Annotated in this window: 119 protein-coding genes and 1 pseudogene; 88 read left to right on the forward strand and 32 right to left on the reverse strand. The window is 66.3% G+C overall.

Annotation, left to right across the window (positions count from 1 at the left end; genetic code table 11):
• The 29 genes from C936_RS0106130 to rplQ all read left to right on the forward strand — a co-directional run.
• Positions 1-419, forward strand: a 419-nt coding sequence (locus tag C936_RS0106130) for an EF-Tu/IF-2/RF-3 family GTPase (RefSeq protein ID WP_018862878.1), incomplete at its 5' end; no start/stop codon positions are given.
• A 5-nt stretch (positions 420-424) separates the two neighbouring features.
• Positions 425-736, forward strand: coding sequence for a 30S ribosomal protein S10 (gene rpsJ, locus C936_RS0106135; RefSeq protein WP_012983533.1), 312 nt, complete (start codon positions 425-427; stop codon positions 734-736).
• 111 nt (positions 737-847) lie between these two features.
• Positions 848-1,492: a 50S ribosomal protein L3 gene (rplC, locus tag C936_RS0106140; protein WP_012983532.1), complete on the forward strand. Its 645-nt coding sequence runs from the start codon at positions 848-850 to the stop codon at positions 1,490-1,492.
• 5 nt (positions 1,493-1,497) lie between these two features.
• Positions 1,498-2,103: a 50S ribosomal protein L4 gene (rplD, locus tag C936_RS0106145; RefSeq protein WP_018862952.1), complete on the forward strand. Its 606-nt coding sequence runs from the start codon at positions 1,498-1,500 to the stop codon at positions 2,101-2,103.
• Positions 2,100-2,396, forward strand: coding sequence for a 50S ribosomal protein L23 (gene rplW / locus C936_RS0106150; RefSeq protein WP_012983530.1), 297 nt, complete (start codon positions 2,100-2,102; stop codon positions 2,394-2,396). The genes rplD and rplW overlap by 4 nt, the downstream gene beginning before the upstream one ends.
• A gap of 2 nt (positions 2,397-2,398) precedes the next feature.
• Positions 2,399-3,220 carry a 50S ribosomal protein L2 gene (gene rplB / locus C936_RS0106155; protein ID WP_018138202.1) on the forward strand — a complete coding sequence of 274 codons (822 nt, stop codon included), beginning with the start codon at positions 2,399-2,401 and terminating at the stop codon, positions 3,218-3,220.
• Positions 3,221-3,232: 12 nt separating this feature from the next.
• Positions 3,233-3,505 carry a 30S ribosomal protein S19 gene (gene rpsS, locus C936_RS0106160; protein WP_012983528.1) on the forward strand — a complete coding sequence of 91 codons (273 nt, stop codon included), beginning with the start codon at positions 3,233-3,235 and terminating at the stop codon, positions 3,503-3,505.
• Positions 3,506-3,514: 9 nt separating this feature from the next.
• Positions 3,515-3,853: a 50S ribosomal protein L22 gene (gene rplV, locus C936_RS0106165; protein WP_012983527.1), complete on the forward strand. Its 339-nt coding sequence runs from the start codon at positions 3,515-3,517 to the stop codon at positions 3,851-3,853.
• Positions 3,854-3,855: 2 nt separating this feature from the next.
• Complete coding sequence (gene rpsC / locus C936_RS0106170) at positions 3,856-4,536, forward strand: 30S ribosomal protein S3 (RefSeq protein ID WP_012983526.1); 681 nt, start codon at positions 3,856-3,858, stop codon at positions 4,534-4,536.
• 12 nt (positions 4,537-4,548) lie between these two features.
• On the forward strand, positions 4,549-4,962 hold the full coding sequence (rplP, locus tag C936_RS0106175) for a 50S ribosomal protein L16 (RefSeq protein WP_012983525.1): 414 nt from the start codon (positions 4,549-4,551) through the stop codon (positions 4,960-4,962).
• Complete coding sequence (gene rpmC / locus C936_RS0106180) at positions 4,962-5,153, forward strand: 50S ribosomal protein L29 (RefSeq protein ID WP_018138201.1); 192 nt, start codon at positions 4,962-4,964, stop codon at positions 5,151-5,153. The genes rplP and rpmC overlap by 1 nt, the downstream gene beginning before the upstream one ends.
• 4 nt (positions 5,154-5,157) lie before the next feature.
• Entirely contained in the window at positions 5,158-5,424 is a 267-nt protein-coding gene (gene rpsQ / locus C936_RS0106185; RefSeq protein ID WP_018138200.1) for a 30S ribosomal protein S17, read from the forward strand.
• A 21-nt stretch (positions 5,425-5,445) separates the two neighbouring features.
• Positions 5,446-5,814, forward strand: a complete 369-nt coding sequence (gene rplN / locus C936_RS0106190; RefSeq protein WP_012983522.1) for a 50S ribosomal protein L14 — start codon at positions 5,446-5,448, stop codon at positions 5,812-5,814.
• Between the two features lie 7 nt (positions 5,815-5,821).
• Positions 5,822-6,136 (forward strand): 50S ribosomal protein L24, encoded by a 315-nt coding sequence (gene rplX, locus C936_RS0106195; RefSeq protein WP_018174528.1) that lies wholly within the window; start codon positions 5,822-5,824, stop codon positions 6,134-6,136.
• Positions 6,137-6,152: 16 nt separating this feature from the next.
• Positions 6,153-6,692: a 50S ribosomal protein L5 gene (rplE, locus tag C936_RS0106200; RefSeq protein ID WP_018138198.1), complete on the forward strand. Its 540-nt coding sequence runs from the start codon at positions 6,153-6,155 to the stop codon at positions 6,690-6,692.
• Between the two features lie 13 nt (positions 6,693-6,705).
• Entirely contained in the window at positions 6,706-7,011 is a 306-nt protein-coding gene (gene rpsN, locus C936_RS0106205; protein ID WP_018138197.1) for a 30S ribosomal protein S14, read from the forward strand.
• Positions 7,012-7,024: 13 nt separating this feature from the next.
• Complete coding sequence (gene rpsH, locus C936_RS0106210) at positions 7,025-7,417, forward strand: 30S ribosomal protein S8 (protein WP_018138196.1); 393 nt, start codon at positions 7,025-7,027, stop codon at positions 7,415-7,417.
• A gap of 10 nt (positions 7,418-7,427) precedes the next feature.
• Positions 7,428-7,958 carry a 50S ribosomal protein L6 gene (gene rplF, locus C936_RS0106215; protein WP_018174529.1) on the forward strand — a complete coding sequence of 177 codons (531 nt, stop codon included), beginning with the start codon at positions 7,428-7,430 and terminating at the stop codon, positions 7,956-7,958.
• A gap of 10 nt (positions 7,959-7,968) precedes the next feature.
• On the forward strand, positions 7,969-8,319 hold the full coding sequence (gene rplR / locus C936_RS0106220) for a 50S ribosomal protein L18 (RefSeq protein WP_018138195.1): 351 nt from the start codon (positions 7,969-7,971) through the stop codon (positions 8,317-8,319).
• Between the two features lie 27 nt (positions 8,320-8,346).
• Positions 8,347-8,853 carry a 30S ribosomal protein S5 gene (gene rpsE, locus C936_RS0106225; protein WP_018138194.1) on the forward strand — a complete coding sequence of 169 codons (507 nt, stop codon included), beginning with the start codon at positions 8,347-8,349 and terminating at the stop codon, positions 8,851-8,853.
• 2 nt (positions 8,854-8,855) lie between these two features.
• Entirely contained in the window at positions 8,856-9,035 is a 180-nt protein-coding gene (gene rpmD, locus C936_RS0106230) for a 50S ribosomal protein L30 (protein WP_018138193.1), read from the forward strand.
• Between the two features lie 3 nt (positions 9,036-9,038).
• Positions 9,039-9,473 carry a 50S ribosomal protein L15 gene (gene rplO / locus C936_RS0106235; protein WP_018138192.1) on the forward strand — a complete coding sequence of 145 codons (435 nt, stop codon included), beginning with the start codon at positions 9,039-9,041 and terminating at the stop codon, positions 9,471-9,473.
• A complete protein-coding gene (secY, locus tag C936_RS0106240; protein ID WP_012983512.1) occupies positions 9,473-10,819 on the forward strand; it encodes a preprotein translocase subunit SecY in 1,347 nt (448 codons plus the stop codon). Before rplO ends, secY begins: the two co-directional genes overlap by 1 nt.
• 36 nt (positions 10,820-10,855) lie before the next feature.
• Complete coding sequence (gene rpmJ / locus C936_RS0106245; RefSeq protein WP_012983511.1) at positions 10,856-10,969, forward strand: 50S ribosomal protein L36; 114 nt, start codon at positions 10,856-10,858, stop codon at positions 10,967-10,969.
• A 66-nt stretch (positions 10,970-11,035) separates the two neighbouring features.
• Positions 11,036-11,392, forward strand: a complete 357-nt coding sequence (gene rpsM, locus C936_RS0106250) for a 30S ribosomal protein S13 (protein ID WP_012983510.1) — start codon at positions 11,036-11,038, stop codon at positions 11,390-11,392.
• 21 nt (positions 11,393-11,413) lie between these two features.
• Positions 11,414-11,803 carry a 30S ribosomal protein S11 gene (gene rpsK, locus C936_RS0106255; protein WP_012983509.1) on the forward strand — a complete coding sequence of 130 codons (390 nt, stop codon included), beginning with the start codon at positions 11,414-11,416 and terminating at the stop codon, positions 11,801-11,803.
• Between the two features lie 15 nt (positions 11,804-11,818).
• Entirely contained in the window at positions 11,819-12,439 is a 621-nt protein-coding gene (gene rpsD / locus C936_RS0106260) for a 30S ribosomal protein S4 (protein WP_012983508.1), read from the forward strand.
• A 30-nt stretch (positions 12,440-12,469) separates the two neighbouring features.
• Entirely contained in the window at positions 12,470-13,456 is a 987-nt protein-coding gene (gene rpoA / locus C936_RS0106265) for a DNA-directed RNA polymerase subunit alpha (RefSeq protein ID WP_012983507.1), read from the forward strand.
• A 42-nt stretch (positions 13,457-13,498) separates the two neighbouring features.
• A complete protein-coding gene (rplQ, locus tag C936_RS0106270; protein WP_018138191.1) occupies positions 13,499-13,894 on the forward strand; it encodes a 50S ribosomal protein L17 in 396 nt (131 codons plus the stop codon).
• Between the two features lie 85 nt (positions 13,895-13,979).
• On the opposite strand, the gene uvrA is transcribed toward rplQ, so the two are convergent.
• Complete coding sequence (gene uvrA / locus C936_RS0106275; protein ID WP_018174531.1) at positions 13,980-16,829, reverse strand: excinuclease ABC subunit UvrA; 2,850 nt, start codon at positions 16,827-16,829, stop codon at positions 13,980-13,982.
• Positions 16,830-16,998: 169 nt separating this feature from the next.
• On the opposite strand from uvrA, the gene C936_RS0106280 reads away from it, so the two are divergent.
• From C936_RS0106280 to lnt, 7 genes are all read left to right on the forward strand, one after another.
• Positions 16,999-18,387, forward strand: a complete 1,389-nt coding sequence (locus C936_RS0106280) for an MFS transporter (RefSeq protein WP_018174532.1) — start codon at positions 16,999-17,001, stop codon at positions 18,385-18,387.
• Positions 18,388-18,794: 407 nt separating this feature from the next.
• Positions 18,795-19,274, forward strand: a complete 480-nt coding sequence (gene ssb, locus C936_RS0106285; RefSeq protein WP_018138188.1) for a single-stranded DNA-binding protein — start codon at positions 18,795-18,797, stop codon at positions 19,272-19,274.
• A 39-nt stretch (positions 19,275-19,313) separates the two neighbouring features.
• Positions 19,314-20,666 carry a tRNA (N6-isopentenyl adenosine(37)-C2)-methylthiotransferase MiaB gene (miaB, locus tag C936_RS0106290; RefSeq protein ID WP_018174533.1) on the forward strand — a complete coding sequence of 451 codons (1,353 nt, stop codon included), beginning with the start codon at positions 19,314-19,316 and terminating at the stop codon, positions 20,664-20,666.
• 3 nt (positions 20,667-20,669) lie between these two features.
• A complete protein-coding gene (locus C936_RS0106295) occupies positions 20,670-21,665 on the forward strand; it encodes a PhoH family protein (RefSeq protein ID WP_018138186.1) in 996 nt (331 codons plus the stop codon).
• Entirely contained in the window at positions 21,652-22,167 is a 516-nt protein-coding gene (gene ybeY, locus C936_RS0106300; RefSeq protein ID WP_018138185.1) for an rRNA maturation RNase YbeY, read from the forward strand. The genes C936_RS0106295 and ybeY overlap by 14 nt, the downstream gene beginning before the upstream one ends.
• Entirely contained in the window at positions 22,160-23,092 is a 933-nt protein-coding gene (locus C936_RS0106305; RefSeq protein ID WP_018138184.1) for an HlyC/CorC family transporter, read from the forward strand. The genes ybeY and C936_RS0106305 overlap by 8 nt, the downstream gene beginning before the upstream one ends.
• The gene (gene lnt, locus C936_RS0106310; protein WP_018138183.1) at positions 23,092-24,591 is read left to right on the forward strand and encodes an apolipoprotein N-acyltransferase; all 1,500 of its coding nucleotides are present in this window, start codon (positions 23,092-23,094) and stop codon (positions 24,589-24,591) included. The genes C936_RS0106305 and lnt overlap by 1 nt, the downstream gene beginning before the upstream one ends.
• Positions 24,592-24,638: 47 nt before the next feature.
• On the opposite strand, the gene C936_RS0106315 is transcribed toward lnt, so the two are convergent.
• Positions 24,639-25,184 carry a zinc ribbon-containing protein gene (locus tag C936_RS0106315; protein ID WP_018138182.1) on the reverse strand — a complete coding sequence of 182 codons (546 nt, stop codon included), beginning with the start codon at positions 25,182-25,184 and terminating at the stop codon, positions 24,639-24,641.
• Between the two features lie 61 nt (positions 25,185-25,245).
• Positions 25,246-26,100, reverse strand: a complete 855-nt coding sequence (locus C936_RS0106320; RefSeq protein ID WP_018174535.1) for a DUF2189 domain-containing protein — start codon at positions 26,098-26,100, stop codon at positions 25,246-25,248.
• A gap of 206 nt (positions 26,101-26,306) precedes the next feature.
• Between C936_RS0106320 and leuS the strand changes: the two genes are divergently transcribed.
• The 8 genes from leuS (at position 26,307) to C936_RS0106360 (ending at position 34,006) form a co-directional block, all read left to right on the forward strand.
• Positions 26,307-28,898, forward strand: coding sequence for a leucine--tRNA ligase (gene leuS / locus C936_RS0106325; protein WP_018649092.1), 2,592 nt, complete (start codon positions 26,307-26,309; stop codon positions 28,896-28,898).
• Entirely contained in the window at positions 28,895-29,461 is a 567-nt protein-coding gene (gene lptE, locus C936_RS0106330; protein ID WP_018138179.1) for an LPS assembly lipoprotein LptE, read from the forward strand. The genes leuS and lptE overlap by 4 nt, the downstream gene beginning before the upstream one ends.
• Positions 29,461-30,498 (forward strand): DNA polymerase III subunit delta, encoded by a 1,038-nt coding sequence (gene holA / locus C936_RS0106335; protein ID WP_018138178.1) that lies wholly within the window; start codon positions 29,461-29,463, stop codon positions 30,496-30,498. Before lptE ends, holA begins: the two co-directional genes overlap by 1 nt.
• A 4-nt stretch (positions 30,499-30,502) precedes the next feature.
• On the forward strand, positions 30,503-31,807 hold the full coding sequence (locus C936_RS0106340) for a glutamate-5-semialdehyde dehydrogenase (RefSeq protein ID WP_018174537.1): 1,305 nt from the start codon (positions 30,503-30,505) through the stop codon (positions 31,805-31,807).
• 69 nt (positions 31,808-31,876) lie between these two features.
• The gene (nadD, locus tag C936_RS0106345; RefSeq protein ID WP_018174538.1) at positions 31,877-32,527 is read left to right on the forward strand and encodes a nicotinate-nucleotide adenylyltransferase; all 651 of its coding nucleotides are present in this window, start codon (positions 31,877-31,879) and stop codon (positions 32,525-32,527) included.
• Between the two features lie 7 nt (positions 32,528-32,534).
• Positions 32,535-32,927 (forward strand): ribosome silencing factor, encoded by a 393-nt coding sequence (gene rsfS, locus C936_RS0106350; protein ID WP_018138175.1) that lies wholly within the window; start codon positions 32,535-32,537, stop codon positions 32,925-32,927.
• Between the two features lie 15 nt (positions 32,928-32,942).
• Positions 32,943-33,413, forward strand: coding sequence for a 23S rRNA (pseudouridine(1915)-N(3))-methyltransferase RlmH (gene rlmH / locus C936_RS0106355; RefSeq protein ID WP_018174539.1), 471 nt, complete (start codon positions 32,943-32,945; stop codon positions 33,411-33,413).
• A complete protein-coding gene (locus C936_RS0106360; RefSeq protein WP_018174540.1) occupies positions 33,413-34,006 on the forward strand; it encodes a nucleoside triphosphate pyrophosphatase in 594 nt (197 codons plus the stop codon). Before rlmH ends, C936_RS0106360 begins: the two co-directional genes overlap by 1 nt.
• 10 nt (positions 34,007-34,016) lie before the next feature.
• On the opposite strand, the gene C936_RS0106365 is transcribed toward C936_RS0106360, so the two are convergent.
• The 5 genes from C936_RS0106365 to glgA form a co-directional block, all read right to left on the reverse strand.
• Positions 34,017-35,441 (reverse strand): sigma-54 dependent transcriptional regulator, encoded by a 1,425-nt coding sequence (locus C936_RS0106365; RefSeq protein WP_018174541.1) that lies wholly within the window; start codon positions 35,439-35,441, stop codon positions 34,017-34,019.
• Positions 35,438-37,087, reverse strand: coding sequence for a PAS domain-containing sensor histidine kinase (locus tag C936_RS0106370; RefSeq protein WP_018174542.1), 1,650 nt, complete (start codon positions 37,085-37,087; stop codon positions 35,438-35,440). Before C936_RS0106370 ends, C936_RS0106365 begins: the two co-directional genes overlap by 4 nt.
• Before the next feature lie 21 nt (positions 37,088-37,108).
• Positions 37,109-37,390, reverse strand: coding sequence for a PP0621 family protein (locus C936_RS0106375; protein WP_018138170.1), 282 nt, complete (start codon positions 37,388-37,390; stop codon positions 37,109-37,111).
• Between the two features lie 66 nt (positions 37,391-37,456).
• A complete protein-coding gene (gene ppc / locus C936_RS0106380; RefSeq protein WP_018174543.1) occupies positions 37,457-40,297 on the reverse strand; it encodes a phosphoenolpyruvate carboxylase in 2,841 nt (946 codons plus the stop codon).
• 87 nt (positions 40,298-40,384) lie between these two features.
• Complete coding sequence (glgA, locus tag C936_RS0106385) at positions 40,385-41,860, reverse strand: glycogen synthase GlgA (RefSeq protein ID WP_018174544.1); 1,476 nt, start codon at positions 41,858-41,860, stop codon at positions 40,385-40,387.
• A 153-nt stretch (positions 41,861-42,013) separates the two neighbouring features.
• Here glgA and pgi point away from each other — a divergent pair, with 153 nt between their 5' ends.
• Positions 42,014-43,690 (forward strand): glucose-6-phosphate isomerase, encoded by a 1,677-nt coding sequence (gene pgi, locus C936_RS0106390; protein ID WP_018174545.1) that lies wholly within the window; start codon positions 42,014-42,016, stop codon positions 43,688-43,690.
• 18 nt (positions 43,691-43,708) lie between these two features.
• On the opposite strand, the gene C936_RS0106395 is transcribed toward pgi, so the two are convergent.
• Positions 43,709-44,575, reverse strand: coding sequence for a bifunctional nuclease domain-containing protein (locus C936_RS0106395; protein WP_018174546.1), 867 nt, complete (start codon positions 44,573-44,575; stop codon positions 43,709-43,711).
• A gap of 90 nt (positions 44,576-44,665) precedes the next feature.
• On the opposite strand from C936_RS0106395, the gene C936_RS0106400 reads away from it, so the two are divergent.
• Positions 44,666-45,265 carry a DUF938 domain-containing protein gene (locus C936_RS0106400; protein ID WP_018649091.1) on the forward strand — a complete coding sequence of 200 codons (600 nt, stop codon included), beginning with the start codon at positions 44,666-44,668 and terminating at the stop codon, positions 45,263-45,265.
• A gap of 30 nt (positions 45,266-45,295) precedes the next feature.
• Here C936_RS0106400 and C936_RS0106405 read toward each other — a convergent pair whose 3' ends face one another.
• Together C936_RS0106405 and C936_RS0106410 are read right to left on the reverse strand one after the other, a co-directional pair.
• Positions 45,296-45,715 carry a DNA polymerase III subunit chi gene (locus tag C936_RS0106405; protein ID WP_018174548.1) on the reverse strand — a complete coding sequence of 140 codons (420 nt, stop codon included), beginning with the start codon at positions 45,713-45,715 and terminating at the stop codon, positions 45,296-45,298.
• Positions 45,716-45,731: 16 nt separating this feature from the next.
• Complete coding sequence (locus C936_RS0106410) at positions 45,732-47,225, reverse strand: leucyl aminopeptidase (RefSeq protein ID WP_018174549.1); 1,494 nt, start codon at positions 47,223-47,225, stop codon at positions 45,732-45,734.
• 89 nt (positions 47,226-47,314) lie between these two features.
• On the opposite strand from C936_RS0106410, the gene lptF reads away from it, so the two are divergent.
• The 3 genes from lptF to C936_RS0106425 are packed head-to-tail and all read left to right on the forward strand — an operon-like array spanning position 47,315 to position 50,153.
• Positions 47,315-48,430 (forward strand): LPS export ABC transporter permease LptF, encoded by a 1,116-nt coding sequence (lptF, locus tag C936_RS0106415; protein WP_018174550.1) that lies wholly within the window; start codon positions 47,315-47,317, stop codon positions 48,428-48,430.
• The gene (lptG, locus tag C936_RS0106420; protein WP_018138161.1) at positions 48,427-49,500 is read left to right on the forward strand and encodes an LPS export ABC transporter permease LptG; all 1,074 of its coding nucleotides are present in this window, start codon (positions 48,427-48,429) and stop codon (positions 49,498-49,500) included. Before lptF ends, lptG begins: the two co-directional genes overlap by 4 nt.
• Entirely contained in the window at positions 49,497-50,153 is a 657-nt protein-coding gene (locus C936_RS0106425; protein ID WP_018649090.1) for a GDSL-type esterase/lipase family protein, read from the forward strand. The genes lptG and C936_RS0106425 overlap by 4 nt, the downstream gene beginning before the upstream one ends.
• A gap of 43 nt (positions 50,154-50,196) precedes the next feature.
• Here C936_RS0106425 and C936_RS0106430 read toward each other — a convergent pair whose 3' ends face one another.
• Positions 50,197-50,733 (reverse strand): RDD family protein, encoded by a 537-nt coding sequence (locus C936_RS0106430; RefSeq protein WP_018138159.1) that lies wholly within the window; start codon positions 50,731-50,733, stop codon positions 50,197-50,199.
• A 62-nt stretch (positions 50,734-50,795) separates the two neighbouring features.
• On the opposite strand from C936_RS0106430, the gene C936_RS0106435 reads away from it, so the two are divergent.
• The gene (locus C936_RS0106435; protein ID WP_018174552.1) at positions 50,796-51,161 is read left to right on the forward strand and encodes a PilZ domain-containing protein; all 366 of its coding nucleotides are present in this window, start codon (positions 50,796-50,798) and stop codon (positions 51,159-51,161) included.
• 51 nt (positions 51,162-51,212) lie between these two features.
• Here the strand turns inward: C936_RS0106435 and glp are convergent, their stop codons facing one another.
• The 3 genes from glp to mobA all read right to left on the reverse strand — a co-directional run bounded on the left by glp (position 51,213) and on the right by mobA (position 53,652).
• Complete coding sequence (glp, locus tag C936_RS0106440) at positions 51,213-52,457, reverse strand: gephyrin-like molybdotransferase Glp (RefSeq protein WP_018174553.1); 1,245 nt, start codon at positions 52,455-52,457, stop codon at positions 51,213-51,215.
• Positions 52,458-52,484: 27 nt separating this feature from the next.
• Entirely contained in the window at positions 52,485-53,021 is a 537-nt protein-coding gene (gene mobB, locus C936_RS0106445) for a molybdopterin-guanine dinucleotide biosynthesis protein B (protein WP_018174554.1), read from the reverse strand.
• A gap of 64 nt (positions 53,022-53,085) precedes the next feature.
• Entirely contained in the window at positions 53,086-53,652 is a 567-nt protein-coding gene (gene mobA, locus C936_RS0106450) for a molybdenum cofactor guanylyltransferase MobA (RefSeq protein WP_018174555.1), read from the reverse strand.
• A 137-nt stretch (positions 53,653-53,789) separates the two neighbouring features.
• Between mobA and C936_RS0106455 the strand changes: the two genes are divergently transcribed.
• The 5 genes from C936_RS0106455 (at position 53,790) to C936_RS0106475 (ending at position 58,651) form a co-directional block, all read left to right on the forward strand.
• Positions 53,790-55,295, forward strand: coding sequence for a nodulation protein NfeD (locus C936_RS0106455; RefSeq protein ID WP_018649089.1), 1,506 nt, complete (start codon positions 53,790-53,792; stop codon positions 55,293-55,295).
• A gap of 319 nt (positions 55,296-55,614) precedes the next feature.
• Positions 55,615-56,460 (forward strand): slipin family protein, encoded by an 846-nt coding sequence (locus C936_RS0106460; RefSeq protein ID WP_018138022.1) that lies wholly within the window; start codon positions 55,615-55,617, stop codon positions 56,458-56,460.
• Positions 56,461-56,474: 14 nt separating this feature from the next.
• Complete coding sequence (gene xerD, locus C936_RS0106465; RefSeq protein WP_018138023.1) at positions 56,475-57,380, forward strand: site-specific tyrosine recombinase XerD; 906 nt, start codon at positions 56,475-56,477, stop codon at positions 57,378-57,380.
• A 94-nt stretch (positions 57,381-57,474) separates the two neighbouring features.
• Positions 57,475-58,188: a DsbC family protein gene (locus C936_RS0106470; RefSeq protein WP_018138024.1), complete on the forward strand. Its 714-nt coding sequence runs from the start codon at positions 57,475-57,477 to the stop codon at positions 58,186-58,188.
• Positions 58,189-58,249: 61 nt separating this feature from the next.
• Complete coding sequence (locus C936_RS0106475) at positions 58,250-58,651, forward strand: OsmC family protein (protein WP_018174557.1); 402 nt, start codon at positions 58,250-58,252, stop codon at positions 58,649-58,651.
• A 277-nt stretch (positions 58,652-58,928) separates the two neighbouring features.
• Here the strand turns inward: C936_RS0106475 and trxA are convergent, their stop codons facing one another.
• On the reverse strand, positions 58,929-59,804 hold the full coding sequence (trxA, locus tag C936_RS0106480; protein ID WP_018138026.1) for a thioredoxin: 876 nt from the start codon (positions 59,802-59,804) through the stop codon (positions 58,929-58,931).
• Between the two features lie 318 nt (positions 59,805-60,122).
• Between trxA and parE the strand changes: the two genes are divergently transcribed.
• Both parE and C936_RS0106490 read left to right on the forward strand, forming a co-directional pair.
• Entirely contained in the window at positions 60,123-62,009 is a 1,887-nt protein-coding gene (gene parE / locus C936_RS0106485) for a DNA topoisomerase IV subunit B (RefSeq protein WP_018174558.1), read from the forward strand.
• 125 nt (positions 62,010-62,134) lie between these two features.
• Positions 62,135-62,707, forward strand: a complete 573-nt coding sequence (locus C936_RS0106490) for a Spy/CpxP family protein refolding chaperone (protein WP_018174559.1) — start codon at positions 62,135-62,137, stop codon at positions 62,705-62,707.
• A 44-nt stretch (positions 62,708-62,751) separates the two neighbouring features.
• Here C936_RS0106490 and C936_RS0106495 read toward each other — a convergent pair whose 3' ends face one another.
• From C936_RS0106495 to C936_RS0106510, 4 genes are all read right to left on the reverse strand, one after another.
• On the reverse strand, positions 62,752-63,078 hold the full coding sequence (locus tag C936_RS0106495; RefSeq protein ID WP_018138029.1) for a DUF3634 family protein: 327 nt from the start codon (positions 63,076-63,078) through the stop codon (positions 62,752-62,754).
• Between the two features lie 12 nt (positions 63,079-63,090).
• Entirely contained in the window at positions 63,091-63,933 is an 843-nt protein-coding gene (locus tag C936_RS0106500; RefSeq protein ID WP_038038649.1) for a M48 family metallopeptidase, read from the reverse strand.
• 99 nt (positions 63,934-64,032) lie between these two features.
• Positions 64,033-64,980 (reverse strand): nitroreductase family protein, encoded by a 948-nt coding sequence (locus C936_RS0106505; protein ID WP_018174561.1) that lies wholly within the window; start codon positions 64,978-64,980, stop codon positions 64,033-64,035.
• Positions 64,981-65,031: 51 nt separating this feature from the next.
• On the reverse strand, positions 65,032-66,135 hold the full coding sequence (locus C936_RS0106510; RefSeq protein WP_038038672.1) for an alkene reductase: 1,104 nt from the start codon (positions 66,133-66,135) through the stop codon (positions 65,032-65,034).
• 160 nt (positions 66,136-66,295) lie between these two features.
• Here C936_RS0106510 and C936_RS0106515 point away from each other — a divergent pair, with 160 nt between their 5' ends.
• The 3 genes from C936_RS0106515 (at position 66,296) to C936_RS0106525 (ending at position 68,495) form a co-directional block, all read left to right on the forward strand.
• Complete coding sequence (locus C936_RS0106515; RefSeq protein ID WP_018138033.1) at positions 66,296-66,844, forward strand: glutathione peroxidase; 549 nt, start codon at positions 66,296-66,298, stop codon at positions 66,842-66,844.
• 380 nt (positions 66,845-67,224) lie between these two features.
• Entirely contained in the window at positions 67,225-67,587 is a 363-nt protein-coding gene (locus C936_RS0106520) for a nucleotide pyrophosphohydrolase (protein WP_018138034.1), read from the forward strand.
• Positions 67,588-67,730: 143 nt separating this feature from the next.
• The gene (locus tag C936_RS0106525) at positions 67,731-68,495 is read left to right on the forward strand and encodes an SDR family NAD(P)-dependent oxidoreductase (RefSeq protein WP_018174563.1); all 765 of its coding nucleotides are present in this window, start codon (positions 67,731-67,733) and stop codon (positions 68,493-68,495) included.
• A 133-nt stretch (positions 68,496-68,628) separates the two neighbouring features.
• On the opposite strand, the gene C936_RS0106530 is transcribed toward C936_RS0106525, so the two are convergent.
• Both C936_RS0106530 and C936_RS0106535 read right to left on the reverse strand, forming a co-directional pair.
• Positions 68,629-69,294, reverse strand: a complete 666-nt coding sequence (locus tag C936_RS0106530; RefSeq protein ID WP_018138036.1) for a DUF3012 domain-containing protein — start codon at positions 69,292-69,294, stop codon at positions 68,629-68,631.
• A gap of 144 nt (positions 69,295-69,438) precedes the next feature.
• Positions 69,439-70,068 (reverse strand): MarC family protein, encoded by a 630-nt coding sequence (locus C936_RS0106535; RefSeq protein WP_018138037.1) that lies wholly within the window; start codon positions 70,066-70,068, stop codon positions 69,439-69,441.
• Positions 70,069-70,323: 255 nt separating this feature from the next.
• On the opposite strand from C936_RS0106535, the gene C936_RS0106540 reads away from it, so the two are divergent.
• The 3 genes from C936_RS0106540 to C936_RS0106550 all read left to right on the forward strand — a co-directional run bounded on the left by C936_RS0106540 (position 70,324) and on the right by C936_RS0106550 (position 73,912).
• Positions 70,324-71,073 carry a ParA family protein gene (locus tag C936_RS0106540; RefSeq protein ID WP_018649086.1) on the forward strand — a complete coding sequence of 250 codons (750 nt, stop codon included), beginning with the start codon at positions 70,324-70,326 and terminating at the stop codon, positions 71,071-71,073.
• 22 nt (positions 71,074-71,095) lie between these two features.
• On the forward strand, positions 71,096-71,986 hold the full coding sequence (locus C936_RS0106545; protein ID WP_018174565.1) for a CHAD domain-containing protein: 891 nt from the start codon (positions 71,096-71,098) through the stop codon (positions 71,984-71,986).
• Between the two features lie 174 nt (positions 71,987-72,160).
• Positions 72,161-73,912, forward strand: a complete 1,752-nt coding sequence (locus C936_RS0106550; RefSeq protein WP_018174566.1) for a bifunctional diguanylate cyclase/phosphodiesterase — start codon at positions 72,161-72,163, stop codon at positions 73,910-73,912.
• 36 nt (positions 73,913-73,948) lie between these two features.
• Here C936_RS0106550 and C936_RS0106555 read toward each other — a convergent pair whose 3' ends face one another.
• Positions 73,949-74,278, reverse strand: coding sequence for a DUF3634 family protein (locus C936_RS0106555; protein WP_018174567.1), 330 nt, complete (start codon positions 74,276-74,278; stop codon positions 73,949-73,951).
• 225 nt (positions 74,279-74,503) lie between these two features.
• Between C936_RS0106555 and C936_RS14235 the strand changes: the two genes are divergently transcribed.
• A complete protein-coding gene (locus C936_RS14235) occupies positions 74,504-74,860 on the forward strand; it encodes a PilZ domain-containing protein (protein WP_038038644.1) in 357 nt (118 codons plus the stop codon).
• A 522-nt stretch (positions 74,861-75,382) separates the two neighbouring features.
• Here the strand turns inward: C936_RS14235 and C936_RS14920 are convergent.
• Positions 75,383-76,030: a hypothetical protein gene (locus C936_RS14920; protein WP_155988204.1), complete on the reverse strand. Its 648-nt coding sequence runs from the start codon at positions 76,028-76,030 to the stop codon at positions 75,383-75,385.
• A 954-nt stretch (positions 76,031-76,984) separates the two neighbouring features.
• Between C936_RS14920 and katG the strand changes: the two genes are divergently transcribed.
• Positions 76,985-79,177 (forward strand): catalase/peroxidase HPI, encoded by a 2,193-nt coding sequence (katG, locus tag C936_RS0106565; RefSeq protein WP_018174569.1) that lies wholly within the window; start codon positions 76,985-76,987, stop codon positions 79,175-79,177.
• Positions 79,178-79,394: 217 nt separating this feature from the next.
• Here the strand turns inward: katG and C936_RS15100 are convergent, their stop codons facing one another.
• The gene (locus C936_RS15100; protein WP_018138045.1) at positions 79,395-79,520 is read right to left on the reverse strand and encodes a hypothetical protein; all 126 of its coding nucleotides are present in this window, start codon (positions 79,518-79,520) and stop codon (positions 79,395-79,397) included.
• A 396-nt stretch (positions 79,521-79,916) separates the two neighbouring features.
• Here C936_RS15100 and C936_RS0106575 point away from each other — a divergent pair, with 396 nt between their 5' ends.
• Positions 79,917-80,291 (forward strand): PilZ domain-containing protein, encoded by a 375-nt coding sequence (locus C936_RS0106575; protein WP_018138046.1) that lies wholly within the window; start codon positions 79,917-79,919, stop codon positions 80,289-80,291.
• Between the two features lie 233 nt (positions 80,292-80,524).
• On the opposite strand, the gene corA is transcribed toward C936_RS0106575, so the two are convergent.
• Positions 80,525-81,598 (reverse strand): magnesium/cobalt transporter CorA, encoded by a 1,074-nt coding sequence (corA, locus tag C936_RS0106580; RefSeq protein ID WP_018174570.1) that lies wholly within the window; start codon positions 81,596-81,598, stop codon positions 80,525-80,527.
• A 138-nt stretch (positions 81,599-81,736) separates the two neighbouring features.
• Here corA and C936_RS0106585 point away from each other — a divergent pair, with 138 nt between their 5' ends.
• Both C936_RS0106585 and C936_RS0106590 read left to right on the forward strand, forming a co-directional pair.
• Positions 81,737-82,222, forward strand: coding sequence for a universal stress protein (locus tag C936_RS0106585; RefSeq protein ID WP_018138048.1), 486 nt, complete (start codon positions 81,737-81,739; stop codon positions 82,220-82,222).
• A 16-nt stretch (positions 82,223-82,238) separates the two neighbouring features.
• Positions 82,239-82,493 carry a Smr/MutS family protein gene (locus C936_RS0106590; RefSeq protein WP_018138049.1) on the forward strand — a complete coding sequence of 85 codons (255 nt, stop codon included), beginning with the start codon at positions 82,239-82,241 and terminating at the stop codon, positions 82,491-82,493.
• A gap of 98 nt (positions 82,494-82,591) precedes the next feature.
• On the opposite strand, the gene C936_RS0106595 is transcribed toward C936_RS0106590, so the two are convergent.
• Complete coding sequence (locus C936_RS0106595) at positions 82,592-83,554, reverse strand: patatin-like phospholipase family protein (protein ID WP_018174571.1); 963 nt, start codon at positions 83,552-83,554, stop codon at positions 82,592-82,594.
• A 10-nt stretch (positions 83,555-83,564) separates the two neighbouring features.
• Complete coding sequence (locus C936_RS0106600; protein WP_018862951.1) at positions 83,565-83,996, reverse strand: hypothetical protein; 432 nt, start codon at positions 83,994-83,996, stop codon at positions 83,565-83,567.
• Between the two features lie 100 nt (positions 83,997-84,096).
• Here C936_RS0106600 and C936_RS0106605 point away from each other — a divergent pair, with 100 nt between their 5' ends.
• Positions 84,097-84,573, forward strand: coding sequence for a YbhB/YbcL family Raf kinase inhibitor-like protein (locus C936_RS0106605; protein ID WP_018174572.1), 477 nt, complete (start codon positions 84,097-84,099; stop codon positions 84,571-84,573).
• Positions 84,574-84,781: 208 nt separating this feature from the next.
• Here the strand turns inward: C936_RS0106605 and C936_RS0106610 are convergent, their stop codons facing one another.
• Positions 84,782-85,714, reverse strand: coding sequence for a carbohydrate kinase family protein (locus tag C936_RS0106610; protein WP_018174573.1), 933 nt, complete (start codon positions 85,712-85,714; stop codon positions 84,782-84,784).
• Between the two features lie 659 nt (positions 85,715-86,373).
• On the opposite strand from C936_RS0106610, the gene C936_RS15015 reads away from it, so the two are divergent.
• From C936_RS15015 to C936_RS0106625, 3 genes are read left to right on the forward strand one after another with little or no spacing between them, the layout of a single operon-like run.
• Entirely contained in the window at positions 86,374-86,532 is a 159-nt protein-coding gene (locus tag C936_RS15015) for a hypothetical protein (protein ID WP_018138054.1), read from the forward strand.
• Positions 86,529-87,263: an ABC transporter ATP-binding protein gene (locus tag C936_RS0106620; protein ID WP_018993140.1), complete on the forward strand. Its 735-nt coding sequence runs from the start codon at positions 86,529-86,531 to the stop codon at positions 87,261-87,263. The genes C936_RS15015 and C936_RS0106620 overlap by 4 nt, the downstream gene beginning before the upstream one ends.
• Positions 87,264-87,278: 15 nt before the next feature.
• Positions 87,279-89,639: an ABC transporter permease gene (locus tag C936_RS0106625; protein ID WP_018174575.1), complete on the forward strand. Its 2,361-nt coding sequence runs from the start codon at positions 87,279-87,281 to the stop codon at positions 89,637-89,639.
• 109 nt (positions 89,640-89,748) lie between these two features.
• Here C936_RS0106625 and radA read toward each other — a convergent pair whose 3' ends face one another.
• The 3 genes from radA to C936_RS0106640 all read right to left on the reverse strand — a co-directional run bounded on the left by radA (position 89,749) and on the right by C936_RS0106640 (position 93,287).
• Positions 89,749-91,095 carry a DNA repair protein RadA gene (gene radA, locus C936_RS0106630; protein ID WP_018137647.1) on the reverse strand — a complete coding sequence of 449 codons (1,347 nt, stop codon included), beginning with the start codon at positions 91,093-91,095 and terminating at the stop codon, positions 89,749-89,751.
• Positions 91,095-92,381 (reverse strand): HlyC/CorC family transporter, encoded by a 1,287-nt coding sequence (locus C936_RS0106635; protein ID WP_018174576.1) that lies wholly within the window; start codon positions 92,379-92,381, stop codon positions 91,095-91,097. The genes radA and C936_RS0106635 overlap by 1 nt, the downstream gene beginning before the upstream one ends.
• Positions 92,382-92,486: 105 nt before the next feature.
• Entirely contained in the window at positions 92,487-93,287 is an 801-nt protein-coding gene (locus tag C936_RS0106640; RefSeq protein ID WP_018137645.1) for an inner membrane protein YpjD, read from the reverse strand.
• Between the two features lie 156 nt (positions 93,288-93,443).
• Here C936_RS0106640 and ffh point away from each other — a divergent pair, with 156 nt between their 5' ends.
• The 16 genes and pseudogenes from ffh to C936_RS15105 all read left to right on the forward strand — a co-directional run.
• Positions 93,444-94,832, forward strand: a complete 1,389-nt coding sequence (gene ffh / locus C936_RS0106645; RefSeq protein ID WP_018137644.1) for a signal recognition particle protein — start codon at positions 93,444-93,446, stop codon at positions 94,830-94,832.
• A gap of 103 nt (positions 94,833-94,935) precedes the next feature.
• On the forward strand, positions 94,936-95,193 hold the full coding sequence (gene rpsP, locus C936_RS0106650; protein ID WP_012981840.1) for a 30S ribosomal protein S16: 258 nt from the start codon (positions 94,936-94,938) through the stop codon (positions 95,191-95,193).
• Between the two features lie 44 nt (positions 95,194-95,237).
• Positions 95,238-95,750 carry a ribosome maturation factor RimM gene (rimM, locus tag C936_RS0106655; RefSeq protein ID WP_018137643.1) on the forward strand — a complete coding sequence of 171 codons (513 nt, stop codon included), beginning with the start codon at positions 95,238-95,240 and terminating at the stop codon, positions 95,748-95,750.
• A gap of 8 nt (positions 95,751-95,758) precedes the next feature.
• On the forward strand, positions 95,759-96,526 hold the full coding sequence (gene trmD / locus C936_RS0106660; RefSeq protein WP_018137642.1) for a tRNA (guanosine(37)-N1)-methyltransferase TrmD: 768 nt from the start codon (positions 95,759-95,761) through the stop codon (positions 96,524-96,526).
• A gap of 9 nt (positions 96,527-96,535) precedes the next feature.
• A complete protein-coding gene (rplS, locus tag C936_RS0106665) occupies positions 96,536-96,901 on the forward strand; it encodes a 50S ribosomal protein L19 (protein ID WP_018137641.1) in 366 nt (121 codons plus the stop codon).
• Positions 96,901-97,476, forward strand: coding sequence for a methylated-DNA--[protein]-cysteine S-methyltransferase (locus C936_RS0106670; protein WP_018174577.1), 576 nt, complete (start codon positions 96,901-96,903; stop codon positions 97,474-97,476). The genes rplS and C936_RS0106670 overlap by 1 nt, the downstream gene beginning before the upstream one ends.
• Positions 97,477-97,844: 368 nt before the next feature.
• A complete protein-coding gene (gene soxA, locus C936_RS0106675) occupies positions 97,845-98,660 on the forward strand; it encodes a sulfur oxidation c-type cytochrome SoxA (RefSeq protein WP_018137639.1) in 816 nt (271 codons plus the stop codon).
• Between the two features lie 27 nt (positions 98,661-98,687).
• Positions 98,688-99,377 carry a sulfur oxidation c-type cytochrome SoxX gene (soxX, locus tag C936_RS0106680; protein WP_018137638.1) on the forward strand — a complete coding sequence of 230 codons (690 nt, stop codon included), beginning with the start codon at positions 98,688-98,690 and terminating at the stop codon, positions 99,375-99,377.
• A 255-nt stretch (positions 99,378-99,632) separates the two neighbouring features.
• Positions 99,633-100,316, forward strand: coding sequence for a sulfur oxidation c-type cytochrome SoxX (gene soxX / locus C936_RS0106685; RefSeq protein WP_018174578.1), 684 nt, complete (start codon positions 99,633-99,635; stop codon positions 100,314-100,316).
• Positions 100,317-100,526: 210 nt separating this feature from the next.
• Positions 100,527-102,449: a molecular chaperone HtpG gene (gene htpG, locus C936_RS0106690; protein WP_018174579.1), complete on the forward strand. Its 1,923-nt coding sequence runs from the start codon at positions 100,527-100,529 to the stop codon at positions 102,447-102,449.
• Between the two features lie 118 nt (positions 102,450-102,567).
• Positions 102,568-103,050: a peptidylprolyl isomerase gene (locus C936_RS0106695; protein WP_018137635.1), complete on the forward strand. Its 483-nt coding sequence runs from the start codon at positions 102,568-102,570 to the stop codon at positions 103,048-103,050.
• Between the two features lie 224 nt (positions 103,051-103,274).
• A complete protein-coding gene (locus C936_RS0106700) occupies positions 103,275-103,529 on the forward strand; it encodes a bacterioferritin-associated ferredoxin (RefSeq protein ID WP_018137634.1) in 255 nt (84 codons plus the stop codon).
• A 162-nt stretch (positions 103,530-103,691) separates the two neighbouring features.
• Positions 103,692-104,441: a MotA/TolQ/ExbB proton channel family protein gene (locus tag C936_RS0106705; protein WP_012981851.1), complete on the forward strand. Its 750-nt coding sequence runs from the start codon at positions 103,692-103,694 to the stop codon at positions 104,439-104,441.
• Positions 104,428-104,826: a biopolymer transporter ExbD gene (locus C936_RS0106710; RefSeq protein WP_012981852.1), complete on the forward strand. Its 399-nt coding sequence runs from the start codon at positions 104,428-104,430 to the stop codon at positions 104,824-104,826. Before C936_RS0106705 ends, C936_RS0106710 begins: the two co-directional genes overlap by 14 nt.
• Positions 104,823-105,245 carry a biopolymer transporter ExbD gene (locus C936_RS0106715; protein ID WP_012981853.1) on the forward strand — a complete coding sequence of 141 codons (423 nt, stop codon included), beginning with the start codon at positions 104,823-104,825 and terminating at the stop codon, positions 105,243-105,245. Before C936_RS0106710 ends, C936_RS0106715 begins: the two co-directional genes overlap by 4 nt.
• Positions 105,245-105,711, forward strand: a pseudogene (locus C936_RS15105) (energy transducer TonB); the annotation flags it as partial. The gene C936_RS0106715 and the pseudogene C936_RS15105, both read left to right, overlap by 1 nt.

Genomic DNA, 105,711 nt, shown 5'->3' on the forward strand with positions numbered 1-105,711 from the left:
TCACCGGTGTCGAGATGTTCCGCAAGCTGCTGGACCAGGGCGAAGCGGGCGACAACGTGGGCATTCTGCTGCGTGGTACCAAGCGCGACGAAGTGCAGCGTGGTCAGGTGCTGTGCAAGCCGGGTTCGATCAACCCGCACACGCATTTCGAGGCCGAGGTGTACATCCTGGGCAAGGACGAGGGCGGTCGTCACACCCCGTTCTTCAATGGTTATCGCCCGCAGTTCTACTTCCGCACGACCGACGTGACGGGTTCGGTGGAGCTGCCGGAAGGCACCGAGATGGTGATGCCGGGTGACAACGTGAAGATGACCGTGTCGCTGATCAGCCCGATCGCGATGGAAGATGGTCTGCGCTTTGCGATTCGCGAAGGCGGCCGCACCGTCGGCGCCGGCGTCGTATCCAAGATTATTGAGTGAGTGAGATGGCAAACCAGCGTATCCGAATTCGCCTGAAGGCCTTTGACCATCGACTGATCGACCGCTCGGCGGCCGAGATCGTCGAAACCGCGAAGCGCACGGGCGCCCGCGTGAAGGGGCCCATCCCGCTCCCGACCAAGCGTGAGTCGTACACGGTCCTGATCTCGCCGCACGTCAACAAGGACGCGCGAGACCAGTACGAGCTGCGTACGCACAAGCGTTTGATGGACATCCTCGATCCGACCGACAAGACCGTGGATGCCCTGATGAAGCTGGACCTCGCCGCGGGCGTGAATGTTCAGATTCGACTTAACTAACTCGTAACTTTCTGCCATACTATTGGGCTTTCCGTGGCCCGGCGGGATTGTTCGCCGGGCCACGGCTTTAGGGCGCTTGCCAGCGCCGTTCGATACGGAAGGGGTTTTGCAATGGCCATTGGACTCATCGGTCGCAAACTAGGCATGAGCCGCGTCTTCACTGACGACGGCGTCTCCGTGCCGGTGACTGTGCTGCAGGTGGACAACAATCGCGTGGTCCAGATCAAGCGCAGTGAAGGCGACGGCTACAACGCGGTCCAGGTGACGGCCGGCGCACGCAAGGCGTCCCGGGTCAGCAAGCCCGAAGCGGGGCACTATGCTGCGGCCTCGGTCGAGCCTGGGCGCGGTCTCTGGGAATTCCGTGTTGAGGCGGATGAGCTCGAGGGCCTGGCCCCGGGTGACGCCATCACGGTTGATCGCTTCGAGGAAGGTCAGGTCGTTGACGTGACCTCTCAGAGCAAGGGCAAGGGTTTCCAGGGTGCGGTCAAGCGTCATAACTTCCGCACGCAAGACGCGACCCACGGTAACTCGCTGGCGCACCGCGCCCCGGGTTCGATCGGGCAGAACCAGAGCCCGGGTCGTGTGTTCAAGGGCAAGAAGATGGCGGGCCATATGGGCGCCGAGCGCAAGACGATCCAGAACCTGAAGGTTGTTCGGGTGGATGCGGATCGCAGCCTCGTGCTGATCCAGGGCGCGGTGCCGGGTGCGCCCAGCACTGACGTGATGATTCGTCCGGCCGTCAAGGCGAAGGGTTGAAGACAATGCAAGTAACGACAGCCGATACCGGTGCCAGCGTAGAGTTGTCGCCCGTGTGCTTCGAGCGCGACTTTAACGAGTCGCTGGTGCACCAGAGCGTGGTCGCGTTCCTCGCGGGGCAGCGCCAGGGCACCCGTGCGCAGAAGACGCGCTCCGACGTGAGCGGCGGTGGTGCGAAGCCGTTTCGCCAGAAAGGCACGGGCCGCGCCCGTGCCGGTACGATCCGCAGCCCGCTGTGGACCGGTGGTGGCAAAGTCTTTGCGGCGCGCACCCGGGACTTCTCGCAGAAGCTGAACAAGAAGATGTATCGCGCCGCGATGGCGTCGATCCTCTCCGAGCTGGTCCGTCAAGAACGGCTGAAGGTGGTGGCCGACTTCGCCGTGGCATCGGGCAAGACCCGCGACGGCGTTGCGAAGCTCAAGGAGCTGGGTCTCGCGAAGGGGCTGGTCGTGCTGGCCGAGGCGGATGACATGACCGCTCGTGCGCTGGGTAACGTGCCGCATATCGACATCGTCGACGTTGCCGGCATCAATCCGGCCAATCTGGTCGGCGCGGAGACGGTCGTGATGACCGAAGCGGCGATCCGCAAGGTTGAGGAGTGGCTGGCATGAATGCGCGTCTGATGCAGGTAATTCAGGGCCCGGTGGTTTCCGAGAAATCCACCATGGCCGGCGAGGTCGGTCAGTACGTGTTCCGCGTGCTGCCCGACGCGAGCAAAGAAGAAATCAAGGCGGCGGTCGAGCATCTGTTCCAGGTGCGGGTCGAGAATGTCCGCACCCTGAACCAGCAGGGCAAGAAGAAGCGCTTTGGGCGCCTTTTTGGGCGCCGCAATCACTGGAAGAAGGCTTATGTCGCGCTGGCCGAAGGCGAGAGCATCGACATGGGTGAAGGAGACCAGGTCTAGTCATGGCGATTATCAAGACGAATCCGACTTCGGCCGGTCGTCGTCACGCGGTGCAGATCCGTGGCGACAACCTGTACAAGGGTGCGCCGCATGCCGCGCTGGTCGAGAAGAAGACCCGTAGCGGCGGTCGCAACAACACGGGCCGTATTACTACGCGGCACGTGGGTGGCGGTCACAAGCAGCGCTACCGTGTGGTCGACTTCAAGCGCAACAAGGACAACGTGCCGGCGCGGGTCGAGCGGCTGGAGTATGATCCGAACCGCAGCGCCCACCTGGCCCTGCTGCTGTACGCCGACGGCGAGCGTCGCTACATCATCGCGCCGAAGGGTCTGAACCAGGGTGATCAGGTCGCGAGTGGTAACCAGGCCCCGATTCGTCCGGGCAACGCCATGCCGCTACGCTCGATCCCGGTCGGTACCACCGTGCATTGTGTCGAGCTCAAGCCTGGCAAGGGTGCCCAGATGGTTCGCTCCGCCGGTACGTCCGCGCAGGTCGTGGCCCGCGAAGGACAGCACGCCACCCTGCGTCTAGGTTCGGGCGAGATGCGCCGCGTCCTGTCCGAGTGCCGCGCCGTGGTGGGCGAAGTTGGCCACTCCGAGCACAGCCTGAAGAAATACGGCAAGGCCGGCGCCAAGCGCTGGAAGGGTGTCCGCCCGACCGTGCGTGGTACCGCCATGAACCCGGTCGATCACCCGCATGGTGGTGGCGAAGGCCGCAACTTTGGCCGTCATCCGGTGACCCCGTGGGGTCGTCCGACCAAGGGTTACAAGACCCGCAATAACAAGCGTACCGACGGCATGATTGTTCGTCGGCGTAAGAAGTAACGGAGTCCCAGCATGCCGCGTTCACTGAAGAAAGGCCCGTTCGTCGACCACCACCTGCGCAAGAAGGTGGAAGATGCGGTCGAGAAGAACGATCGTCGACCGATCAAGACCTGGTCCCGGCGTTCGATGATCATCCCGCAGATGGTCGGGTTGACCATCGCCGTCCACAACGGCCGGCAGCACGTGCCTGTCCTCGTCAACGAGAACATGGTGGGCCACAAGCTGGGCGAATTTGCCTTGACGCGGACCTTCAAGGGTCATATCGCGAACAAGAAGTCGCGCTGAGGACGAACGATGGAAACGATTGCAAAACTGCGTTTCGCGCGGATCTCCCCGCAAAAGGCTCGCCTGGTCGCCGACCAGGTGCGTGGCCTGCGGGTGGAAGAGGCGCTCAACGAACTCACGTTCAGCGCGAAGAAGCCGGCCGCCATTGTGAAAAAGGTGCTGGAGTCCGCCATCGCGAACGCGGAGAACAACGACGGTGCCGACATCGACGAGCTGCGCATCTCGCGCATCCAGGTCGACGAAGGGCCGGTGCTCAAGCGGATGCACGCGCGTGCCAAAGGCCGCGGTAACCGCATCCTGAAGCGCACCAGCCATATCGTCATCGGCGTTAGCGAGAAGGGAGCCTAAGCATGGGTCAGAAAGTACATCCGACCGGCATCCGCCTGGGCATCTCTCGCCCGTGGTCGGCCACTTGGTACGCCGACGGCCGCGAGTTTGGCGAGACGCTGAACAACGACATCAAGTTGCGCGAGTTTCTGCAGAAGAAACTGGCCCACGCGTCGGTGAGCCGCATCAGCATCTCCCGCCCGGCGAAGGCCGCGCATATCACGATCCAGACCGCGCGTCCGGGCATCGTGATCGGCAAGAAGGGCGAAGACATCGAGAAGCTGCGCCAGGACGTGGCCCGCGAGACGGGTCTCGAGAAAGGCACGGTCAAGATCAATATTGAAGAGGTGCGCAAGCCCGAGATCGAGGCCCAGCTGGTGGCCGAAGGGATCGCGCAGCAGCTGGAGCGCCGCATCATGTTCCGCCGCGCGATGAAGCGCGCCGTCGGCAACGCGATGCGCCTCGGCGCCCAGGGCATCAAGGTGCACGTGTCCGGTCGCCTGAACGGCGCCGAGATCGCGCGCTCCGAGTGGTACCGCGAAGGCCGCGTGCCGCTGCATACCCTGCGTGCTGATATTGACTACGGGTTTGCCGAAGCGCGGACCACCTACGGGATCATTGGCGTGAAGGTGTGGATCTTCAAGGGCGAGGTCTTTGGCCTGGAGCCGACCGAAGGGACCCGTGCCGCCGCCAACGCGAGCTAGGACTGAAAGATCATGCTGCAGCCAAAAAGAACCAAGTTCCGCAAGCAGTTCAAGGGCCGTAACCGGGGCATGGCCTCGACCGGCGCCAAGGTCAGCTTCGGCGAGTACGGCCTGCAGGCCGTCGAGCGGGGCCGGATTACGGCTCGCCAGATCGAGGCCGCGCGTCGCGCGATGGTCCGCCACATCAAGCGTGGCGGGAAGATCTGGATTCGGGTGTTCCCGGATGTGCCGGTGACCAAGAAGCCGCTTGAAGTCCGTATGGGTAAGGGTAAGGGCGGCGTCGAGTACTGGGTTTGCAAGGTGCAGCCTGGTCGCATGCTCTACGAAATGGAAGGTGTGCACGAGGACGTCGCGCGTGAGGCGATGCGTCTGGCGGCAGCCAAATTGCCGGTGAAGACGGTGTTTACCCGTCGGCAGGTGATGTGATGAAAGCGAGCGAACTGAGAAAGAAATCCGACGACGAGCTCAGCACTGAGCTCGAGGCGCTCTACAAGGAGCAATTCGGGCTGCGTATGCAGAAGGCCGTCGGCCAGCTGGCGCGCCCCGACCGGGTGGGCAAGGTCCGGCGCGAGATCGCGCAGATCAAGACGCTGATGAACGAACGAAAGGCAGGCTAAGAAGATGACCGAGCAAGTCTCCAAAACCCAGCGATCCGTCGTTGGGCGCGTGATCAGCGACAAGATGGACAAGACCCGCACCGTCCTGGTCGAGCGCCGCGTGCGTCATCCGCTGTATGGCAAGTTCATTCGGCGCAGCACCAAGCTGCACGTCCATGACGAAGACAATGTCTCGCGCATGGGTGACCGTGTGCGTATCCGTGAGTGCCGGCCGATGTCCAAGCAGAAGCGCTTTGCCCTGATCGAAGTGGTCGGGCAAGACGCGCTTTAATCGGCCGCTGGGAGAGAAGTCATGATTCAAATGCAGACCGTTCTCGAGGCCGCCGATAACAGCGGCGCCCGTCGCATCCAGTGCATCAAGGTGCTGGGCGGCTCGCACCGTCGCTATGCGCGCGTGGGCGATGTGATCAAGGTGAGCGTCAAGGACGCCATCCCGCGCGGCAAGGTCAAAAAAGGCGACGTCTATAATGCGGTCGTCGTGCGCACCGCCGCGGGTGTTCGGCGCCCCGACGGTTCGATCATTCGTTTCGACCGCAATGCGGCGGTGCTGCTGAACAATCAGCATCAGCCGATCGGCACTCGTATCTTCGGGCCGGTGACGCGTGAACTGCGAGGGGAGAAGTACATGAAGATCATCTCCCTCGCCCCGGAAGTGCTGTGAGGTCGTCATGAATAAGATTCGCAAAGGCGACGACGTCGTCGTGATCGCAGGAAAGGACAAGGGCCGTCGAGGCACCATCATCAAGGTGCTGGATAGCAAGGTCCTGGTCCAGAACATCAACATGGTGAAGAAGCATCAGAAGCCCAATCCCCAGCGTGGGATCGGGGGCGGGATCATCGAGAAGGAAATGCCGATCGATGTCTCCAATGTGATGCTCTTTAACCCGGCAACCGACAAGGGTGATCGCGTGTCGTTCAAGACCCTGGAAGATGGCCGCAAGGTCCGTGTCTTCCGATCGAACGGCGAGGTCGTGGACGCATAACGCGGACGGACGGTTTATGGAACGCTTGAGAGAAGAATACGAATCCAACGTGAAGCAGGCGCTGCAGAAGCAGTTCAGCTATGCCAACGTGATGGAGATCCCGCGTGTTACCAAGGTAACCCTGAACATGGGTCTGGGTGATGCAGTTGCGGACAAGAAGATCATTGAACATGCGGTCAGCGACATGACGGCCATCGCCGGGCAGAAGCCCGTGGTGACGAAGGCCCGCAAGTCGATCGCCGGGTTCAAGATCCGTGACGACTATCCGATCGGTTGCAAGGTGACCCTTCGTAGTCGGCAGATGTACGAGTTTCTGGATCGTCTGATCAACGTGGCGTTGCCGCGTGTGCGGGATTTCCGTGGCTTCAGCGCAAAGGCGTTTGATGGCCGTGGGAACTACTCCATGGGCATCAAGGAACAGATCATCTTTCCCGAGATTGATTATGACCGTGTCGACAAGATTCGCGGCATGGACATCACGATCACAACCAGCGCGAAGACGGACGAGGAAGCCAAGGCCCTGCTAGAAGCCTTCCGTTTCCCGTTCCGGAACTAAGAGGTAGGCGCACATGGCGAAGACATCGATGATCGAGCGCGAGAAGAAGCGCGCCCATCTGGTCCAGAAATATGCCGCAAAGCGTGCGGAACTGAAGGCCATCCTGGTGGACGAAACCAAGTCCTCCGAGGAACGCCTGGCCGCGATGCATGCATTGCAGAAGCTGCCGCGTGATTCCGCGGCGGTGCGACAGACAAACCGCTGTGGCGTCACCGGTCGCCCGAAAGGTTATTACCGTCGGTTCGGCCTTGGGCGGAACAAGCTGCGGGAGCACGCCATGAAGGGTGAAATCCCGGGCCTGCGCAAGTCGAGCTGGTAAGGAGACAGAAGCAATGATGACCGATCCGATTTCCGACATGCTCACCCGCGTGCGCAATGCGCAGCGCGCGAACAAGGAGCAGGTCGCGATCCCGTTCAGCAAAGCCAAGGAGCGAATCCTCAAGGTGTTTGCCGACGAGGGCTATGTGGGCGACGTCCAAGTCGAGGGCGAGGTCGCGCAGAAGAAGCTGGTGGTGAAGCTGAAATATTTCGAGGGGCGTCCGGTCATCGAAAGCGTTGAACGGATCTCCCGCCCGGGCTTGCGGATCTACCGCGGCAAGGACGAGCTCCCGCGTATTAACCAGGGGCTCGGTGTCGCGGTGATTTCCACGCCGCAGGGTGTCATGAGTGATCGCGCAGCCCGGGCCGCCGGCCAGGGCGGCGAGGTCCTCTGCAAGATTTACTGAGGAATCAGCCATGTCGCGCATTGCAAACCTGCCGATCAAGCTGCCCAACGGCGTGGCCGTGGAGCAGGTGGACGGCGAGATCAAGGTCAAGGGCCCGAAGGGCGAGTTGCAGCTGAGCTGCCCCGAAGCCGTCACGGTCACCGTCGAAGATGGTGTCGTTCAGGTGAAGCCGAACGAACACGCCAAGAACAGCGCTCTTGCGGGTACCATCCGTGCCATCCTGGGCAACCATGTGCACGGCGTGAGCGAGGGTTTCGAGCGCAAACTCGAGCTGGTGGGCGTCGGTTACCGCGCGCAGATGCAAGGTGCCAAGCTGAATTTGACGCTAGGCTACTCGCACCCGATCGAGTTTGAAGTGCCCGAAGGGGTCACGATCGAGACGCCCAGCGCGACCGAGGTCGTAGTGAAGGGGATGGATCGCCAGAAGGTGGGCCAGGTGGCCGCGAACATTCGCGCCTTCCGCCCGCCGGAGCCCTACAAGGGCAAGGGCGTGAAGTACAAAGACGAGCGCATTGTGCGTAAAGAAGCCAAGAAGAAGTAGGTAGGCACCAGTGGACAAGAAAGAGGCCAGACTTAAGAGAGCGCGTCGCGCGCGGTTCAAGATCCGCGAGCTGGGGGTGCATCGTCTCTGTATTCACCGGACGCCGCGCCACATGTATGCCCAGATCATTGCGCCTTCGGGCGACGCGGTGGTGGCTGCTGCCTCTACCGTCGAGAAGGATCTGAAAAGCGCCGGCAACACCGGGAACGCCGACGCGGCGGCCCGTGTGGGGCAGGCGATTGCCGAGCGCGCAAAGAAAGCCGGAATCGAACAGGTCGCGTTCGACCGTGCGGGCTTTCGTTATCACGGACGGGTGAAGGCCCTGGCCGACGCCGCCCGTGAAAACGGCCTGCAGTTCTAGTCCAACGCGACCCACCGGAGAAGATAAATGGCACGTAATGATGTAAGCGAAGCCACCGACGGCCTGCAAGAAAAGCTGATCGGCGTGAACCGCGTGGCCAAAGTGGTCAAGGGCGGTCGTCAGTTCCGCTTTGCCGCGCTGACCGTGGTTGGCGATGGCGAAGGCCGCGTTGGCTTTGGCTACGGCAAAGCCCGTGAGGTCCCGCAGGCGATCCAGAAGGCGATGCAGCAGGCGCGTCAGGAGATGCGCGATGTCTCACTGAAGGACGGCACGCTGCACTATGCGGTCAACGGCCGTCATGGCGCCGCGAAGGTCTACATGCAGCCGGCCTCCGAGGGTACGGGTGTCATCGCCGGTGGTGCGATGCGCGCGGTGCTCGAAGTGGCGGGTGTGCACAACGTGCTGGCCAAGTGTGTTGGTTCGCGCAATCCCATCAACGTCGTGCAGGCGACCATCGACGGGCTCACCAAGGTGAACTCGCCCGAACGTGTCGCTGCCAAGCGCGGCAAGACTGTCGACGAAGTGACGAGCTAGTCATGAGCAAGCTGAAACTGACCCTGGTGCGCAGCACCGCCGGACGGCTGAAGAATCACAAGGCCTGTGTTCGCGGCCTCGGCCTGCGCAAGACCCACAGCACCTCTGTGATCGAGGCCACCCCCGAGAATCTCGGTATGGTCCACAAGGTGTCGTACCTGCTGAAGGTAGAGGAAGTCTGACCTATGCGACTCAACGACATTTCGAGCCCCGCCGGTGCCCGCAAGCCGGGCAAGCGCGTGGGGCGTGGCATCGGCTCCGGCCTGGGCAAGACCGGCGGTCGTGGCCACAAGGGCCAGAAGTCGCGCTCCGGCGGCTTCACCAAGACCGGCTTCGAAGGCGGTCAGATGCCGTTGCAGCGCCGTTTGCCCAAGGTGGGCTTTCGGTCGCGCAAGCAGCGCTATTCCGCCGAGGTTCGCCTGAGCGAGCTGGCCAAGGTTGACGGTGAGGTCACGCTGGAGAGCCTGAAGAAGGCTGGCGTTATTCCCGAGATTACCCAGACCGCGAAGATCTTCGCGTCCGGTGAAGTCACCCAGGCCTGCGTCGTCAAGGGCGTGGGCGTGACCAAGGGGGCCAAGGCAGCCATTGAGGCGGCCGGCGGGAGCGTCGAGGCCGAATAATGGCGCGTGGAGCGACAGCACGATCCGGTGGCGGGCTCACCGGCTTTACCGAGTTGCGTCAACGCCTGCTGTTCGTGCTGGGCGCTCTGGTCGTCTACCGCATCGGGACGTTTATCCCGGTGCCGGGGATTAACCCAGTCGCCGTATCGCAGTTCTTCGAACAGCAAAGCGGCACGATCCTGGACATGTTCAACATGTTTTCCGGGGGTGCGCTTGAGCGGCTGTCGATCTTCGCCCTCGGGGTGATGCCGTATATTTCGGCGGCGATCATCATGCAGCTGCTGGCCGCGACCGTGCCGGCGCTGCAGCAGCTGAAGAAGGAAGGTGAGCAGGGCCGCCGCAAGATTACGCAGTACACGCGCTACGGGACTGTGGCGCTGGCGCTGTTTCAGAGTATCGGCATCGGGATCGCGCTCAACGGGCAGACCATTCAGGGCATGCCGATGGCGTTGAACCCGGGACCCATCTTCATCTTTACGGTGGTCGTCTCGCTGGTGACGGGTACCCTGTTCCTGATGTGGCTGGGTGAGCAGATCACCGAGCGCGGGATTGGTAACGGTATCTCGATCATCATCTTCGCCGGGATCGTGGCGGGTCTGCCGGGTGCGATTGGCGGCACCCTGGAGCTTGCGCGTACCGGTGAGCTGGCGGCCGCGTTTGTGGTGATCCTGATCGTGCTGGCGCTCGCGGTGACGGCCTTCGTGGTGTTCGTCGAACGCGGACAGAGGCGCGTCACGATCAACTACGCGAAACGCCAGGTCGGGAGAAAGGTTGTCGGTGGACAGTCCTCCCACCTGCCGCTGAAGTTGAATATGGCGGGCGTGATCCCGCCGATCTTCGCGTCGAGTATCATCCTGTTCCCTTCGACCCTGGGGCAATGGTTTGGACAGGCCGAAGGCATGGACTGGCTGCGCGAGCTGTCGACGACGCTTGCGCCCGGTCAGCCGCTGTACGTGGGCTTTTACGCGGCGGCGATTATTTTCTTCTGTTTCTTCTATACCGCGCTGGTGTTCAACTCGCGCGATACGGCGGAAAACCTGAAGAAGCAGGGCGCCTTTATTCCGGGGATCCGGCCGGGCGTCCAGACGGAACGGTTTATCGACGGGGTCATGACCCGGTTGACCGCGGTTGGTGCGGTGTACATTACCGCCGTGTGTCTGCTGCCGGAGTTCCTGATCCTGTACTGGAACGTGCCCTTCTACTTTGGTGGGACCTCGCTGCTGATCATCGTGATCGTAGTGATGGACTTCATGGCCCAGTTGCAATCGCACCTGGTGTCGCACCAGTACGAAGGACTGATGAAAAAGGCGAATCTGAAGGGATTCGGCGGGACCGGGATCCGCTAGACCATCCCGTTGGGAATCCGTTGAAGGAGAAAGACCATGAAGGTACGGGCATCCGTAAAGCCGATCTGCCGCAACTGCAAGGTGATCCGGCGTAATGGCGTGGTCCGCGTGATCTGCTCGGACAAGCGCCACAAACAACGTCAGGGCTAAGGCTTGGCGTCACTGGTATTCATTGCTACTATAGCCGGCTTTGCCGGTTTCTGATGGAGATGTTGGATGGCTCGCGTCGCTGGAATCAATATTCCTGACCAGAAGCACACCGTGGTTGCGCTGACCGCGATCTATGGCATTGGCCCGACTCGGGCCCGCCAGATCTGCGAGGCCGCCGGTGTGCGTCCGGAAATCAAGGTGCGGGATCTGACCGATGCCGAAGTCGACGCTCTGCGTGCGCAGATCGATCGCATTCCGGTGGAAGGGGATCTGCGCCGCGAGATCAGCATGAACATCAAGCGGTTGATGGATCTGGGCTGCTATCGCGGGGTGCGTCATCGTCGCGGCCTGCCGCTGCGCGGCCAGCAGACGCAGACGAACGCCCGGACCCGCAAGGGCCCGCGTCGCCCGATTCGTAAGTAATCAGACTGGGATCACAGGTACATGGCACAAGCGCAGACCCGGACCAAGAAAAAGGTCCGCAAAAATATCGCCGAGGGCGTGGCACACGTGTACGCCACGTTCAACAACACGATCATCACCATCACCGATCGTCAGGGCAACACGATCAGCTGGGCCACCTCGGGTGGGTCAGGCTTCCGTGGCTCGCGCAAGTCGACTCCGTTCGCAGCCCAGGTGGCCGCGGAACGTGCCGGTTCGGCCGCAGCCGAGCACGGCGTGAAGAACCTCGACGTGATGGTGCGCGGTCCGGGCCCGGGTCGCGAGTCGGCGGTACGTGCGCTGAACAATGCGGGGTTCAAGATCACGAACATCAGTGATGTCACCCCGATCCCTCACAACGGCTGCCGGCCGCCCAAGAAACGCCGCGTTTAAGGCTGGAGTTCAAGAATGGCTCGTTACATTGGACCGAAATGCAAGTTGAGTCGCCGCGAAGGCGTGGACCTGGGGCTGAAGAGCCGGGCGCGTGCGCTGGAGACCAAGTGCAAGCTGGACAAAGCCCCGGGGCAGCACGGCGAACGCCGTACCCGCCTGTCCGATTACGCCGTGCAGCTGCGTGAAAAGCAGAAGCTGCGCCGTATCTACGGGGTGCTGGAAAAGCAGTTCCGCAACTATTACAAGAAGGCCGCTCAGCGCAAGGGCTCCACGGGTGAAAACCTGCTGAAGCTGCTGGAAGGCCGTCTGGACAACGTCGTTTATCGCATGGGCTTCGGCAGCACCCGGTCCGAGGCGCGTCAGCTGGTCTCGCACCGCGCGGTGCTGGTCAATGGTCAGGTGGTGAATATCGCCGCCTACCAGGTGCAGCCGTCCGACGTCGTCAGCATTCGGGAGAAGGCACGCAAGCAGGTGCGTATCCAGGATTCCATGACCCTGGCCGAGCAGAGCGGTTTTCCGTCCTGGGTGGAAGTGGACACGAGCAAGTTCGAGGGCACCTTCAAGGCGATCCCGGACCGCTCCGACCTGCCCGCCGACATCAACGAGTCGCTCGTCGTCGAGCTGTACTCGAAGTAACCGTATAGCGGCCTTCCGCCAGGAGACACCATGCAGTCCAACGAACTGGTCAAGAAACAACAGATCGAGGTCGAGGCCGAGAATCGGAACCAGGCCAAGGTCGCGCTGGAGCCGCTCGAGCGGGGCTTCGGTCATACGCTGGGCAACGCCCTGCGCCGCGTGCTGCTGTCGTCGATCCCGGGTGCCGCGATCGTCGAGGCCCGTATCGAGGGCGTGCTGCACGAGTACACCGCGATCGAAGGTGTGCAGGAAGACGTGGTCGACATCCTGCTGAACCTGAAGGGTGTGGCGCTGCGCATGCACAGCCGCGAAGAGTCGACGCTGAGCCTGAAGAAAAAGGGCCCGTGCGTGGTGACCGCCGGTGACATCACCGTGGATCACGATGTCGAAGTCGTGAACCCGGAACATGTGATCGCGACGATCACCAAGAATGTCGAAATCGACATGACCCTGACCGCCCGTGCCGGGCGCGGCTACGAGCCGGTGAGTACTCGACGTCAGGCCGAAGGTGACGAGACCGGCATCGGCCGGCTGCTGCTGGATGCCAGCTTTAGCCCGATCCGCCGTGTCGCCTACCGTGTCGAGAGCGCCCGTCTGGCGCAGCGCACCGACATGGATCGCCTGGTGCTGGAGCTGGAAACGAATGGTGCGATCGCACCGGATGACGCGGTGCGTCAGGCGGCGACGATCCTGCAGGGTCAGCTGGCCCCGTTCGTCGATCTCCAGGAAGAGACGGGCGAGGTGCCGGGCACGACCGCTGGCGCGATCGATCCGATCCTGCTGCGTCCGGTGGACGAGCTGGAACTGACCGTGCGTTCGGCGAACTGCCTGAAGGCGGAGAACCTGTACTACATTGGTGATCTGGTCCAGCGTACCGAGGTTGAGCTGCTGCGTGCTCCCAACCTGGGCAAGAAGTCGCTGACCGAGATCAAGGACACGCTGGCCACTCACGGTCTGTCGCTCGGGATGCGTCTCGAGAACTGGCCGCCGCCGGGTCTGCGCGACGACAACGAGTAATCACGGCGCTTCGCGCCAACCGTATTTCAGAGGAAATCTCTCATGCGTCATCGTCATTCCGGCCGTCAGCTGGGCCGTAACAGCTCGCACCGCAAGGCCACTTTTCAGGCCCTGTCCGTGGCCCTGTTCCGGCACGAACTGATCAAGACCACGCTGCCGAAGGCCAAAGAGCTTCGCCGTGTGGCCGAGCCGCTGATCACCCTCGCGAAGGAAGACAGCGTGCACGGTCGTCGTACGGCGTTCGCCCGCCTTCGTGACAAGGAGATCGTGGGCAAGCTGTTCACCGAGCTGGGTCCGCGCTACGAGGGTCGGCCGGGTGGCTACCTGCGCATCCTGAAGTGCGGGAACCGCGCAGGCGACAACGCGCCGATGGCGTATGTCGAGCTGGTCGATCGGCCGGAGCCGAGTGCAGATCAGGAGAACGGCGAAGCCGCCTGATAGGCGACTGCTCGCGCAGTAAAAAGCCGGCCTCTTGGGCCGGCTTTTTTGCGTCTGGGGGAAGGCAAACTCCCCCGGCGAAGTATCAGGCGGATGCGACTCGATTCTGGCGTGTATCGAGCAAGGGCGCCAGAAAGCGGCCTGTGTGGCTGCGCGGGGTGCTGGCGACCGCCTCGGGGGTGCCGGCCACCAACAGCTCGCCACCGCCGCTACCGCCCTCTGGTCCGATGTCGATCAGCCAGTCGGCAGTCTTGATCACATCGAGGTTGTGCTCGATCACGACGATCGTATTGCCGTGGTCGCGCAGGCGGTGGAGTACTCGCAGGAGCTGGGCGATGTCCTCGAAATGCAGGCCGGTGGTGGGCTCGTCGAGGATGTACAGGGTGCGGCCGGTATCGCGTTTGGACAGCTCGCGCGCCAGCTTGATGCGCTGTGCCTCGCCACCGGACAGGGTGGTGGCGTTCTGGCCGAGCTGGATGTAGGACAGTCCGACCTCCATCAGCATCTCGAGCTTGCGATGGATCACCGGGACGGGCTGGAAGAACTCCAGGGCCTCCTCGACCGTCATCTCCAGTACCTCGTGGATGCTCTTGCCCTTGTAGCGGACCTCCAGGGTCTCGCGGTTGTAGCGCTTGCCCTTGCAGACGTCGCAGGGAACGAAGACATCCGGCAGGAAGTGCATCTCCACCTTGATCACGCCGTCGCCCTGGCAAGCCTCGCAGCGGCCGCCGCGCACGTTGAACGAGAAGCGACCGGGCTTGTAGCCGCGCGAGCGGGCCTCGGCGGTGGCGGCAAACAGCTCGCGGATCGGCGTGAACAGGCCGGTGTAGGTCGCGGGGTTCGAGCGCGGGGTGCGGCCGATCGGGCTCTGGTCGATGTCGACGACCTTGTCGATTAGCTCGAGGCCGTCGATGCGCTCGTGCGGCGCGATCGTGTGGCGCCCGCCATGCAGGGCCACGGCGACGGCCGGGTAGAGCGTATTGTTGACCAGCGTCGACTTGCCGGAGCCGGAGACCCCGGTGACGCAGGTCAGCAGGCCCGTGGGAAACGCGAAATCGCCGCCCTTCAGGTTGTTTCCGCGCGCGCCGATCACGCGGATCTCGCGCTCGGGGTCCGGTTCGGTGCGCTCCTCCGGGACGGCGATCGCGCGTGTCCCGGTGAGATAGGCCCCAGTCAGTGAATCCGGTGTGCGGGCCACCTCGTCGGGGGTGCCGGCGGCGACGATTTTTCCACCATGACGGCCCGCACCGGGGCCGATATCGACCACATGATCGGCGGCACGGATCGCATCCTCGTCGTGCTCGACGACCACCACCGTGTTGCCGAGATCCCGCAGGTGACAAAGCGTCTTCAGCAGGCGCTCGTTGTCGCGCTGGTGCAGGCCGATCGACGGCTCGTCGAGGATGTACATTACCCCCACCAGGGCCGACCCGATCTGTGACGCCAGCCGGATACGCTGGGCCTCGCCGCCCGACAGCGTGTCGGCGGAGCGATCCAGGGTCAGATAGTCGAGCCCGACATCGTTCAGGAATCCCAGGCGCGCGCCGATCTCGCGCACGATCTTCTCTGCGATCTGGGCGAAGCGTCCCGGCAGGCGCAGCTCGCCGAAGAAGGCCCGGGCATCGGCCACGCTCATGTGCGTGACCTCGGGCAGCGTGAGGTCGCTGACGAACACGTGGCGCGCCGCGGAGTTCAGGCGCGTGCCGTGGCACTCGGGGCAGGCCTGTTCGGCCAGATAGCGCCCCAGCTCCTCGCGTACGGCTGCGGAGTCGGTCTCGCGGTAGCGCCGTTCCAGGTTCGGGATCACCCCTTCGAACACGCGCTCGTCCGTGCGCAGGCGGCCATTCGCGGCCGGGGTCGACAGCTTGACCTTCTCCTTGCCGGAGCCGTGCAGCACCACGGCGCGGACCTCGGCCGGCAGTTCCTGCCAGGGGCTCTCGACGTCAAAGCCGTAATGCCGGGCCAGGCTGTTCAGCAGACTGAAGTACCAGGCATTGCGCCGGTCCCAGCCACGCACCGCCCCGCCAGCCAGACTCAGTTCGGGTTGCGAGACCACCCGCTCCGGGTCGAAGTACTGGCGCACGCCGAGGCCATCACAGGTGGGGCAGGCGCCGGCCGGGTTGTTGAACGAGAACAGCCGGGGCTCCAGCTCGCGCAGCGCATAGCCGCAGACGGGGCAGGCATAGCGCGCGGAAAAAATCATGGGCTCGCGTTCGGGCTCGTCCATCCAGGCGATCAGCGCCAGCCCGTCGGCCAGCTCGGTCGCCGTCTCGAAGGACTCGGCCAGGCGCTGGCGCAGGTCCTCGCGGACCTTGAAACGGTCGATCACGATCTCGATGTTGTGCTTGCGCTTGGCGTCCAGCGCGGGCAGGGCATCGAGGTCGTGGATCTCGCCATTGATGCGGGCGCGCAGGTAGCCCTGGGCGCGCATGGACTCCAGCAGCTTGTGGTGCTCGCCCTTGCGTCCGCGCACGATCGGGGCCAGCAGCATCACCTTCTCGCCCTCGGGCAGATCCAGCACCTGATCCACCATCTGCGAGATGGTCTGGGCGGCCAGGGTCTCGCCGTGTTCCGGGCAGCGCGGCTCGCCGGCGCGCGCGAACAGGAGGCGCAGGTAGTCGTAGATCTCGGTGATGGTGCCGACCGTGGAGCGCGGGTTGTGCGAGGTGCTCTTCTGTTCGATGGAGATCGCCGGCGACAGGCCCTCGATCTGGTCCACGTCCGGCTTTTCCATCATCGACAGGAACTGGCGGGCGTAGGTGGACAGGCTCTCTACGTAGCGGCGTTGCCCCTCGGCAAACAGGGTGTCGAAGGCCAGCGACGACTTGCCGGAGCCGGACACGCCCGTGATCACGATCAGCCGGTCGCGCGGCAGGTCGAGATCGATGTTCTTCAGGTTGTGGGTGCGGGCCCCGCGGATGCTGATGCTGTCCATGGATCGGTATCGACTCCACCTGGTTGTGCAAGATGCGCCCGGCAGACTGCCCTGAGGCGCAAACCGCTCATGGTAACACTGCGGCGATCGCCGCCATGGTTTCCGTGGCGTTGTTGCCGGTAAACTCGGCACGCATGACAGCCCGTCCTTCCCTGCGGATTCCACCGGCATGACGCCCCGCGAGCTGCGCGCGACCTCCGGGCTCGCGGCCATCTATGGCGTGCGCATGGCCGGCCTGTTCATGGTGCTGCCGGTGTTCATGCTGCACCTGGACGCGCTCGCGGGTGCGACCCCGCTCCTGATGGGGCTGGCGCTGGGGATCTACGGCCTGACCCAGGCCCTGCTGCAGATCCCGTTTGGTCTGTTGTCCGACCGGCTGGGCCGCAAGCCACTGATCCTCGGCGGGCTCGTGCTCTTCGTGCTCGGGAGTCTGGTCGCGGCCCTGGCGGAGACCGTGCACGGGGTGATCCTGGGGCGGGCGCTGCAGGGCGCCGGGGCGGTGGCCGCGGTGATCCTCGCGCTGACCGCCGATCTGGTGGGCGAGGAGCGACGTATGCGCGCACTCGCGGTGATCGGACTGACCATCGGGCTGACCTTTACCGCCTCGATGGCGCTGGGGCCGGTCGTCGATCGCGCGGCCGGGTTGAGCGGGGTCTTCGGCCTGTCCGCATTGCTCGGGGTGCTGGCGATCGTGATCCTGCTGTTCTGGGTGCCCAACCCGGAGCGCTCGCGGCAGCACCCGGACATGGTCCCCATGTGGTCCGCGCTGCCGCAGGTGCTGCGCGAACCGGAGCTGCTGCGCCTGAATCTCGGCATCTTCGTGCTGCACCTGGTGCTGGCGGCCAATTTCCTCGTGATCCCGCTGCTGCTGGTCGAGTACCTGGGGCTGGCCGGCGCCGAGCACTGGCGCTTTTATGTCCCGGTGCTGCTGGCGGGCTTTGCCCTGATGCTGCCGGGGATCATCCTGGGCGAGCGCCGCCGACGGGTGCATACGGTGATGCGCGGTGCGATTGCCCTGCTCGTGCTGGTCCAGCTCCTGCTGGCGCTGGTCCTCTTCAATGGCATGGGTATGTGGCTTTTTGTGGGTCTGATGGTGGCGTTTTTCGCCGCCTTCAATCTGCTGGAGGCCGGGCTGCCGTCCCTGGTCGCGCGGGAGGCGCCGGTCGCGCACAAGGGGACGGCCATGGGCGGCTTTGCCACGGCGCAGTTCCTGGGAATCTTCGCCGGGGGGCTGGTCGGGGGTGGCGTGCTGACCCTTACGGGGCCCGCCGGCGTCTTTCTTGCCTCCGTCCCCCTGCTGTTGATCTGGTTTGTGGTCGCCTGGCGCATGCAGCCACGCTATCGATCCAACCGTGTACTGGGGATTCCCGCCCACTGGGCGGGGCGCGAGGCCGAGCTGCGCTTCGCGCTGGCGGGCTGGCCCGGCATCGTGGAGGTGGCGCTGTCGCCCGATGCGCGGTCGCTGTACCTCAAGGTCGATCCCGGCGGGCCGGATACGGAGGCCCTGGTGGCCTGGCTGGCGCAGCCCCCCGATGGGGTGGCCGCGCGCGGCGGGTGAGCGGTGCCATCGGCGTTTGAGGCAATACCGCAAACGGGCGCTGCCGGCTCGCGGGCGCCCTGCTACAATTAAGGAAACACTGACCAATGTACGCGCTCGCGCTCGAGTCGCTTTTGCGTGCGAACAAGGCGCAGCGACTGCCGTGCAGTCATTCTGCACAAGGGAGCCGCAACGCCGTGCGCATGCCAGTTTTTGATTACAACGGGCGGCCGAGCCCCTTCGGGGTTGGCACCCCAGGTTCCCCGATCCTGCGTTGCGCCGCTTGCGGGTAGAACCACTACCCGCTGCACGACGCGCCTTGTCTCGGAAAACCTGGGGTACCAACGCGAGCGTGTACATTGATCAGTGTTTCCTTAACGGTTCGTTTCCCGCGCCCTGCACAAGGCGTCAGACACTAAGGAGTTCCCATGGCCCGCGGCGTCAACAAAGTCATCCTGCTCGGTAATCTCGGAGCCGATCCGGAAAAGCGCGAGACCCCCAATGGGGTTACGGTTACCAATCTGCGGCTGGCGACCTCGGAGCAGTGGACCGACAAGAACTCCGGCGAGAAGCGCGAGAACACCGAATGGCACCGGGTGGTGATGTTCGGGCGTCTGGCCGACATCGCCGCGCAGTACCTGTCCAAGGGCTCGCAGGTCTATATCGAGGGCAAGATCCAGACCCGCAAGTGGCAGGACCAGTCCGGCAATGACCGCTACAGCACCGAGGTGGTCGCCAACGACATGCAGTTGATCGGCGGTCGTGGTGGTGGCGGTGGCGGCGGGTTCGACCAGGACCCGGGCTATGGCGGCGGCAATGCCTATGGCGGTGGCGGCCAGCAGGGCGGCAACCGCAGCAGCGCCCCGGTCTCCGGTGGCGCCTTCGATGACGACGACGTCCCGTTCTAAAGGGATGTCCCCGACGTCCACCAACACAAGTACGCACGCATGATCCGCAAGGTCTACATCCAGACGCACGGGTGTCAGATGAACGAGTACGACTCCGACCGCATGCTCGACGCGCTGCGCGAGCTGCACGGGGCGGAGCGTACCGATGACCCCGAGCAGGCCGATCTCCTGCTGATGAACACCTGCTCCATCCGCGAGAAGGCACAGGAGAAGGTGTTCTCGCTGCTGGGGCGCTGGCGCCAGATCAAGGAGCGCCGACCGGAGGTGATCATCGGGGTTGGCGGCTGTGTCGCCAGCCAGGAGGGCGACGCCCTGCGCGCGCGCGCGCCCTACGTGGATCTGGTGTTCGGGCCGCAGACCCTGCACCGCCTGCCGGCGATGATCCAGTCGGTGCGCCGCGAGCGGGCGCCGGTGGTGGACATCTCCTTCCCCGAGATCGAAAAGTTCGACCGCCTGCCCGAGCCGAAGGCCGATGGCCCGACCGCGTTCGTCTCGGTGATGGAGGGCTGTTCCAAGTACTGCAGCTTCTGCGTGGTGCCCTATACCCGCGGTGACGAGATCAGCCGGCCGTTCGACGACGTGATCGCCGAGGTCGTGGCGCTGGCCGGGCAGGGGGTCAAGGAGATCAACCTGCTGGGGCAGAATGTGAATGCCTACCGCGGGCCGATGGAGGACGGTGACACGGCCGACCTCGCGCTGCTGATCCACTACGTCGCCGCGGTGGACGGGATCGAGCGCATCCGCTTTACCACCTCGCACCCGGTGGAATTCTCCGATTCGCTGATCCAGGCCTATGCCGACGAGCCGAAGCTGGTCAGCCACCTGCACCTGCCGGTACAGAGCGGCTCCGACCGCATCCTGGCGCAGATGAAGCGCGGCCACACGATCCTGGAATACAAGTCCAAGATCCGCCGCCTGCGCGAGGCGCGCCCGGACCTGGACCTGTCCTCCGACTTCATCGTCGGCTTCCCCGGCGAGACGGACGCCGACCACGCGGCGACCATGAAGCTGATCGAGGAGCTGCACTTCGATTTCTCCTTCAGCTTCATCTACAGCGCCCGCCCGGGCACGCCGGCGGCCTCGCTGCCGGACGACGTGCCGCTGGCTACCAAGAAGGCCCGCCTGGCCGAGCTGCAGGCCCTGATCGAACAGCACGGGCGCGAACGCAACCAGGCCATGGTCGGCAACATCGAGTCGGTCCTGGTCGAGGGCCCGGCCAAGCGCAATCCGGGCGAACTGGCCGGGCGCACGGCAAACAACCGCATCGTGAACTTCGCGGGCGACCCCAGCCTGATCGGACAGATGATCCCGGTCGAGATCACCGAGGCCCTGGCGCATTCCCTGCGCGGCCGTGCGGTCGAGCGGGCGATGCCCGCCGCCGTCGGCGCCTGATTGATGAGTAACCGTCTGGATTTCACCCTGGAGCCGGGGGACCAGGAGACGCTGGCGCGTCTGTCCGGTCCGCTGGATGCCCATCTGCGCCTGATCGAGTCGCGCCTGGGCGTAGCCGTGCACAATCGCGGGCCGCGCTTCAACCTGACCGGGCCGAAGGCCGCGGTACAGGCCGCCGGCGCGCTGATTCACGACCTCCACCGCATGGCGCAGGAGGAACCGGTCAGCCTGGAGCAGGTGCATACGGCACTGCAGACCGCGCACATGGAAGGGTTGGCGGAGGCCGAGCCGGCCGCCGCCGATCCCGCCTTGCGTCTGAAGCGCGCGGTGATCCGGGGCCGTGGTCCGCGCCAGAGCCGCTACCTGGCCTCGATCCAGCAGCATGACCTGAGCTTCGGGATTGGGCCCGCCGGGACCGGCAAGACCTTTCTCGCGGTGGCCGCCGCTGTCGCGGCGCTGGAGCAGGACCGCGTGCAGCGCCTGGTGCTAGTGCGTCCGGCGGTGGAGGCGGGCGAGCGCCTGGGTTTCCTGCCTGGCGATCTCGCGCAGAAGATCGACCCCTACCTGCGCCCGATGTACGACGCCCTGTATGAACTGATGGGCTTCGACCAGACCGCGCGTCTGATGGAGCGCCAGGTGATCGAGGTGGCCCCGCTGGCCTACATGCGCGGGCGCACGCTGAACGAGGCCTTCATCATCCTCGACGAGGCACAGAACACCACCGTCGAGCAGATGAAGATGTTCCTCACCCGGATCGGCTTTGGTTCCACGGCGGTCGTCAATGGCGATATCACCCAGGTGGATCTGCCGCGCGGCCAGCGTTCGGGCCTGAAGCACGCGATGCAGATTCTGCAGGGCGTGGAGGGTGTGAGCATTACGCGGTTCCAGGCGGGCGATGTGGTGCGCCACCCGCTGGTGCAGCGCATCGTCGAGGCCTACGACGCACACGAGGATGACGCGGCACAGGAGGGCGGACCCCGAGGCGATGGCGACGCTTGAGGTCGTGGTCCAGTATGCCCTGCCGCGTCGGGGGATCCCGTCCGCCGTTACCCTGCACCGGGCCGCGCGCGCCGCATGGCGCGGGGCCGGCCGGGCCCGCGTAACCCTGCGCGTGGTGGATGCCGACGAAGGCCTGGAACTGAACCGGGGCTTTCGCGGGCGTGCCTACGCCACCAACGTATTGTCCTTCCCCGCCCCCGATCTGCCCGCGATGGCGGCGGGCGAGCCGCACTATCTCGGCGATATCGTGCTCTGTGCGCCGGTGCTGGCGCGCGAGGCGGCCGAGCAGGGCAAGTCCCTGCGGGCCCATTACAATCACATGGTGGTGCATGGCCTGCTGCATCTGCAGGGCATGGATCACCAGGAACCCGGCGAGGCCGAGGCGATGGAGGCCGTTGAGCGCTCGATCCTGGCCGGGTTAGGCTATCCCGACCCCTATCAGACCGGCTCTCCGGCCCGTGACCCAAGCGCGCCCGCCACCGGAACCGTCCCCAATGCCTGAACCCGTACCCGACGAGCAACCTACCTGGCGGCGCTGGCTGGAGCGCGCGAAGACGCGCCTGTGGCCGCGCCGCGATCCTGCCACCCGCCCCGAATTGATCGAGACGCTGCGCGATGCGCACGGTCGCGAGCTGGTCGACCCCGAGGCCCTGACCATGCTCGAGGGCGTGCTCAACGTGGCCGACATGCAGGTGCGCGACATCATGATCCCGCGTGCGCAGATGGAGGTCGTCCGCCGCGACGCGCGCCTGTCCGAGTTCCTGCCGGACGTGGTCGCCTCCGCGCACTCGCGCCTGCCGGTGGTCGGGGACCACCGCGACGAGGTCGTCGGTGTCCTGCTGGCCAAGGACCTGCTGCGCTTTTTCGGCGAGCCCGACGATGCCGCCTTCGACATGCAGGAGATCCTGCGCCCGGCGGTGTTTGTGCCGGAGAGCAAGCGCCTGAACGTGCTGCTGAAGGAGTTCCGCCTGAGCCGCAACCACATGGCGATCGTGGTGGACGAGTACGGTGGCGTGGCCGGGCTGGTGACCATCGAGGACGTGCTGGAGCAGATCGTCGGCGAGATCGAGGACGAGCACGATGTCGAGGACTACCTGACCCAGATCATGCAGCACCCCGGCGGGCGCTACACCATCAAGGCGCTGACGCCGATGGAGGAGTTCAACGCCTACTTCCAGACCGCCTACAGCGAGGACGACTTCGACACCATCGGCGGACTGGTGCTGTCGCACTTCGGCCATGTGCCGCGACGTGGTGAGCAGATTGTGATCGACGGGATGCGCTTTCGTGTGCTGCGCGCGGACAACCGCCGCCTGCATCTGCTGGAGATGCGCCTGCCGGAGCCCGACGTGATCCCGGTCTCGGATGACTCTGGCCAGACCTTCGAGGGCCAGCCGACCGACAGCGGCGAGCACAAGGGGGCCTGATGCAGCCACTGGCCGAGCGTCTGCCTGCCTGGGCCATCACAGTGCTGGCCCTGGTCTCAGGGGCGGGGGCGACCCTCGCCTTTGCCCCGGTCGGCTGGTTCCTGGCCGCGCCCCTGGGGCTGGCCGTCTGGTTTGGCCTGCTGATCGACGCACCGCCGCGGCAGGCCGCCTGGACCGGCTATGCCTTCGGGCTCGGGTTCTTCGGGGCCGGCGTGACCTGGATCTTCAACAGCCTGCTGGTATTCGGGCAGGCCCCCCTGGTGGTGGCCTCGTTCATCACCGTGCTCTTCGTACTGATGATGGCCCTTTATCCGGCCCTGCTCGCGGGGCTGGCCGCCCGTTTTCTGCCGCTGACGCGACCAGCCGGGCTGCTGGCCCTGGCCGGGGGTGTGGTGCTGATGGAACTGGCCCGGTCCTGGCTGTTCTCGGGCTTCCCCTGGCTGCTGTTCGGGCACACGGTGCTGGACACCCCACTGCAGGGCTGGCTGCCCCTGGCCGGGGAGCTGGGCGCCGGGCTGATGGTCGCGTTGCTCGCGGTGGCCGTGGTCAGTGTATTTCTGCCGGGGAAGCGCTGGCTGGGAGCAGGGCTGGCCGTCACGGTGGTGATCGCATCGCTGGCACTGGGGCTCGTGCGCTGGGTGGAGCCCACCGGCGAGGAGATCCCGGTCGCGATGGTGCAGGGCAACATCGACCAGGCCCGCAAATGGGCCCCGGACGGGATCGAGTATTCGCTGGATATCTATCAGGAGTTGACCCGCGAGGCCGTCGGGGATGCGTTGATCGTCTGGCCGGAGACCGCGATACCGGCGTTCTATACCGAGGTTCACCGTCCTCTGGAAGGCATTGCGAGCGAGCTCGCCGAGGCCGGTGGCGAGCTGGTGGTCGGTATCTTCGATTACGAGGCCGAGGGGCGGGATGTCTTCAACTCGGTGGTGCATGTCGGCAGTGGCGTGGGCTACAACAAGCGCCAGCTGGTGCCCTTTGGCGAGTACATCCCGCTGCGCGATCGCCTGGCCTGGCTGGACCGGCTGCTGCAGATCCCGATGTCGGACCTCTCCCCGGGCAGGGGCGATGGCCGCATGGAGATGGCCGGGACGACCGCCGGGGTCAGTATTTGCTACGAGTCCGCCTATTCCCGTCACATTCGCGCGGCACTGCCGGAGGCCGGATTCCTGGTCAACGTCTCCAACGACGCCTGGTTCGGCGACAGCCTGGCCCCGGCCCAGCACCTGCAGATTGCCCGGGTGCGCGCGGTGGAGACCGGGCGCCCGATGGTGCGTTCGACCAACACGGGCATCTCGGCGCTGATCGATGCCGATGGCCGTATCCTGGAACGCTCGGGTCTGTTTACCCGCGAGGTGGTCCGTGGGACGCTGGAGCCGCGCACCGGGCTGACCCCCGCCGCCGCGCTGGGCGAGGGCCCGGCGGTGCTGGCTGCGCTGGTACTGGTGGTGCTGGGTGCGGCGGTGGGTCGCCGCACCCGGTCACAGTCGGTCTGACGTTTCCGCTGGACTATGAGCCTGTCGGACCTGGGACTGATCGGCTCCTAGGCCTCTGCGGTCTCGCTGGCGCCCGGGCCACGGCGGAAGGTCGTGTTATGGCAGTTGGAGCAGGGCGGAATGCGCGCGACCTTGGTCATGTGCAGTGCATGGCCGCATTTCTTGCACAACAGCTCGCCGGGGCCAGTGATCTCGCCGGTGTGCCATTCGCCCATCACCTGGGCGCGGGCGGTCAGCTCGGTGATCTCGATGCGAGTCCTGTCGGCGATGCGCTCCAGCGCATTGAGAACACTGGCCTCGATCAGCCCGAGGTCGATCCGCAGCCAGCCGCGCCAGTCCTCGCTGCGGCTGTCCAGGTAAGCCCCCAGGTCCTGCAGGTCGCGGCGCAGATAGTCCATGACCTCGTGGGCCTCCTCGCGCGTGAGGTCGCTGGCCTTCTGTACGCGGTCGCGGGCGTTTTCCAGTGTCTCGGTGATCGCCTTGCTGGTCTTGTCCTCCAGTTTTTCGAGATCTTCGGTGACCTCGTGCAGCATCCGGTGGTAGGCGCTGCTCAGTCGGTTCTCGCGTTCCTCGTCCCTGCGTTCTTCGCTCATCGATTCCTCCGTCGATTGTTGGGGAGGGGCGGTTGCCCCCCTCCCCAGGATTAGAGCCTTTTTACGCAGTTTCGACCAGATCCCGGTAGCCGTGCCACATCGCAAAGCCGAGCCACGGGAAGATCACGATCAGTGCCAGCAAGGCCGTGGCCACCGAGATCATGAACAGGGTGGTAATGATCAGCCCCCACAGGATCAGCGTGCCCCGGTTGTGGTTGAAGGCCTTCAGGCTCATCCCGATCGCGTCGACCAGCGTGGTCTGCGGGGCCTCCTCGCGGGCGCGGTGATCGATCATGGCGGGCAAGGTGACGAGGCTCAGTACGAAGACTATGAGCCCGAACACCACGGCGGCCACGACTACCCCGATCAGGGAGATGATCCCGGAGCCGGTGGTCAGCATGGTGCCCACCAGGTGATGCAACTGCCCGGTCACACCCAGTTCGCCGATATTCAGCACGGCGACCCACATCCAGACGAAGCTCGCCCAGATAACGAAGATCAGGGCCAGCAGCAGGGCGAATACCCAGACCGATCCCCCCAGGTGGGTAAGCCAGCCGAGGCCTGCGCCAGTGGAATGGCCCTGTTCGCGTTCCATCGCCAGGTAGTTCACGCCGACGGCGAGCACCGGCCCCAGGAACAGGAAGCCGGCCAGGAAGGAAAAGGCCATCCAGGGCTGGTTCCATGACATTCCCAGCAGCACCAGGCCGACGATGGCGATGACCAGGCCGTGTATCAGGGCCACGGGTGTTTTCCAGAGGTCTCGCCAGCCCTTGCCCAGCCAGGTCCCGAGATGGTCGGGCTCCACTGTGCGGATTGCGGGACTTTCGGTCTCGGGTGTGTGTTCTCTTTCGACCTCGCCCAGGTCTTCGGGATAGGCGCGCTTCACAACGGGGATTTCGTCCTTTTCCTCACTCATGTCCTCAACTCCTTGGGACTTTTTCGTGGGCTCACTGATTCCGTCTGTCGTGATGCGCAGTGGTTCCGGTCATTTTTTGAAGCCCGTCTCGAAAACCGGCGGGTTGCCCGGGTGCCCCGGTCAGCGTCGTTTGCTTGGAGGGGGTACGGGCGGCTGGTATTCTGCGCAGTTCTTTGTTTCCCGCGATAAAGGCACAGGTGAGGCGCATGCAGGAGCAGTATTCCCCGGAGGTGATCGAGGCGCAGGTACAGCGCCAGTGGGAGGAGGCCGACTGCTTCCGCGCGCGCGAGGACGCCCCCGGCGAGCCGTTCTACTGCCTGTCCATGTTCCCCTACCCGTCGGGCAAGCTGCACATGGGGCATGTGCGCAACTACACCATCGGGGACGTGATCGCGCGCTTCCAGCGCATGCAGGGCAGGAGCGTGCTGCAGCCGATGGGCTGGGATGCCTTCGGCCTGCCGGCAGAGAACGCGGCGATGCAGAACCACGTCCCGCCGGCCGCCTGGACCCGCCAGAACATCGAGCAGATGCGCACCCAGCTCAAGCGCCTGGGCTTCGCCTATGACTGGTCGCGCGAGTTCGCGACCTGCGATGCCGACTACTACCGCTGGGAACAGTGGCTGTTTGTGCGCCTGCTGAAGAAGGGCCTGGTCTACCGCAAGAAGGCGACCGTGAACTGGGACCCGGTGGACCAGACCGTGCTCGCCAACGAGCAGGTGATCGAGGGCCGCGGCTGGCGCTCCGGCGCGCTGGTCGAGCGCCGCGAGATGCCGCAGTGGTTCCTGCGCATCACCGACTACGCCGACGAGCTGCTGGAGGCCCTGGACGGGCTGGACGGCTGGCCGGACCAGGTGCGCACCATGCAGCGCAACTGGATCGGGCGTTCCGAGGGCGTGGAGCTGGAATTCGCGGTGGACGGCGGCGAGCCGCTGACCGTCTACACCACGCGCCCGGACACCCTGTTCGGCGTCTCCTACATGGCGCTGGCCCCGGAGCACCCGCGGGTGCAGGCGCTGGCGGAACATGACGCCGAACTGGCCGCGTTCGTCGCCGGCTGCGCGCAGGGCGGGGTGGCCGAGGCCGATCTGGCGACCATGGAGAAGAAGGGCCGGTCGCTGGGCTTTACCGCCCGCCACCCGCTGACCGGAGCGGAGGTCCCGGTCTGGGTCGCCAACTTCGTGCTGATGGAATACGGCACCGGCGCAGTGATGGCGGTGCCGGCACACGACGAACGCGACCACGAGTTCGCCACGCAGTACGGGCTGCCGATCCGGCAGGTGATCGCCCCGGCCGGCGGCGCCGAGTGCGACGTACAAGCCGCGGCCTTCACCGATCCCGGCGTGCTGGTGAACTCCGGCGACTTCGACGGGCAGGCCTCCGAGGCGGCCAAGGCCGCGATCGCCGAACACCTGGAACAGGCCGGGCTGGGCCGGCGCCGGCGCAACTACCGCCTGCGCGACTGGGGCATCTCGCGCCAGCGCTACTGGGGCTGCCCGATCCCGGTGATCCACTGCGAGGCCTGCGGGGCGGTCCCGGTGCCGGAGGCCGACCTGCCGGTGCGTTTGCCAGAGGACGTGATCCCGGACGGCGCCGGCTCGCCCCTGGCGCGCATGCCAGAGTTCTTCGAGACGGCCTGCCCGGAATGCGGCAAGCCGGCGCGGCGCGAGACCGATACCTTCGACACCTTCTTCGAGTCGAGCTGGTACTTCGCGCGTTACGCCTGTGCCGACAACGACACCGCGATGCTGGATGCGCGAGCCGACCACTGGCTGCCGGTGGATCAGTACGTCGGCGGCATCGAGCATGCCGTGCTGCATCTGCTGTATGCGCGCTTCTTCCACAAGCTGCTGCGCGACGAGGGCCTGCTGGCCTCCGACGAGCCGTTCACCCGGCTGCTGACCCAGGGGATGGTGATCGCGCCGACCTTCTACCGCGAACGCGGGGATGGCGGGAAGGATTGGATCAACCCGGCCGATGTCGAGCTGGAACGCGCGGAGGACGGCGCCGTGAAGGCCGCGCGCCACCGCGAGGACGGCCAGCCGGTGGTCGTGGGCGGCATGGAGAAGATGTCCAAGTCGAAGAACAACGGCGTGGACCCGCAGGCGCTGATCGAGCGCTTCGGTGCCGACACCGCGCGGCTGTTCACCATGTTCGCCGCGCCGCCGGACCTGTCGCTGGAGTGGTCCGACTCCGGCGTCGAGGGCGCGCAGCGCTTCATCAAGCGCCTGTGGCGGGCGGTGCACGAGCACGTGAACGGCGATGCGCCGGGTGCGCTGGATGTGGACGCGCTGGACGACGCCGGGCGCGAGCTGCGGCGCAAGCTGCACGACACCATCGCCAAGGTGACTGACGACATCGGGCGGCGCCAGACCTTCAACACGGCGGTGGCCGCGAACATGGAGCTGCTGAACGATCTCGGAAAATTCCCGAAGGATGCGGCTCGGGCCGCGGCCGTGCGCCAGGAGGCCCTGGAGGGCATCGTGCGCATGCTGGCGCCGATCATCCCGCATGTGACCGAGATGCTGTGGCGCGCGCTGGGCCATGACGAGCTGGTCGCGACCACCGCCTGGCCGACGGTCGACGAGGCCGCGCGCCAGGCCGCGCAGGAGACCCTGGCGGTGCAGGTGAACGGCAAGCGCCGCGCCGAGATCGCGGTCCCCGCCGGTGCCGACCGCGATGCGATCGAGGCCGCCGCGCGCGGCGACGAGAACGTGCAGCGGCACATTGAGGGACACAACGTGGTGAAGGTGATCGTGGTGCCCGGTCGCCTGGTGAACTTCGTGGTGAAGCCGCAATGACCGCGGTGCTGCGCGCAGTGCTGGTCGTATGGCTGGCGGTTGCTGTGGCCGCCTGCGGCTTCCAGCTGCGCGGCAGCATGGACTGGCCGGAGGCCCTGGCCCCGGTGCAGATCACCGGCGTGAATCCGCGGGACTCCCTGTACCGCGAGCTGGCGGTGGCCTTCGGCTCGGCCGGGGTCGAGGTGGTCGATCAGCGCCCCGAGGGGCAGGGCGCCACCCTGGATGTGCGCTCCGTGCGCGACCGTCGGCGCACGCTGTCGGTGACCGACGCGGCACGGGTCGCGGAGTACGAACTGATCCGGTCGGTGGAGGTGCGCCTGCGCCCGGTGGACGGCGAGGCTGTGGATCTGGGCACGTTGCACGCAAGCCGGATCTATCTGTTCGACGGCTCGGCGGTGCTCAGCCGTTCCGAGCGCGAGGAGACCCTGCGCGAGGCAATGAACCGGGATATCGTCAGCCAGCTGCAGCGTCGTATTCAGGCGGTGATCGGAGCCGACGGGCAGTTGCGCACGGATGTCGAGTTCGAGGATGACCAGCCGATGACTGGAGAACCTACCGACTGATGGCCCAGGATCTCGCCCGCCTGGAACAGGATCTGGCGCGCGGCGTGGCGCCGATCTACCTGCTGCTGGCCGAGGAGCCATTGCAGGCGATCGAGGCGGCCGATGCGATCCGTGCGGCGGCCCGCGACCAGGGCTATCTGGAACGGACCGTGCTGGACATGACCGCGCAGTCCGACTGGGCGCCGTTCGAGTCCGCGATCCGCGACCGGTCCCTGTTCGCCGAGCGCAGCGTGCTGGACCTGCGCCTGGCCACTGGCAAGCCGGGCAAGGTAGGTGGCGATCACCTGAAGGCCTATGCGGCCGATCCCCAGGACGATCTCGTGCTGCTGTTGCAGCTCCCGCGGCCGGATCGGGACATGCGCCGGGCAGCCTGGTTCAAGGCGCTGGAGAACCGTGCGGTGGTGCTGCACGCGCGTCCGATCCCGCCATCCCAGCTGGGTCCGTGGGTTCGCGCCCGCCTGCAGCGCCATGGCCTGACGATCACGGATCCGGCGCTGGCGCTGCTGGTCTCGCGCATCGAGGGCAATCTGCTGGCCGCGCGCCAGGAGATCGAGAAGCTGGCGCTGGCGGGCGTGACCGACATCGACGAGGCCGTGCTGGCCGAAGCCACCACCGACGCCGCGCGCTTCGAGCTGTTTGCCCTGGCCCCGACCGCACTGCGCGGCGATGCCCGACATGCCCTGCGCATGCTGGAGGGGCTGCTGGACGAGGGACAGCCGGAGCCCCTGATCCTCTGGGCGCTGGCGCGCGAATGCCGGCTGCTGGTGCAGGCGATGGAGCGCAAGGCGGCCGGGGCGCCGGATCGCGAGGCCTTTCAGGGCAGCTTCGGAGACGGCCAGAAGGCCCTGCGCCAGGCGATGTCGCGGCTGAGCCTGCCGGCGGCGCGCGGGCTGCTGGGCGAGGCCGCGCGCGTGGATCGGGTCATCAAGGGTCAGGAAAACGGCAACGCCCGGCAGGGGTTGCTAGACTTGGTGGCCCGTATGGCGGGACGCCGGTTGTCCCGGCCATTGCCCGCACTGAACACCGAACGAGTCTGATTGCATGAACGCTGCCGTACACCCGACCGAACCCGCTGCCGCCGACGTGATCGCCCAGGTCGAAGCCCTGGGGCGTGCTGCCCGCGTGGCCTCGCGGCGCATGGCCGAGGCCGAGCCGGGTGCGAAGAACGCGGCACTGCACGCGATCGCCGAGGGCATCGCCGCGCGTCGCGCGGAGCTGGTGGAGGCCAATAGCCGCGACCTGGAGGCCGGGCGCGAGCGCGGCCTGGACGCCGCGATGTTGGACCGCCTGGCGCTGACGGATGCACGCATCGACACCATGATCGAGGGCTGCCGCCAGGTGGCGGGGCTGCCCGATCCGGTGGGCACCATCACGGACATGGCCTATCAGCCGAGCGGCATCCAGGTGGGCCAGATGCGCGTGCCACTGGGCGTGATCGGCATCATCTACGAATCGCGCCCGAACGTGACCATCGACGCCGCAGCCCTGTGCCTGAAGTCCGGCAATGCCGCGATCCTGCGCGGCGGCTCCGAGGCCCTGCACTCCAACCAGGCGCTGGCTGCGATCATTCAGGCCGGGCTGGAGCAGGCCGGGCTGCCGCGCGAAGCGGTGCAGGTGGTGCCGACCACCGACCGCGCGGCGGTGGGCGCGCTGCTGCGCATGCCGCAGTACGTGGACGTAATCGTCCCGCGCGGCGGCAAGGGCCTGATCGAACGCGTCAGCAACGAGTCGCAGATCCCGGTGATCAAGCACCTGGATGGTGTCTGCCATGTCTATGTGGATGGCAGTGCCGATCTCGACAAGGCACTGGCCGTGGCGGTGAACGCCAAGACCCAGCGCTACGGCACCTGCAACACCATGGAGACGCTGCTGGTGCACGCTGACCAGGCCGAGGCTTTCCTGCCGCGCCTGGCCACAGCGCTGGGCGAGCGCCAGGTGAGCCTGCGTGGCTGTGCGCGCACCCGCGCCATCCTCGCTGACAGCGGGGCGGATATCGCCGAGGCCACCGAGGACGACTGGGTGGCCGAATACCTGGGGCCGATCCTCGCGATCCGTGTGGTCGACGACCTGGACGCAGCGATCGACCACATCAATACGTACGGTTCGCACCACACCGACAGCATCGTGACCGAGGACTACACCCGGGCCCGGCGTTTCCTGCGCGCGGTGGACTCCAGCTCGGTGATGGTGAACGCCTCCACCCGCTTCGCCGATGGCTTCGAGTACGGCCTGGGTGCGGAGATCGGTATCTCCACCGACAAGCTGCACGCGCGCGGTCCGGTGGGCCTGCACGGCCTGACTACCCTCAAGTACGTGGTATTCGGCGACGGTCATGTGCGTAGCTAGGAGCCTGCCGGATTTGGGGCTGATCTGCTGCGCGCGATTGAACCAGCGTCTCCCTGGGGCGATTCCCGCGTGATCGGGGTTCTCGGCGGCACCTTCGACCCGATCCATTTCGGCCACCTGCGCCCGGCCCTGGAGATTCAGCAGCACCTGGGGCTGGAACGGGTGCATTTCATCCCCTGTCACGTGCCGCCGCATCGTACGAGTCCGGGTACCGGCAGCGATGACCGCCTGGCAATGGTGGAGCGGGCGATCCGTGATGTGCCGGGCTTCGTGGCCGACCGCCGCGAACTGGACCGCGAAGGGCCCTCCTACACGGTCGATACCCTGCTCAGCTTCCGCGAGGAGCTGGGGCCGGATGCCCCGCTGGTGCTGATCATGGGCATGGACGCCTTCGCCGGCCTGCCGTCGTGGAACCGCTGGGAACAGCTGTTCGAGCTGGCCCATATCGTGGTTTCGCACCGCCCGGGCAGTCCCGCCTCGCAGGAGCTGGGCGGGTGGCTGGGCAACGCGGCCACCCATGATCCGGCCGCTTTGCGCTCCAGCCCGGCGGGCCGGGTGTACTTCCAGCCGGTGACCCAGCTCGATATCTCCGCCACGGCCATCCGCGACGAACTGCTTGCCGGGCGCAGCCCGCGCTTTCTGCTCCCCGGGGCCGTCAACCGCTACATTCAGGACCACGGCCTGTACCGGGCCGGGGCCCAACGACATCACGGAACCTGATCGACAAATGAACAGCGAACAACTGCTTGAACTCGTGACTACCGCGCTGGAAGACATCAAGGCGCAGAACATCCGCACCATCGATGTGCGCGGCAAGACCACACTGGCCGACTTCATGGTGATCGCCTCCGGGACCTCCGGGCGGCATGTGCAGTCGGCCGCCGAATCGGTCGCGCTCGAGGCGAAGAAGGCCGGTATCCAGCCGCTGGGGGTCGAGGGCCAGGAGAGCCAGGAGTGGGTGCTGGTGGACCTGAACGACGTGATCGTCCACGTGATGCTCCCGGAGACCCGCGACTTCTACAATCTGGAAAAGCTCTGGCTGGCCGAGGAGGCCGCGGATACCGAAAAGGCCGCCCCGGAAGACCCCAGCCTGGAGCGCGTCCGCCGCCTGCGCGGCTGACCGCCGCGCGCCGCCATGCGCCTGGACCTGATCGCGATCGGCAAGCGCATGCCCGACTGGGTGGCGGCCGGGTTCGACGAGTACGCCGGTCGCCTGCCTCGTGAGCTGAACCTGAACCTGCAGGCCCTGGCCGGCCCCTCCGGGGCCAAGTCCATGGATACGGCCACGCTGCTGCGGCGCGAGGGCGAGATCCTGCTGAAGGCCATCCCCGAGGGCGCCCGCGTGATCCTGCTGGACGAGCGCGGCAAGGGCGTGGACACCAAGGGCGTCGCGCGGCGCCTGGCCGACTGGCAGCAGGACGGACGCGATGTCGCGCTGGTGATCGGCGGGGCCGCGGGGCTGGATGAGGCCGTGCGCGCCCGTGCGGAATGGGCCTGGTCGCTGTCGCCGCTGACCTTCCCGCACATGCTGGTGCGGGTGCTGGTCGCCGAGCAGCTCTACCGCGCCTGGTCGCTGCTGAACAACCACCCCTACCACCGCGCGTGATGCCCGTGGCGCATCCGCTGCTGCTGGCTTCCGCCTCCCCGCGCCGGCGCGAACTGCTGGAGCAGGTCCAGCTCGTCTTCGAGGTGGCCCCGATGGACGTGGACGAGACCCCGCTACCGGGCGAGTCCCCGGAGGCGCTGGTCGAGCGCCTCGCCATCGCCAAGGCGGAGGCGGCCCTCGAGCGCGGCATCCCGGGGCAGTGGGTGCTGGCCGCGGATACCGTGGTCGCGCTGGGCGACGAGGCCCTGGGAAAGCCCGTGGATTTCGCCGATGCCGAGTCCATGCTGCAACGCCTCTCCGGCGGTGAGCACCGGGTGGTCTCCGGCATGGCCCTTTGCCGGCCCGGTGAATCCATGCGGGCATGCACCGTGACGACCCGCGTGCGCATGCGGCCGCTGACGCCATCCGACATCGAGCGTTACTGGGCGACGGGCGAGCCGCTCGGCAAGGCCGGGGCCTACGCGATCCAGGGGCGCGGCGCCGCCTTTGTCGAATGGATCGCCGGTTCTTATACCAACGTGGTGGGGCTTCCGCTGTTCGAGCTGGAGCAGTGGCTGGCGGAGATCCCCGACCCGCCGCCGCGCAGCGCCTGATACCTTCCTCTCACTCGATCCCGAGTTTCTTGAGCCGGTAGCGCAGCTGGCGAAAGCTGAGCCCAAGCAGGCGCGCCGCGGCCGTGCGGTTGCCGCCGGTCTGCTGCAGCGCCGTGGCGATGGCCTGGCGTTCCTGCTCGGCCAGGCGCTGGTCCAGGGCGACGTCGTCCGCTGAGGCGGTTGGTATCTCGCGCCGGGGCGGGGGCGGCACAAAGCCCGGGGCCTCGGCCGGTGGCGTGGGTTCGCCATGGGCGGAACGGGGCAGGTCGATGCTGTCGGCGTGGATCGTGGGGCCCTCGCTGAGCGTGGCGGCGCGTTCGAGGACGTTTTCCAGCTCGCGCACGTTGCCCGGGAACGGATGCCGGGCCAGGGCCTCGAGCGCGTCTGGCGCCAGTTCCAGTGGCTCGGTACCCCACTGCTCGCTGATCCGGGCCAGCACGCACTGGGCGAGCAGAGGGATGTCCTCGCGTCGTTCCCGCAGGGCGGGGACCTTCAGTTCGATCACGTTCAGGCGGTAGTAGAGATCCTGACGGAAGCGCCCCTCGGCCACCGCGCGCTCCAGGTCGTGGTGCGTGGCCGACAGCAGGCGCACGTCCACCGGGATCTCGCGCGTGCCCCCCACGGGCTTGATCGCGCGCTCCTGGATTGCACGCAGCAGCTTGACCTGCATGGGCAGTGGCAGGTCGGCGACCTCGTCGAGAAACAGCGTCCCGCCGCTGGCGGCCTGGAACAGCCCGGTGTGATCCTGCGTGGCCCCGGTGAAGGCCCCCTTGCGGTGGCCGAAGAACTCGCTCTCCATTAACTCGCCGGGGATCGCCCCGCAATTGACCGGCACGAACGGGCGATCGCTGCGCGGCCCCAGGCGATGGATCTCGCGTGCCACCAGCTCCTTGCCGGAGCCGGACTCGCCACGGATGAACACCGGCGCCTGGCTGCGCGCCAGTTTCTGGATCGTCGCGCGCAGGGTCTGCATCGGTGGTGCCTGTCCGAGCAAGGGGCTGTCGGTGCGGGTGGTATCGGCGTCCAGGACCGTGCCGGCATTCAGTGTCCCGGGCAGGTCTGGAGCGGGTTCCATTCGCAGTGCGGTGTCGATCAGCTCGCGCAGCTGCTGCAGGTCCACCGGCTTGCTGACAAAGTCGAATGCGCCCAGCTTCAGGGCCTGGACGGCGGTGTCCACGCTCCCGTGGGCGGTGATCACGGCCACAGGCAGGTCCGGGCGCTGGCCCTGGATGTGGCGCACCAGATCCAGCCCGTCGCCATCCGGCAGGCGCATGTCGGTCAGGCAGAGGTCGAAATCCTGCTGGGCGAGCAGTTCGCGCGCCCCGTTCAGGCGTTCGGTTGTGGTGGCCTCGATCCCCATGCGGGAGAGGGTGATCTCGAGGAGTTCGCAGATGTCCGGTTCGTCGTCCACGACCAGGACGTGGCGAATGCTCATGCGCGTTCCCTCGCGGTCTCCGTTGACGATGCTTCCGTGCTGCTTTTGCCCGCGACTGTTTCGGTCGGGGCGAACAGGATGCGGAAGCACCCGCCGGTGGGTGTGCTGACGTACTCCAGGGTTGCTCCGTTGTTCTCGCACAACATGCGCGAGATGTACAGGCCCAGCCCGGAGCCCCCGCCGCTGCTCGAGACGAACGGTTCGAACAGGTCGGAGCGCTGGTCCGGCGCAATGCCGGGTCCTGCGTCGAGGACATCGAGACTGACAACGCGTGCCACCTGGCCGGCGCCGCCACGCAGCACAATCGGCGGTGAGCCCGGCTGGTCGTGGCCCCCGTGTATGCGGGCATTGGTGCAAAGGTTCCAGAGGACCTGATTCAGCTGCGAGGGGTCGAACAGCACTTCGGAGTCATACGGTTCGATCCTGGCGTGCAGCGCAACGCGCGGGATCTGCAGGGCGCCACAGAACTCGTCGACGAAGCGGTCGAGAAATTCCTGCAGGTTCAGTCGCTCGCGTTGTCCGGTATCGCGTCGCGACAGGCTCAGCACGTTGGAGATCAGCTCGTTCACGCGCTTGCTCTGCTTGTTGATGATGGTCAGCAGGCGCTGGTCGGGTCGGGTCAGCTGTGGAGACTCGGCGAGCAGCTGGGCACTGTGGCTGATCGCGCCCAGCGGGTTGCGGATCTCGTGGGCGATACTCGCGGTCAGGCGGCCGAGCGCCTGCAGCTTGCTGGCCTGTGCCTGGCGCTGGATCTCCGCGAGATCCTCGAGGATCAGCAGCGTCCCGCGATCGCCCAGAGGGGTCAGGCGGACCTGCAGGGCGGGCTGGTCACGATCCCCCGGCAGCTGCTGCGTGTCCGTGCGCATCCCTGTGCTTTGCCATTGTTCGACCCGCTGCGCCAGCGCCGGCGAGATCTCGGCCAGCTGGCGGCCGGGGCGGGGCGGGAGCAGCCGGCGCGCGGCCTCGTTGATCGAACGGATCTCGCCATCCGGGTCGACCGCGATGACGCCGGCGCTCATGCGCGCGATGATCTGGGCGTTGAGCTCGGCGAGGTTGGCCAGGTCTTCTTCCTGACGCTCGACCTGGGCGCGGGTCGCCCCTGCGCGGCGCGCGACATGCCGGGCGAGTAGCCCGGCGGCGAAGAGCGTGGCGCCGAGCAGTCCGGCCTGGGTCAGGCCCGAGCCGTCCTGGTCCAGCAGGAAGATCGCCGCCGCCTCGGCCGTGAGCAGACCCAGGGTAGCGACGGCGGCCAGCGACAGGCTCAGCCGTCCGCCGGAGAGCAGGGTGGCGGCCACCACCGCGGGGATCAGCAACAGGCCGATGCCGGTGCCCACGCCACCGGCGACCAGGACCAGCGCGACCAGGCTGATGGTGTCGCCAATCCCGCCCAGTAGCGCGAGAGCGGCCAGACTGGTCGTGTTGGGGTCGCGGGCCGGGCGCCAGGTCATCGCCGCGACGAACAGCGCAAAAACCAGATAGCCGCCGGCGAGCGCCGGATACATCTCCGGTGCCGCGGCGTGCAGCCCCGCGGGACCCTCCGGTACCAGCCCCAGGATCAGCAGGACGCTGGCAACAAAGACGCGGTAGAGCGCGAACAGCCAGGCCGAGCGGCGCGTGTCGGCATCAAGCGCGATGGGCCCCCCCATGGATGCCGACCTCCCGCTGGATCAGTCGGCGCCCGAGTCGGAACCGGGCCCGGTATTCTGCCGGTTGCGGTCGATCTCGGCGTGTTGCGGGGAGCAGTAGAGGCGATCGCCATCGCGGTAGGCCTCGGCCTCCGGGACGTGTACGCCACAATAGGCGCAACGGATCACCGCGCCGCCTTCCTTCAGGCGGTCGGGGCGGGCGTCACGCGAGACGGACTCCTTGCGCGCGCTGGTGGAGCGCACCAGGGTGCGGACCGCCAGAAAGACGGCGACGATGGCAACGATGAGCAGCAGCAGGCGCATGCCGCGATTCTAACGCAAGGAGGTGCCCACCGCCCCCTCGGGTCCGGAAGCCTGGGGGGCGTACGGCTAGCCGGTGTTGCGCATCCCTGCGGCGATCGCGTTGATCGAGCGCAGCAGCGGCGAAAGCCAGGGGTTGTCCGCGTCGTCGTCGGCTTCGGCGTCGAACTGGCGCGACTCGCGCAGCAGGTGGATCTGGATGCTGTTGAGCGGGTCCAGATACGGGTTGCGCCGCTGCAGCGAGCGCGCCAACAGCGGTGTCTCGTCCATCAGTCGGTCCAGCCGGGCCACGCGCAGGACCTCGTTGACCGTGCGTGTGTGCTCCTCGCGCACGCGCGAGTACAGCCGTTCGGCCAGCTCCGGGTCGCTGCAAAGACGTGCGTACTCGGCCGCGGTGCGCATGTCCGCCTTGGTCAGGGCCATCTGGCAGTTCGACAGCAGAGAACGGAAGAATGGCCACTCCTGGTACATCCGCTGCAGCTGTTCCAGGCGTGCCGGGTCCTCGCCCCGCCACTGTTCCAGGGCCGATCCGATCCCGTACCAGGCGGGCAGGGTATGGCGCGACTGTGCCCAGCCGAACACCCAGGGGATCGCCCGGATCGAGCTCTTGGAACGATCCGTCTTGCGCCGGTGGGAGGGGCGCGAACCGATATTCAGGAAACCGATCTCCTGCACCGGGGTAATCTCGTAGAAGTAGTCGAGAATCCCCGGCGTGCGGTCGATCAGGTCGCGGTAGGCATCCTCGCCAGCACGGGCTAGCTCGCCCATCGTGTCGCGGTATTCGTCACGGTCCTGGCGTGCCGTGCGGATCAGGCTGCGCGAGGCGAGCATCAGACCGGTCGCCCCCATGCCCAGTTCGTAGACCGCCGTCTCTGCGTTGGAATACTTGTACGACAGCACCTCGCCCTGCTCGGTGAACTTGATCCGCCCCTGCACGGTGGCTGGGGGCTGGGCGAGGATGGATTCATGGGTCGGGCCGCCGCCGCGGCCCACGGTACCACCGCGCCCGTGGAACAGCTGGCAGCGCACGCCAAAGCGGTCGGTGATCCCGACGATCTTCTTCTGCGCCTCGTAGAGGTTCCAGCTGGAGGCGAGGATGCCGCCATCCTTGCAGGAGTCGGAGTAGCCGAGCATTACGTCCTGGACGTTGCCGGAGGCGGACAACAGGCGGGCATAGACCGGGTTGGACAGCAGGCCTTCCAGCACGTCCTCGACATGCAGCAAGTCCTCGATGGTCTCGAACAACGGCGAGATGCGCAGGTGGCAGAACGGCTCGCCGTTCTCGTCCTCGCCGGCCAGCCCCGTCAGGCGGCCCAGCAGCAGGACCTCCAGCACGTGCGAGGCGGCGTGGGTCATCGAGATCACGTAGGTGCCGATGCCATCCGGACCGATCTCGCGGCGCATCGACTGGATGACCTCGAATACGCGCAGGGTCTCCAGTGCGCCCTCGTCGAGGGCCTCGCGATTCAGATCGGCCAGCGATGGTGCCGCGATCAGGTCGCTCAGGACCTTCTGGCGGCCGGACTCGTCCAGCGTGTTGTAGTCGACCTCCGGTGCCAGTTGCTGCAGCAGCTGGGCGATGGCCTCGCTGTGGACCGTGGACTCCTGGCGCACGTCCAGGTGATGCAGGTGGAAGCCGCAGGTCTCGACCAGACGGATCAGGTCGGTCAGCGCGCCGGAGGCGATGTTGCGGTCGCCATGGCTGATCAGCGAGTCGCGGATCAGGTTCAGGTCCTGCAGAAAGGCATTGGCGTCGGCGTAGGCGCTGTTGGTCGGCAGCACGGCCGCCTCGCCCTGGATGCGCCGGCAGACCGTCTCCAGCGTCTCGCGCAGGCGGTAGCGCATGATGTACAGCTTGCGCCGGTACGGTTCGCTCTCGAAACGGTCGGAGGCGCCGTGGAACACGGCGTTGGCGATGTTGCTGTCGGCGTCCAGGCTGTCGAGGAATTCCTGCGACGGCTGGCACATATAGGCCGAATGGGTGAGGACATTGCGCAGGTGATTGACCCGCTTGATGTACTCGCGCAGGACCTGCTCCATCGCCAGGCGGCAGGCCAGTTCGGTGACTTCCGGGGTGACGTTCGGGTTGCCGTCACGGTCACCGCCGATCCAGGAGCCGAAGTGCAGAAAGGCCGGGATGCGCACGGGCAGGCTGCCGTCTGGGTGTACCCCGTAGATGCGCCGGATCGCCTTCTCCAGGAAGCGGTAGGACAGCGGTATTGCCTCGAACAGGCTCTCCTCGAAATAGAACAACCCGTACTTGATCTCGTCCTGGACCTGCGGCTTTTTCACCCGCACCTCGTTGGTGCGCCACAGCAGCTGGATCTGGGTCTCCAGCTCCTCGATGATCAGGCGGCGTTCTTCCTCGCCCAGCTCGGGCTGGTTGAGCCGGTCGGCTGTCTCGAACACGCGGCGCTGGTTCTCCATCGTGGTCCGGCGACGGGCCTCGGTGGGGTGCGCGGTGAATACCGGCTGGTAGTGCAGTTCCGCGAGCAGGCGTTCCAGTTCGGCGGCGGTCACACCCTCGTTGTGCAATTCGCGCAGCGTCTGGTCGAACGAGCCGGTCCACAGCGGCTCGCCGCTGGAGACCTGCGCGCGCCGCCAGCGGTAGAACAGGTCTTCCTCGGCGATGTTGACCAGGCTGAAGTAGATGCTGAACGCGCGGATCACGCGTTCGGTCAGGGTCGCGTCGAAGTGGGTGATGTCCGCCATCAGACGCTGGCGCAGCTGGGGATCTTCGTCCTTGCGCAGGCTCACGAAACCGCGGCGGAGCTTTTCCACTGCGTCGAATACGGTCTGGCCTTCCAGCTTGCGGATTACGTTACCCAGCAGTTCGCCGAACAGGCGCACGCGGGCGCGCAGTTCCTTGTCCTTGGGCAGGAATCGGTCGTCTAGGTCGGTTTGAGTCATAAGCCCTTCTGCACGCACAAGGCCGGCCCATGGGCCGGCCTTGTGGGGAACGTTGCTAGCGCGAAAAGAGGATGATTATAGCGCAGATCAGCCGGTCGTAGCCTGTCGCCTGCGGGGAACCAGTTGGCGATAAAGCGAGAGGTAGTGCTCGGCACTCGCGGTCCAGTCGAATTCCTGGGTCATGCCGGTGCGCAGGAGTTGTTCCCAGCGCCCGTCGGCGCGCTGCTGGTAGAGCTCGAGGGCGCGTTCCAGGGCCTGCGTCAGGGCGCTGACCGTGTCGGGCGTGAAGCTGAAGCCAGTGGCCGTGCCGTCGGCCAGGTTTTCGGGGCTTGCGTGCACCACGGTGTCCGCCAGCCCGCCCGTGGCATGCACCACCGGAGGGGTGCCGTAGCGCAGGCTGTACATCTGGTTCAGACCGCAAGGCTCGAAGCGCGAGGGCATCAGGAACAGGTCGGACCCGGCCTCGATCTGGTGCGCCAGCGGCTCGTCGTAGCCGATATGCACCCCGACGCGGCCGGTGTAGGTCCGGGCCAGGGCGCCGGTCGCATGTTCCAGGTCCTTCTGTCCGGAGCCGACCAGGGCGAGCTGCACACGTCCGGCCTCCAGCAACGGGGTGCAGGCCGCATGGATCAGGTCCACGCCCTTTTGCTCGACCATGCGCCCGACATGGCCAAGCAGCGGTACGTCGGGGTCCTCGTCCAGCCCCATGCGTTTTTGCAGCGCGGCCTTGCTATGGGCCTTGCCGGCCAGGTCCTCCGCCGAGTAAGGCTGAGCGATGTGGCGATCGCGGGACGGATCCCAGGCGCGGTAGTCGACCCCGTTCAGGATGCCGTAGAGGTCGGCGGCGCGGGCGCGCAGCACGCCGTCCAGGCCCATGCCTGATTCCGGCTCCTGGATCTCGCGGGCGTAGGTGGGCGAGACGGTGGTGATGGCGTCGGAGAAGACCAGTCCGGCCTTCATGAACGACAACTGGTCGTGGAACTCCAGGGCGTCCGGGGTCCACAGATCGGACGGCAGCCCAAGATCGTCCATCGCCTGCGCCGGGAACAGGCCCTGATAGGCGAGGTTGTGGATCGTGAAGATCGTGCGCGGGCGCGGGGCGCCACTGCGCTCGGGGTCCAGGAACACGGGCACCAGGCCGGTCTGCCAGTCGTTCAGGTGCACCAGTTCCGGTGCCCAGTCGAGCCCGGCCTCGTCGCGGGCGATGGCGGTGATCGCCCGGGCGAATCCGGCGAAACGCTGGGCGTTGTCCGGCCAGTCCGTGCCATTGCTGGCGCTGTAGGGGTTGCCGGCCCGCTGGAAATACTCCGGCCAGTCGACCAGGTAGACCGGCAGTTTGGTACCGGGCAGATGGCCTTCAATCAGCTGCCAGGGCGCATCCGGGGGGCCGGGCAAGGGTTGCGCGTGGGCCAGTTGGCTGCAGGCCTCCGGATAGCCGGGTACGACCAGCCGTACGTCCTGCCGCCGCCGGCGCAGGGCAACGGGCAGACTGGCGCTGACGTCGGCGAGGCCCCCGGTCTTGGTGAGGCCGTACGCCTCGCTGCTGGCGAAAAGGATGCGCATAACAATTTCCTGGGGAAACACGGGTGGAACCGGGAGCCCCGGTTGCGTTTCCAAGAGTGTAACGCAGGCGCCCGCAGCGATATGGGGCGCCGGGGCATTGAACGGCTGGGCGGCGCGCGGCAATCTGGAGTCACCATCGCAAGGGGCACACGGATGATCTCAGGGAACGAAGCGGCACGGAGTGATGATCTGGCTGCACATGCAGAGCGGCTGAACGAGTGCCCCCTGCGAAACCTGCTGGAAGAGGACTCGGGCCGGGTGCAGCGGGATGTGCAGGAGATCGCGGGGCTGCGCCTGGACTGGACGCGCCAGCGGCTGGACGGTCCGGCGTGGCAGGCCCTGGCGGCGCACGCGAACCGCTGCGGCGTGGCCGGAGCCCTGGAACGCCTGTTCGCGGGCGAGCGCGTGAACATCACCGAGGGGCGGGCGGCTCTGCATTCAGCGCTGCGCCTGCCGCCCGGGGCGTGCTGCGAGGTCGAAGGCGAGGACCTGGCGCGTGTGGTGCATGCGGAACTCGAGCGCATGGAGGCCTTCGTGCGGCGGGTCCACACGGGTGAGCATATGGGCCATACCGGGCGCCCGATCCGGCGCGTGGTCAATATCGGTATTGGCGGCTCCGACCTGGGCCCGCGCATGGTCTGTCGTGCACTGGCCGCACACGCGCGGCCGACCGCCGAGGGCGATCCGCTAACCGTGCGCTTTGTCTCCAACGTGGATGGCGCCGCACTATCCGCCGAGCTGCGCGAGGCCGACCCCGAGACGACCCTGTTCATCGTCGCCTCCAAGACCTTCGGCACGCAGGAGACCCTGACCAACGCCCGCGCCGCGCGCGACTGGCTGCTCGGCCGTTTTCCCGAGGAGGCGGTCGCGCGCCACTTCGTCGCGGTGTCCACTGCGCGCGAGCGGGTGGTGACGTTCGGGATCGACCCGGCCAACATGTTCGGCTTCTGGGACTGGGTGGGCGGGCGCTATTCGGTGTGGTCGGTGATCGGTCTGCCGGTGGCGCTGCTGCTGGGCATGGATGGCTTCCGCGCCTTCCTCGGCGGGGCGCACATGATGGACGAGCACGTGCGCGCCACGCCCCTCGCCGACAACGCCGCCGTACGCATGGCCCTGGTCGACTACTGGAACCAGAACCTGCTGGGGGCCTGCGCCCGCGCGGTCCTGCCCTATGACGAGCGCCTGGCCCTGCTGCCCGCCTATCTGCAGCAGGCAGAGATGGAGAGTCTCGGCAAGCGGGTGCGTCTGGATGGCCGCCCGGTGGAGGAGGATACCGGCAGCATCGTCTGGGGGGCGGTCGGCACCGATGGCCAGCACGCGTTCTTTCAGCTGCTCCATCAGGGTACGCGGGTGATCCCGGCGGAATTTATCGGCGTGGCCCGGCCGGAACACGACCTGCCGGCCCAGCACCCGCTGCTGCTGGCGAACCTGGTAGCGCAGGCGCAGGCCCTGGCGCTCGGCAAGGACGAGGACACGGTGCGCGCGGAGATGGCCGCGGCCGGGACCGCCCCCAAGCAGATCGATGCCCTGGCCCCGCACCGGACTTTCCCGGGCAACCGGCCCAGCACCGTGATCCTGCTCGAGCAACTCGATCCGGCCACGCTCGGGGCGCTGATCGCGCTGTACGAGCACAAGATCTATGTGCTCGCGACGCTCTGGGGCATCAATGCCTTCGACCAGTGGGGCGTGGAGCTTGGCAAGCAGCTGGCGGGCGAGGCCCTCCAGGCCCTGCGCGGCGAGGGCGGGCAGCCGGACGCGGCCACGGCCGCGACGCTGGACTGGCTGCGCCCGCGGCTGCCGACTGACCGCGCTCCGGACGGCGATCCTTAAGGAAACACTTGTGTTTCCTTAAACGGCCAGCGCGTCGTCCGACTCTTCGATCTGCGGGACGTCGGTGGGCAGAGTGATGGTTTGTTCCTCGCCGTCCAGCCAGAAGCGGATCTCCGCCTCTTCGCCATCCGGGGTCTCGGAGACCGCATCCAGGAATTCGATCGGGGTCTCGGGAGTTTGCCCGTTTACCTCCAGGATCAGCGCGCCCTGCGCCAGGCCGGCGGCTGCGGCAGCGCCCTGGGCGCGGCTGACCAGCACGCCGGGTTCATCCGGCAGTTCCAGTGCCTCGCGCAGGTCGTCGCGCACCGCGATCACGGTGATGCCGAGTGCGGTCACCACCTCGTCGTCGCCGGGCGGGCTGTATTCGAACGGCACGTCGGCCTCGAGGACGTCGGGCGAGACCGCAATCGTGGCACCGGTGCGCACGGCCAGGGCCAGGCCGTCACTGGGGCGGGTGTCGATGTAGCGCGGTTCTTCCTCGCCCTCCACGCGCAGTTCCAGCCAGCCGAGGTAGGTGCCGTCGACCAGGCCGTCGACGATCACGCGCTCCAGGGTCGCATTCAGTTCGTCCAGCAGGTTGATCATCAGGTCGTGCGTCTGCGGACGCGACAGCTGGACCTCGTGCATCGCCAGCAGGATGGCCTGCGCCTGGTCGGGGCCGATCACGATCGGTACCACCTCGCCGGAGTCGGGGTCGCGCAGCAGGGCGATCGGGGCGCCGGTCTGAGCGTCCATGCCGACGGTGGCCAGCTCCACCGGCAGCACGCGTTCCAGCGCTTCCGGATCGACTTCGCGGGCGAGGGTGTCACTGGCGGCGAGCGTGAGGGTGAACACCAGGGAGACGATCAGGACTCGGGGCCAGGCAAACCAGCGGGGATGCGACATGGGGCGGGCCTGTGTTCGGGATGTCCCTCGATCATGGCAGTCCGCCCCGGGCGCGTCCAGAATGACCCGAAATCCGATGCAGGAGAGATGATGCCCCGACACAAGCCGTACGCCCCGGCCGCGGAGGAGAACCGCGACCCCATCCTGTCCGTATTGCGCGACCGCTTTGCCGCCCCGGGACGCGTACTGGAGGTTGGGGCGGGAACGGGGCAGCACGCGGCGTATTTCGCCGGCGCCCTGCCACACCTCGACTGGCTCCCAAGCGATGTCGCGGAGAATCTTCCGGGGGTGGAGGCCTGGCGGGCGGACGCGGCGCTGCCGAACCTGCGGGCGCCGGTGGCGCTGGACGTGCTGGCCGACCCCTGGCCCGAGGGGCCGTTCGACTACGTCTACAGCGCGAATACCGTGCACATCATGCACTGGCCGGCGGTCGAGGCCTTTTTTGCCGGCGTGGGGCGGGTGCTGGCACCGGCCGGGGTGTTCGCGCTCTACGGCCCGTTCGCCCACGACGGCGCACATATGGCGGCCTCCAACGCGCGTTTCGATGCGATGCTGCGTCAGCAGGATGCCGGCATGGGCGTGCGTGACCGGGCCGACCTGGACGCGCTGGCCGCGCAGCACGGTCTCGGCCGGGCCGAGGTGGTGGAGATGCCGGTCAACAACCAGGTGCTGATCTGGCACAAGGCTTGAAGAGTCCGTGTTTCCCTGGCGCGGTGCGCGTCAGATGTTGTGGTGCTTCAGCGGGTAGCCGCGTTCCTTGAAGTAGCGGTAGCGGGCGCGGCCCGCCTCGCGCTCCGACTCCTCGCCGCCGACGATATCCGCGACGCGCTCGAAGCGCCCGCAGTACTCCGGCACCTCCGGCGCCAGGTTGATCAGCACGTCGCAGCGATCCGACGGGGCATGGGCTTCGTGCAGGGAGACCGGGACGTCCGCATCGCGCACATCGGTGCTGTGCGGCAGGAACGCGGTGTCCTCGAAGGTCCACAGCCACTCGTCCAGCGTGCGCGTCAGCTCCGGCGAGCCGGTGTGGATGTGCACGCGATGGCCCTGGCCGCTGGCCTTTTTCGCCAGGCGGCAGGTGAAGCGCAGGCACGCCTCCGGGGCCGGGTCCTGCAGCAGGTAGAAGCTGACGTGGGTCATCCGCGCCCGACCCGGATCAGGCCTGGTCGAGCAGGTAGCGCATCAGCATCGGGACTGGGCGGCCGGTCGCGCCCTTCTCCTTGCCGCTCTTCCAGGCCACGCCGGCGATATCGACATGCGCCCAGGTGTAGTCCTCGGTATAGCGCGACAGGAAGCAGGCGGCGGTGATGGTGCCGGCCGGGCGCCCGCCGATGTTGGCCATGTCGGCGAAATTGCTCTTCAGCTGTTCCTGGTACTCCGGCCACAGCGGGAGCTGCCAGCCGCGATCACCGGTCTCCTCGCCGGCGGCCAGCAGGCTCTTCGCCAGGCGCTCGTTGTTGCCCAGGATCGCCGCGCCCTGATGGCCCAGGGCGATGATGCAGGCCCCGGTCAGCGTGGCGATGTCGATCACCGCCTTCGGCTTGTAGCGCTCCACCCAGGTCAGGGCATCGGCCAGCACCAGGCGGCCCTCGGCGTCGGTATTCAGGATCTCGACGGTCTGTCCGGACAGGGTGGTGACGATGTCGCCCGGGCGCGTCGCGCGGCCGTCGGGCATGTTCTCGGCACTGGTGACCACGCCGACCACGTTGACCGGCAGCCCCAGCTCGCAGCAGGCCTCGATCACCCCGAACACGCTGGCGGCGCCGCACATGTCGTACTTCATCTCGTCCATCTCGGCACCGGGCTTCAGCGAGATGCCGCCGGTGTCGAAGGTGATGCCCTTGCCGACCAGCACCACCGGGGCGTCGCCCTTCTTGCCGCCGGAGTACTCCATCGCGATCAGGCGCGGTGGGCGCTCGGAGCCCTTGCCCACCGCCAGGATCGCCCCGGCGCCGAGCTTCTCCAGATCCTTCTCGTCCAGCACCGTGGCCTTCAGCTGCTTGTGCTGCTTGGCCAGCTCGCGCGCGGTCTCGGCCAGGCTCTCCGGGTAGCAGACATTCGGCGGGGTGTTGCCCAGGTCCTTCGCGCGGTTCACGCCGGTGGCGATCGCCGCGGCCTCGGTGCAGGCCTGCTTCGCGGCCTCGGCGTCCTTGCGCTCCACGCACAGCTGGATCTTGTCCAGCTTCACCGGGGTGGTCTTCTCCTTGCCCTTGAACGGGGTGAAGCGGTAGGCGGCATCCGAGATCGCCGCGACCAGGGTGTGCACCACCCAGGCGATGTCCTTGCCGCGCGGCTGGAAGTCCGCGACCGCGATCGCGGCGCTGGTGGCCGGGCGCTCGACCAGCGCGGCGGCCAGGGCCTGCGCCGCCTTGCGCGCGGCGCGGGCGTCGAAGTCCTTCTTCGCCCCCAGGCCGATCAGGAGTGCGCTACCCTTCCCTTGATTGCCTGGGCTGCCACCGCCGGGCAGCAACAACCGGCTGCCGGCCTCGCCATCCATCTCGCCGGCCTTCAGCAGGGCCGCGATCTCGCCGTCGCGAGCGGCATCCAGGGCGCTGGCGCCCGCGGCCGGCTTGCGCTTGTGGGCGATCCCGGCGGCGCGGATGCCGACGCGGGGTTTGTCGAGGGTCGAGGTGGTGACGGAGAATTGCATCAAATGCCTCCCGAAAATGAGTCCGAGCATGTTACCAGCGCCGAGCGGCGCCCGACCACGCGTCGCGTCCGGCGCGGGGTGACGGGCGCATGATCCTGCGTCGCGCCGAGCGCTTCATCGCCCGCGAGCTGTGGCTGACCCAGGCCGCAGTGAGCGTGGTGTTGCTGCTGGTCATTATCGGCGGCGTACTGGCGCGGGTGCTGCGCGACGTCGCCGAGGGCAGCCTGCCGGTCGATTTCCTCCCCGGCATGGTCGCGTTCGGGGCGTTCAAGGGCATTGTGTTCCTCTGGCCGGTCGCCCTGTTTCTGGCGTTCATGCTGGTGTTCGGGCGCATGCAGCGCGACAGCGAGATGACCGCGCTGCAGGCCAGCGGGATGTCGTTCGCGGCCCTCTACCGCGCGCTGTTCTGGGTGGCGGCCCCGGCCGCGATCCTGCTGCTGGTGCTGATGACCATGGTCGTACCCCGTACCGAGGCGCAGATCGACCAGTTGCGTGACCTGGCCGAGCAGCGCTCCGACCTGGTGGGGATTGCCCCGGGGCGTTTCCTGCGTTCGCGGGTGGGCGATCAGGTCTTCTTCGCCGAGCGCATGAGTGAGGATCGCGAGGCCTTGCTGGAAGTCTTCATCTATCGCGAGGTGGATGGAGAGTCGCAGATCACCGTGGCCGAGCGCGCGGTGCCCGATCCCGAGGCCGAGGGCAGCGGCTTCCTGCTGCTGGAGAACGGCTATCGCTACGTCGGCGAGCCCGGCACTGCGAGCTTCCGCATGCTGGAGTTTGAGCGCCTGCGCACCCAGATTACCGAGCCCGACCCAACCACGCGCCGCGCTAGCCTGGATGCGCTGCCGACCTCCGCGCTGTGGGCGCAGCGCGACGATCCCGAGGCGCGCGCCGAGCTGGAATGGCGTCTGGCAATGCCGCTGTCGATCCTGGTGCTGGCATTGCTTGCGCTGCCGCTGGCGCAGGTGCCGCCCCGCACCGGGCGCTATGCGCGCATCCCGGCCGCGATCGGTGTGTACGTGCTGTACGCAAACTTCCTCATCCTCGGGCAGGGACAGCTGGCCGACGGCCGCACACCACTGGCCCTGGGGCTGTGGTGGACCCATGGCCTGATGCTGGTGTTGTGGGTGGTGCTGGCCTGGCATAAGGGCCTGTTGCGGCTGCGATCGGCCACTCCTCGCTTGCGTGATGCCGGAGGGGCGCCATGACCACGGTGTTGGGGCGCTATGTGATCCGCCAGGTGCTGATCGGCACGGCGTTGGCCGTAGTATTGCTGGTCGCGCTGGACGCGGTGTTCGCGATGATCGACGAGCTGCGCGATACCGGCACCGGCACCTACGGGGTCACCGAGGCGATGCTCTACGTGGCGCTGACCCTGCCGCGGCGGATGTACGAGATGCTGCCCTCGGCGGCCCTGCTGGGCGGGCTCCTGTGGTTGGGCAACCTCGCCGCGAACAGCGAGCTGACGGCGATGCGGGCCGCCGGCATGACCCTGGGCCGGTTCATCGTCTGGGTGCTGCAGGCGGGGCTGGTCGTGGTAATGGTGATGCTGATTATCGGCGAGTTCTTTGCTCCGGCCTCGGAGACGCGTGCCCAGGCGTTGAAGGCCTCGGCCTTCGACGAGGAGATCAGCGTGGGGTCGATGGGGCTTTGGGCACGCGACGGTCAGCGAATGATCCACGCCGAGTCGGTGCTGGCCGGGAATCAGCTGATCGGGGTGCGCATCATCGAGTTCACCGGGGATCGCGAGCCCAGCCGCATCACCCGCGCGGCGCGGGCCCAGTTTGTCGATGGAGATTGGCGGCTGGAGGACGTGGAGCGTTCGCAGCTGTCGCATGACCGCGTGGTCGCCGAACACCGTGAGCAGGAGACAATCGACCGGCTGATCGCCCCCGAGTATTTCGACGTGCTGGTGGTCGAGCCCAGCCAGATGGCCGCGCTCGATCTCTCTCGCTACATCGACTATCTGCAGCAGAATCAGTTGGATGCGGCTCCCTACGAGGTCGCGTTCTGGCAGCGCTTCACCCTGCCGGCCAGTACCTTCGTGATGCTGCTGCTGGCGATCCCGTTCCTGTTCGGCTCGCAGCGCGAGGGCGGCGCCGGCCAGCGCCTGTTTATCGGGATCGCGATCGGGGTCTCGTTCGTGATCGTGATGCGCGCGATCACCCACCTGGGGCTGGTGTACAACCTGCCGCCGCTGCTGGCGGCCAGCCTGCCGGTGTTGCTGTTCCTGGCCATCGCGCTGTTCGCGCTGCGACGCATGGCGGTGCGGGCATGATCGCTCCCTTGCGGCGGATATTTCTCGCGGGCGGTTTGGCGGGGCTGCTGGCCCTGCTCGCCGGGTGTGGTGGTAGCGGACCCGGTGACCTGGAGCCGCTGCCGCGCGCGGCCACGGTGCTGGCGTTCGGGGACAGCGTGACCCACGGGACGGGCGCCTCGCGCGGGGAAGATTTCCCGGCGCGTCTGGCCGAGATCACTGGCTGGCAGGTGGTGAACGACGGCGTGCCCGGCGACCGGGCGGACAGCGCGCGTGGCCGGCTGGGCCCCAGCCTGCGCGAGCACGAGCCCGATCTGGTGATCATCGGTCTCGGCGGCAATGACTTCCTGCGCCAGCGCGCCGCGCCGGCGGTCAAGGAGGACCTGCGGGCCCTGATCCACGAGGTGCGCGAGCATGGCGCCCAGCCCCTGCTGCTTGGCGTGCCCTCGGCCTCGGCCTTCGCGGCCGCCACGGGGCGCCTGCGTGACGACGGCATCTATGGCGAGTTGGCGCGCGAGGAGGGGGTCCCGCTAATCGACGGGGTGCTGTCAGGGGTGCTCTCGAACGGCGACCTGCGCGCGGATCGCATCCACCCCAACGCGGCCGGCTATCAGCAAATGGCGGAGCAAATCGCCGACGGGCTGGAGGAATCAGGCCTGTGGCTTGCCCCCTGATGTAAAGGACCCTGCGGGCTCCGGGGCCGCAGGCGGCGTCGGTTCAGGCCGCCTTGTCTTTTTTCCAGCGTGGTTTGGCGAGGCCCGGGATGCGTACCAGCTCGGTCCCGGACAGCCAGTCGTGCAGCATCCAGCGCCGTGGATGGAACTGCGACAGCCCCAGCGCGAAGATCGCTGCGGCGGTAACCGCCACGGTCGCCACGGCGCCGTGTTCGCGCACCGCCCAGATCGCCATCAGCACCACCAGCCACTGGGCGGCCGCCACCAGATAGCGCAGCGTGGCCTGCCAGGCGTTGACCGGCTGGCCATGCTCGGTGCGCAGCTGGATGTTCCAGGTCTGCAGGCCCAGGGTCTGCCCGGTGCGCGTCCAGAACCAGAAAAAGAATGCCCAGCCCACGAACAGGTTGGCGATGAAATGCGCGCGGGTGGAGTACCAGCCGGTCAGGTTGCCCAGTGCCACCACGATCATGCCCAGCACCATCCAGATCGCGATCAACAGCAGGGCGTCGTAGATGATCGCGCCGAAGCGGCGCAGCAGGCCGGCGGGCAGGCCTTCGATATTCTTGGGGTCTTGGCTCATGGGCAGGGTCGGGATCGGTATGCAGGTTGGTGGAACGGGCAAGGAGCGCGTAGTCTTCCTGTATGGAGCGACGGTTTCAACGTATCCCCCTGGAGTTTCCGGCCACCCTGGTCCATGCGAACGGGGAATGTCCCGTGCGCGTCGAGGACATATCGCTGCGCGGTGTCCTGGTCGAGGGGGCGCAGATCCCAGTTTTTGAGCCAGATGCCGTGGTCACGCTGGACATCCCTTTGTCCGACGAGGCGCGGATCGCGTTCGAGGGTCGCGTACGCTGGCAGGAGGGCCTGTGGCTGGGACTCGAGATCGAGGCGATGCCGCTGGAATCGGCGACGCACCTGCGCCGCCTGGTCGAGCTCAATCTGGGTGACGAGGCCCTGCTGGAGCGGGAATTTGCCGCCATGGCCGAGTCCGCCCCGACTCGCGAATAAGTCAGCCTTCAAAGCAAAGGCCCCAGCCTGCAATCCCGAAGGCTGCGGCGATCAGAAGACTTCCCGGAACGGGAGCACCTCCACCCATTCGCCCACGCGCGCCCCGTCGGACTCGCGCGGCAGCACGATGTAGGCATTGGCCTCGCTCATCGCGCGCAGCTGGTGCGAGCTCTGGCCGCCGGCCGAACGTACGACCCATCCACGCTCATCGGTGGCGAGCACCGCCCGCTGGAAGTCCTTGCGCCCGGGGGTCTTGCGCAGGTCCTCCACCAGGCGTGCGCTGATGGTGTGCGGCGGCGTGGTGTCGCGTCCGGCCAGGGCCTGCAGGGCAGGGCGTACCAGCAGCGCGAAGGTCGTCATGACCGCGACCGGGTTGCCGGGCAGGCCCAGGAAGTGGGCGTTGCCGAAACGCCCGAAGGCCAGAGGGCGGCCGGGCTTGATCGCGATCTTCCAGAAGCCGACCTGGCCCAAGGCCTGCAGGACACGAGTCACGTGGTCGGCATCGCCGACCGAGACGCCGCCGGTGGTGATGACCAGGTCCGCTTCCTGCCCGGCGCGCTCCAGCGCCTCGCGAACGGCCGCCTCTGTATCGCGGATCACGCCGTAGTCCAGCGCCTCGACCGGGTAGGAGGCCAGCAGCGCGCGCAGCGTGTGGCGGTTGGAGTCATGGATCTGGCCCGGTCCCAGCGGCTGTCCCAGCGGCACCAGTTCGTCGCCGGTGGAGAAGAATGCGACCCGCGGCTTGCGCAGTACTTGCAGTTCGCCGATCCCCTGGCTGGCCAGCACGCCGATCTCGGCCGCCCCGATGACATGCCCCCTGGCGAATAGCGCGGTCCCGCTGGCAGTGTCGCTGCCCGGGCCGCGAATGTTGTGCCCGGGCGCCAGGCCGCCGTTGTGCAGGCGAATCCCGGTTTCGCCGACGCGCTCGACCTGTTCCTGCATGATCACGACGTCGGCCCCGTCCGGGACCACGGCGCCGGTCAGGATGCGCACGCACTGGCCCGGTGTCACCGTGCCGTCCCAGGGGTGCCCGGCGGCCGAAGTCCCGGCCAGCATCAGCTCGCGGCCCTCGACGGCGTCGTCGGCGCGCAGGGCATAGCCATCCATCGCCGAGACGGCGGCCGGCGGGACGTCGATACGGGCGGCGACCGGCTCGGCCAGGGTGCGGCCCAGCGCCGATTCCAGTGCCAACGTCTCGGATTCGGTCAGTGCATCGCAGGCCTGCAGGATGGCCGCGCGCGCCTGTTCCAGGGTCAGTGCGTTGGGGTCGAATTCGTCGCAGCTGGGCACGGACATGGCGCTCGGCGTCTCCGGGGCAGGTGTTCAGGGGTTCAGGTTGAAGTGGTCAATGATAAAACGCGCGATCGTATCGGGGTCGTTGATCGGCAGCAGGGGGCCGTCGAAGTCCAGCTCGGCGGCATCGGTCGCGACCGCGATCACGCCGGGGATCTCCGGGTAGAGCGGGGGCTTGCCGACGGCCGGCCGGTGGACCTCGATTTTCGGCAGGTCGGCCTGCTTGAAGCCCTCGACCAGGATCAGGTCTGCGCGCTCCGGGTCCAGACGCGAGCAGAGCATGTCCAGGTCCGGCACGCGGCCATCGTCGGTCTCCGGGGTCTCCACCATCAGCGCATAGCGCCGGGAGGAGGCGACCAGCATCTGGTCCGCGCCGGCATGGCGCAGCTCGTAGCTGTCCTTGCCGGGGGTATCCACGTCGAAGGCATGGTGGGCATGCTTGATCACGGCCGGGCGCTGGCCACGGGCGCGCAGGGCGGGGATCACCGCCTTGAGCAGGGTCGTTTTGCCGCTGCCGCTCCAGGCGGCAAAACCAATGCGCGGGAGTTTGGTCGGGTTTGGGTTCATGGCCACCTGCTTGCGTTATGCACGCCCGAGTATAGCGATAACCGGTGGCAGCGGGAGGGGGCGCTCAGCCGACCAGATCCTCGGGCGTGTTCAGGTTGACGAAGGCGCCGGGCTGGTCGGAGAAGTCGACCACCGTGGCGCCGATGTCGCGGAACCAGCGGCCGACCGCGAGTGGGCCATGTGCGAGATCCGTTTCCAGGCGCGCGGCCAGGTCGGGTCTGAGCAGGGCGAACAGCGGTTGCAGGCGTTCGCCGTCGTGGGCGATCGCGGCCGGGGCGGCGCAGGAGCCCAGCGCCTGGCCCAGTCTTGCGGCCAGATTCGGAGGCAGGTGCGGGGCATCCACCGGGACACAGAGCAGGGTGTGGCCGGGGGCGTGCGCCCATGTCGCGGCGATCCCGGCCAGCGGCCCCGGGTAATCGGGGCGCGTATCCGGCAGACAGGGAAACCCCAGCGCCTGATAGCGGTCGATATCGGTGTTGGCGCTGATCACGATGGAGTCCACTTGCGGCCGCAGACGTTCGATCACCTGTTCCACCAGTGGGCGGCCCTGGTACTCCACCCAGCCCTTGTTGCGCCCGCCCATGCGTCGACCCTGTCCGCCGGCCAGGACCAGGCCGAGTGGCGGATGCATTGCCTTGTTCGTGGGGGATGCGGACATCGGGATTGGGGAATCAGCGGCGCAATAGCCTATGGTTTAGGGTGGGGGCACGTACCGGGTGAAGCGTTGCCGAGTGTACGACGAAACAGGACCGACGGGAGAGGAAGCCCATGAAGCGAGGCGGCATGCGCCTCTGGCGAACCGTAATCTGGCTGGCGTTCCTGCTGCTGGGTGCCGGCTGGCTGACGGTGACCACGCTGGCGGACACCGGGCAGCGGCAGGCACTGGTGCTGACCGTGGAAGATGCCATTGGTCCGGCCACCGGCGATTACATCCGCCGCGGTATCGAGCGCGCGGAGGCCGAGGACGCCGAGATCATGGTCCTGATGCTGGATACCCCGGGCGGGCTGGATTCCAGCATGCGCAGCATTATCCGCAACATCCTGCAATCGGATGTCCCGGTGGTCACCTATGTCCACCCTTCGGGTGCCCGCGCGGCCAGTGCCGGGACCTACATCCTCTACGGTTCGCATGTCGCCGCGATGACCCCGGCCACCAACCTCGGTTCTGCCACGCCGGTGCAGATGGGCGGAGGCGGCCTGCCGGGCATGGATCCGCCGGAAGAGGAGGAAGAAGAGGCCACCGACGAGACCAATGGCAATGGCGACAACGGTAACGGCAACGGCAACGGCGACAACGGCGAGGTCGAACCGGCCACCGAGGAGGAACTGCTGGAAGACGATCCCCCCTCACCCCGCCGGGGCGGCGACGCGATGGAGCGCAAGGTGCTGGAAGATGCGGTGTCCTACATCCGCGGCCTGGCCGAGCGCTACGACCGCAACGCCGAGTGGGCCGAGGAGACAGTGCGCGAGGGCTCCAACCTGACCGCGACTGCCGCGCTGGAACAGAACGTGATCGATTTCGTCGCGGACAACCTCGACGACCTGCTGGCGCAGATCGACGGCCATACCGTGCGTATGCACGACGGCGAGCGGATGCTGTCGACCGAGGGGCTGGAGATTGTGCGCATGGATCCGGACTGGCGCACCCAGTTGCTGTCGCTGATCACCAACCCGAATATCGCCTACATCCTGATGCTGATCGGGATATACGGCATCATCTTCGAGCTGGCCAATCCGGGCGCGATCTATCCCGGGGTGATCGGCTCGATCGCGCTGATACTGGCGTTCTTCGCGCTGCAGGTGATGCCGGTGAACTACGCGGGCCTGGCGCTGATGCTGCTGGGCATGATTTTCATGATTGCAGAGGCCTTCGTACCCAGTTTCGGGGCGCTGGGCATAGGAGGAATCGTGGCCTTTACTGTTGGCTCCATCATCCTGTGGGACGACCCGCAGCTGAATGTGGCGATCCCGCTGGTGATTGGCACTGCCATCGCTATCGGCATCCTGTCGGTCTGGGTGCTGGGCCGGCTGTTCAGCCTGCGTGGCAAGAAGCCCGCCACCGGCTACGAAGAGATGATCGGCATGATCGGCGAGGCGCGCGAGGACTTCGACCAAAGCGGTCGAGTCTGGGTCCACAGCGAACAGTGGAACGCGGAGACTTCGGCACCGGTCCGCGAAGGACAGAAGGTGCGGGTGACCGCAATCGAAGGACTCAGGCTTCGGGTCGAACCCGTGACTGAAGAAGACACCCCGGGCACTGCCTCGGCCGGCTAGGGAAACACTGATTAATGTACACACTCGCGTTGGTACCCCAGGTTTTCCGAGACAAGGCGCGGTGCGCAGCCGGTAGTGGTTCTACCGGCAAGTGCCGCAACGCAGGATCGGGGAACCTGGGGTGCCAACCCTACGACTTAATTAACGAAAGGGCTCGGCCGCTTTTGCGCGCGCACGGCGTTGCGGCTCCCTTGTGCAGAATGACTGCACGGCGGTCACCGCGCCTTGTTCGCACGCAAAAGCGACTCGAGCGCGAGCGTGTACATTAAACAGTGTTTCCCCCGCCGGCGCGGCACCCTCAACACAGAAGGAGCAGGACATGAACGATCTCGGTTTCTTTGTCGTCCCGCTAGTCATCCTGGTCGCCATCATCGTGATGTCGATCAAGGTGCTGCGCGAGTACGAGCGCGGCGTCATCTTCTTCCTCGGCCGTTTCCAGTCGGTGAAGGGCCCGGGCCTGATCATCGTGATTCCGGGCATCCAGCAGATGGTGCGGATCGACCTGCGCATCATCACACTCGACGTGCCCAGTCAGGACGTGATCTCGCAGGACAACGTGACGGTGCGGGTGAACGCGGTGCTGTACTTCCGCGTGGTGGATTCCGCCAAGTCGGTCATCCAGGTCGAGGATTACTACGCTGCGACCAGTCAGCTCGCGCAGACCACGCTGCGCTCCGTGCTCGGCAAGCATGACCTGGACGAGATGCTCTCCGAGCGCGACAAGCTGAACAACGACATCCAGGAGATCCTCGATTCACAGACCGATGCCTGGGGCATCAAGGTCACCAATGTCGAGATCAAGCATGTCGACCTGGACGACTCGATGATCCGCGCGATCGCGCGCCAGGCCGAGGCCGAGCGCGAACGTCGGGCGAAGGTCATCCACGCCGAGGGCGAACTGCAGGCGGCCGAGAAGCTGGTCCAGGCCGCGCAGCAGATGGAGGCGAGCCCGGCCGCGCTGCAGCTGCGTTACCTGCAGACGATGTCCGACATGTCGACGAACGGCAACGCCAACTCGATCTTCTTCCCGCTGCCGCTGGAGCTGACCAAGGTGTTCGAGAACCTCGCCGGCAAGTTCCGCGCGGAGAACCCCGAGGCGCCGGGCAATCCGATGGGTGGTCTCGGCAATCCCGGCAATCCGGGCAACCCGGGAGGTAACCCGTAGGCCGCGCGCGGGCCGTGACCGCAGCGGCAGTCCAGTCCGACACCCTCGACCGCTTCCTCGACGAGCTCTGGGCGGTCGAGGGCCTGTCGGATCACACCCTGGCGGCCTATCGCCGCGACCTTGAGGCCCTGGCGCGCTGGCTGCACGGGCGCGGGGTCGCGCTGGAGACGGCCAGTGGTGCCGATCTGCTGGGATTCGTCAGCGCCCGCATGCAGGCGGGCGCGCGGCCAAAGTCGATTACCCGTGCCCTGTCCAGCCAGCGGCGCTTCTACCGCTACCTGGTGCACCAGGGCGAGCGCGAGGATGACCCCAGTGCCGGGATCGAGTCCCCGCGCGCCGGGCGCCCGCTGCCGGACAGCCTGTCCGAAAGCCAGGTCGACGCGCTGCTGGCGGCCCCGGAACTGGATACCGCAGTCGGCCTGCGCGACCGCGCGATGCTGGAGCTGATGTACGCGACCGGCCTGCGCGTGTCCGAGCTGGTCGGCCTGGAGCAGTCCGAGGTGAACACCCGCCAGGGCGTGGTGCGCGTGACCGGCAAGGGCGACAAGGAACGCCTGGTGCCGCTGGGGGAGGAGGCCGTGCACTGGCTGACACGCTATCTGCGCGAGGCCCGGGCCGACCTGATGGCCGGTCATCCGCCGGTGGATACCGTGTTTGTAACGCGGCGTGGCCGGGGACTGACGCGTCAGGCCTTCTGGTATCGCATCAAGCACTATGCACGGGTGGCCGGCATCGAGGCGCCGCTGTCGCCGCATACCCTGCGCCACGCGTTCGCGACCCATCTGCTGGACCACGGGGCGGATCTGCGCGTGGTGCAGATGCTGCTGGGCCACTCCAGCCTGTCGACGACGCAAATCTATACCCACGTCGCACGCGCCCGCCTGCAGAGCCTGCATGCGGAACATCATCCCCGCGGCTGACGTCTATTACCCCAGTTTCGTGCCAGAGCCGGGCGGGCCGTATTGTTGGGCCTGCTAGACTGGCCTCCTTTTTTGTACAGCCACGAGAGAGTCCATGTTTGTAAAACGCGCACTGCCCCTGGCCGTCCTGCTGGCCGCCTTCACTACCACCGCCGCCGCGACCGATGCCATCGAGGAGCGCATGGCCGAGGTCATCCCCAATGCCGAGATCGACAGCATCCAGGAAACCGGCATGGACGGGATCTACGAGGTGCGCTACGGCACCGAGATCTTCTATGTGTCCGGGGATGGCAAGTACCTGCTGCAGGGCAACCTGATTGACCTGGATACCCGTGACAACCTGACCCAGGGTTCGCTGCGGGGCGTGCGTGCCGACATGTTCGCCGAGATCGACGACAGCGAACTGGTCGTTTATTCACCGAACGGCGACACCCGCGGCGTGCTGAACGTGTTTACCGATCCGAATTGCCCCTACTGCCGCGAGATCCACCAGGACATCCCGCAGTACCTGGAGGCCGGTATCAAGGTGCGCTACCTGATGTTCCCGGTGCTGGGGCAGAACTCCCCGGAGATCATGGACCGGATCTGGTGTGCGGATGACCGCGAGGACGCGATGGATCGCGCCAAGGCCGGTGACACTCTGGACGACATCGACGGCAGCTGCGGCACCCCGCAGGACGCGCACATGGCGCTGGGCCAGCAGCTGAATTTGCGCGGCACCCCGGCCCTGATCACCGAGGACGGCCAGCAGATGTCCGGCTACCAGGAGCCGGAGGCCGTGATCGAACGGATCGTCGGCAGCAACTGACCGAACGGATCGCCCGGGCCGCAGCGGACGGGCCGGGCGCATTCTTCCAGCGGAGGTTTCGATGCTCGAATACGAGTTGCGCGTTGAACGACTGGACTCGCACGGCAGTGTGGCCAGCGCCAAGCAGGCCGAGATCACCCTGGACACCGACATGGACGGGCGTGACGATGCGCTGAGCCCGCCGGAGCTGCTGCTCGCATCGCTGGGGGCCTGCATGGTGAGGGGTATTCAGCGGGCCCTGCCAATGTTGCGCATGGAGATCGACACCCTGTCGATCCAGTTGCGTGGCTGGCGCCAGGACGACCCGCCCGCAATCGCCAGAATCGAGTACCGCATCGAAGTCGGGACCGACGACGATGAGGAGCTGCTGGAGATCCTGCACCGCAACGTGCAGAAGGGCACGATCTACTCGACCCTGGCCGCTGGGACCGAACTCACCGGAGAGCTCGTCGCCAGCACCTGATGTTGCGCTTTCGTAGGAGGCCAGCCCCCTGGCCGATGGGGTGCTGCCGTATCGCGCGCACGCGTAGCCCCGCCCGCGCCGGATGTATTCCCGGTGGCTACGGCAGGGGTTCGGCGTCCGTCGGATGGGTTGGCCTGCGTCTGATCGCCGAGAGGGCTCGGCTCCTACAGCGCTGGACCGCGCCCCTCGTAGGAGGCCAGCCCCCTGGCCGATGGGGCGCATGCAGGAGCGCGGTCGCCCGCGAAGCCCCTGTTCGAGCGGATTCCCGAGCGTCTCCTTAGTACAGAAGTGACGCCATCTGCCGCCGGTACTGTCCGACCAGCGGATGGTCATCCCCCAGCACCTTGAATGCGGCCAGCAGGCCCTTCTGGCCGGCGCCGTCGTTGTAGGCGCGGTGCTGCTTCATCAGTTGCAGGTACAGCCCCAGCGCCTCCTCGGCACGGCCCGAGAGGATCGCGTAGGCGGCCATCTTCTCCAGTGCCTCGGGGCTGGGGTTGCCGGACTGGATCTCCGTCGCCACGGCCTGCGGGTCGATGCCGGCCGCGGTCTTGGCGAAGACTAGTCGCGCACGCAGTTCCTTCACCGCGTCCTGTTCGTGCTGGTCCAGCGGCAGCTTGTTCAGCTCCGCTTCGGCGGCGTCCGCATCGCCAGACTGGGCCAGCGCTCGGGCCAGCTCGATGCGCAGGTCGCCATTGTCGGGGTCTTCCTCGAGCGCGGCCCTGAGCGTGGCCAGGGCACCGTCCACATCGCCGGTTTTCGCCTGTTCGCGCGCCTGTTCGATGATCCTGTCCGAGGGCTTTTCCAGGTAGCGGTCGATCATCGCGCGGATGTTCGGCTCCGGCTGTACGCCCATGAACTGGTCCACCGGCTTGCCGTGGCGAAACACCATCACGGTGGGCAGGCTGCGCACGCCGTACTGCTGGGCCAGGGCCTGCTGCTCGTCGCTGTTGACCTTGGCCAGGCGGAACTTGCCGGCGTACTGCGCGGCCAGTTGCTGCAGGAGCGGCATCAGCTGCTGGCAGGGCCCGCACCAGGCGGCCCAGAAGTCGACCATGACCGGGCGGCGGGCGGATTCTTCCAGCACGGCCTGCTGGAAGCTTTCCTGGGTGACGTCGAGGATATCGTCGCCGGTTATGCTCGCGGCTTCTTCCATCGGAAACCTCCTGTGAAGACGGGGATACGGAATCTGTCCTGCATTGTTGGGATCGGAACCGGGATTGCAAGCAGCCTTTCCCCCGCGGGCTTTGGTACGCTGCGCACAGGCCACCGCGCTGGCCACGAATACGGTTGCCCCGTCATTGCGAGAAGGCGTAGCCGACGAAGCAATCTCCCCGGGCGGCTCCGACGCTGGCCCGGACCAATGTCGGTGGTTTCGTTGGGAGGTTGCTTCGTCGCTTCACTCCTCGCAATGACGGTGCCTGTTCAGAAGGCCGGGTTCGGCAAAGGGCATGATCAATAAAGGGGTTCCTGTGTGAGCTATTCCGCATCCGATATCGAGGTCCTCGAGGGGCTGGACCCGGTGCGCAAGCGCCCGGGCATGTATACCGACACGACCCGCCCGAACCACCTCGCGCAGGAGGTGATCGACAACTCGGTGGACGAGGCGATCAGTGGCCACGCCAAGCGCATCGACGTGATCCTGCACAAGGACGACTCGGTATCCGTTTCCGATGACGGCCGTGGCATGCCGGTGGACCTGCACCCGCGCGAGAACCGCCCGGGGGTAGAGGTGATCCTGTCCACGCTGCATGCAGGCGGGAAGTTCTCCGACAAGAACTACCAGTTCTCGGGCGGCCTGCACGGGGTGGGCGTGTCGGTGGTCAATGCCCTGTCGCAGAAGCTCGAGGTGCAGATCAAGCGTGACGGGCGCGAGTACCGCATGGCCTTCGCCGGCGGCCACAAGACGCAGGACCTGGAACCGGTGGGGGAGGTCGGCAAGCGCAATACCGGCACCACGCTGCACTTCTGGCCGGACCCGCAGTATTTCGATTCGGCGAAGTTCTCGGTACCTCGGCTGAAGCACATCCTGCGCGCCAAGGCCGTGCTGTGCCCGGGTCTGACCGTCACCTTCCGCGACGAGACCACCGGCGAGGCCTGCGAGTGGTGCTATCAGGCGGGCCTGCGCGACTATCTGGTCGAAGCCCTGGACGGCCTGGAGCGCCTGCCGGAGGAGCCTTTCATGGGCGCGATGGCCGGCGCCACCGAGGCGGTGGACTGGGCGGTGACCTGGTTGCCGGAGGGCGGCGAGGTCGTCAGTGAGAGCTACGTGAACCTGATCCCGACCACCCAGGGCGGCACGCACGTGAACGGCCTGCGCACCGGTCTGACCGACGCGGTGCGCGAGTTCTGCGAGTTCCGCAGCCTGCTTCCGCGCGGTATCAAGCTGGCGCCGGAGGATGTCTGGGAGCGGGTCGCCAGCGTGCTGTCGTTCAAGATGCAGGACCCGCAGTTTGCCGGGCAGACCAAGGAGCGTCTGTCTTCGCGTCAGGCCGCGCCGTTTGTCTCCGGCGTGGTCAAGGACGCCTTCAGCCTTTGGCTGAATCAGCACCCGCAGCAGGGCGAGCGTATCGCCGAGCTGGCGATCCAGAACGCGCAGAAACGGAGCCGCGCGGGGCGCAAGGTGGTGCGCAAGAAGGTCACCCAGGGCCCGACCCTGCCGGGCAAGCTGGCGGACTGCGCCAGCCAGGACCTGGAGCGCACCGAGCTGTTTCTGGTCGAGGGCGATTCCGCCGGTGGCTCCGCCAAGCAGGCGCGCGACCGCGACTTTCAGGCGATCATGCCGCTGCGTGGCAAGATCCTGAACTCCTGGGAGGTCGACCCGGACCAGGTGCTCGGATCGCAGGAGATCCACGACATCTCCGTGGCCCTGGGCGTGGACCCGGGCCAGGCCAGCCTGGACGGGCTGCGCTACGGCAAGGTCTGCATCCTGGCCGACGCGGACTCCGACGGCGCGCACATCGCCACCCTCCTGTGCGCGCTGTTCCTGAAGCACTTCCGCCCGCTGGTGGAACGCGGGCATATCTACATCGCGATGCCGCCGCTATATCGCGTGGACGTCGGCAAGCAGACCTTCTACGCCCTGGACGACGACGAAAAGGCCGGCGTGCTGGAACGCATCGAGGCGGAGAAGATGAAGGGCAAGGTCTCGGTGACCCGCTTCAAGGGTCTGGGCGAGATGAACCCGCTACAGCTGCGCGAGACCACCATGAACCCGGACACCCGGCGCCTGGTGCAGCTCACCCTGGACGCCGCCGACGACACCCAGCAACTGATGGACATGCTGCTCGGCAAGAAACGCGCCTCCGAACGCCGCGCCTGGCTGGAAGGCAAGGGCCACCTGGCCGACGTCGCCGTTTAAGGAAGTCACGTGCCCATGCATGTGCTCGTGCTCGGTTGGTTGCCCGCGCTTGTAGCGGAACCCGACCATCCCTTAGGGGGTCGATCATGCGTTATGCCCGACGAATCATCCCCAAGGAGTCGCTGATGAAATCTCTGTCCCCAGTGCGCTGGGTTTTCGGGCTGGTGCTGGCCGGCTGTATGGCCCCCGCGCTGGCCAACCCGTATACGACGCTGCAGGACCGCGAGATCAAGGCCCTGTCGGCCGAGGAGCAGGAGGGTCTGCTGGACGGGCAGGGGCTGGGGATGGCCCTGCCGGCGGAGCTGCATGGCTATCCCGGTCCGCTCCATGTGCTGGAGGTGGCCGATCAACTGGATCTCAGTGCCGAGCAGCAGGCGGAGACCGAGCGGCTGTTCGATGCCATGCGCGAGCAGGCGCGGGAGCTGGGGCAGCGGATCGTCGATCTGGAGCGTGAGCTTGACGAGCGCTTTGCCTCGCGCGAGATCACCAGCGACCAGATCGAGGCGCTGACGGTCGAGATCGGCGAGTTGCGTGGGCGGCTGCGCCACGTCCATCTTTCCCACCACCTGGAAATGGACGAGCTGCTGTCGGATGAGCAGAAGGAGGCCTACCAGCGTGCCCGTGGCTACGACGAGGATCGGCCCGGCGCGCACGGACATCAGCACGGCCACGATCACCACCATGGCCACGGCCACTGATCGGGGCGCCGTTCAAGGGCGCGAATCGGCGCCCCAGTGCTCTTTTAGCGGCGTTTGCGGCGGCGCCGGCGGCCGAGCTTGATGCGCTTCAGGGCGGTTTGCAGCTCGCCCTGCGCCTCGCGGGGGATGGAGCCGGAGGCGCGCAGGCGTGCGCCCTCGCGGGTGCGCATCGCGGTCAGGCGGCCGCGCTGGATGCCGTAGCGCCGGGCGACATCCCGGGCTGTGTGCTCGAAGTGCATGGGCACGTCGCCGCGCCGTGCCCGCGGCTTGCCGTCCACGATCTCGAGGCTGAACAGGATGCTGGCCTGCCAGATGATCAATGCCGCTGCGGCCAGCAGCAGCGCAATCATCAGTAGTAACGCGGTGAGCATGGACATTTCGGTCTAATCCGACTCCGGTTCCGGTAGTGCTTCGACCTGGCGGCGAAAGCGCTGGAAATCATCGCTGTCTCGAGCCAGCCCGTCCAGTGTTTCCTGCGGGAGCGCGTCGATCCGCGCCTGGGTGTTCTCCACACGCTCGCGGGTGGTGGGGTGTGTGGCGAAGAACTGCTCGACCCGGCCGGGATCCCGGTCGCGCTCGTCCAGCAGGGTTTCGAAGAACGAGACGAGGCCAACGGGGTGGATACCGGCATCCACCAGGTAGCCAATGGCCACGTCGTCCGCCTCGCGCTCCGCCTCGCGGCTGTAGCCGGCGAACACGCCCGCGGCGCCGACCTGCACGGCCACCTGCTCCGCCGCGCCAGGGTCGCGTCCGAGAATCACGCCGTAGACGACGGCGAGCCCCATTTCGGCCTGCTGCGCACGGCGCCACTGGTCGATGCCATGGCGCTTCACCACATGCCCGACCTCGTGCGCCAGCACGCCGGCCAGCTCGGACATGTCATCGGCCCGCTCGATCAGGCCGCGGTAGACATAGATATGGCCGCCGGGCACGGCGAAGGCGTTCACGTCCGGCCCGTTGACGACGTAGAAGGTGTAGTCGATCTCTTCGCGATCGTCGGCCACCGCCGCGATCGAGCGGCCCAGCGAATTGATGTAGTCGTTGATGGCCGGTTCTTCGACGATGGGCAACTCCGCGTTCATCTCCTCGGCCAGTTCCTCGCCCAGCTGGCGTTCCTCCTGCACCGAGACTCGCGGTGCGCAGGCGCTCGCCAGCACAAACACACCGACCAGGGCCAGCACTGCGGCCCGCCGTCCATACGCCCTCTGTATTCCTTGTGTTGTCATGCTGTCCCTCTCGTGCTGTCGCGTGCCCTTGTGTCTCCAACATAGAGCGTTTTGGCTCGCGCGGGGAGGGCCGGAATCGTACCTGGGTCTGCGTTTGCCTCAGTGTTTCAGCAAGTCGTCCAGCGGGCGGCGCGGCGTAGGGTGGGATGTGCCGTCCGGGAGGCCCAGCGCGAACAGCAGTTGCGGCTGGCCCCCACCCAGGGTCTCGGCCAGTTGCGGGCGCCAATCGGCCTGCTGGACGGGCTGATTCAGGTAGCGGGCGCATAGCCCGTGCCGGGCGGCTTCGAGCAGTACGCGCTGCAGGGCCTGTCCGGCGGTCAGCCACTGCATCGGACCCTCGATTCCGGTGCCCAATGCCAGCAGCAACGGGGCCGCCTGTGCCGCCCTTGCCTCGCCGCGCGCCATCGCGCGGGCGGGCACCAGATGGCGGACGCTCCAGCGGGCCAGGCCGCCGGTCACACGACCGACCGGCAGGCCGTCGCCCCGGGAGGCCGGGCGCATCCACTGCGCCAGTTCGCGGCGCCAGGCGGGATTCTTCCATTGTGCAGCGGTCGCCGCGCGGATCAGGTTGGCGACCTCCTCGCGGCGCTCGTCGCCCGTGATCGGGCGCAGCCAGGCCCCTTCCTGGCGGGCGGCATGCACGAGTGTTTCGACGATGTCCGGGGAGATTTCGCCGGTGAGAAACCGGCCACGCCAGGAGCGGCGTTCACCGATCCATTCTCGCAGTGGTGCCAGGTCCTGCTGGCCTGCTCCCCCATGGTGCCCAGTCAATAGCCGCACGAACGGGCCGTCGCCCGCCTGTTCCGGCCGCACGTTCAGGCCCTGGCCGTCCGCGGCGGCGGCCACGCGCAGGTTCAGCACCGCACAGCCGCAGCTGATGATGCGTTCGCGCCCGGTCGGGTCGTTCACCGGGAGCGAACGCGTCGGGTCGGTCCAGACCTCCACCCCCGCGCGGTCCACACGGAACCGCCAGGGCTGGGTGTTGTGCGAGGAGGGCGCCTGCCCGGCCAGGCGGAGCCACTCGCGGATGACGGGGTCGATCTGCATACCGCCAACATACCGCTACGCCTTCGCGCTGGCGACGGGTTGGTCAGGGCACTAGTCGAGCGCGGGGTAGTCCGTGTAGCCGTGTTCGTCGCCACCATAGAAGGTTGCCTCGTCCCACTCGTTCAGCTCCGCATGGCGGCGGAAGCGTTCCGGCAGGTCCGGGTTGGCGATGAAGGGGCGGCCGAAGCTCACGAGGTCGCAGCGCCCGGCATCGATGCGCTGACGGGCCTCGTCGGCGGTGTAGGCGCCGTTGCCGATGTAGGTGCGGCTGAAGTGTTCGCGGATCGCGTCGATCACGGGTTCCGGGCGGCCGGATTCGTGGTTGCCCTGGAACGAGTCCTCGACGACCTCGATATAGCTGATGCCGGTGGCGTCCAGCTCGCGGGCAAAGGCGCTGTAGGTAGCCAGCGGGTCGTCGTCATGCATGTCGTTGAAGCTGCCAGTGGGGCTCACGCGGATGCCGACTCGCTCCGGTCCCCATACCCCGATGACCGCGCGCACGACCTCCAGCGGCAGGCGCATGCGGTTCTCGACCGAGCCGCCATAGGCATCGGTTCGCTGGTTGCAGCCGCTGCGCAGGAACTGGTCCAGCAGATAGCCATTGGCCGCGTGGATCTGCACCCCGTCGAAGCCGGCCGCTCGCGCGTTCTGCGCCGCCTTGCGGTACTGCTCCACGATGTCCGGCAACTCGTCGGTCTCCAGCGCGCGGGGTTCGAGCACCTCCACCATGCCGGAGTCCGCACTGACAAACGTGTAGGCACCTTTGGGCTGGATGGCGGAGGGCGCGACGGGCTGGGCGCCATCGGGCTGAAGCTCCGGGCGCGAGATGCGGCCGACATGCCACAGCTGGGCCTGGATGCGGCCCCCGGCGGCGTGCACCGCCGCGGTGACCTTGCCCCAGCCGGCGACCTGCTCGGCCGAGTAGATGCCCGGCGTAAAGGCGTAGCCCTTGCCCTGCGGCGATACCTGGGTCGCTTCGCCGATGATCAGGCCCGCTCCGGCACGCTGGGCGTAGTACTCGGCGTTCAGCTCCCAGGGTGCGTCGCCCGGCTGGGCGGCGCGCGAGCGCGTCAGCGGTGACATCAGTATCCGGTTGGGCAGTTCTAGATCGCCAAGGCGATACGGGCGGAAAAGCGGGTCGCTGGAAGCGGTCATCAGGTTCTCCATCTCGGTTGAGTTCGTTCCGTGCGGGGCGTCGGACCGGAACGGGCCGGCGGACGTTCCGCTGCAGGGCGTCACCGGCATCGGGTGGGCGATGCGCAGAACCCTGGCTGTTACCGATGGTCTGAACGTCGAGCTATTGCGGAGATTCGACATGCCCCTGTTCATGCGCCTGTTCGCTGCCATCCTGCTGGTCTTTCCTCTGGCGCTTGCCAGTGCCGCCGAGCCTGACCGGGCGGCGTTGTTCGAGCACGAGCTGGGTCGATTGCACTCCTCCGAGGTGGTCAATCTGCAGGAGCGCTTTCAGGGGCACCCGCTGCTGATCGTCAACACGGCCAGCCACTGTGGCTACACCGATCAGTTCGGCGGGCTGGAACGGCTGCACCAGGATTACCGGGACCAGGGCCTGAAGGTCGTCGGTTTTCCCTCGCACGACTTCAACCAGGAGGCGGATGACGAGGCGGAGACCGCGCGTGTCTGTTTTCAGAACTTCGGCGTGACCTTCGATATGTTCAAGCCGATCGGCGTACGCGGTGACGGTGCGCACCCGATCTTCCGCGAACTGGCGCGCCAGGCCGACGCCCCGCGCTGGAACTTCTACAAGTACGTGGTGGACCGCGACGGCCGGGTGGTCGCGCACTTCCCCAGCCGGGTCGGCCCCAACTCCACCGACCTGCGCGGCGCGATCGAGAGCATCCTGTAGTACGTCTTTCGCGGATGCCGGCCCCGGCGCTCAGGGCAGCGGGACGAACTCGTGCTCGTCGCCCGGGCCTTGCCGGAAACAGCCGCCTTACCAGTTCTGTCCGGTTTGTCCGATACGCTCCTGGCGCAGCAAGCGTCTACTCGGGAGCGTTCCCGGGGCTGTAAGGCGGGTTCTTCCGCCGCACAGGGGGCGGGCTAGGCCTCGCATGCCTGCTCGTCAGTACGTGCGCTGTTCCCGAGCGAGCCGGGACCTCCGGCGTTCGAACATCCCGGTGGCGCCAGTTCTGCGCCTGCGCGGGCGGTTACCAGGCGGATTACGGCGCGGCGAGAGTTCGTTACGGTGTCGAGTCCAGAGAAACGGATGCGACAGGAGCGATGGCCATGGGGTCGACCAACACGCGGGGGCTGGATGAGCTGGCGATGCGGCTGGAGGCGTTCGTCGAAGAGCGCGACTGGGCGCAGTTCCATTCGCCGAAGAATCTCTCGATGGCGCTGGCGGGTGAGGTCGGCGAGCTGATCGAGCACTTCCAGTGGCTGACCGAGGAGCAGTCGCGTGGCCTGTCCGGCGAGGCGCTGGAAGAGGTTCGGGCCGAGATCGCAGATGTGCAGATCTATCTGCTGATGCTGGCGCGCAAGCTGAACATCGACCTCGTGCAGGCCGCGAGCGACAAGCTGGAAACCAACGCGAAAAAATACCCGGTGGACAAGGCGCGAGGCCGCGCACGCAAGTACACGAACCTGTAGATCGCTCGTTCGGCCCGCCGGGAGTCGTATGCGGCAAGAGTCGTGACCCGGATCAAGATGCCTGGCCTTTGCCGGGCTGATAATGGTTTTGTCCGCGAGCGCCTTGCCGCGGTTACCCGACTGCACGATGAAGGAGACACAGCATGAGTCCCCTGGAAGGAAAAGTGATCGCAATCACCGGTGGTGCCGGTGGTATTGGCGAGAGCACGGCGCGCATGGCGTACGAGCAGGGTGCCAGTGTGGTGATTACCGACCGCGAAGCCGGGCCGGTGGAGGCCATCGCCCAGTCCCTGGGCGAGCGTGCGGTAGGTCTGGCCGTGGACGTCACGCGGCGCGAGGACAACGAGCGCATGGTCGCGACGGCACTGGAACGTTTCGGGCGCCTGGATGGCGTGTTCCTGAACGCCGGGATCGAGGGCGAGGTGGGCCCGTTCGACAGCCGTTCCGACGCGGCTTGGGAAAAGGTCTTTGCCGTCAACGTGCATGGCGTACGTCTGGGCGCGGAGGCGGCCCTTCCTGCGCTGCGTCGCGGCAATGGCGGCAGCATCGTGATCACCTCCAGCGTAGCCGGGCTGCGCGGGGCTGCGGGCCTGTCGCCCTATGTGTCCAGCAAGCACGCGGTGGTGGGCATGATGAAGTGCCTGGCCGCCGAGCTGGGATCGGAGAACATCCGCGTGAATACGCTCAACCCCGGCCCGGTCGCGAACCGCATGATGCAGTCCATCGAGGAGCAGGCGAACCCGGGCCACGCCGACGAGGTGCACAAGTCCTTCGAGGCGCGCATCCCGCTGGGCCGCTACGTCAGTAATGAGGAATGCGCCGGGATGGCGGTATTCCTGCTGTCCGACGCCGCCTCCGGCTGCACGGGCAACACCTTTGTTGTCGACGGCGGCCTCTGCTCGCAGTAGTCAGCCGGGACGCGCCACTCGTCATCGTGCGGCGCGCAAGGCGCTGACGTCATTGCGAGGCCCCGCAGGGGCCGCGGCAATCTGTCGATTGAACCTGCAAGCGGGGCTCCGGGAGCTATGCCGGGGCCCCGCATCAGCGCCCCACGCAGTGGTTGGCAAAGGCGAAGGCGTCGTTCATCGTCCATTGGGCCTGGGGCGTGTTGGCCATGGCGTCGCACCATGCGGGACTGCCAACCGCCTGCGCGCCACCGGCGAACGTGGCCTCCATCTGCCGTTCCAGCCGCTCGTTGGTCCGGGCGAAGTTCAGCCACGCCATCTCCAGGGCCGGCGTTGCATGCGCTGTCTCGACACGCATGATGTTTTCTTCCAGTCGATCCAGCGACTGCTCCATGCGCCCTTCCAGTTCCAGCATGCGCTGGTGGTTTTCCGGGGCGTCAAACGACGCCTCCATGACCTCCATCTCGTGTTCCTCGATCGACTCCATGAAGACGATCATCTCGCTCGCCAGTTGTTCCAGGCGCGGCGTCAGTTCTTCGGTCAGCCAGGTGGCGTGCTCATTGGCGGCCTCCCGGCTTTCGACCCCGGCCAGTTCCGCACTCATGGTGTCGAACAACTCGATCCAGGACTCCAAAAAGCCGATCGCGCGCTCCATGGCCGGCGCGTCTGGTTCTTCCTGGATTATGGTGTCCGGTTCCGCGGCCTGGGCCGAGTCGTTCGATTGGCCGCAGCCGGAAAACGTGATCAACACGAAAGCCAGCCCCGCGATGGCTGGCGCGGTAAAGCTCGGTAGGGTGTTCATGGCTGCCTCCCTCGGTTCCCCCTAACCGAACACAAATCAATGCAACAGGATGGGAACCGCGGCCAACAGCGAACGGAATGCGAACAGGCGGCGATTACCTAGTTCATAGCAGCAAACGCACCGGTTTGCCGAGGTGCAAGTTCGTCAGCCCAGCAGGCCGCTTTGCTCGAGGCCGTCGAATATGAACTGCATGGCCAGTGCGCAAAGCAGCACGCCGAGGATACGGGTCAGCACATGGGCGCCGGTCACCCCCAGCAGGTGCTGCAGGCGTGATGCCACCAGCAGACAGATCAGGGCCAGTACCATGATCGCCGCCAGCGCGCCCAGCACCACCGCCTGGGCCATCCAGTCATCGCCGGCCCGGCTCATCAGCAGGATTGCCGCCCCCATCGCGCCCGGCCCGGCCAGCATGGGGGTCGCCAGCGGGAACACCGAGATGTCGCCCCGGCTGCGCGCCTCGCTGGTTTCCGCCGGAGTCGCCGACACCCCACCGGAACTGCGCGCGAAGACCATGTCGATCCCGATCAGCAACAACAGGATGCCGCCGGCCGTGTACAGAGCCGGCATGGTGATGCCCAGTACCGACAACACGGCCTCGCCGAACAGCGCGAACAGCATCAGGATGGCGGTCGCCAGCAATGCCGCGCGCCAGGCCACCCGGCGTCGCTGGGCCCGTGTCATGCCCTGGCTCAGCACAGCGAACACGACCGCCACGTCCACGGGGCCTACGGTCACGAAGAAAGTCGCCAGTGCGACCACACCCAGTTCCAGCATCTCTCCCCGATTCCTATGTGTCCCGTAACGGACTCCGGTTACCGCCGCGCTGTGCGCGGGTCGGCCATGGCCCGCACCATAGTAGATGCTCGAGCCGGTCGCGGGGCTGGCGTGTCGGACACACTCGACGCTTCCCGGCCGGGCGGTCGACATTGTCTGGATCTGACATTGAGTCGACCACGGTGACGATCTCTACGGCGCGTGTGGTAGCGTCCGATGACGTTGATCGAAGACAGCCCCACCTTTGCAGGATCCATGAAAACGATCGCCTTCTACAATCTGAAGGGCGGCGTAGGAAAGACCTCCGCAGCCGTGAACTGTGCCTGGTTGGCCGCGGCTTCCGGCCTGCGTACGCTGTTCTGGGACCTTGATCCCCAGGGTGCCGGGGGCTGGCATCTGGCGTCGCAGGCGACGAGTAGCGGGGAGATCAAGAAGATCCTGCGGGGGAAGGTTCCGGTTGGGCATCTGGTCCAGCGCTCGCCCTACGAGAAGCTGGATCTGATCCCGTCGGATCTCGCCTATCGCAACCTGGATGTGGCCATCAAACGTCACGCGGATGGCGATCAGACCCTCGCGGAGCTGATTTCGCCGTTCGGGGAGGATTACTCGCTGGTGGTGCTGGACTGTCCGCCCAGCCTCTCGGAGCTGGCCCAGCAGATCTTTGCGGCGACCGATGCCGTCCTGGTGCCGCTGATTCCGTCCCCGTTGTCCGTGCGGTCCTTCGATCAGGTGCGGGGTTTCATGAAGGACAGGCGTCTGGGGCACAAGCAGCTTTACCCGTTTTTCTGCCAGGTCGATCGGCGCCGCAGGCTCCACAGGGCCCTGCGCGATGAACCGCCTGCCTCGCTCAAGCGTCTGCTGACCGCCGAGATCCCCTACGCCGCTATCGTGGAGCGCATGGGCGAGGAGTTGCAGCCCTTGCCCGCGTTTGCCCCGAATGATCCGGTCACGCGGGATTATCGAGCGTTGTGGAGCGAGATCGCGAAAAAGGTGAAGATCTCCTGATCGGTTCGCTCCGAGGCCCGCCATGGCATTCGAATTCGAGCGCAGGGAATCCGTTTCGGCAGGTGTCCGCCGCGTGGCGCGCGAGGAGATGTCCAGCGCCGAGGCGGAGCTGCTGGACGTCAGGATGCCCGCTGACCGGGCGGTACACGAGACCCGCAAGCGGCTGAAGCGGTTGCGGGCGTTGCTGCGTCTGGTCGAGCCGCAGTTGCCCCGACAGGACTTTCGCGACACGAACCGGACCCTGCGGGATCTGGGCCGGGCACTGTCCGGCGCCCGTGATTCGGCGGTCATCCTGGCGACGCTGCGTGACCTGGCGACCGCCCCGGGAGCTCCCTCCATAGAATCGCTGCATGGCTATCTCGCCGAGCAGTATGGCGCAGGGCAGGCAGGGGACGATCAACTCGCGGCGCAGCGTCAGGAAGTGGCCGCGGTGCTGCAGGAGCTCCAGTCCGGGATGGCCGCCCTGCCGTTGCGCGGCAAGGGGTTTGCACTGATCGCGCCCGGGCTTGAGAAGACCTATCGGCGCGGGCGCGAGGCGCTGCGGGTTGCGCTCTTGGATCGGGATGACGAATGCTGGCACGCGTGGCGCAAGCGGGCCAAGGCGCACTGGATCCAGATGCGCCTGCTGCGTCCTATGTGGCCGGAGATGATGAAATCGCAGGACGGGGCCCTGGAGGCACTTTCCGACCGGCTCGGCGACGATCATGACCTGACCGTGGTGGACGTGGTGCTGGCGGGCCTGCCCGAGGGCGTGATGGCGCCCGAGGCCATCGCCACGCTGCGCGACCGGATCGCCGAGCGGAAGGCCTCCCTGCGGGCCCGCGTGATTCCTCTGGGTCAGCGCCTGTATGCCGAGAAGCCCAAGGCGTTGCGAAAGCGGCTGCACGCCTACTGGCGCGTGTGGCGTCCCTGAACCACTTCCGCGACGCCAGGCGCACGGGGCATTGGTGGAAGCGGGGTGTCGATGCCTGCAGCGCCTGAGGATGGGTATCCCTTCTGGATGCTTCTTGTCGCTGATCTGTCACGGGGCCGTCACAGTGTTGCTTCAGGATCTGTCAGCGCTCTGCGACTAGAGAGAGTCCCGGTTGTGATCGAGGTGCTGGCCGAAGAAAGCGGGGAGGCGCGCGCGCTCCGGGCAATCATTGCCGACGAGCGGCTGACGGTGAACTTCCAGCCCATCGTCGACACCAGTCGCCAGACCATCCACGGCTACGAGGCGCTGGTGCGTGGCCCCGAGTCTTCCTCCCTGCATTCGCCGGTGCATCTTTTCGAGGTGGCCACGCAGACGGGGCTTCTGGTCGAGCTGGACCTGCTCTGTCGGCGTCTGGCCATCCAGCGTTTCGTCGCGCTTGGTCTGCCGGGGCGGCTCTTTCTCAACGTGATGCCGACCACCATCGTCGAGCGCGACTTTCGTGAAGGGCTGACCCTGAGCTTTCTGCGGGATGCGGATCTCGCGCCCAACCGGGTGGTGATCGAGCTGACCGAACACATGCCCATCCAGGACTACGAGCTGATGCACCAGGCCGTGGCCCACTACCGCGAGATGGGCTTTCATGTGGCACTGGATGACCTCGGTGCCGGGCACTCCAGCCTGCGGCACTGGTCGGAACTCCGCCCCGACTTCGTCAAGCTCGATCGCCATTTCGTGGCCGGCATCGACCAGGCGCCTGCCAAGCGCGAGTTCCTGCGTTCCATTCTCGATGTGGCGCGCAGCCTCGACTGCCAGCTGATCGTCGAGGGCATCGAGACCGAGGAAGAGCACCGTTGCCTGTGGGAGCTCGATCGCGGCCTGTCACTCTTTCAGGGGTTCTTCTTCGCCCGGCCCAGCGCGACCCCGCCCTTGAGTATCGAGCGACTGCTGCCCGGTCATGTCCCGAGGCGCACCGAGGGCACGCGGCTGGCCTCGAGCATCGCGCACCGCGTGGTCGAGGTCCCTCCCGATCTGTCCGTACCGGCCGTGATCGAGCGCTTTCGCCAGGATCCGACGCTGCGCTGCGTGCCGGTCGTCGAGCGTGGCCGGCCGGTAAGCGTGGTGCGGCGCGATGCCTTCTTGATTCTCTTCACCAACCCGTTCAGTCATTCCCTCTATAGCAATCGCCGGATCGGCGAACTGGCTGATCCGAGCATGCTGGTCTTCACGGACGATACGCCGCTGGCGAAGCTCAGCCAGAGCATCACCGGCAGTCAGGACGAACGGCACAGCGACTTCGTCATCGTGGATGGTGAGGGCCACTACCGCGGCATGGGAAACATCGTCGACCTGTTGCGCGAGATCACCGAGATCCAGATCCGGCAGGCGCGTCACGCCAACCCGCTCACGGGTTTGCCCGGCAACATGCTGATCAACGAGGCCCTGGAGCGGTGGCTGGTCGAAGGCAGGCCCTTTGTGGCGCTGTACTGCGACCTGGACAACTTCAAGGCCTTCAACGACGCCTATGGTTATGCCCGCGGCGACCGCCTGCTGATCGCGCTGGCCCGGCTGATGCAGGCTCAGGTCGGAGATGAGGACTTCGTGGGGCACGTAGGGGGTGACGACTTCATGCTCCTGCTGATGGCAGAAGGCTGGGAAGCGACGTGCCAGCGCATCCTTGAGCGCTTCGCGGCGGTGGTTCCAGAGTTCTACGACCGCCCCGACCTCAAGGCCGGGGGGCTGCGCGCCGAGAATCGCCAGGGCGTCGAGGTGTTCTTCCCGCTCGTTACCCTCTCGCTGGCGGCGCGTCCCGTGCTGCCAGGAGGGTTGGAGAACGCCCTGGATATCGCCACCGAGTTGTCCGAGCTCAAGACCCAGGCGAAGAAGCAGATGGGCAACAGCCTGTTCGTGGACCGGCGTATCCGCTGACAGCGTGGCATCGCCTGGCCGCGAGCCGGCACGGCGCTATCCGGTCGCGCGCATGCCGCCACCTCCGCCGCCCGGCGGGGGTGTCCAGACGTTGCGAAAGGCCTGGTGCGTCTTTTCCGGCAGATCGCGGGAGAAGCGCAGCTGAACACCCGTGTCGGTGCGCACCGCGGCGATCCGGCCCCGCTTGACCCCGAACTGGCGTGCCACGTCCTCGCAGCCACGCACAAAGCCGGCCGGGGGCTTGCCGCGTCGCACGTGGGCCTTGCCATCGCGCAGCTCCACCGAGAACACCTGCCGCGCATGCCAGAGCATCACCGCGACACCCAGGCCCAGCAACAAGAGCATGATCAACAGCGCAAGAAGCATTACCAAATGGGGCGCCAAATGGGACGAGAATCGACGCCCAGTGTAGCGCACGCCATCCTGCGTCGATCGCATTTCACAGCGGCGAGCAGGGGTCTCCCTATGTGTGCGGGGCTAAGTGCGGACGGTTCCGCATCGCCCGCGAGCCGGGGCCAGACGCATGTACTACAGCCCAAAGAAAGACACGAACATGCCGTAGCGGAATGAGCTGCGGAGGGAGTGTGGCCAATGGAGCTTCGTGAAGGGCGTCGCAGGGCGATCGGCATGACCGCCGAGGTACAGACTCGATCCGGTGCCCCAGGGTATCGCGCCCGTGGACGGGTCCGGGATGTCAGCCTCAGCGGGTTGTACCTGGAGTTGCCGGTTTCAGGTCTCTCCGAGAATTCCAGAGTGCGGCTGATCGTAAGCCCGGAAGAAGCGCCCGACGGCCGCACCCATGTCTGGCATTGCATCGTCATGCGCCTGGACGAGAACGGCGCTGGCGTGATGTTCGAAACCGAAGACCCGACCAACGTAGACGGCCTCCTGGACCTCATGCGCGAGCGCATCGGACTCCCACCCATGAAGCGCTCCTTTCGGGGGTGAAACGCCTCGTTCGAGGGCTAGAAACGGCCTCTAGAGAACGAAAGTACCGTTCCTGCAGCGAGTTGCCGTGGTCCGACCCCGTCATGCCGTTGTTCTGATTGGATCAGCCGCCGCCTCATGCCAGATTACTGGTTGAACCACATTGAGCCTATCCACAACAAAAAGACGCCAACAAGAACGCCAACCAAAAACTTCGCAAAATGCGAATGAACGAAGTTCGCTGGTGTGCGAATAATCATCACTGTCCAATGATACTTTGGCGCTTCGGGCTTTTCAAAACCCTCACTAGGTTTGTATACGCCCATGTTTCTCCGAAGTTTCTGCCGATCCGACTCCCCGCCATGCCACCAAATTTGAACCATACGACGAAAACTTACGCTATCCTGTTTTTGCGGATTTTGGTCAATCATTTCTCATACCGAATTCTAGGGGGTCACGTTGGTGATGAGGTTCGCCTGAGGGTGATCTATTGGGGTGGATGCGAAAATTAAAGTGGTCACAATCGGACTCGATCGACCTTATCTAGGGCTCATCGCGTTTGCGCATTTCGCGATAAGCCAGCGATGTAAGCTTAAGGTAAAAATCCAACAGTAAACTGCGCTTCGCCAGTTCTATGATCATATTAGAGTAAACCTTTTCCCGGTCCTGATCGTAATCGCGGACTAGCGATAGCTTGACGCCGGGTGCACGGTAGTTTACTTCGGTTTGTGTTGGCACATTCGCCATCCGAAGATGACCACGGATCTCGTCTCCGGGGTTCAGGAATGGAGCAACCAGCCGAATACAACCCTCGCTCTCCAATGAGACTACAACGTCATTTGTTCCGAGTCCTTCAAAGTTCGTTTGCGGGGTGTTCCCACCGAAAATCTCGACACCACCTCGGGTTTTAATACGCATGTCAATGTCGTCTATAACAGCGTTTCCTGTATTCGCGATGTAATAGTCGATCGTGCTAACAGTCTCGGCTGGAATCCCCCTAACTGTAATTGATACGGCATCTCGAACAGAGTCGTGGACGTCAATAAGCTTGATGGGACGTGACAATCGAACCGACAGCTCCTTGCGTTCTCTGCTTCGAAGGTGTATCGCGAAAGCGATTGCCCCAGAAACGATAGCCCCCGCAATAGCGCCCCCTGTCGCGAATATTCCGTTAATCATCTCCGGTGGCATTGTTGGTCCCTAAGGGTGTTTGGGTAGCGCACATGGATGTTGGCTAAGCGTGCGCGTGTTTAATTGAACATTGGACCGAGCGAGAGGGTTGAGTGAACCCAATAAACTCAGTGGCGTGCGTCGGAAGAGTGGTGTTGTGTACTGAGTTACCTTTCGGCGGTGTAAACGGCGTTTGGAGCGTGGGACGGGCGGACAGGCGTCGGCGGGGCGGGTCGTTGGGTGTGCCAGGCGGCAACGGTAGGGTTGACCGGGCGCTTGTTCTCGCGGCAGCGGTCGAGAAAGACGTCCGCGTGTCCCAGCACAGCGATGAAGGCGTGGCCGGATGTTTCTGCGGGTCCGCGTGGGTCGGTGGTCCGTCCATGTGACGTAGGTCCGTTTGCGCTGGAGAATTACCTTACCGTTTCTGAGTTTCGATGTCGTGTAGCCGGGTGTGGGGGGCTTTCGGCGTCTGGTTGTGCTCGGTGAGCACCTCAGCGTGGGCGTCGCGCGACGTGGGGGATTTTGTGGCTTGCGGTGAGGGATCCCGGCTCTCCGCTTCGCTTCGGCCGGGATGACGGGGGATCCGTTGCGTAGTGCTCGGGGTGCCGAGATGGGCGGTGCGGGGAGTTCGGGATGAACGGGTGGCGGGTGTGCTGGTCGGACTGGGTAACTGCATCTGTGGATGATGAAGGTGAGCGGGACAGGGATATTGGTGAGGGCCTGCATTGGCCGTTGCGCTCTGCGCGCAATCCTCAGCACTCGTTGACGCGATAACCGCTGGCTATCGCCGGGATGGGCAATCTCAACTGGTACCCATGACGCCTGGGGCCTACCTTCATAGAGAGACGGGCAGCAAGCCGTTCTTCGGCCGGTTGGAATCCGGAGTGGAATGGCTCGCGGCCCTAAAGAAAGCCATTGCCGTGTAGACGGATGGCGGTTTCCGAAAGACGAACGAACACGCTCAACGCAGCGAACATGGAGAACGACATGGGTGAGCAGCAGAACATGGGCAAGTGCCCGGTCATGCACGGTGGCCAGACCACCGAGGGCCACTCCGTCACGGAGTGGTGGCCGGAGTCGCTAAATCTGGACATCCTGCATCAGCATGACCGCAAGACGAACCCGATGGGCGAGGACTTCGACTATCGGGAAGAGGTGAAGAAGCTCGACTTCGAGGCCCTGAAGAAGGACATGCACGCGCTGCTGACCGAGAGCCAGGCGTGGTGGCCGGCTGACTGGGGTCACTACGGCGGGCTGATGATCCGCATGTCCTGGCATGCGGCGGGTACCTACCGGATCGCCGATGGCCGGGGTGGCGGTGGCACCGGCAACCAGCGCTTCGCGCCGATCAACAGCTGGCCGGACAACGCGAGCCTGGACAAGGCGCGCCGCTTGCTGTGGCCGCTCAAGAAGAAGTACGGCAACAAGATTAGCTGGGCCGACCTGATCATCCTGGCCGGTAATGTGGCCTACGAGAACATGGGTCTGAAGACCTTCGGCTTTTCCTTCGGACGCGAGGACATCTGGCACCCCGAGAAGGACACCTACTGGGGGGCGGAGAAGGAGTGGCTGGCGCCCTCCGACGAGCGCTACGGCGACGTCGAAAAGCCCAACACCATGGAGAACCCGCTGGCGGCCGTGCAGATGGGTCTGATCTACGTGAACCCGGAAGGGGTCAACGGCAAGCCTGATCCGCTGAAGACCGGCGAGCAGGTGCGCGAGACCTTCGCCCGCATGGCGATGAACGACGAGGAAACCGCGGCACTGACCGCCGGCGGCCACACCGTGGGCAAGTGCCACGGCAACGGCGATGCCGGCGCGCTGGGGCCGGAACCGGAAGGCGCCGATGTCGAGGAGCAGGGCTTCGGCTGGAAGAACCCCAACATGCAGGGCAAGGCCGCGAACGCCATCACCTCCGGCATCGAGGGAGCCTGGACCAAGAACCCGACCCAGTTCGACATGGGCTACTTCGAAGCCCTGCTCGACCACGAGTGGGAGCTCAAGAAGAGCCCGGCCGGCGCCTGGCAGTGGGAGCCGGTGGACATGAAGGAGGAAGACAAGCCGGTCGACGCCACGGATCCGTCCATCCGCCATAACCCGATCATGACCGATGCGGATATGGCGATGAAGATGGACCCCGTCTACCGCAAGTACATGGACGCGTTCCGCAAGGACGCCGAGTACTTCAAGGACTGCTTCGCCCGCGCCTGGTTCAAGCTGATCCACCGCGATATGGGCCCGAAGACCCGTTACATCGGGCCGGACGCGCCGGAGGAAGATCTGATCTGGCAGGACCCGGTGCCGGCCGGCAACACCGACTACTCCGTGGAGGCCGCCAAGCAGAAGATCGCCGCGAGCGGGCTGAGCATTGCCGAGATGGTCGCGACCGCCTGGGACAGCGCCCGTACCTTCCGTGGCTCCGATATGCGCGGTGGTGCCAACGGTGCCCGCATCCGCCTGGCGCCGCAGAAGGACTGGGAAGGCAACGAGCCCGAGCGCCTGGCCCGTGTGCTCAAGGTCTACGAGCAGATCTCCGCCGAGACCGGGGCCAGCGTGGCCGACCTGATCGTGCTGGGTGGTAGCGTGGGCATCGAGCAGGCGGCCCGGGCGGCCGGTCACGATGTGCTGGTGCCGTTCATCCCGGGCCGGGGTGACGCCAGCGCCGAGATGACCGACGCCGACTCCTTCGAGCCGCTGGAGCCGCTGGCCGATGGCTTCCGCAACTGGCTGAAGAAGGACTACGTGGTCAAGCCGGAAGAGATGCTGCTCGACCGGGCCCAGTTGATGGGGCTGACCGCGCCGGAGATGACCGTGCTGATCGGCGGTATGCGCGTGCTGGGCACCAACCATGGTGGCAGCCAGCATGGTGTGTTCACCGACCGTGAAGGTCAGCTGACGAACGACTTCTTCGTCAACCTGACCGACATGGCCTACGCCTGGCAGCCCGCGGGCAACGGCGTGTACGAGGTGCGCGATCGCCAGGGCGATCAGGTGAAGTGGACGGCCAGCCGCATCGACCTGGTGTTTGGTTCCAACTCCATCCTGCGTAGCTACGCCGAGGTGTACGCCCAGGATGACAACGAGGAGAAGTTCGTGAGGGACTTCATCCAGGCCTGGACCAAGGTCATGAACGCCGACCGCTTCGACCTGGAGCAGTACCAGCAGTAAGGCCCGAGCCGGGCGGTTCGCCCGGTTCAGATCAAAAGGCGCCCGGGGTTATCCCGGGCGCCTTTTTGTTGCGCAGTGCGAAACCTCTCGGCGTGCCCCCGACGCCCGGGCCGCCCAGGGGGATCGCCACGTCGCTGCGCTCCTCGCATGACGGTGCTTCTCTTACCCGTCATTGCAAGGTCCCGCAGGGGCCGCGGCAATCGGCGGGAGCGACCCGCTATCCGGTCGCGCGCATGCCGCCGCCATCGCACAACTCGACCGAAAACACCTGCCTTGCGTGCCACAGCATCAGCGCGACGCCAAGGCCCAGCAGGGCGAACACGATCCGCAACGTGAGCAGCATGGTGGGTAGCGGCACCGAACGGGCTGGGGTTGGCGGCCGAGTGAAGCGTATGCCATCCGGTGCCCCTTGCCTCCCGCTGTCACCACCTTCGGAGTTGATGCGGCAGGTGGTCTGCCAACAGAACGGTGGGCGCACTTTTTCCCATTCGCTGGGGGGCTGGCCGTGCCTGGTACCCCGGGGGGAATTTCTGGAGCTAAACGCGCCTTACAGGACCACAAAACTGCCACTGCTCTGTATAAAACCTATTGAATTCAATTTACTACCGTAGCCTTATCCCGTCTTGAGTCTTGGTGCCCGGAGTGTCCGGCACCGTTAACTCCCTATCCGGATGCATTAGAGTCTGGGGCCGCGAAACGACAATCCAGTGCCCGATGGGGCCAAGACGGGAGTTAGATAATGGATCTTCGAGAGGGGCGTCGCAGGGCCGTCCGTGTGGAAGCCGAGGTGGAGACTCTGGCCGGCGACTCTGAGTACAGAGCAAGCGGCCGGGTCCGCGATGTCAGCCTTAGCGGGTTGTATCTGGAACTGACGGATTCGGTTGTCTCGAAAAATACGAGACTGCGGCTGACCGTGAGCCCGGAGGAGTCCGGGGATGACCGGGCCCACGTCTGGCATTGCATCGTGATGCGGCTGGATGAGCACGGCGTGGGAGCGATGTTCGAGCCTGAAGATCCGTTTGCGGTCGATGGCCTGCTGGATCTGATGCGCGAGAGTATTGGCCTCCGCTCGGTCCAGGATGGTCCGCGGCATGACAGTCTCTGTACACCGTAGACACCACGGGATCACACCTGGCCGTTTGTTCTCGGGACCGACCAGGCGCAAGAGACAAGGCCCGATCCTGGAACCCAAAAGGCGCTTCAAGACATAGGCTTACCATGTTCCGGCCCGCTATTGTCCCCATTGGAGTGACGGGGTAAGGGTTGCAGGAGACCAGCCCTCTGGCCGATCCGGCGCAGGCAGAATCCTATCGGCCAGAGGGCTGGCCTCCTGCAGGTGATTGGGGGTTACAGCCAGCGGCGGCGGCGGAACAGGTAGAGCATGCCGAGGACGATGGCGAGCATGATGCCGAGCAGTACGGGATAGCCGTAATAGGTGTAGAGCTCGGGCATCGACCACGGGCTGTCGGGGTGGTCGAAGTTCATGCCGTAGATGCCGACGATGAACGTGAGCGGGATGAAGATGGTGGCGATGATGGTGAGCACGCGGATCACGTCGTTGGAGCGCTGGTTCACGGCCGAGAGGTAGGCCTCGATCAGGCTGGAGGCCATGTCACGGTAGGACTCCAGCAGGTCCATGATCTGGATAGTGTGATCGTGGACGTCACGCAGCCAGGGCATCATCTCGGGGCCGAACGGGTCCTGGTCGTCGCGCATCAGGCGGGTGATCACGTCGCGCGTGGGCCAGAGCTGGCGGCGCAGCACCAGCAGCTCGCGGCGCACGACATGGATGCGGCTCAGGGTGTCGTGGTTGGGCTGCGAGAGCACGCGTTCTTCCAGGTCTTCGATGCGGTCGCCCAGTTTCTCCATCAGCGGGAAGGCCTGGTCCACGACGACATCCATGAGGGCATAGGCCAGGTACGGGGTTCCCAGGCGGTTGAAGTTGCGGTTGGTGCCGCGCATGCGCTGGCGGATGGGCTCGAACGGGTCGGTCTCGCCGCTGTGCACGCTGATCACGAACTGCGGGTGCACGAACAGGTTGAACTGCTCCAGGCGCACGCTATCGCCGTCCAGCTGCGGCTGGTTGAGGATGATCACCGCATAATCGCCAAAGTAGTCGAGCTTGGGGCGCTGGCCGCGATGGCGTACGTCCTCCAGCGCCAGCGGGTGCAGCCCGAAGGCCTCGGCCAGTTGCTGAAGCTGGCGTGGGCCGGGTGTGCCCTGGAAGTGCAGCCAGACGAATCCGTCCACCGGCGCACCTTCATGCATCACGGTTTCCGGGTCCTGGGAGTTCAGTTGTTCGTTGTGGTAGTGCCAGGCGGAAACTACGGCCTCGGAAGGGTGAGGGTGTTCGTGAGCGTGCACCCCGTGGCCCGGGGCCGTGCCGGGTTGCGGGTAGGTCTTCTCGAACAGTCGTGTCATGGGTTCTTCCGGGGCTGTGTTGTCCCGAGTATAGGGCGTTGACGGGCGCAGACGACACGCGGATGCGGTGGCGCGGCGACTCTGGCAGGCTGGGGCACTGGGCCAGCGCGATGGCCTGTAACGAGGAGCGCGGAGCCGATGGAACTGAAGACCATGCTGGTGCCGGTGGACGGCTCGGCCAACGCCTGGCGCGCGGTGGAAGTGGCAGCGGATCTGGCCGCCAAGTATCAGACGCGGGTGGTGCTGGTCAGCGTGCTGCTGCAGGGCGAGGTGCCGCCGCATATCCGCAAGCTGTCGGAGCTGCCCGATCCGGACGACCCGCCCCTGGCGGTCGGCGGTGCAGCCATTGGATCCGCGGTGCCGCCCAAGGTGTTGCGCGACATAGCGAAAAAGCTGGTGGAACAGGCGCACGAGTACTTCGCCGAGCTGGGCGTGACGGATATCGGCCATCATATCGAGGACGGCTCGCCCGCGAAGGTGATCCTGCAGCAGGCCGAGTACCACGATGTGGACATGATTGTGATGGGCTCGCGCGGGCTGGGCGGGTTGCAGGGACTGCTGGCCGGCAGTGTGTCGCACAAGGTGCAGCAGCTGGCGCGCTGCATCGTGGTGACGGTGAACTGAGCGCCGCTGGTTAGCGATGTCACGACTGTCCATCGACCTGCACGAGTGCTTTCGTAACGGGCGCAAGATCGATGCGGCGCTCAACGGCGCAATCGAAGAGGCCTGCGACAAGCGCATCAAGACGGTGGAGATCATCCACGGCAAGGGCAGCGGGCAACTGAAAAAGCGCGTGCTGCGTTTCCTGCAGCAGCCGGAGATCAAGCAGCGCTACCATCGGGTGGAGAAGGATTCGAAGAACCACGGCCGCCTGTTCGTGCATTTCAAGCACTGAGCAGGCCGTTTCGCCTTTCCTGTAGGAGGCCAGCCCTCTGGCCGACGGGTTTTGCCGGCGCCGGATCGGCCAGAGGGCTGGCCTCCTACAAAGGCGGGCTAGCGTTGTTGGTCCCCCAGGCTGCGTTCGGCGAGGTGGTAGCCGAGTTCGATCATCTCGCGGGCGCGGTGGAAGTCGAAGATGCCGCAGGCGTTTACGGGCACCTCGATCAGGTGTTCGGGGTTGTAGGCGGCGATGCGAAAGCGCGCGATCGAGCCCTGCATGGCCTCAATGGAGTGGGAGACGACGTCGATCATGCTGAGCGCTCGGGCCTCCTGCGCGCGGCTCATGCCGTCGGTCGTGGAGCCCAGGCCCAGCTTGCCTGGCCAGTCCTGTAGCCAGCCGCCGACCCGGTCCGGCAATACGTCCTGCAGCCGCTGATTCAGGCGGCTGCGTCCCAGTTTTTCGGCCTCGACGTCATCGAAGGCATTGGGGCGGGTGACGCGCGTGAGTTCGTCGCCCATGCGCCCGTTCATGCTGACGGCCACGGTGATGTCGGTGTGGTCGTTCAGGGTCGGCGCGATGGGTACCGGGTTCAGCAGGGCGCCATCCACCAGCAGCCGTCCGCGATGGCGCACCGGGGTGAACACGGTGGGGATGGCGATGGAGGCGCGAATGGCGTTGAACAGCGAGCCGGAGTTCAGCCAGACCTCGCGTTCGCGCTCGATGTCGGTGGCCACCGCGGTAAAGGAGATCGACAGCTCTTCGATGTCGATGTCGCCCAGCATGTCGCGCAGTTTGCCGATCAGGCGGTCGCCCCGGATCAGCCCGGCACCGCGAAACGAGAAGTCCAGCAGCCGCCAGACATCCTGACGGCGAAGGGTCTTTACCCAGTCCTCGTAGATGTCCAGTTTGCCCGCTGCGTAGATGCCGCCGATCAGGGCGCCCATGGAGGCACCCGAGATGGAGCGAATGCGGTAGTCGGAGTGCTCCTCCAGCCAGCGGATGACCCCGATCTGCGCCAGGCCGCGGGCGCCGCCGCTTCCCAGTACGAGCGAAATCGACTGTTCGTGATCGTCCATCGTCGGGTCGCTAGGAAGAGGCGTCGCTCAGCAGGAAGTCGTGCAGGGTTCGGGCGGACTCCGTGGCCGACTCTTCCAGGCGCACCTGCCACACGGCCACTGGGTGTTCCGGCGACCATTCGCTGATCACCACCAGCCCCGAATAGACGTTCGTGCCGCGGACCGTACCGACGGTGACGCGCCCGGTATCGTCGCCGAACAGGCGGACTTCGAACTCCGAACCGGGCGTGGGCAGGGACCAGTACCCGTTCTGCCCCGTCTCGCGGAATTCTTCGTCGGAGGGATGCACCGCCTCGCCAAAGTGGCGGCGCAACAGTGGTACGGCGAGGCGGTGGGGCAGGCCCAGCACGGTCTCGATCCCCGAGCGGCCGCGGTCGATCGCGCGCGCAGCCCCGGTTAGGGGGTCTTCTCGGCCCAGCCAGCGTTTTACAGCATTCAGCATGCCCTCGATGATCCGCGTGACGGCGGGCGGCTGCAACCGGTTGGTGCGGGCCCGGGGCGCGCGTTAGGGTGGCGGGTACGCATTGATCAGGAGATTGGCGATGGGTTTTGCACTGTCCGACCTGCAGCTGTCCAGTTCCGCGTTCGGTCCTGGCCAGCCGATCCCGAAGCGCCATACGGGCGAGGGCGAGGACACCTCGCCAGCGCTCAAGTGGAGCAACCTTCCGCAGGAGACGCGTTCGCTGGCCGTCATCTGCCATGATCCGGATGCCCCGCTGATCAAGTCCGGCACCTACGGCTTTGTGCACTGGGTGCTGTACAACCTGCCGCCGGATACCGACGGCCTGCCCGAGGCGGCGAAGCTGGGCGATGTCGGCGAGAACGACTTTGGCGGCACCGGCTACGGCGGCCCGATGCCTCCCGAGGGCCACGGCAAGCATCATTATTTCTTCTGGCTGCTGGCGCTGGACCGCGACCTGCAGCTCCCCGCCGGCCTCACGCTCTGGCAGTTCCTGGAGCGTGCCGAGCCCCACGTGATCGGGATGAACCGCCTGGTCGGCACCTACCAGCGCGACTAGCCCTGGAGTCACAGTTCTTATTGTAGGAGCCGCCTTGGCGGCGAAGCCCCTGCCAGAGCCGGGCGCAGGCAGGGGCTTCGCGTGCAAGCACGCTCCCACGGGGCAGGGGTCGGAGCGGGTGCCATCCACAAAAAAGGCCCGGACCGAGGAAACTCGGGCCGGGCCTTTTGCGTTCCCGGGCGGAGTGCCCGGGGCGGCGTGAGGTCGCTTAGTAGCGGTAGCCGAAGGCCTTTTCGAACTTGTCGGCAAATTCGGCGGCGGTGAAGTGGTGGTTCTGGGTGCCGGAGTGGGCGATCTTGATCGAGCCGATCAGCGAGGCGATGCGGCCGGTGGTTTCCCAGTCGTAGCCCTGTTCCAGGCCGAACAGGATGCCGGCGCGGTAGGAGTCGCCACAGCCGGTCGGGTCCTTGATCGCGGCCGGTTCGACCGACGGGATGGTGATCTTCTTGCCGCCGGTGTAGATGTCGGAGCCCTCGCCACCGCGGGTGACGATCATTGCGTCGACCATCTCGGCCATCTGCTCCAGGCTCAGGCCGGTGCGGTCGGAGGTCAGCTGCGCTTCGTAGTCATTGAACGCGGCATAGGTCGCCTGTTCCATGAAGCGCTTCAGGTCGTCGCCGTCGAACATCGGCAGGCCCTGGCCCGGGTCGAACATGAACGGGATGCCGGCCTCGGCGAACTGCTGGGCGTGCTCGATCATGCCGTCACGGCCGTCCGGGGAGACGATGCCGACCTTGATGCCGTCGGCCTCGGTGACCTTCTGCTGGTGCGAGAAGCCCATTGCGCCCGGGTGGAACGCGGTGATCTGGTTGTCGTCCTGGTCCGTGGTGATGAACGCCTGACCGGTGTAGGTGTCGTTCAGCTCCTTGATGTGCTTGCGCGAGATGCTGTGCTTGTCCATCCAGTCGGCATAGGGGGCGAAGTCGCCGCCGACGGTGGCCATGATGGTCGGCTCGCCGCCCAGCAGCTTCATGTTGTAGGCGATGTTGCCGGCGCACCCGCCGAACTCGCGACGCATGTCCGGGACCAGGAAGGACACGTTCAGCATGTGCACCTTGTCCGGCAGGATGTGGTTCTTGAAGCGGTCGGGGAACACCATGATGGTGTCGTACGCGATGGACCCACAGATGAGTGCGGACATGTTGACTCCTTGCGTTGTTGAAACGGGTTGGCATGGCACCGCTTGTGGTGCCAAAACGGCTCTGCGGCGCGCGATTTCGGGATGCTCGGCGCGTCTGCGGCAGGCCGGACGGTGCGCATAGGGTAAATATTTGGGCGCAAAACAACAAATCGGGGGCCCCCGCGACGCCGTTCGTGCCACCGTCATCGCGAGTCGCGAAGCGAGGTGGCGATCTCCGGTCGAAGCCACCTGTTCCTGCGTGCAGACAGCTTTGGCCGATTGCCACGTCGCCTTCGGCTCCTCGCAATGACTTTGCTTTTGCCCCCCCGTCATTGCGAGGGGCGCAGCGACGAAGCAACCTCCGAAAGCTGGCGGGGCGTCCACGATTCGCCCTGGCTGACAGCCTCAGGAGATTATTCGCTTCGCTCTCCATGCGGGCCGGCCTGCGGCCATTCAACGCGCTGCGCGCGTTTGTGCCACGGCCCCTGAAGGGGCCTCGCAATAACGGGACAGGAAACAACGTCATCGCGAGGAGCCGAAGGCGACGTGGCGATCTCCGGGCGTAACCCCGACGTTGGCCTGGCCTGGCCGGGGCGGGGCGGTGGCGCTGCTTTTGGCGACGCCGTGCAGGAGGCTTTGTGGCAGCATTGGGGGTACTGTCGCGAGCGAGGGCCTGTCCGATGAAACCACGTGTCCTGATCCCGATCCTGATCATTCTGCTGTTGCTGCTGAGCCTGTGGTCCATGAGCCTGGATGGCGAGGGCGGCATCCTGCCGAGCGCGCCCGAGCCGGGGGCCTCGGCACCGCAAACCACGCACCTGGTGGCCGCTCCCGCATGAGCGCGTCCCCGGCCCCCGTGGCCACGCGGGAGACGATCTTCCGCGCGGCGGGGGTGACCAAGGTCTACCGCATGGGCGAGGTGACCATCCACGCCCTGCGCGGAGTGGACCTGGAGCTGTACACCGGTGAGCTGGTGGTGATGCTGGGGGCCTCGGGCTCCGGCAAGTCGACGCTGCTGAACATCATGGGCGGGCTGGACACCGCGACCGAGGGCGAGGTGCGCTACCGCGACCAGGACCTGGCGCAGGCCTCCGAGCGCACGCTGACGGCCTTTCGCCGCGACCATGTCGGCTTCGTGTTCCAGTTCTACAACCTGATCGCCAGCCTGACCGCGCGCGAGAACGTGGCGATCGTCACCGAGATCTCGCGTGACCCGATGCCACCGGAGGAGGCGCTGGCGCTGGTCGGGCTGAAGGACCGCATGGACCACTTCCCCTCGCAGCTCTCCGGTGGCGAACAACAGCGCGTGGCCATCGCCCGCGCGATCGCCAAGCAGCCCGCCGTGCTGTTGTGCGACGAGCCGACCGGCGCGCTGGATTCGAAGACCGGTATCCGTGTGTTGGAGGTGCTGCAGCACATCAACGAGCGCCTGGACACGACGGTGGCGATCATCACTCACAACGCGGTGATCGGCGAGATGGCGGACCGGGTGATCCACCTGAGCGATGGGCGCGTGAGCGAGATCCACGAAAACGCCACGCGCCAGTCGCCGGCCGAGCTGCACTGGTAGCGACCGCGGCCGACCATGCGCGCGCTGAACCGCAAGATCCTGCGTGACCTCGGCCACCTGAAGGGGCAGGCGGCGGCGATCGCACTGGTGATCGCCAGCGGCGTAATGACCCTGGTGATCGCCGTGACCAGCCTCGACGCCCTGACGATCACCAAGGACCGTTTCTACTCGGAATACCAGTTCGCCGATGTATTCGCGGAGATCACGCGCGCGCCGGAGAGCGCGGTGGAGCGCTTCCGCGATACGCCGGGGATCAACCAGATCGAGACCCGGGTGCAGGCCCCGGTGCGCCTGGAGGTCGCCGGTTTTGACGATCCGATCCGCGGCACGGTGCTCTCCATACCGGACGGCGGCGAGCCACTGCTGAACCGGCTCTATCTGCGCGAGGGGCGGCTGCCGGAGGCCGGGCGCGAGCGCGAAGTGGTCGTCAGCGAGGCCTTCGCGGAGGCCCACGAGCTGCGGGCCGGCGATTCCCTGCGCGCGATCATCGACGGGCGCCTGACCGATCTGCAGATCAGCGGCATCGCGCTGTCGCCGGAGTTTGTCTACCAGATCAGCCCCACCGACCTGCTGCCGGACTACGAGCGCTACGGCATCCTGTGGATGAACCGCCGCGCGCTGGCCGCCGCCTACGGCATGGAGGGGGCGTTCAATTCGGTGGCCGTAAGCCTGGAGGCGGGTGCGGACCCGGCCCCCGTGATCGAGGCGATTGACCGGGAGCTGGCGCGCTACGGCGGCATGGGGGCCTATGGCCGCGACGATCAGTTCTCGCATCGTTTTCTGTCCGAGGAGCTGACCCAGCTGCGGGCGCAGGCGGCGATCCTGCCGACCATCTTTCTGGCCGTCGCGGCGTTTCTGCTGAACGTCGTTGTTGGTCGCATCATCCGTTCCCAGCGCGAGCCGATTGCCGTGCTCAAGGCCTTCGGCTACGGCAACGGCTCGATCGCCGGGCACTATGCCCTGCTGACCGGGGGCATCGTGCTGGTGGGCTGCGCCCTGGGGCTCGCGTTCGGGGCCTGGGCCGCACAGGGCCTGGCCGGGATCTACGCCGAATACTTCCGCTTCCCCGAGATGAGCTTTCGCCTGCAGGGCTGGGTGATGGTGCTGGCGGTGGGTGTGGCCATGGGCGCGGCGATGCTTGGCACCTTCCGCGCGGTGTGGCAGGCGGTGCGCATGCAACCAGCCGAGGCCATGCGCCCGCCGGCCCCGGAGCGCTTTCACCGCGGCTGGCTGGAGCGCTCGGCGGCCTGGGGCGCGTTCGACCAGCCGACCCGGATCATCCTGCGCAACCTCGCGCGCCACCGGCTCAAGTCCGTGCTGTCGGTGATCGGCATTGGCCTGTCCGGGGGGCTGCTGCTGATGGGCGCCTACCAGCTGAACGCGGTGACCCAGATGCTGGACACCCAGTACGGGCAGGTGCTGCAGATGGATATCGACCTGCAGTTCACCGATCCCGTGCCGGCGCGCGCGGCCGGCGAGCTGCGTCACGAGCCGGGCGTGCTGGCGGTGGAGACCTTCCGCGCGGTACCGGTGCGGCTGGTCGGCGTGAACCGCGAGGAGCGCGTGCGCCTGCTGGGGCTGGACGCCGAACCGCGCCTGCGGCAACTGCCGATGGGCGGCGGGCGCGGGCGACTGCCGGACGAGGGCATCCTGCTGACGGATTATCTGGCCGAACAGCTCGGGCTGCGCGTGGGCGACCCGGTGGAGGTGGAGATCCTGGAGGGGCGCCGCCGCACCGTCTCGGTGCCGCTGGCCGGTGTGGTGGAGGAGCCCATCGGTGTCGGGGCCTATATGTACCGCCCGGCGTTGAACCGCCTGATCGGCGAGGGCCCGGCGGTCTCCGGTGCCTGGTTGCTGACCGACCGCGCACAGGAGGATGCGCTGTTCCGCAGCCTGTCCGACCGCCCGCGGGTCGCCAGCGTTGGTCTGATCGCGGAGGCCGAGCGCAACATCCGCCAGTACATCGGCGAGACCATCATCGTGTTCGCGATGGTGTTCGTCGCGCTGGCCGTGTCCATTGCCTTTGCCGTGACCTACAACAACGCACGCATCACCTATGCCGAGCGCGCCCGCGACCTGGCCACGCTGGAGGTGCTCGGCTATTCGCGCGGCCAGGTCAGCTGGATCCTGCTCGGCGAGATCGCAGTGCTGACCCTCGCGGCGATCCCGGTCGCCTGGCTGACCGGCACGGGCTTCGCCTGGCTGCTGAACCAGGCCTTTGCGATGGACCTGTTCCGCGTGCCGCTGGTGATTACGCCGCAGGCCTACGGCTTCGCCGCACTCGGCATCCTGGTCGCGGCCAGTCTGACCGCCTTCCTTGCCTGGCGACGCCTGCAGCAGCTCGACCGCGTACAGGCCCTGAAGGCGGCGGAGTAGCCCTCGGCCTTTGGGTAGCTTCGCCGGGTTCGCTCTCAGGAGTTTGTGGTGCCTTCGGTCCACCGGTTGCTGAACCGGGGCCAGCCACGAAGGGCGGCGAGGCCGGGCGCTACAGGGCGTCGAGGACTTCGGAGAGGCGCGAGACCGCGACGACTTCCATGCCCTTGATGGGCTTGCGCGGCGCATTGGCCGCCGGCGCGATCGCCCGCGTGTAGCCGTGCTTGGCGGCCTCGCGCAGGCGCTCCTCGCCATTCGGCACAGGCCGGATCTCGCCGGCCAGCCCGACCTCGCCAAAGGCGAGCATCTCCTGCGGCAGGGGGCGGTCGCGAAAGCTCGACAGGGCGGCGGCGAGCATCGGCAGGTCGGCGGCCGTCTCGGTCACGCGCACGCCACCGACGACGTTGATGAACACGTCCTGATCGAACAGCGCCACGCCCCCGTGGCGATGCAGCACGGCCAGCAGCATGGTCAGGCGGTTCTGTTCCAGCCCGACAGTGATACGCCGCGGCTGTGGGGCGTGGCTCTCGGAGACCAGGGCCTGCACCTCCACCAGCAGCGGCCGCGTGCCCTCGCGCGTGACCATTACCACGGACCCGGGCACCGGGCCCTGGTGGCGCGAGAGGAAGATGGCGGAGGGGTTGGAGACGGCCTTGAGCCCGTTCTCCAGCATCGCGAACACGCCCAGCTCGTTGACCGCGCCAAAGCGGTTCTTCACCGCGCGCAGCATGCGGTAGCGCCCGTCCGGGTCGCCCTCGAAATACAGCACCGTGTCGACCATGTGCTCGAGCACGCGCGGTCCGGCCAGCTGGCCGTCCTTGGTCACGTGGCCCACCAGGATCACGGTGATCCCGCGCTGCTTGGCCAGGCGCACCAGGGCGGCCGCACTCTCGCGCACCTGCCCGACCGAGCCGGGGGCGGACTGCAGTGCGGCGGTGTACAGCGTCTGGATGGAGTCGATCACCAGCACGCGCGGGCGTTCGCGCTCGCAGGTGGCGATAACGTTCTCCACCTGCGTCTCGGTCAGCAGGCGCAGCCCGTCGACCTCAAGCCCGAGCCGCCTAGCGCGCATGCTGATCTGCTGGGCGGATTCCTCGCCGGTCACGTAAAGCGTGTCATCGACCGGCAGCATGGCCAGCGTCTGCAGCAGCAGGGTGGACTTGCCGATCCCCGGGTCGCCGCCGAGCAGAACGACCGACCCGTGTACCAGCCCTCCGCCCAGGGCGCGGTCCAGCTCCGACAGGCCGGTGCCGGTGCGCGGGACCTCGCCGGCCTCAACCTCGCCCAGCCGGGTAATGCCGGCGACCTCGCCCGCGTAGCCGCCGCGCGGTCCGGACGGGGTGGCCGGCACGGCCTCCTCCAGGGTGTTCCAGGCGCCGCAGTCGCCGCACTGGCCCGCCCACTTGGGGCTCACCGCGCCGCATTCCCGGCAGACGTACTGGGTCTTGGCCTTCGCCATCAGGCTTCCTTGTGGTCCGGCGTGGCTGGCAGGTCGGGGGCGACCACGCGCACGGTGCGGATGGTGTTGTTCTTGATTTGCACGATGTCCATGACGACGCCGTTAATGCGCACGCTGACTGGCGCTTCGGGGATGCTCTCGAGGTATTCGACGATCAGGCCACTCAGGGTCTTGGGGCCATCCACCGGGAGCTCCAGGCCCAGCGAGCGGTTGAGCTCGCGCAGGTGGATGCCGCCATCGACCATCGCCGAGCCATCCTCCTGGCGCAGCACGTCGTCGCTCATGGCCGGGGAGTCGGTGGTGAATTCTCCGACGATCTCTTCCAGGAGGTCCTCCAATGTGATCAGACCCTCGATGTCGCCGTACTCGTCCACCACCAGGCCGATCCGTTTTTTCTGTTGCTGGAAGTTAATCAGCTGGCGGTTTAGCGCCGTGCCCTCGGGGATGAAGTAGGGCGGGGTCAGGATCTGGCGCAGGTCTTCGGCGTCAAAGTCATCACGCTCGATCAGTGGGATCACGTCACGCCGGTGCAGGAAGCCGACGATATGATCCAGCTCGCCCTCGACCACTGGCAGGCGGGTGAAGCTGCCGTGCACCAGCTGCTCGACGACCTCGTTCCAGGGCTCGTTCAGGTCCACCACCACGATCTCGTTGCGCGGGATCATGATGTCCTCGACCGTGGTGCGTTCCAGGTCCAGCAGGTTCAGCAGCATGCGCTGGTGGTTTGCCGGGATCAGGGCGCCGGCCTCGGAGACCACACTGCGCAGCTCGTCGGTGTTCAGGGCCGAACGCTGGCCGGGCTTCATGTGCACCCCGAACAGGCGCAGTACGCCGTTGGCCAGCACATTGATCATCCACACCACGGGCCACATCACCTTCAGCAGCCCGCAGTAGATCCAGGCGGCGGGATAGGCGACGCGTTCGCTGTGCAGTGCTGCGAGCGTCTTGGGGGCGGTCTCGGCGAAAATCAGCAGGGTCAGCGTCAGCACCCCGGTGGCGATGGCCACGCCGGTATCGCCGAACAGGCGCCAGCCGATAAAGGTGGCGATCTGGGCGATCAGGATGTTGACGAAGTTGTTGCCGAGCAGGATCAGCCCGATCAGGCGGTCCGGCCGTTCCAGCAGGCGGGCGGCAATCGCGGCGCCACGGTGCCCGGTCTGGGCGCGGTGGCGCATGCGGTAGCGGTTCAGCGCCATCAGCGCCGTTTCCGATCCGGAGAAGAACGCCGACAGCAGGAACAGCACGAGCAGGGCGCCGAACAGGACGGACAGCGGGATCTCTTGCAACGGGATGGCCTGCGGTCAGGTGTGGGCGGGCTGACGGGGCTGCGTAGTCTGAATCATTTCAGGCAAGCGCCGCCGGGCTGTCAAGCCTGTCGGCCGGGAGCACCATCAGACGCGCCCGAGGATGATCTCCAGGACCAGCTTGGAGCCGAAATAGGCCAGAACCAGGGCGACAAACCCGCCCGTGGTCCACGCCAGGGCGCGGGTGCCGCGCCAGCCCAGGCGCCAGCGCCCGACCAGCAGGGTCGAGAAGATCACCCAGGCCAGCAGCGACAGGACGGTCTTGTGGACCAGGTGCTGGGCGAACAGGTCGTCCACAAATACTAAGCCGGAGAGCAGGCTGAGTCCGAGGAACAGCCAGCCGATGAAGATCATGCGGAACAGCCAGACCTCCATCGAGAACAGCGGCGGCAGGTGGCGCACGATCCCGGCCGTGTGATGGTTGTGCAGCGCGCGGTGCTGGGCCGTCATGACCGCGGCCTGGGCGGTGGAGAGTGCCAGGAAGGCCCAGCCCAGCGCCGAGAACAGGATATGCAGGTCGATCCCGGCCGAGGTCGCGTAGGACGTGTCGCCGTCACACAGTACCGCGGTCAGGGTGGCCAGTGCGGTCAGTGGCAGGATCACCACGCCGAGCACGGCTAGTGGGTGGCGTAGCGCGGTCAGCCACAGCAGCCCTGCAACCAGCCACATCGATGCCGACAGGGCGTTGCCCAGGCACAGGTTCAGCCCTGTCTCGGTCGCGACGAGCGGGATCAGGGCCCCGAGGTGCGCGAGCAGGGCCGCCAGCCACAGCATCAGCGGCGCGCGGGGCTGCCCGGCGGCCAGGGGCTGGGTGCGGGAGGCGACGATCAGGTATCCCGTGGTGGCGAGATACAGGGCGACGGCGAGCAGTCCGGCAACGGTGGTCATGGGCGGCGATTATCCCCGCTCCCGAGCCTGAATGCACATTCAGGGCGGCAAACCCGGATCGCGACTGGGGCCGTGCAGGCCGGGTGGCGGGGCCGGTATACTGTACGGTCTTTCCCGGCATGGGCCGGGCCAGAACGAGCGAGACGAGGACAGACGATGTTCGACGGCCTTTCCAGCCGCCTCCAGGAGACCATGAAGCGCCTGAAAGGCCAGGCGCGGCTCACCGAGGACAATATTCAGGATGCCCTGCGCGAGGTGCGCATGGCACTGCTGGAGGCCGATGTGGCCCTGCCGGTGGTGCGCGAGTTCGTCAAGGACGTCAAGGAAAAGGCGCTGGGCCAGGAGGTCATCGGGAGCCTTACCCCGGGGCAGGCCCTGATCAAGGTCGTCCATGACGAGCTGATCGCGACGATGGGCGGGGAGAACGCCTCGCTGAACCTGGCGGTCCAGCCGCCGGCCGTCGTGCTGGTGGCCGGCCTGCAGGGCGCGGGCAAGACCACCAGTATCGGCAAGCTCGCGCGCCTGTTGCGCGAGCGCGAAAAGAAGAAGGTCGCGGTGGTCAGCTGTGACGTCTATCGGCCGGCGGCGATCCAGCAGTTGGAGACCCTGGCCGGGCAGGTCGAGGTCACGTTCTATCCCAGTGACATCAGCCAGAAGCCCGAGGCGATCGCGAGCGAGGCGGTCACGCGAGCGCGTCGTGACGGCACCGAGGTGCTGCTGGTGGATACCGCCGGGCGGCTGCATGTCGATGAAGACATGATGGCCGAGGTGAAGGCCCTGCATCAGGCGATCGACCCGATCGAGACCCTGTTCGTGGTCGACTCCATGACTGGCCAGGACGCGGCGAACACCGCGCGCGCCTTCGGCGAGGCCTTGCCGCTGACCGGCGTGGTGCTGACCAAGGCTGACGGTGACGCCCGCGGCGGTGCCGCGCTGTCGGTGCGCCAGATCACCGGGGTGCCGATCAAGTTCATCGGTATGGGCGAGCGCCCGGATGCGCTGGAGCCGTTCCATCCCGAGCGTATCGCCTCGCGCATCCTCGGCAAGGGCGATGTCCTGTCCCTGGTTGAGGAGGCCAGCCGCCAGGTCGACCAGGACAAGGCCGCAAAGCTCACGCGCAAGCTGAAGAAGGGGCGCGGTTTCGACCTGAACGACCTGCGCGAGCAACTCGGTCAGATGCAGAAGATGGGCGGGATCAGCTCGATGCTGGAAAAGCTGCCCGGGGGCGGCAAGTTGCCGGACGCGGTGAAGAACCAGGCCAACGACAAGGAGATTGGTCGCATGATGGCCGTGATCTCGTCGATGACCGAGCACGAGCGGCGCCACCCGGACGTTATCAAGGGTTCGCGCAAACGCCGGATCGCCGCCGGATCTGGCACTCAGATTCAGGATGTGAATCGCCTGCTCAAGCAACATGCGCAAATGAGCAAGGCGATGAAGAAATTCTCCAAGGGCGGCGCATCGAAGATGATGCGTGCCCTGGGGGGCAAAATGGGTGGCATGGGTGGAATGGGTGGCCCCGGCGGGGGCATGCCGTTTCGCTAGTTAGCCGCTGTCACGGCCGCCGGCACCTTGTGCTGGCGGCGGGATTCGTTATAATCGCGCGTTTTCTCGAGAAAACGGACTCAAACGGGGTTCAACAGAACATATGGTTACGATTCGCCTGCTTCGCCGCGGCGCCAAAAAGCGCCCGTTCTACTCGATCGTCGTCACCGATTCGCGTAAGCGTCGGGACAGCGGTTACAAAGAACAGATTGGCTTCTTCAACCCGGTCGCCCGCGGTCAGGAAGAGCCGCTGCGCATTGATCTGGAACGCGTGGACTACTGGCTGGGCCACGGCGCCGGCATGTCCGAGCGCGTGAACCACCTGGTCAAGGGCTACCGCAAGCAGCAAGCCGCGGCCTGAAGCCGTCGGTTCGCTGATTACGCGTAGTAGACCGAACTCCGGTGATGAACGAGGCGGGTGAACGCATCCGCGTCGGACGCGTCTCCGGGGTGTACGGCGTGAAGGGCTGGGTCCGGATCTTTTCCGAGACCGAGCCGCGCGCCGCGATTGCCGACTTCCCCCGGTTGTGGCTGCGTTCCGGCGCCGGCTGGCGGCTGGCGGATGTCGAAGCGGGCCGGGCCCACGGGCACGGCGTCGTGATGAAATTTGCCGAGACCGCGGATCGCGAGGCGGCCTACGGCCTGATGGGCGCCGAGCTGGCGATCGAGCGCGACTGGCTCCCACCCGCCGAGGATGGCGAGTACTACTGGGCCGACCTGCTGGGCATGGAGGTCGAGCACCAGGACGGGACCGCGCTGGGGCGCATCTCGGGATTCATGGAGACCGGTGGCGCCAATGATGTGCTGGTTGTGCGCGGTGATCGCGAACGACTGATCCCCTGGGTGCAGGGCCAGTACATCCTGGATGTGGACCTGGAGGCTCGGCGGTTGCGGGTCGACTGGGATCCGGAATTCTGAGGCGGACGATGCGCTTCGATATCGTCACGCTGTTTCCGGAGCTGGTTACGGCGGTGGGCGAATCCGGGGTGACCGGGCGGGCGGTGCAGCAGGGCCGGCTCGCGCTGGAGACCTGGAACCCGCGTGACTGGGGGGCCGGTTTCCACCAGGCGGTGGATGATCGCCCCTATGGTGGCGGCCCCGGCATGGTCATGCAGTATGCGCCGCTGGCGTCCGCGCTGGAGGCGGCGCGGGCCGACGCGACGGCGCCCCTGCACGTGATCGCCCTGACCCCGCAGGGGCGGCCGATCCGGCAGGCCATGCTGCGAGAGCTGGTCAGGAAGCCGCGGGTGGCGCTGGTGTGCGGCCGCTACGAGGGCATCGACGAGCGCTTTATCGAGGCGCAGGTCGACGAGGAATGGTCGCTGGGCGACTATGTCCTGTCCGGTGGCGAGCTGGGCGCGATGGTGGTGATCGATGCCTGTGCGCGCCTGCTCCCGGGTGTGCTCGGTCATGCGGATTCCGCCGGGCAGGACTCGTTCAGCGAGGGCCTGCTCGACTGCCCGCACTACACGCGGCCAGAGGTGGTGGCAGGGCGTGCGGTACCGCAGGTCCTGCTGGGTGGCGATCATGGTGCCATCCGACGCTGGCGCCGACGCGAGGCGCTGGGGCGAACCTGGGAGCGGCGGCCGGACGTGCTGGCGCGCGAAGAACTCGGGGCCGAGGATCTGGCCCTGTTGGACGAATACCGTGTGGAACGCCGGAAGGGCGGTCCGCACACCGAAAGCGATGATTGAGGTCGAACGATGAACAGCGTGATTCAGCAACTGGAAGCCGAACAGATGAAGTCCGACGTACCGGACTTTGGTCCGGGCGACACCCTGGTGGTGCAGGTGAAGGTGCGCGAAGGCGAGCGTGAGCGCCTGCAGGCCTTCGAGGGTGTGGTGATCGGCAAGCGCAGCCGTGGCCTCAACTCGGCGTTCACCCTGCGCAAGGTCTCCTACGGCAACGGCGTGGAGCGTACCTTCCAGACGCACAGCCCGCAGATTGCCGAGATCAAGGTGAAGCGTCGCGGCAAGGTCCGTCGCTCTAAGCTGTACTTCCTGCGGGATCGCACCGGCAAGGCCGCGCGCATCAAGGAAGATATCAAGGCGAACCGGAACGGCGCCTGATGACCGGGGTGGCCGCGCAGCCCCGCTCGCGCCCACCCGGTTTTCCGTTGTCGGCCGAATCGGCCATGCGAAGCCAGCGCTGTCTCCTGCCGGGAGTCGCGCTGGCTTTTGCGTGGCTGGAGTCCGGGCAGGGCGACCTGCTGGCCTGCGGCTGGCAGCGTCCCGACGATCCACCCGACCTGTCCCCACTGCGCGATATCCCGACCGCTGACCGGTCCCCTCCTGCCTTCGACCCTGCAGACTACGCCCGCGATCCGGGGCAGTGGCGGGCGACGCCAGCGGTACCACCGGGGACGGAGCACGCCCGCCGGGTCTGGGCCGCACTTTCGGCCATCCCCGTAGGCGAGGTGCGGACCTACGCGCAAATTGCCTCCCAGATTGGCTCGGCCCCGCGTGCCGTGGGCCAGGCCTGCCGCGCCAACCCCTGGCCGTTGTTCATCCCCTGTCATCGCGTGGTGTCCGCGCGTCACCGCGGTACGCGCGACATTGGTGGCTACGCGGGTGACCAGGATGGCCCGTTGGCCGAGGTGAAGCGCGCCCTGCTCGTTCACGAAGGCGTGCTTCAGCTCGACTAGCGCTTTTTACTCCTGTCACTGGCAGTGCGCCGGTAGTGCGAGGCGCGGTTTCCTCCCCTTGTTCAAAGGCTTGCCAGGCATTACGCCTGGCCTGGCTCGTGCCGACAAGCCGACACCACCGAAAATTCCATCACTCGGTGGAATAGAAGTCGCGTATGCTGCGTCTGCCAGACGGTGCTGGGCTCCGAGAATCCTTGAAAAACAGACTGTTAGAAAACGCTAATATAGCTTTTTGTGTTGACAGCACGGACCCCGGTTCAGCACTCTGCTACACAGGTCCGGGCCGCTCCGGCCACGGACCGTATCGAAAAAACCGTGTGATGGAGGTTTCCATGTTCAAGAAAGCATTGCTTGCGTTGCCCGTAGCAATGGCGGTCGGGGTTGCGGGTACCGCGGCCCAGGCAGAATGGCAGGATCCGAACGATGTCCTGCAAAAGCTGCTCGAAGCGCAGCCCGACTCGAAGTACCTGCATCAGAGTGAAATGAACATCATGATGATGCCGGACAACCCCGCCCTGTGGCTGCTGGATGACGGCGAGCGCCTGTTCTACGAAGAGCGTGGCCCGAACAATGCATCGCTCGAAAGCTGCGATTTCGGCAAGGGCGAGGGCGTCCTGGACGGCGCCTATGTCGAGCTCCCGCGCTACTTCGAGGACACCGGCAAGGTGATGGACTTCGAAATGCGCCTGGTGCATTGCATGAAGGAGATCCAGGGCTTCACCGACGATGACTCCGCTGTCTCCCAGCGTCACGGGTCCGGTTCGGACATCATGCGTCTGACGACCTACATCGCGCATCAGTCCTCTGGTTACGCGTGGAATCCGCCGCTGGATCACCCGAAAGAAAAGGCGATGCGTGACGCCGGCGAAGTCCTCTTCTTCCGCCGTGGCGGCGCGATGGATTTCAACTGCGCGGCGTGCCACGGGTCTTCTGGCAAGCAGATCCGTGCGTCCGTGCTGCCGGAAATGCGTAACTCGCAGGAGTGGACCAAGGCGGTTTCCTGGCCGGCCCACCGCGCGGGACAGGACAATGTCCGCAGCCAGAACCATCGTATCCGTGGTTGCGTATGGCAGATGCGTCATGCCGGTATCCTGCCGGATACCCCGGTGAACACCGCGCTGATCTCCTACTGGAATGACGCGGCGCGTGGCGAACCGGCCATCCTGCCCGACCTGAAGCGGTAACTACGGACGCAATAGGAGACATCAAGTATGTTTAATAAAAACACTGTTGCGGCCGGTGTAGCCGCATTTGCATCCGTCGCCCTGGCCGCTGGCTGTGCGGTCGCCGATGGCAACAAGGCGGATGACGTGGATATCACGGCCATGAGCGCCGAGGAGCTGGCTGAGCATCTCATCTTCGAGACCAACAGCTGGCGTGATCAGGAAATGCAGGAAGGCGGTGGCTGGCGCGACCGCATGACTCAGGACGAGATCCAGAAGGCCTGCTCGTTCGACTCCACCCGCAATGATCTGGACGGCGAGACGGCCGGCAAGGTTGTGGCTCTGGCGCGTGAGCAGTACCAGGCGCCGGAAGGCGACATCGAGCTGGGTGACTGGCGCAAGGGTGCCGAGCTGGCGGATTCCGGCTACGGCTACCGTATCGGCCACAACGTCGATGACCACGGCACCCGCGAGCAGGGTGGCAACTGCTACAACTGCCACGTGATGGATTCGAGCGTTTCGGTCCAGGGCACCATCGGCCCGAACCTCGAGAACTACGGGGCGCAGCGTGGCGACAGCCAGGAGATCCGTCAGTATGTGCATCAGGTGATCTCCAATCCGCATCAGTACTTCCCCTGCGGTGAAATGCCGCGTTTCCAGGGGCTTCTGACCGAAGAGCAGATCAGCCACATCATGGCCTACCTGCTCGATCCGGAGTCCCCGGTTAACAACCGGTAAGTCGTCTTGCACGACAGCTGCTCGGCCCCTTCGGGGCCGGTGCAGCAAGGCAGTAGAGCGGGTTGTCGCGCGCGACGCGTGGCAACCCGCTTCCTTACGAATTTCTGCGGTTGGGTGCTTGCACGGCTCTTTTACGAGCGTGCCCGCCGGGCCGCACAGATGGGCTGAACAGGGGAACCGATGGACCGCGGGATTGGTGCGGGCACGGGCTAAGAAAAGCCATCGGTCATGACGGGCGTGAGGGGAGGCTCAGGGATGTTCAATAAGAAAAATCTGACTGCCGCGGTGGTGGTTTCGGCATCGGCGGCGCTGGCGGGTTGCGACCAGTTCTTCCAGGACGCCTCGGACCGCGAGGTCGACATCACCCAAATGAGCCCCGAGGAGCTGGCCGAGCATCTGGTGCTCGAGACCGATAGCTATCGCATGGACCAGGAGGTGCAGGAAGGTGGCACCGGCCGGGAGCGAATGAAGCAGGACGAGGTCCAGGCCTTGTGCTCGCTCGAAGGATCCCCGGACAGCGAAACCGCAGGCCAGGTGGTCGCGGCCGCGCGTGCCTCATACGAACGACCCGATGGCGGAGTGGAGCTGGGCGACTGGCGCCGCGGCGCCGAACTGGCCCGTTCCGGCTATGGCTATCGCGTCGGGCACAACAACGACGACCACGGCACCCGCGAGCCGGGGGCGAACTGCTACGCCTGCCATCAGATGGACCCGGCGGAAACCACCTATGGGACAATCGGTCCGAGTCTTGCAAACTACGGCCGCGAGCGCGGCACCGATGAGTCAGTGCTGAACTACGTCCATGAGGTCGTCAGTAACCCGCACCAGTATTTCCCTTGTACCTACATGCCGCGATTCGGGCGCAATTTCCTGACCGAGGAGCAGATCAGCCACGTCATGGCCTATCTGCTGGATCCCGATTCGCCGGTGAACCAGTAAACCGTTCACACGGTCGCGGGCGGGTCTGAGAGGGCCGGCCCCCTTGGACCACCGCGGGCTGCCCGCGGTGGTTTTTTTGTTTGTAGGGGCCGGGTGCTGGCCACGACTAGAGGACGTCGCGCGGAGCCTGCGGGCTTGAAAATGCGAACGCTGCCCCCAAGGTGCGTGCTGTAGAACCCATCCAAGCGCACGAGAGGAACGTACAGGACCATGACGGACACGCAGACCGCATCGGCCGCCGAGGGCCATACCGAGACCCGCCGCTTCGAGACCGAGGTCAGCCAGCTGCTGCAGCTGATGATCCACTCGCTGTATTCCAACCGCGAAATCTTCTTGCGCGAATTGATCTCCAACGGTGCCGACGCCTGCGACAAGCTGCGCTTCGAGGCGCTGGCCCAGCCCGACGCGATCCCGCAGCCGGCCGAGCTGGCGATCGACGTCGAGGTGGACAAGGAGGCCCGCAGCGTCACCGTGCGTGATAATGGCATCGGCATGTCGCGCGACGAGGTCATCGAGCACATCGGCACCATCGCGCGTTCCGGCACGAAGGCCTTCCTCGACAAGCTGACTGGCGACCAGAAGAAGGACTCGCAGCTGATCGGCCAGTTTGGCGTCGGGTTCTACTCCTCGTTCATCGTGGCTGATCACGTCCGCCTCGAGACGCGTCGCGCGGGGACGCCCGAGGAGGCCGGTACCCGCTGGGAGTCGCGCGGCGATGGCGAGTACACCCTGACCGACTGCGAGCGCCCCGAGGCCGGCACCGAGATCACGCTGACGCTGAAGGAGGATGCCGACGAATTCCTCGAGTCCTTCCGTCTGCGTCACATCATCAGCCGCTACTCCGACCACGTGGCGTTCCCGATCCGTATGCGCAAGGCCGATGACGACGGCAAGCCCACCGACGAGTGGGAGACCGTCAACCGCGCCAGCGCACTGTGGACCCGGCCGAAGAGCGAGATCAGCGACGACGAGTACCGCGAGTTCTACAAGCACGTCGCACACGACTTCGAGGATCCGTCCGCCTGGACCCACAACCATGTCGAGGGGCGTCAGGAGTACACCACGCTGTTCTACATCCCCAAACGCGCCCCGTTCGACCTGTGGGACCGCGATGCGCGCCACGGCGTCAAGCTCTACGTGAAGCGCGTGTTCATCATGGACGACGCCGAGAAGCTCCTGCCCAACTACCTGCGCTTCGTGCGCGGGGTGGTGGACTCGGCCGATCTTCCGCTGAACGTCTCGCGCGAGATCCTGCAGGACAACCGCCTGGTCGACTCGATCCGTTCCGGCTCGGTCAAGAAGATCCTCGGCCTGCTGGAGAGCATTGCGAAGAACGAGCCGGAGAAGTATGCCGAGATCTGGCAGAACTTCGGCCGCGTGCTGAAGGAGGGCCCGGGCGAGGACCACGCCAATCGCGAGCAGATCGCGGGCCTGCTGCGCTTCGCCAGCACGCAAAACGATGACGACACCCAGAACGCCTCGCTGGCCGACTACATCGGCCGAATGAAGGACGGCCAGGACGCGATTTACGTAATCAGCGCCGACAACGCCAGCGCGGCGCGCAACAGCCCACACCTGGAGATCTTCCGCAAGCACGGCATCGAGGTGCTGCTGCTGTCCGACCGGGTCGACGAGTGGCTGCTCTCGCACCTGCGCGAGTTCGATGGCAAGCCGATCAAGAATGTCGCCAAGGGTGACCTTGATCTGGACAAGATCATCGGTGAGGACGCGGCAAAAGAGGGTGCCGCGGACGACAGCGCGAAGGCCGACGAGGATCTGGGCGACCTGCCGGAGCGCATCCAGGCCGCACTGGGCGAGCGCGTCGACTCCGTGCGCGCCTCGAAACGCCTGGTCGATTCGCCGGCCTGCATCGTGCTCGGCGAGCACGAAATGGCGCTGTACCTGCAGGAACTTCTGAAGCAGGCCGGGCAGGAGACCTTCTCCAGCAAGCCGGTGCTCGAGATTAACCCGAAGCACCCGCTGGTCGAGCGCCTGCGCGCGGCCGAAGGGGACGACTTCGGTGATCTGGCCTCGCTGCTGTTCGACCAGTCGCTGCTGGCGGAAGGCGGCCAGCTGGAGGACCCCTCCGGCTTCGTCTCGCGCCTGAACCGTCTGCTGCTGCAAAAGGCCTGATCACGGAACCGGGGAGGGTTGCCCCTCCCCCGGAAACCGCCCCGACAAAGGGTGGACCTGACGCCGCGGGGCCATGCGCGTTACCCTGTGCGGTTCACATATCGAGAGGGCGAAGCCCATGCAAGTTGCACAGAACGCCGTGGTGTCCATCCACTACACCCTGACCAACGATGCTGGCGAGACCATCGACAGCTCCGAGGGCCGCGAGCCGCTCGCCTATCTGCACGGGAATGGCCAGCTGGTTCCGGGGCTTGAGCGCGAGCTTGAGGGCAAGGCCGCCGGTGACAAGGTCCAGGCCAAGGTGGCGCCGGAAGAGGGCTATGGCGAGAAGATCGAGGCCATGGTGCAGGAGATCCCGCTGGAGGCCTTCCAGGGCGTGGATTCCGTGCAGCCGGGCATGCAGTTCCAGGCCGAGACCCAGAATGGCCCGCTGACCGTGACCGTGACCAAGGTCGAGGGCGATACCGCGACCGTGGACGGCAATCACCCGCTGGCTGGCGAGAACCTCAACTTCGACGTCGAAGTCGTCGAAGTGCGCGAGGCCTCCGCCGAGGAGCTGGAGCACGGCCACGCCCACGGCGTCGGCGGTCACCAGCACTGAGTTTGTTGTCAGGCCCTCGAGAGGCGCGCGTACGTCGCGTTTCCTGGCCTGCCAAGTGCTTTTTAAGGCCCCGCGAATGCGGGGCTTTTTTCGTCTGGCTGCGTGGAGCGGCGGTGCAGCGCACTTCTGCGGCATGCGAAACCCGTTCAATCGCTAATGGTGTTGCAAACCATTCTCAGTAATCGTATCGTCCGCCTCAGTAGCCAGGTAGATTGAGGAAGGCGATGATCGTCTGTATCTGCAAATCCGTTCGCGAGCGCGATATTCGGGAACTGATCGATTCCAGCCAGGAAGGCCTGCGCATGCGGGATCTTCGCGATCGTCTGGGCGTGAGTTCCGAATGTGGCAAGTGCGCTCGTCGAGCGAATTGCCTGCTGAAGGGGTGCTCCCGTGATACCGCCGCAAATGTGCTGCAGGTGTCGGGAACGCGCACGCCCCCGGAGCCTGCCGCCCGACCCGGCCCCGCCGTGGCCATGTAAGGCTGCCACCCGCTTTGTCGTATTGTATTGGAGCGCGGTGGCGGGTCTGCCGTGCTCGTTTCTTCTAGAGCCGCCGTCCGTTTTGCGGTGCCCTGCCGCGTTGGAGGCCGGGGCGTCGTCGGCATGGGCGGCGTGCATTTTCAGAACGCTCGGAGCTAAGCGATGAATTTCGACCAATGGATTCCATCGGAGCGCCTGGCCGGCTTTCTCGACGCGGGTGGGCCCGTCGTCCTGATCCTGCTGGGGGCCTCGGTGGTCGCACTGGCCTTTGTGCTGGTCAAGCTGTGGCAGTTGTGGCGCATGAGGGTCACCGATGTGCGTCCGGCGGATGAAGCGCTGAACCGCTTCCACCGCGGGGATATCCAGGGTGCGATCCAGTGTGCCGAGGCCACCCCCAATCCCGCCGCGCGGGCGGTGGCGCGGGGCATCCGGGGCCTGCAGGCCGGCGCGTCGGAGTCCATCGTGCGGGAGGAGGTCGTGCGCTACGGTAACGCGACCATCCAGTCCCTGCGTCAGGGGCTGCGGCCACTCGAAGTGATCGGCGCGCTGGCGCCTTTGCTGGGCCTGCTGGGTACCGTGATGGGGATGATCCGCGCCTTCCGAGCGATGGAAGAGGCCGGAAGTCAGGTGGACCCGGCGGTCCTGTCCGGTGGTATCTGGGAGGCCCTGCTGACGACCGCCGTCGGGCTGGCGGTCGCGATCCCGGTCGTGGCGGCACTCAACTGGCTGGAGACGCGGGTGGAGCGGGTCGCGCACCGCATGGATGATGCCGTGACCCGCCTGTTCACCGGGGGGCAGTACGCGGCCGTACCCCTGACCGCCGAGAGCCCGGTCCAACCGAGGCCTTGCGAGGCTGACGAGGCAAACTCGCCTGGGGGCGCTCTGCCCCGAACGGCCGATGCTGGACACTAGCCGCCCGCGCCGACGCAATCTGATCAGCCTCACTCCGCTGATCGATGTCGTCTTCATCCTGCTCGTGTTCTTCATGCTCGCCTCGAGCTTCCTTGAGTGGCGCGCGGTGCAACTCGAGGCGCCGGCCGAGGCCGGTGGGGCCGGCTCGATGGAAGGCGCCATGCTGGTCGAGATCCGGTCGGACGGGCTGCGGCTGGCGGGAGAGATGCTGTCGGAGGGCGACCTGCACGACCGTATCAGCGCGCGCGTGCGCGAAGAAGCGGACACGCGGGTCCTGGTGATGCCGGCCCCGGGGGTCAGCATGCAGGACACCGTCAACGTGCTGGAGGGACTCGCAGATGTTGGGGCGCGCAATCTTTCGGTAATCCGGCAGGCACAGCCATGATCGGACAGCGTCGCCACTTTCAGGTTGCCCATCGCCCGCGCAACGACGACGAGAGCATCCTGCCGCTGATCAACATTGTTTTCCTGTTGTTGATCTTCTTTATGGTGGCTGGCCAGTTGAGCGCGATCGATCCGTTCGAGGTCGAACCGGTGGAGTCGGCCGTGGATGGCCAGCCCGGGCCGGACGAGTTCATGGTGATCATCGGGACCGAGGGCCGGCTGGCGGTTAATCAGGATGAAGTCGATCTTGACGAAATGGCCGGCCTGGTACGCGAACACGTCGAGCGTCACGGAGATGCGGCCCGGGTCCGTGTGAAGTCGGATGGACGGGCGGAAGCCGTCGAGGTCGTCGGGGTGCTTGAACGCCTGCGCGAGGCGGGGATCGAGCGCATTGATCTGCTGACAGTACCGGAAGTCTGATGCAGCCGACGTTTCGACACTGGATGGTGGCCATCGTGCTGGCGGTCGCGTTGCACCTGCTGGTGGCGATGGCCTTCCTGCTGCGCGACCCGCCGGCGGGCGCCGAGGATGCCGGAGTGGGCGGGCTGGAAATCTCCATGGCGGCCGCTGGTGGTGCTCCTCATGCCCAGCAGGCAGAGCCGGCCGAGACTACGGAGGCCGAGCCTGTAGACGACGAGCCCGTGGAGGCGGAGCCTGTCGAAGCGGTCGACGCGGAACCTGCGGAACCGGAACGTCAGCCCGTCGAAGAGGCCGAGGTTGTCGAACCCGAACCCGAACCCGAACCCGAACCCGAACCCGAACCCGAACCCGAACCCGAACCCGAGCCCGAGCCCGAGCCCGAGCCCGAGCCCGAGCCCGAGCCAGAGCCAGAGCCAGAGCCAGAGCCAGAGCCAGAGCCAGAGCCAGAGCCAGAGCCAGAGCCAGA

This window comes from Thioalkalivibrio sp. ALJ4 (genome assembly GCF_000377225.1).
Lineage (GTDB): Bacteria > Pseudomonadota > Gammaproteobacteria > Ectothiorhodospirales > Ectothiorhodospiraceae > Thioalkalivibrio.

Excerpts from the sequence above, each read along its gene's own strand:
- C936_RS0106705 (WP_012981851.1), top strand. The coding sequence starts at position 103,692 with ATGAATTTCGACCAATGGATTCCATCGGAGCGCCTGGCCGGCTTTCTC.
- htpG (WP_018174579.1), top strand. The coding sequence starts at position 100,527 with ATGACGGACACGCAGACCGCATCGGCCGCCGAGGGCCATACCGAGACC.
- C936_RS0106375 (WP_018138170.1), bottom strand. The coding sequence starts at position 37,390 with ATGCGCCTGCTGCTGCTCATCGTTGCCATCGTCGCCGTCTTTCTGGCG.
- C936_RS15015 (WP_018138054.1), top strand. The coding sequence starts at position 86,374 with ATGAAACCACGTGTCCTGATCCCGATCCTGATCATTCTGCTGTTGCTG.
- rpsC (WP_012983526.1), top strand. The coding sequence starts at position 3,856 with ATGGGTCAGAAAGTACATCCGACCGGCATCCGCCTGGGCATCTCTCGC.
- lnt (WP_018138183.1), top strand. The coding sequence starts at position 23,092 with ATGCAGCCACTGGCCGAGCGTCTGCCTGCCTGGGCCATCACAGTGCTG.
- mobB (WP_018174554.1), bottom strand. The coding sequence starts at position 53,021 with ATGAACCCAAACCCGACCAAACTCCCGCGCATTGGTTTTGCCGCCTGG.
- C936_RS0106295 (WP_018138186.1), top strand. The coding sequence starts at position 20,670 with ATGAGTAACCGTCTGGATTTCACCCTGGAGCCGGGGGACCAGGAGACG.
- rlmH (WP_018174539.1), top strand. The coding sequence starts at position 32,943 with ATGCGCCTGGACCTGATCGCGATCGGCAAGCGCATGCCCGACTGGGTG.
- C936_RS0106710 (WP_012981852.1), top strand. The coding sequence starts at position 104,428 with ATGCTGGACACTAGCCGCCCGCGCCGACGCAATCTGATCAGCCTCACT.
- C936_RS0106475 (WP_018174557.1), top strand. The coding sequence starts at position 58,250 with ATGCTCGAATACGAGTTGCGCGTTGAACGACTGGACTCGCACGGCAGT.
- ybeY (WP_018138185.1), top strand. The coding sequence starts at position 21,652 with ATGGCGACGCTTGAGGTCGTGGTCCAGTATGCCCTGCCGCGTCGGGGG.
- C936_RS0106585 (WP_018138048.1), top strand. The coding sequence starts at position 81,737 with ATGGAACTGAAGACCATGCTGGTGCCGGTGGACGGCTCGGCCAACGCC.
- rpmC (WP_018138201.1), top strand. The coding sequence starts at position 4,962 with ATGAAAGCGAGCGAACTGAGAAAGAAATCCGACGACGAGCTCAGCACT.
- trxA (WP_018138026.1), bottom strand. The coding sequence starts at position 59,804 with ATGGAAGAAGCCGCGAGCATAACCGGCGACGATATCCTCGACGTCACC.
- C936_RS0106695 (WP_018137635.1), top strand. The coding sequence starts at position 102,568 with ATGCAAGTTGCACAGAACGCCGTGGTGTCCATCCACTACACCCTGACC.
- rpsS (WP_012983528.1), top strand. The coding sequence starts at position 3,233 with ATGCCGCGTTCACTGAAGAAAGGCCCGTTCGTCGACCACCACCTGCGC.
- C936_RS0106340 (WP_018174537.1), top strand. The coding sequence starts at position 30,503 with ATGAACGCTGCCGTACACCCGACCGAACCCGCTGCCGCCGACGTGATC.
- rplS (WP_018137641.1), top strand. The coding sequence starts at position 96,536 with ATGAACAGCGTGATTCAGCAACTGGAAGCCGAACAGATGAAGTCCGAC.
- ssb (WP_018138188.1), top strand. The coding sequence starts at position 18,795 with ATGGCCCGCGGCGTCAACAAAGTCATCCTGCTCGGTAATCTCGGAGCC.
- C936_RS0106540 (WP_018649086.1), top strand. The coding sequence starts at position 70,324 with ATGAAAACGATCGCCTTCTACAATCTGAAGGGCGGCGTAGGAAAGACC.
- C936_RS0106500 (WP_038038649.1), bottom strand. The coding sequence starts at position 63,933 with ATGACAACACAAGGAATACAGAGGGCGTATGGACGGCGGGCCGCAGTG.
- corA (WP_018174570.1), bottom strand. The coding sequence starts at position 81,598 with ATGACACGACTGTTCGAGAAGACCTACCCGCAACCCGGCACGGCCCCG.
- lptE (WP_018138179.1), top strand. The coding sequence starts at position 28,895 with ATGACCGCGGTGCTGCGCGCAGTGCTGGTCGTATGGCTGGCGGTTGCT.
- C936_RS0106410 (WP_018174549.1), bottom strand. The coding sequence starts at position 47,225 with ATGCAATTCTCCGTCACCACCTCGACCCTCGACAAACCCCGCGTCGGC.
- lptG (WP_018138161.1), top strand. The coding sequence starts at position 48,427 with ATGACCACGGTGTTGGGGCGCTATGTGATCCGCCAGGTGCTGATCGGC.
- radA (WP_018137647.1), bottom strand. The coding sequence starts at position 91,095 with ATGGCGAAGGCCAAGACCCAGTACGTCTGCCGGGAATGCGGCGCGGTG.
- C936_RS0106320 (WP_018174535.1), bottom strand. The coding sequence starts at position 26,100 with ATGAGTGAGGAAAAGGACGAAATCCCCGTTGTGAAGCGCGCCTATCCC.
- C936_RS0106605 (WP_018174572.1), top strand. The coding sequence starts at position 84,097 with ATGGGTTTTGCACTGTCCGACCTGCAGCTGTCCAGTTCCGCGTTCGGT.
- trmD (WP_018137642.1), top strand. The coding sequence starts at position 95,759 with ATGCGCTTCGATATCGTCACGCTGTTTCCGGAGCTGGTTACGGCGGTG.
- C936_RS14920 (WP_155988204.1), bottom strand. The coding sequence starts at position 76,030 with ATGCCACCGGAGATGATTAACGGAATATTCGCGACAGGGGGCGCTATT.
- C936_RS0106715 (WP_012981853.1), top strand. The coding sequence starts at position 104,823 with ATGATCGGACAGCGTCGCCACTTTCAGGTTGCCCATCGCCCGCGCAAC.
- rpsM (WP_012983510.1), top strand. The coding sequence starts at position 11,036 with ATGGCTCGCGTCGCTGGAATCAATATTCCTGACCAGAAGCACACCGTG.
- ppc (WP_018174543.1), bottom strand. The coding sequence starts at position 40,297 with ATGACTCAAACCGACCTAGACGACCGATTCCTGCCCAAGGACAAGGAA.
- C936_RS0106360 (WP_018174540.1), top strand. The coding sequence starts at position 33,413 with ATGCCCGTGGCGCATCCGCTGCTGCTGGCTTCCGCCTCCCCGCGCCGG.
- rpsD (WP_012983508.1), top strand. The coding sequence starts at position 11,819 with ATGGCTCGTTACATTGGACCGAAATGCAAGTTGAGTCGCCGCGAAGGC.
- C936_RS0106425 (WP_018649090.1), top strand. The coding sequence starts at position 49,497 with ATGATCGCTCCCTTGCGGCGGATATTTCTCGCGGGCGGTTTGGCGGGG.
- C936_RS0106305 (WP_018138184.1), top strand. The coding sequence starts at position 22,160 with ATGCCTGAACCCGTACCCGACGAGCAACCTACCTGGCGGCGCTGGCTG.
- rplE (WP_018138198.1), top strand. The coding sequence starts at position 6,153 with ATGGAACGCTTGAGAGAAGAATACGAATCCAACGTGAAGCAGGCGCTG.
- rplX (WP_018174528.1), top strand. The coding sequence starts at position 5,822 with ATGAATAAGATTCGCAAAGGCGACGACGTCGTCGTGATCGCAGGAAAG.
- secY (WP_012983512.1), top strand. The coding sequence starts at position 9,473 with ATGGCGCGTGGAGCGACAGCACGATCCGGTGGCGGGCTCACCGGCTTT.
- C936_RS0106435 (WP_018174552.1), top strand. The coding sequence starts at position 50,796 with ATGGAGCGACGGTTTCAACGTATCCCCCTGGAGTTTCCGGCCACCCTG.
- C936_RS0106315 (WP_018138182.1), bottom strand. The coding sequence starts at position 25,184 with ATGAGCGAAGAACGCAGGGACGAGGAACGCGAGAACCGACTGAGCAGC.
- soxX (WP_018137638.1), top strand. The coding sequence starts at position 98,688 with ATGTTTAATAAAAACACTGTTGCGGCCGGTGTAGCCGCATTTGCATCC.
- C936_RS0106525 (WP_018174563.1), top strand. The coding sequence starts at position 67,731 with ATGAGTCCCCTGGAAGGAAAAGTGATCGCAATCACCGGTGGTGCCGGT.
- rplW (WP_012983530.1), top strand. The coding sequence starts at position 2,100 with ATGAATGCGCGTCTGATGCAGGTAATTCAGGGCCCGGTGGTTTCCGAG.
- C936_RS0106510 (WP_038038672.1), bottom strand. The coding sequence starts at position 66,135 with ATGACCGCTTCCAGCGACCCGCTTTTCCGCCCGTATCGCCTTGGCGAT.
- mobA (WP_018174555.1), bottom strand. The coding sequence starts at position 53,652 with ATGCATCCGCCACTCGGCCTGGTCCTGGCCGGCGGACAGGGTCGACGC.
- rpsN (WP_018138197.1), top strand. The coding sequence starts at position 6,706 with ATGGCGAAGACATCGATGATCGAGCGCGAGAAGAAGCGCGCCCATCTG.
- rplQ (WP_018138191.1), top strand. The coding sequence starts at position 13,499 with ATGCGTCATCGTCATTCCGGCCGTCAGCTGGGCCGTAACAGCTCGCAC.
- pgi (WP_018174545.1), top strand. The coding sequence starts at position 42,014 with ATGATCTCAGGGAACGAAGCGGCACGGAGTGATGATCTGGCTGCACAT.
- C936_RS0106600 (WP_018862951.1), bottom strand. The coding sequence starts at position 83,996 with ATGCTGAATGCTGTAAAACGCTGGCTGGGCCGAGAAGACCCCCTAACC.
- C936_RS0106625 (WP_018174575.1), top strand. The coding sequence starts at position 87,279 with ATGCGCGCGCTGAACCGCAAGATCCTGCGTGACCTCGGCCACCTGAAG.
- C936_RS0106430 (WP_018138159.1), bottom strand. The coding sequence starts at position 50,733 with ATGAGCCAAGACCCCAAGAATATCGAAGGCCTGCCCGCCGGCCTGCTG.
- C936_RS14235 (WP_038038644.1), top strand. The coding sequence starts at position 74,504 with ATGGAGCTTCGTGAAGGGCGTCGCAGGGCGATCGGCATGACCGCCGAG.
- uvrA (WP_018174531.1), bottom strand. The coding sequence starts at position 16,829 with ATGGACAGCATCAGCATCCGCGGGGCCCGCACCCACAACCTGAAGAAC.
- C936_RS0106395 (WP_018174546.1), bottom strand. The coding sequence starts at position 44,575 with ATGTCGCATCCCCGCTGGTTTGCCTGGCCCCGAGTCCTGATCGTCTCC.
- C936_RS0106490 (WP_018174559.1), top strand. The coding sequence starts at position 62,135 with ATGAAATCTCTGTCCCCAGTGCGCTGGGTTTTCGGGCTGGTGCTGGCC.
- rplB (WP_018138202.1), top strand. The coding sequence starts at position 2,399 with ATGGCGATTATCAAGACGAATCCGACTTCGGCCGGTCGTCGTCACGCG.
- C936_RS0106590 (WP_018138049.1), top strand. The coding sequence starts at position 82,239 with ATGTCACGACTGTCCATCGACCTGCACGAGTGCTTTCGTAACGGGCGC.
- C936_RS0106365 (WP_018174541.1), bottom strand. The coding sequence starts at position 35,441 with ATGAGCATTCGCCACGTCCTGGTCGTGGACGACGAACCGGACATCTGC.
- C936_RS0106515 (WP_018138033.1), top strand. The coding sequence starts at position 66,296 with ATGCCCCTGTTCATGCGCCTGTTCGCTGCCATCCTGCTGGTCTTTCCT.
- rplN (WP_012983522.1), top strand. The coding sequence starts at position 5,446 with ATGATTCAAATGCAGACCGTTCTCGAGGCCGCCGATAACAGCGGCGCC.
- rpsH (WP_018138196.1), top strand. The coding sequence starts at position 7,025 with ATGATGACCGATCCGATTTCCGACATGCTCACCCGCGTGCGCAATGCG.
- rplD (WP_018862952.1), top strand. The coding sequence starts at position 1,498 with ATGCAAGTAACGACAGCCGATACCGGTGCCAGCGTAGAGTTGTCGCCC.
- rpsP (WP_012981840.1), top strand. The coding sequence starts at position 94,936 with ATGGTTACGATTCGCCTGCTTCGCCGCGGCGCCAAAAAGCGCCCGTTC.
- holA (WP_018138178.1), top strand. The coding sequence starts at position 29,461 with ATGGCCCAGGATCTCGCCCGCCTGGAACAGGATCTGGCGCGCGGCGTG.
- C936_RS0106405 (WP_018174548.1), bottom strand. The coding sequence starts at position 45,715 with ATGACCCACGTCAGCTTCTACCTGCTGCAGGACCCGGCCCCGGAGGCG.
- C936_RS0106535 (WP_018138037.1), bottom strand. The coding sequence starts at position 70,068 with ATGCTGGAACTGGGTGTGGTCGCACTGGCGACTTTCTTCGTGACCGTA.
- miaB (WP_018174533.1), top strand. The coding sequence starts at position 19,314 with ATGATCCGCAAGGTCTACATCCAGACGCACGGGTGTCAGATGAACGAG.
- C936_RS0106280 (WP_018174532.1), top strand. The coding sequence starts at position 16,999 with ATGACGCCCCGCGAGCTGCGCGCGACCTCCGGGCTCGCGGCCATCTAT.
- rplP (WP_012983525.1), top strand. The coding sequence starts at position 4,549 with ATGCTGCAGCCAAAAAGAACCAAGTTCCGCAAGCAGTTCAAGGGCCGT.
- rpmJ (WP_012983511.1), top strand. The coding sequence starts at position 10,856 with ATGAAGGTACGGGCATCCGTAAAGCCGATCTGCCGCAACTGCAAGGTG.
- rpsJ (WP_012983533.1), top strand. The coding sequence starts at position 425 with ATGGCAAACCAGCGTATCCGAATTCGCCTGAAGGCCTTTGACCATCGA.
- leuS (WP_018649092.1), top strand. The coding sequence starts at position 26,307 with ATGCAGGAGCAGTATTCCCCGGAGGTGATCGAGGCGCAGGTACAGCGC.
- glp (WP_018174553.1), bottom strand. The coding sequence starts at position 52,457 with ATGTCCGTGCCCAGCTGCGACGAATTCGACCCCAACGCACTGACCCTG.
- C936_RS0106495 (WP_018138029.1), bottom strand. The coding sequence starts at position 63,078 with ATGCTCACCGCGTTACTACTGATGATTGCGCTGCTGCTGGCCGCAGCG.
- rplV (WP_012983527.1), top strand. The coding sequence starts at position 3,515 with ATGGAAACGATTGCAAAACTGCGTTTCGCGCGGATCTCCCCGCAAAAG.
- C936_RS0106640 (WP_018137645.1), bottom strand. The coding sequence starts at position 93,287 with ATGACCACCGTTGCCGGACTGCTCGCCGTCGCCCTGTATCTCGCCACC.
- rpsQ (WP_018138200.1), top strand. The coding sequence starts at position 5,158 with ATGACCGAGCAAGTCTCCAAAACCCAGCGATCCGTCGTTGGGCGCGTG.
- rpsE (WP_018138194.1), top strand. The coding sequence starts at position 8,347 with ATGGCACGTAATGATGTAAGCGAAGCCACCGACGGCCTGCAAGAAAAG.
- C936_RS0106545 (WP_018174565.1), top strand. The coding sequence starts at position 71,096 with ATGGCATTCGAATTCGAGCGCAGGGAATCCGTTTCGGCAGGTGTCCGC.
- ffh (WP_018137644.1), top strand. The coding sequence starts at position 93,444 with ATGTTCGACGGCCTTTCCAGCCGCCTCCAGGAGACCATGAAGCGCCTG.
- C936_RS0106610 (WP_018174573.1), bottom strand. The coding sequence starts at position 85,714 with ATGTCCGCACTCATCTGTGGGTCCATCGCGTACGACACCATCATGGTG.
- rplC (WP_012983532.1), top strand. The coding sequence starts at position 848 with ATGGCCATTGGACTCATCGGTCGCAAACTAGGCATGAGCCGCGTCTTC.
- C936_RS15100 (WP_018138045.1), bottom strand. The coding sequence starts at position 79,520 with ATGCTGCTCACGTTGCGGATCGTGTTCGCCCTGCTGGGCCTTGGCGTC.
- rsfS (WP_018138175.1), top strand. The coding sequence starts at position 32,535 with ATGAACAGCGAACAACTGCTTGAACTCGTGACTACCGCGCTGGAAGAC.
- C936_RS0106700 (WP_018137634.1), top strand. The coding sequence starts at position 103,275 with ATGATCGTCTGTATCTGCAAATCCGTTCGCGAGCGCGATATTCGGGAA.
- rplF (WP_018174529.1), top strand. The coding sequence starts at position 7,428 with ATGTCGCGCATTGCAAACCTGCCGATCAAGCTGCCCAACGGCGTGGCC.
- C936_RS0106505 (WP_018174561.1), bottom strand. The coding sequence starts at position 64,980 with ATGCAGATCGACCCCGTCATCCGCGAGTGGCTCCGCCTGGCCGGGCAG.
- C936_RS0106555 (WP_018174567.1), bottom strand. The coding sequence starts at position 74,278 with ATGCTTCTTGCGCTGTTGATCATGCTCTTGTTGCTGGGCCTGGGTGTC.
- C936_RS0106370 (WP_018174542.1), bottom strand. The coding sequence starts at position 37,087 with ATGGGGGGGCCCATCGCGCTTGATGCCGACACGCGCCGCTCGGCCTGG.
- lptF (WP_018174550.1), top strand. The coding sequence starts at position 47,315 with ATGATCCTGCGTCGCGCCGAGCGCTTCATCGCCCGCGAGCTGTGGCTG.
- rpsK (WP_012983509.1), top strand. The coding sequence starts at position 11,414 with ATGGCACAAGCGCAGACCCGGACCAAGAAAAAGGTCCGCAAAAATATC.
- katG (WP_018174569.1), top strand. The coding sequence starts at position 76,985 with ATGGAGAACGACATGGGTGAGCAGCAGAACATGGGCAAGTGCCCGGTC.
- C936_RS0106455 (WP_018649089.1), top strand. The coding sequence starts at position 53,790 with ATGAAGCGAGGCGGCATGCGCCTCTGGCGAACCGTAATCTGGCTGGCG.
- C936_RS0106470 (WP_018138024.1), top strand. The coding sequence starts at position 57,475 with ATGTTTGTAAAACGCGCACTGCCCCTGGCCGTCCTGCTGGCCGCCTTC.
- glgA (WP_018174544.1), bottom strand. The coding sequence starts at position 41,860 with ATGCGCATCCTTTTCGCCAGCAGCGAGGCGTACGGCCTCACCAAGACC.
- C936_RS0106460 (WP_018138022.1), top strand. The coding sequence starts at position 55,615 with ATGAACGATCTCGGTTTCTTTGTCGTCCCGCTAGTCATCCTGGTCGCC.
- rpoA (WP_012983507.1), top strand. The coding sequence starts at position 12,470 with ATGCAGTCCAACGAACTGGTCAAGAAACAACAGATCGAGGTCGAGGCC.
- C936_RS0106530 (WP_018138036.1), bottom strand. The coding sequence starts at position 69,294 with ATGAACACCCTACCGAGCTTTACCGCGCCAGCCATCGCGGGGCTGGCT.
- C936_RS0106595 (WP_018174571.1), bottom strand. The coding sequence starts at position 83,554 with ATGGACGATCACGAACAGTCGATTTCGCTCGTACTGGGAAGCGGCGGC.
- soxA (WP_018137639.1), top strand. The coding sequence starts at position 97,845 with ATGGCGGTCGGGGTTGCGGGTACCGCGGCCCAGGCAGAATGGCAGGAT.
- rpmD (WP_018138193.1), top strand. The coding sequence starts at position 8,856 with ATGAGCAAGCTGAAACTGACCCTGGTGCGCAGCACCGCCGGACGGCTG.
- C936_RS0106520 (WP_018138034.1), top strand. The coding sequence starts at position 67,225 with ATGGGGTCGACCAACACGCGGGGGCTGGATGAGCTGGCGATGCGGCTG.
- C936_RS0106400 (WP_018649091.1), top strand. The coding sequence starts at position 44,666 with ATGCCCCGACACAAGCCGTACGCCCCGGCCGCGGAGGAGAACCGCGAC.
- C936_RS0106670 (WP_018174577.1), top strand. The coding sequence starts at position 96,901 with ATGACCGGGGTGGCCGCGCAGCCCCGCTCGCGCCCACCCGGTTTTCCG.
- C936_RS0106575 (WP_018138046.1), top strand. The coding sequence starts at position 79,917 with ATGGATCTTCGAGAGGGGCGTCGCAGGGCCGTCCGTGTGGAAGCCGAG.
- rplO (WP_018138192.1), top strand. The coding sequence starts at position 9,039 with ATGCGACTCAACGACATTTCGAGCCCCGCCGGTGCCCGCAAGCCGGGC.
- C936_RS0106620 (WP_018993140.1), top strand. The coding sequence starts at position 86,529 with ATGAGCGCGTCCCCGGCCCCCGTGGCCACGCGGGAGACGATCTTCCGC.
- rimM (WP_018137643.1), top strand. The coding sequence starts at position 95,238 with ATGAACGAGGCGGGTGAACGCATCCGCGTCGGACGCGTCTCCGGGGTG.
- soxX (WP_018174578.1), top strand. The coding sequence starts at position 99,633 with ATGTTCAATAAGAAAAATCTGACTGCCGCGGTGGTGGTTTCGGCATCG.